This window comes from Roseibacterium elongatum DSM 19469 (genome assembly GCF_000590925.1).
Lineage (GTDB): Bacteria > Pseudomonadota > Alphaproteobacteria > Rhodobacterales > Rhodobacteraceae > Roseibacterium > Roseibacterium elongatum.
Genome location: NZ_CP004372.1, coordinates 567,488 through 678,993, shown reverse-complemented (window position 1 = coordinate 678,993; position 111,506 = coordinate 567,488). Strand labels below are relative to the sequence as shown.

Here is a 111,506-nt window from a genome sequence, read left to right as displayed (position 1 = left end):
GGCGCCATGCTCGACCCGATCGCGGACAAGGCGATGGTGGTGATCGCGCTGGCCGTTCTGCTGGGTCTGCATGGCATCACCGCCTGGACGCTGGTGCCGGTCACGGCCATCCTGTTTCGCGAGGTCTTCGTCTCGGGGCTGCGCGAGTTTCTGGGCGACACGGCCGGAACGCTGAAGGTCACCAAGCTCGCCAAGTGGAAAACGATGGTGCAGATGGTGGCCATCACGCTGTTGTTCGCCTGGGGGCTGTTCGATCACTATTTCATCATGCAGACTTTCGGCATGAACGGTGAAATCGTCAGCGGCATCTTGGCCGGCGAGGTCGAGGATACCGTCGGCCTGATGTGGAAATACTACGGGTTGATGGCGGCATCCTATGGCGGCCTGTGCCTGTTGTGGCTGGCCGCGGCGCTGACGCTCGTCACCGGTTTCGACTATTTCCGCAAGGCCCTGCCGTATTTGAGGGACACGTGATGAAACGCGATCTGCGCTATTTCGCATGGCTGCGCGAACGGATCGGCACCGGTCATGAAAGCATCGAGACCGACGCGGCGACCGTGGCCGACCTGATCGAGGAGTTGCGGCGCCGGGACGAGGCCTATGCCTTTGCATTCTCGGATACCGCGTCGATCCGGGCAGCGTTGGACCAGGATCTGGTGGATCTGGACGCGCCCCTGAGCGACGCCCGCGAGGTGGCCTTTTTCCCGCCGATGACGGGGGGCTGAACGTGAACGCGGGCGTTCGGGTGCAATCCGATAGCTTCGACATGGGGGCCGTGCTGAACGCCTTTGCCGCCGCCATGTCTGCCCGCAATGCCGGTGCGGTCGTCAGTTTTTCCGGGCTAACGCGCGATATCGCCACCGGCGATCTCGACGCGATGGAGATCGAGCATTACCCCGGCATGACCGAAAAGGCGCTGGCCAAGATCCGCGATGAGGCCATCGAACGCTTCAATCTGTCGGATGCGATGATCCTGCACCGGTATGGACGGATGGGGCCGGGTGAGCCGATCATGATGGTGGCCACGGCCGCGCGTCATCGGGCCGACGCGTTTCAGGGGGCGGAATTCCTGATGGATTACCTGAAGTCCCGCGCGCCGTTCTGGAAGAAGGAAATCACCGCGACCGGGGCGGTTTGGGTCGCCGCACGGGACGAGGATGAAGACGCGCTCAGCCGCTGGTGACCGGCCAAGCCATCATTGCGTGCCCTGGTTCATCTGCTCGATATAGGTGCGCAATTCCTCGGATTCGGCGCGCGCCTCGCGCAGGCCCTCCATGGCGGCGCGCAACTCGGCCTCGGTCTGGCTAAGCTGGTTGGTCAGCTCGGTTTCGCGTTGTTGCAGATAGGCGATGGCCTGATCGCGCGTCTCTTCGGCATCATGCAGGGCGCGCGCCAGTTCCTCCATCTCGCCCAGATCGGCGCTGGACACCTGGCTGAACCGGTTGACCAGCCACCGCGCCAGCCATCCGAGGGCAAAGGCAACGAACAGGATGATGGCGATGGCGATGATGAATTGCAGGCGGTTCATGCGCCTTACTCCTCTTGTTCCTGTTCGGCGGCCTCGGCGATGGCGTCCGGGCGGGGCCTTGGCCTGAACTCGAACGGATAGTCGCTGGCGTCATCGTCCGCGGCCGCGTCGTCGGCACCGTTCGCTGCCGTGGTGTCCTCGGTCCCGGCGGCCAGCAGGCGGAACTCGATCCGGCGGTTCCGTTCGCGCCCCTCCTCGGTCTCGTTCGAGGCGATGGGCTGGCTTTCCCCATAGCCCTGGGCAGTCAGGTTCGAAATCAGCACGCCGCGCGCCAGCAGCCCGTTCAAAACGGCATCGGCGCGGGATTGACTGAGGTTCAGGTTCATTTCCTCGCGTCCCTGGCTGTCGGTATGGCCGCCGATTTCCATGCGGATGTGCAGGCAGTTCGGCAGGATCTCGGCGATCTGATCGAGGATCGCGCCCGAGGCTTCGTTGATCTCGACCGAGCCCGGATCGAAAATGATCTTGGCGTCGTCCTGAACCGCCTGGATCTGCGCCACGCATTCCTCGGCGGTGGGCAAGGCGGCGATCGGATCAAGCTCTTCGTCATAGGCGACATCGAGCTGGAAATCGGCGCCGGGGCCGAGGTCTTCCGACAGTTGCCGCGTCAGCGCCGAGATCAACTCGGGATCGCCGGTGCGCCCCGACAGGCGCAGCGTGTCGGGTTCCAGCGTCAATTGGCCCTCGTGCAATTCGGCCAGGGCACGCAGGCCGGCCATGGCCCGGATCGACCACCCTTGCGGCAGGTCGGCGACGTCGCGCGTCGCAAGATCGGTGCGGTCCCGGCCGAATGTGGCAATGGCGAAGGCCTGAACCGAGCGTCCGATCGCGCCTTCGGGAAGGCGTCCGCGCAAGGTCACGCCGTTTTCGGCGTCGAGGTTTGCAAACAGGCGCGACGGTCCGACCCCCGCCTCGGTGCGTGTGTCCGGCAAGACGCCTTGCAGCGAAAAGACCGGGGGCAGGTCAGCATCCAGCTCGCCGACAAGCCGGTCGAACGTGTCCTGCGCCATGCCGGCCGCGCCGACGAGGGTCACATCGGCATCGGAAAAGGTCAGGGTTCCGGCCTCGAGTTCCGACAGGCTTTCCAGACCGCGCACGACGGCCGCTGCCCAACGGGGGGATGGCACGCCAAGGCCGATCGTGCAGTCGATATCGCCGGTGACGCCCGCAGCCCGGCCGGCGTCAACGATACGCTCCAGCGCCTCCTGCGTGTCGGCGGCGCATGTTTCAAAGCGGGTGCCATCGGTATCGCGCACCACGCGCAGCGCAAACGGGGTGATAACGGGGCGCGGGGCCGAGATATCGAGGATGATCTCGATATCTTCGGGTTGGTTCCGTTCGAGCGCGGCAAGAAACGCGGCCCGCTGTTCGGCATTTTCGCTGATCGCTTCGACCTCGACGCGGTCGGCGAAGATCGTGACCTTCGACCGGGGCAATTGCTGCAGCGCCCGCAGCCCATAGTCCAGTGCGGCGCCCCAGCTTTCCGGCGCGGGGTAATCGGCGGCCTCGACCATATCCGTGACATCGGTGCCTTCGGCGACCTCTGAAATGGCGCTGACAACGGCGTCGCGCCCCGTGCTGGCCGGGACCAGACCGATCAATTGGATCCCGTCGCCATTGCGCAGCATGTCCAGCGAGAAACGCGGAGCGGTGGCCGTGTCGGCAACGGCGATTTCCAGGCGGTTGACCACGCGATCCGCATCCACGATGGCACCCGCGCGGCTTACGGCGCGAAATGCGTCGGCTTCGGTCGGGGGCGGTGCCATCGAGAAACAGTTGCAGACCGTCCGCGCTGATCTCGGCCCAGCCGAGGCCCTCGCTGGCAAAGGCGTCGCTGACGGCCTCGACGGACCGGCGCTCGATCGTGAGGGCGCTCAGGATCGCAACGGCGATGGACAGCACGGCGGCCAGGGCGAAGGCGGCGCTGCCGACGAGCAAGGGTGTTCGGTTCATGGGTGGCGGGTCATCCGTATCCATCCGGTTGCGCTGGCCCTACAGGCTTGGGTCGGTTTGTTCAATCAGACGAGGGCCGCAACGGCAAAAAACAGCGCAGGCAACAGCCCGGTGTCGCGGTTCGAGCGGAACAGCATCAGGCACCTGTCGCCGTCGTCGATGTCAAGGCGCTGCAGTTGCCAGGCCATGTGCCAGCCCATGGCCCAGACCCCGGCAATCGCGATCACCAGCGACAGGATATCACCGCCGGGCACGAGCGCCACCAGCGCGGCCGCCATCATCAACACGACCGTGGCCACAAGGAATCCGCGCAACCACCCCCGCGTGCGATCGCCGAAGAGGCGCGCGGTGGACTTCACGCCGATCAGGGCATCGTCTTCCTTGTCCTGATGGGCGTAGATCGTGTCGTAGAACAGTGTCCAGGCGATGCCGCCCAGATAAAGCAGGATGGCCGGCAGACCCAAACTGCCTGTATGCGCCGTCCAGGCCAGCAGCGCGCCCCAGTTGAACGCCAGCCCCAGAAAGACCTGCGGCCACCATGTAAAGCGCTTGGCAAACGGGTAGACGGCGACCGGCAACAGCGACAGGAGACCCAAAAGGATCGCGTTCGCATTGAAGGTCACAAGGATCAGGAAGGCGATCAAGGACTGCGCCACCAGCCAGGCAAAGGCCATTTTCGGCGTGACTTGCCCCGACGGGATCGGCCGCGATTTCGTCCTTGCGACGGCGGCGTCGAAATCGCGGTCTGTGATGTCGTTCCAGGTGCAGCCGGCCCCGCGCATCAAAAAGGCGCCGATGGCACAGCCCAGGACGATCCACAGATCGAACCAGTTCGGCCCCGCCGGATCGGCAGCTGCGGCCAGCATCACACCCCACCAGCAGGGCAGCAAGAGCAGCCATGTCCCGATAGGCCGGTCGGCCCGGCTGAGCCGCAGATAGGGCCGCGCCGGCGCGGGCGCCAGATTGTCGACCCAGTTTCCGCGGACCGCATCGGCCACTTGCCCCTCTGGCGTTTCCTGCGCCTCGCTCATAATCTGCGCCCCATGTCGCGTCCCAAGATACGTCTCTTTGTAGATCACCCACTGGGCCGGGGGCAAACGGTCCCCCTGTCGCGGGAACAGGCCAACTATCTGTTCAATGTCATGCGCCTTTCGGAAGGGGCTGAGGTGGCGCTGTTCAACGGTCAGGATGGGGAATGGCGCGCCGTCGTGGTGCAGGCGGGCAAACGCAGCGGCGCATTGGACTGCGTCACGCAAACCGCGCCCCAGCAGGCGCCGCCGGACCTTTGGCTGCTCTTTGCCCCGATCAAGAAGGCGCGCACCGATTTCATCGTCGAAAAGGCCGCCGAACTGGGTGCGGCCCGCATCTGCCCGGTTCAAACCGACCACACCAATGCCGAGCGTATCCGCCAGGATCGCCTTCAGGCCCATGCGGTCGAAGCGGCCGAGCAATGTCTCGGCACCTATGTGCCGCCCGTCGATGACCTGCGAAAACTGTCCGAGGTTCTGGCCGACTGGCCCGAAGATCGACATCTGATTTTCGCCGACGAATCCCTCGTCGGTGCGAAAGACGCCCTGAGCGCCGCACCCGATGCCGCGAAATGGGCGATCCTGATCGGGCCCGAAGGGGGATTTTCCCCGGCCGAGCGTGACCGTTTGCGCAGTCTGCCCTTCGTGACCTCGATATCACTCGGCCCGCGGATCCTGCGCGCCGACACGGCGGCGGCTGCAGCGCTGACCCTGTGGCAGGCCGAGCGGGGGGATTGGCGATGAACGGGTTTCTCCGCCCCGAGGCCATGGCCGCGCTGAAACGCTGGCGCGAGGTGATCGTGGTGCTGGCCGTGGGTCTGCTCGGCCTTTGGATCGCAACGGATCCCGGGCCGATTCTACGCGGCTTCGGTCTGCTGCTTGCGGTGGCGGCGGTGGCGGCGCTGGTCCCGGCGATCCGACGGGCGCGTTTCGCGGCCTTGGGCGATGGGCCGGGCGTCGTTCAGGTTGACGAGCGCCGGATCCTGTACATGGGGCCGGTGCATGGCGGCGCCGTAGCATTGGACGAGCTCAACCTGATTTCCCTGCGTCGGGCCGCGGACGGGCACGGGACCTGGGTGCTGGTCGAAGGCGCGCAGGTGCTGACCATCCCGGTCAATGCCAAGGGCGGCGACGCCCTGTTCGATGCCTTCACCGCCCTGCCGGGGCTTTCCGCGCAACGGGTTCTTTCCGTTCTGGAAAAAACCGACAGCGGGACTCATCGGTTGTGGGCACGGGCACAGCCTGCGGCCTTGACACGGTAACCCGGTCGGGCCACCTGTCGGGTCCTGACGCGAGCAACAGGCCCGGAGCGCCCCAGATGTCCATTCCCCAATCAGGCGGCGGTCCGATCGAACGCCACGAACAACTGGCTGAATACCTGGCGTCGGGGTGCAAGCCCAAGCAGGACTGGCGCATCGGAACCGAGCACGAAAAGTTCGGCTATACCCAGGATACGCACGCGCCGCTGCCCTATGACGGTCCACGCTCGATCAAGGCGATGCTCGAAGGTCTGCGCGACCGGTTCGGCTGGTCCCCGATCCTCGAAGGCGACAACATCATCGGGCTGGAACTTGATGGTGCGAATATCAGCCTGGAACCGGGCGGGCAGTTGGAACTGTCCGGCGCGCCGCTTGAAACCATCCATCAGACCTGTGACGAGGTGAACGAGCATCTGCGCGAGGTGCGCGCCGTTGCCGACGACCTCGATATCGGCTTCATCGGGCTTGGGGCCGCGCCGATCTGGCGTCACGAGGACATGCCCATGATGCCCAAGGGGCGATATCGCCTGATGACGGATTACATGGACCGCGTCGGCACCCTTGGAAAGACCATGATGTACCGGACCTGCACCGTGCAGGTGAACCTCGACTTCGCGTCCGAGGCCGACATGGTGCAAAAGCTGCGCGTGGCGCTGGCGCTGCAGCCTGTGGCCACCGCGCTGTTTGCCAATTCACCCTTCATCGACGGGCAACCCAACGGTCACAAGTCATGGCGCAGCCGCGTCTGGCGCGACCTCGATGCCGATCGTACCGGCACGCTGCCCTTTGTCTTCGAAGACGGGTTCGGGTTCGAAGCTTGGGTCGATTACGCGCTCGATGTGCCGATGTATTTCGTCTATCGCGACGGCAGGTATATCGACGCGCTCGGGCAATCCTTCCGCGACTTCCTGCGCGGCGAATTGCCGGCTCTGCCGGGTGAAGTACCGACGCTCAGCGACTGGGCCGACCACTTGACCACGATCTTCCCCGAGGCGCGGATCAAGAAGTTCATCGAGATGCGCGGCGCCGATGGCGGCCCGTGGCGGCGGCTTTGTGCGCTGCCCGCCCTTTGGGTCGGTTTGACCTATGACCAATCCGCGCTGGATGCCGCCTGGGATCTGGTCAAGGGCTGGGATGCCGAAACGCGCGAGGCGCTGCGCGTCGCGGCCTCGGTCGAGGCCCTGGATGCGCAGGTGGGCGACATCAAGATGCATGACCTCGCACGCGAGGTTCTGGCCATCGCGGAGGACGGCCTGAAGGCGCGGGCCCGTCCCGGTGCCGGCGGCCTGGTTCCGGACGAGACGCATTTCCTGTCTGCCCTGAAGGACAGTGTCGAAACCGGCCAAGTGCCCGCGGACGAGTTGCTGGCCCTCTATCATGGCGCGTGGAATGGCGATCTCGACCGGATTTACGGCGAATTCAGCTATTGAGGCGCGGCTGACTGGCGGGCGGTCTTGTTCTGCTGGATCGCCGGCGCGACGCGGGTGCGATAGTATTCCTGAAATTCAGAGCGGTTGCGCGCCTGCACCGCCGTTTTCACCTCGTCTGGCAGGGTGCGGGCGAAGGCCGGATGCGCCGGCGGGTTACGCGGCCTTTCGGGTGCCGGGTCGGGGCCAAAGCGGTTGTTGCCTTGGGTGCCGGGCAGGCACAGCACGACCAGGAACCAGATCATCGACAGAAGGGGGGCGGTGGCCGCCATCAGGATCAGGGGCAGCGCGGCCTCGACCCCGCCCAGCATCGGGCCAAGCAGGATCGCGGCAAAAACCGAGAGGATGGTCACCAGCGTCGGCATCAGAATGTACCAGCCGCTGCGATTGGTGTCATGCAGGCGCCGCACCGTGACGGACAGTTGCGGCAACCAGGCGAACAGCAGGTAGCCGGCATAGGCCCAGGCCGCGACATACAGCATGTCATTCCCACGGGTCAGCCACATCTGCGCCATCGCAGGATCGGACAGTGCCAGCGCAAAGGCGGGATCGCGCGCAAAATAGACGCCCAGGCCGAACTGGATCGCCGTTCCCGCGATGAACAGGAACAGGGCAAACCACCAGTACTCGGCGCGCCGTGCCCGACCGCTGAAGTTGAGCGTGTTGGCGTAGCATCTTCCTACGGCAGTCAATGGGCCCATCACGCCTGTCCTCTGTACGGCTGCAACCTCGATCCGGGCGCAGGCTGACGGGACATCGTGGCCGAAGCGTGACGTCAGTGGGGCGACGATCTGAAATGGTTCGCCGCGTTGCAACGAACCTGTGGAAAGATGCGCAGGCCTCTGCGCCGGCAAAGATCAGTGCGCGGCGCCCTCGCCATGGTCCGGCAGGGGATCGGGTCCGAACTGGTTCGTGCCCGCCGTGCCCTTCTGGATGAAGAACCAGATCAGCACCAGCGCGCCCAATACCGGGATCAACCCAAGCAGCAGCCACCAGCCGCTGCGGTCGGTATCGTGCAGCCGCCGGGCGCCAACGGCAAGGCTGGGCAACAGAACCGCAAGCGCGTAGATGGGCGCCAGGACGCCGACATCCTGCCCATTCACCATCCATCCGAACAGGGCCCGGTCAAGGATCTGCAGCACTGCAGAGGCGATGAAATTGAACAGGGCGAACCACCAGAATTCCGATCTCTGCGCCCGTCCGGTGAAGACCGCGTATTTGCCAAGAACGGTGCGGACGGCTGTCTGAAAATCCATGGTGAGCTCCTTTCGCGCGGGTGGCCCATGATGTGCCGCTCACGTCGACTTTCTGCCGATGCGCGATTCGGTTCCAGCCCTGAGACGGGCGATATTTTCGTGATGACGGATCAGGATCAGCCCCGCCAACAAGATGCATAGAAGCGACATCTCGCCATGCCCCAGCAGGTAGGCCAGGACGGGCGAGGCAACCGCCGCCACCAGGGCGGCCAGCGACGAGTAGCGAAAGACCGCGGCCACCAAAAGCCATGTGGCACAGGCCGCAAGCCCCACGGGCCAGGCGAGGGCCAGAAGGGTGCCGATGAAGGTCGCCACCCCCTTGCCGCCCGCAAAGCGCAGTAAGATCGGAAAGCAATGCCCGAAGAACGCCGCGAACCCGGCGATTTGCGCGGCATCCTCGGCCAGGAGGGCGCGGGCGATCAGCACCGCGATGGCGCCTTTGCCCGCGTCCAGCACCAGTGTCAGGAACGCGGCCAGTTTATTGCCGGTGCGCAGCACGTTCGTAGCGCCGATATTGCCCGACCCGATCTTGCGCAGATCGCCAAGCCCGAAGAGACGCGCCATCACGATGCCGAAGGGAACGGACCCGAGCAGATAGGCCGCCACGGCCACCACACCCAGCAGCAGGACGGGGGTTTCCAATGCCGGGATCATGCCAGCGCCTCCAGGTCGAATACGGTGTCGCCGCCCACCCATGTGCGGTGGACGCGCCCCTCCATCCGGGTCAGGTCGAAGGGGGTGTTTTTCGATTTCGACCGCAGGGTCGAACGGTCGAGGATGAAGGGCGCATCCGGGTCGAACAGGACCAGATCGGCCAGCGACCCGGCCGACAGGCGCCCGCCCTCAAGCCCGAAGCGACGGGCGGGGTTCAGCGACATGGCGCGAAACAGGGCCGGCAGGCTCAGATGGCCCGCATGATAGAGCCGCATGGCCGCCGGCAGCAGGGTTTCCAGACCGACCGCGCCCGAGGCTGCGGCCTCGAACGGCAGGCGCTTTGACTCTTCGTCCTGCGGGGTATGCATGGAACAGATGATGTCGATATCGCCGTCTGCCACGGCACCGATCATGGCGAGGCGATCCTCCTCGGAGCGAAGCGGCGGCTTGAGTTTGAAGAAGGTGCGGAAATCGCCCACATCCAGTTCGTTCAATGTCAGGTGATGGATCGAAACGCCCGCCGTCACGTCCAGCCCCGCCGCGTTCGCACGTTGCAGGGCCGGCAGCGACACCGCCGTCGAGATCTGGTCCGCGTGATAGGCGACACCGGTCATTTCGACCAGCGCGAGGTCACGCTCCAGCCCCAGGCGTTCGGCCATGGTCGGCGCGGCGGGCAGCCCGCGCAGCGCGGCGAACTTGCCCCCAGTCACGGCCGCGCCCCCGCTCAGGCCCGGATCCTGCGGATGGCCCACTATCAGCGCCCCCAAGCCGCGCGCATAGGTCATGCAGCGCGACAGCACACGGGTGTCTTCGCAAACCGCATCGCCATCGGAAAAGGCCACCGCGCCGGCATCCAGCAGAAACCCGATCTCGGTCATCTCGCGCCCCGCGCGGGCGCGGGTCAGCGCCGCCATCGGGCGCACCCTGATCGGCGTCCGGTCATGCGCGCGGCGGGTCACGAATTCCAGTACTTCGGGGGTGTCGATGGGTGTCAGGGTGTCGGGCCGGGTCACCATCGTCGTGACACCCCCGGCAGCCGCGGCACGTCCGGCGCTGCGGAACCCTTCCTTGTGGCGTTCGCCGGGTTCGCCGACCTTGACGCCGACATCGACGATGCCGGGCGCAAGGCACATCCCGTGGCAGTCGATGCCGCCCTCCGCCGCCCCTGCGCCGGTGGCCACGATGCGACCGGCCGACAGGCGCAGCCAACCGCGTGTCTCGGTCCCGGCCTCGGGGTCGATCAGCCGTGCGTTTCTGAGCAGTTGCTCGCTCATTCCGTCCCGCTCCCTTGCCTGCGCAGTGCCTGGCGCAACTGCCGCATCTGGCCATACAGTTCGCGCGCGTAGGTGATGCGATGAAACCCGACCTGGCGCGGTGTGGCGTGCGCGCCTGCGCCGGTGCCGTGCCGTCGGTCGGTTTGTCCGAAGACGATGCTGCCGGGGATGCCATCCTCGAGCCGCAGCATGTCCATGTCGCGCAACGGATAGCTGTCCAGCCATTTGCGCCCGGGCATGTCCACGGCAATGAAGGCGGTGCGATCGGTCAGCGTGTACCAGGTATGAGACCGGATGTAGGCATCGACCAGCAGCCGCCCGACCAGCATGTAAAGACCGATCAGCAGGAACGGCACACCGAAAAGCGGAAAGAGCATCCAGATGCCACCCGGCCCGTTATCGAGGATCGACATGGCCGCACCGATCCAGAAGATCGAGAAGCCGGTAAAGATGACGCCCATCAGGGTGAGGGGATGGAACAGGCGCGCCCAGTCCACACCGCTTTCGGGCTGCCCTTGCCAGACCAGTGTCTCGCCCTTGGACAGCAGACCGTCCCATCCGGCGGTGGTGCTCATACGCCCCTCCGCGCCCGTGCCCCGTCGATATCGGCAATCACGCGTTCCGTGTCAGGCTGGTATTTCAGCAGGTACTTGTCGCCCGACCGCGTCACCACCTGAACGGCGGAAAAGATGCTGCGCACTGTTTCGACATCGCGCAGCCAGATCACCCGCGGCCCCGGCCCCAGCAGGCGCCGATCGGTCAGGTCCCAGCGCATCTTGGTCTCGTCCGAGGCCAGGTAGAGGCCCCGCACCGCGATGGCGGCCAGACCCCCGATCGCCCCGGTCCAGACATGCGGATTGCCCATCGCCCAAAGGAGGCCCATGCCCGCGGCCATCGCGATGGCGGCCAGCCATGCATGTTCGCGCCAATAGGTGGCCCGGTCGCCCTGAAACGACGCGACGATCGCCTCGCCATCCTCCAACACGGTGGTCGATGTGAACTGCGTCCGGGTCGCGGTCGGATCCATCAGCCAAGCGCCCCGAGAAGCACCACAAGCCCTGCCAGCGCCAGCGCCGTCAACAGGAACACGATGGTAATGCGGCGCATCTTTTCCGGGGGGCGGTCCTCTTGCTCGGGCAAGGTCGGTGGCGGCGCAAGGTCGGCCTTGGGCAAGGCGCCCGTCTGGTCGGCCTGCGCCAGGGTGAGGATCGCAACCTCGGTCAACTCGCGGCTGTCACGCGGGGTGTCCTGCAGGGCGCGGCCCGGAACCAGCAGGACCGAGCCGGACAAGGCATCCAACCGATTGGCCGTTGTGGCATTGATCGCCGGGTCCGGGTCGAAAGCGCGCGTGACATAGTCGGACAGGGGCATGTCGCCGAGATCGTCCAGCGGAAACAGCTCGATCTCGCGGTGGTCGAGGTCGTCGACGCCCAGCCATTCGGCAAGCGGCGGCATCTCGACGGATTCGCCCCGCGCCCGCGTGAGGTTCGTGTGGCGGGCGTCGGAGTCGACGTTCAACGCATAAATTCGCAGTGTTTCCGCAGTCATGCCATGACCCCCTGTTCCATTCTTGCCGCCCGCAGGTTGCGGGCCAATAGATCCATTGCCGCCATGCGTACGGCCACGCCCATTTCGACCTGTTCCTGAATGACCGAGCGGTTGATGTCATCGGCCAGAAGGCCGTCGATCTCGACACCCCGGTTCATGGGGCCGGGATGCATCACAATGGCATCATCCTTTGCATGGGCCAGCTTTTCGGCATCGAGGCCGAACCGATGGTAATATTCCCGTTCGGACGGGATGAAGGCCCCGTCCATCCGCTCGCGTTGCAAGCGCAGCATCATCACCACGTCGCAGCCCGCCAGCCCTTCGGCCATGTCGTCATAGACCTCGACGCCCCAGTCGCGCGCCGCCGCGGGCATCAGCGTCGCCGGCCCGACAAGACGCAGGCGGTTTTCCATCTTGCCCAGCAGGTGAATGTTCGAGCGCGCCACGCGCGAATGGGCGATGTCGCCGCAAATGGCGATGTTCAACCGGTGCAGGCGGCCCTTCTTGCGGCGGATGGTCAGCGCGTCGAGCAGGGCCTGTGTCGGATGCTCGTGACGGCCATCGCCGGCGTTCAGGACCGCGCCGTTGACCTTTTGCGCCAGCAGATCCACCGCGCCGGAATGCGGGTGGCGCACGACCAGCAAGTCGGGATGCATCGCGTTCAGCGTCATCGCCGTGTCGATCAGCGTTTCGCCCTTTTTGATAGAACTGGCCTGCATCGCCATGTTCATTACGTCCGCGCCCAGCCTTTTGCCGGCGATCTCGAAACTGGCCTGCGTGCGGGTCGAGGCCTCGAAGAACATGTTGATCTGGGTCAGCCCCTCGAGCGCACGGGCATGGCCGCGATCGGCGCGTTCGGCCTCGGCATAGCTGTCGGCGAGATCAAGGATCGTTCTGATCTCGTCGGGATGCAGCGGGGCGATCCCCAATAGGTGCTGTTGACGAAAACTCATGGACCACCCTGTATTGGCTAGGCTGCTTATATTCAGCCGCCCCGCCCGCGGGCAAGGACGGATGCCCTCGGCGGCCCCCTGTCAGATGCGTCTCACCCGCGCGGTGATCCCGGCACCCTGGCGGTTGCGATGCCGTGTGCGGTACAGGTGGCGCGCGACCCAGGTCATGAACCCCGTCGCCCAACCGCAATCGATCACCAATCGGTCCGTCCACAGGCACGCGCCGCCCCCCAGCGCCTCGATGGTCAGCGTGTGGTCCCATTGCCGGATCATCCAGCCTTCCTCGCGGCTCTGAACGCGGCGGGCGTCGCGGTCGACGGTCTCGACATGCACCGTGTAATGCGGGTTGTGCATGACGCGCCACACCAGCACGTCGATGACATAGGTCTCGCCCTGGACCATGTCGCCGTCGGGCAGGTTGCGGTAGATTGCGACGCCCCTGGTCGCCTCGGCCATTTCCTGAAAGCTCAACGCATCGCCGAAGATATCATCGGCGTCTCGGGGATACTGTGCGGTCACGGTCAACTCACGCGGCATGCCACAGTGGTGACAGCCCTTTCCACCGGCGTCCAGCGGCCTTAGCTTCTGCGCATGGACGAAATGGGCTATCACGAGTCGCTGGCCCTGCTGGACTGGCAGGTAGAACTGGGCGCCGACGAGGCGATCCAGGACAGGCCCGTGAACCGTTTCGAGGCCCCGGCAGAAGCGCCGAAGCCGGTTTCCCCCGCCCCCCTCAGGAGCGGTCCGGCGCCGGTCAGCCCAATTGCCGCCCCGCCCCCACCCGACCCGGCCGAGGCGGTCGGGGCCGCGGTCGATCTGGCCACAAGGCTGGCCGCGCAGGCGCGGGACCTGCCCGCCTTGCAGGCCGCCATGGCGGGGTTCGAGCTGTGCGACCTCAAGCGCGGCGCGCGCAACCTTGTCTTTGCCGATGGCAATCCGGCGGCGCGCGTCATGATCGTGGGCGAGGCGCCCGGCCGTGACGAAGACCGGCAGGGCAAGCCGTTCGTCGGCCGGGCGGGCCAGTTGCTGGATCGCATGTTCGACGCCATCGGCCTTTCCCGGCAGGCCGAGAGCGGCGAGGCCGCCCTTTATATCACGAACATGTTGCCGTGGCGCCCGCCGCAGAACCGTGATCCCAAGCCGGACGAACTTGCGATGCTGTTGCCTTTTGTGCGGCGTCACATCGACCTTGCCGATCCCGAGGTGGTGGTGCTGATGGGCAACTGGGCCTGTCAGGGCCTGCTCGGGCGGCGGGGCATCACCCGGTTGCGCGGTCAATGGGACGAGGTGCAGGGGCGGCCGGCCTTGCCGATGTTCCATCCCGCGTTCCTGCTGCGCCAACCGCCCGAAAAGGCCAAGGCCTGGGCCGATCTTCTGGCGCTGAACGCCCGACGGAAGGGGGAATGATGTCGCGCATCGACGAAACCAAAGCCTTCTTGCCGATCCGCATCGCCGTTCTGGCCGTGTCCGATACCCGCAGCCTGGCCGAGGACAAATCCGGCGACGTGCTTGTCCAGCGCCTGACCGATGCGGGGCATGTCCTGGCTGCGCGCAGCATTCTGCCCGACGAACGTGCCCGGATCGCGGATCAACTCCGCGCGTGGTGCGCCGACCCAGAGATCGACGTGATCTTGACAACGGGCGGCACCGGCCTGACCGGACGCGATGTCACGGTCGAGGCGCATCGCGACGTCTATGAAAAGGAAATCGAGGCCTTCGCCACGGTCTTCACCCTCGTGTCGATGAACAAGATCGGCACCTCGGCGGTGCAGTCGCGGGCGACAGGCGGGGTGGCGAACGGCACCTACCTGTTCGCGCTGCCCGGCTCGTCCGGGGCGTGCAAGGATGCCTGGGATGAAATCCTTGCCTATCAGCTGGATTACCGGCACCGGCCCTGCAATTTCGTCGAAATCCTGCCGCGGCTCGACGAGCATATGCGACGGAAATAAGCGGTGGCTGCGTGACAGGGTGGTGACTTAGTCACTTGGACCTTCCCCGGCTTGAGCCTACCTAATGCCCTGACACCTCTTGATAGGCACAAAGACATGCGTTTTTTCCGCCGCGCCCTTGCGGGCCTGTTCCTGTTGGCCACGACGTTTGCGATCCTGGCGGTCGCGGCGAATTCCTTCTGGGGCGCCTTGCAGGACCGCATGTCGGAAGAGGCCCGCACACCGCCCACGCGCGAGCGCGTCTTTTCGGCCGAGGTCCTGACCCTTGATCTCGGGCCGGAGGTTCCGGTTCTGACTGCCTTTGGCGAGGTGCGGTCGCGGCGTACGCTGGAACTGCGGGCCCCCGCCGAGGGCACGGTGATCGAACTGGCCGTGGATGTCGAGGATGGCGGTGCGGTCGAGGCGGGGCAGCTCTTGCTGCGCATCGACCCGGCCGAGGCGCAATCTGCCCGCGATACCGCCGCCGCCGACCTGCGCGATGCCGAGAATGAACTGACCGAGGCGACCCGCGCCCTCGACCTCGCGCGCGAGGATGTCGCCGCGGCGCAACGCCAGGCCGATCTGCGTTTGCGTGCGCTGGAACGCCAGCAGGATCTGTTGACGCGCGGCGTCGGGTCGGCCGTGGCGGTCGAGACGGCCGAACTGGCATCGGCCACCGCCGATCAGGCCGTTCTGTCGCGCCGTCAGGCCCCTGGCCACGGCCGAGGCGCGTGTCGCCATCGCGCAAACCGCGCTGGAACGGCGCCGCATCGCCCTTGCCGATGCCGAGCGCGCCCTGGCCCAGACCGAGTTGCGCGCCGAGTTCTCGGGCGTGTTGTCGGATGTCACCGTGGTTGCGGGCCGGCTGGTGAACCGCAACGAGCAACTGGCCAGCCTGATCGACCCCGACGCGCTTGAGGTGGCCTTTCGGATATCGACCGCGCAATACGCCAATCTGATCGGCGACAGCGGCACGCTCCCCGATGTGCCGGTGCGCGTCATTCTCGATGTTTTCGGCCTCGACCTGTCGGCCCCGGCGCGCCTCACCCGCGAGTCGGGCGCCGTGGAAGAGGGGCAATCGGGGCGCCTGCTGTTCGCGCGCATCACCGAGCCGCGTGGGTTGCGGGTTGGCGATTTCGTCCGCGTCGAGGTCGAGGAGCCCCCCTTGGCCAGGGTCGCGCGGCTGCCTTCGACGGCCTATGGCTCGGACGGGCATATTCTGCTTGTCACCGATGACAACCGCCTCGAAGCGGTCGCCGCGCGTCTGTTGCGCCGGCAGGGGGATGATGTCCTGGTCTCGGTGCCGGCCGAGTACGCGGGGCGGCAGGTCATTTCGGCGCGAACGCCGGTTCTGGGCGAGGGCATTCGCATCAACCCCATCGAACCGGCGGTTGACCGGGCCGAGGCCGCCCCGCCCGAACCCGAAACCATCGCGCTCGACCCCGAACGGCGCGCCCGTCTGATCAGCTTTGTCGAAGGCAACAGCTTCATCCCGACCGATGTGCGCGAGCGGATGCTGAACCAACTCAACGAAGACGAGGTGCCGGCCCGCATGGTCGCCCGTCTCGAAGAACGCATGGGAAGCTGATCGATGCGCCGGTTGCCTGCACGTGCCTCGGGGATCCTGAGCTATTTCACACGCCACCGCACTGCCGCGAACCTGTTGCTGGTGCTGTTGTTGGTGGCGGGGTTTGCCGCCATCCCGCAGATGCGGGCGCAATTCTTTCCCGATGTCGTCTCGGACGAGATCGACATCGCCATCGCATGGGAGGGCGCAGGCGCCGAGGATGTGGATGAGGCCATCGTGGCCGTGATCGAACCCGTGATGCTGACCGTTCCGGGCGTCGTCGGCACGCAGGCCCGATCCAGCGAGGGGCGCGCGTCGATCGCGTTGGAATTCGACCCTGGCTGGGACATGTCGCGCGCCGCCGACGACGTGCAGGCGGCGCTGGACGGGATCACCGACCTGCCCGAGGATGCCGAAGAACCCGAGCTTCGCCGCGGCCAATGGTGGGACCGTGTCACCGATGTGGTGATCACCGGCCCCGTTGCGCCCGGACAACTGGGCCGCTTTGCCGACGAGTTCGTGCTGCGCCTTTACGATGTGGGTGTGACGGCCACGACGATCCGGGGCATCGCGGCCCCCGAAACGGTGGTCGAGGTGCCCTCGGCCTCGTTGATCCAGTATGACATCTCGATGGCCGAGATCGCGGCGGTGATCGCCGCCTCGGCCGCAACGTCGCCGGCCGGCGATGTCGATGGTGCCAACGCGCGCATCCGGACCGGCTCGGCCAGCCGCACCGCCGAACAGATCGCGGCGCTGACGCTGCGGGTGAACGATGACGGATCCGCGTTGACCATTGGCGATGTGGCCCGGATCGAGGTGGCCGGTGTCGATCGCGAACGGGCCTATTTCGTGGGCGATCTGCCTGCCGTATCGGTGCGGGTGGACCGCTCCGAGGATGGGGATGCCATCGCCATCCAGTCCCTCGTCGAGGATGTCGCCGCCGAACTGGAGGCCACCCTGCCCGAAGGCACCCGGATCGACCTGATCCGCACCCGCGCCGAGGCCATCTCAGGGCGATTGAACATCCTGATGGACAACGCTCTGCTGGGCTTGGGGCTGGTGCTGGGGCTGCTGTTCCTGTTTCTGAACACGCGCACGGCGCTTTGGGTCGCTGCAGGAATACCCGTGGCCCTGACCGCGGCCATCGCGCTGATGTATCTGGGCGGTCTGACCATCAACATGATTTCGCTATTCGCGTTGATCATCACGCTCGGGATCGTGGTGGACGATGCCATCGTGGTGGGTGAACATGCCGATTTCCGCGCCCGCAGCCTTGGCGAGGATCCCGTCACAGCCGCCGAGAATGCCGCGCGCCGCATGGCCGCCCCGGTGTTTTCGGCAACTCTGACCACCGTCCTGGCCTTTGCCGGGCTCGTGGCTGTGGGCGGGCGGTTCGGCGACCTGATTGCGGATATCCCCTTTACCGTGATCGCGGTTCTGATCGCCAGCCTGCTGGAATGCTTTCTGATCCTGCCCAATCACATGTCCCACGCCCTGAAGGAACGCGGTGTCACGGGCTTTTCCAGGCTGCGTGTCGGGATCGCGGCCTTTGCCCTGACGCTGACCGCGATGGTCCTTGCCGGCTTTGCCTTCATCGTCGCGGCAATGATCCTAGCGCGGTTCGATGTTCTGACGCGCGCCGAAAGCGGACTGCCCGCAAGTGTCAGCGGCGATACGTTGGGGCTTGCGGCGGCGGCGGGCTTTATCGGCCTGTGGGGCGGGTTTGCACTGCTGCCGGCCGCGCGGCGGCGTCGTGTGCTGGTCGCCATGTCGACGAACGGCATCGACAGCGTCAGCCGCATGGTGAACACGGCGTTCGACTGGGTAAAGGAAACGGTCTTCCGCCCGCTCATGCGTCTGGTCGTCTGGGCACGATATCCGGTCTTGGCGGCGACGATCCTGGTACTGGCCCTGCAGATCAGCCATTTCCTGCGGGGCGATGTCACCTGGCGCTTTTTCAACGCGCCGGAACTGTCCTCGGTCACCGGCAACTTCGCCATGCTCGACGGCGCCAGCCGGGCCGACAGCATGGCCATGATGCGCGAGATGCAGCGCGCCACCGAGGCCGTGGCCGCCCGCTACGAAGAAGAATACGGGCGCAGCCCGCTGCTGTATGTCTTGTCCGAGGTTGGCGGCAATTCCGGCAGTGGGCTGTCGGGGGTCCAGAACAAGGATAACGATCTGCTGGGGTCGATCGCGATCGAGTTGATCGATGCCGACTTGCGCCCCTACTCGGCCTTTCAATTCGTGGCCGACCTGCAGGACGAGGCACGGCAATTGCCCATGACCGAAACCGTCAGCTTTCGCGGCTGGCGCGGCGGGCCGGGGGGCGGATGCCATCGACGTTCAGATATTCGGCGCCGATACCGCAACCCTGAAACAGGCGGCCGAAGCCGTGCAGGCCGCCCTTGTCATATATCCCGAGGTCTCGGCCCTCGAGGACTCGATGGCCTACGACCGCGAGGAACTCAGCCTTGCGTTGACACCGCAGGGCGAGGCGCTGGGGTTCGAGATCGGCGCGTTGGGCCGCGTGATGCGCAACCGTCTGGGCGGGATCGAGGCCGCGACCTATCCCGACGGCGCCCGGACAGCCAGCATTCGCGTCGAACTGCCCGAGGGCGAGTTGACGGCGGATTTCCTCGACCGTGTGCTGTTGCGCTCGGCCTCGGGGCAATATGTGCCGCTGGCCGATATCGTCAGCGTTACCGCCCGGCAGGGGTTTTCGTCGATCCAGCGCGAGAATGGCGTGCGCCTTATCTCGGTCACGGGCGACTTGTCCGAGGATGACCCGGTGCGCGCGGAAGAGATCATGGACGAGTTGGAAAACGTCATCATCCCCCGCGTCGAGGAAACGTTCGGTGTTTCCACGCAGCTCTCCGGGCTGGCTGAACAGGAACGCGCGTTTCTGGGCGACGCCTTGACCGGGTTCGTCCTGTGCCTTGTGGGGATTTACCTTGTGCTGGCCTGGATCTTTGCCAGTTGGACGCGCCCTATCGTCGTGATGGCCATCATCCCCTTCGGCCTTGTCGGCACGATCTATGGCCACATGGATTGGGCCGTGCCGCTGTCGATGTTCAGCGTTGTGGGTCTGATCGGGATGACCGGCATCATCATCAACGACTCGATCGTTCTGGTGACCACGGTGGACGAATATGCCGAAGAACGCGGCCTGATCCCCGCGATCGTCGACGGCGCCTGCGACCGTTTGCGCCCTGTCTTGCTGACGACCCTGACGACCGTCTTGGGGCTTGCGCCCTTGCTGTACGAGACATCGCGCGACGCGCAGTTCCTCAAGCCGACCGTCATCACGCTGGTCTATGGCCTGAGTTTCGGAATGGTCATTGTTCTGCTGGTGGTCCCCGCGATTCTGGCGATGCAACAGGACGTGGGCAAGCAGGTCGCGGCGTTGCGCCGCGCGGTGTCGGGCGGTGCGCGCCGTCCGGGCCTTGCCGCCCTGATGGCGGGGCTGGTCGCGGTTGCGGCAGGCTGGTTCGCGGCCACGATGGGGGCCACGATCGTCTCGGGTCAGATGGCCGGGCCGCTTGCCGCGATGGTGCCCGCGGGCGGCATGTCGATCGCCTTTGCAGCGTTTCTGACGGGGGTTGCCGCGCTGTGTGTGCTTGTCTGGGTCGCGGCTTTTGCGATGGCGCGCCTCAGACCCGCCGACCAGCCCTCGGGCTAGCCGGTGCAGCCGCCGAGATCGACAGCCATCCGGCTGCCGATCACCGTGATCCTGAGGTCAGACCGGTTCAGGGCAAAGGGCCCGTGATCGGGGGGCACGATATCCGCGACGCCGGTCAAGGTACCGCCATCGCGCTGCGTCATCGCCTCGGACACCCAGATCGACGCGTCGGCATGTTCCACGACCATCGTCTCGTCATTGCCGGTCGCTTGCAGCGGGGCGGTGACCGTGACGCGCAAGCCATCGGAAATCGGCTCGACCGCACAACGCACCTCGCCTGCACCCGACTCGGTCGCGTTCAAGGGGCGATCGGACAGGGCCGCCCCGATCATGGGGTCGCGTGCGGGGTCGGCCTCGAACTGGCCCGATATCTCGACCGTGATGGGCATGCAGACATCCTGGCAGACCCCCATGTCGATGCGTCCCGCAAGGCGATGCGGCCCGTCGCCCGAAAGCACGAGTTCCAGCGGCAGGATGACATCGTCGCGATACCCGATCGACCGCATGCCATTGGAAAAGAAGACCTCGGGGCGCGGCCAGTGGATCGCCAGCCCGGTGATCCCCTCGGCCTCGGTCAGGCGCAGCTCTGTCGGAACGCCGCCATCGCCGGGCGCGCGCCAGTAGGTTTTCCAGCCGGGGGCAAGATCGATGCGAATCCCGGCCATGTGCCGGGTGTCCGACATGCGCCACCCTTCGACCAGGGTGACCTGGACGACATCATCGGCCGACCGACCCATGAACTGCGCTGCCGCAGGCAGGGACGAGGTCGCGCCGAGGATCACCGAAAGACAGGCCACAGACAGGGCGGATTTTGCGAACGCCTTTTGCATTGGTCTGAGCTAGGCAGGAGCGCGTGAAATGAAAAGTCACGATTTGGAGACAGCCCCGGTGCTTGATTGAAATCTGCAACACCTCCATCCTGTCAGATATGTCACCACAGCCCCCTACCGCCCCCGAGACCGAAAACCTGACCGGCAAGCTGTTGATCGCCATGCCTGGCATGGGCGATCCACGATTTGCGGGCAGCGTTGTCTATCTGTGCGCGCATTCCGCAGACGGCGCGATGGGCCTGATCGTGAACAAGCGCGTGGACGAGGTGACCTTTGGCGAAATGCTCGAACAACTCGAGATCGCGCCGCCCGGTTCGGCGCCGGATCTGCCTGTGTGTTTCGGCGGCCCGGTCGAGATGCGGCGTGGCTTTGTCCTGCACAGCGCCGATTATCACGCCTCGTCGGACGAGGGGCTGGTCGTGGACGGGCGCTTCGCGATGACGGCAACGCTGGATATTCTCGAAGATATCGCCGCGGGCCGTGGCCCGGATCGGGCGCTGATGGCCCTGGGCTATGCGGGTTGGGGGCCGGGGCAACTGGAAAGCGAGCTTGCGCAGAACGGCTGGCTGACTGCCGAGGCGACGTCCGACCTGATCTTCGCCACCGAGATGGAGCGCAAGTGGGAGGCGGCCTTGCTCAGCCTGGGCATTCACCCCTTGATGCTGTCCTCCGAGGCAGGCCACGCCTGACCCGCGCGCAATGGCTCGATGCCGCGCATCCCGCCGGATCAGCGCGGGGCTGCCGCCCGCCGCAGCCGATCGTTGATCGCACGGCCCAGACCCTCGTCGGGGATGTCGCTGACACGGATCGCCCGGGCCTGGCGGTCTGCGGCCAGCCTGTCGGCCGCATGCAATACATCGAAAAGCCGCGTCGCGGCCTCGACCAGATCGCCGGTCTCGGAAAGGGTCAGATCGGCCGCCCCCGGGCCAAAGCCCACGGTGATGTCGCCGGGCTGTGCCGCACCGCCAAGGCGCACCGCGACCTCCGGGGCGTAATGGCTCGACAATTGACCGGGCGCTTCGACCTTTCCGGGGGTTACATCCTCTTGCACCGGCCCGGCCACGTTGGTGATCGCCTCGCGCGTGAGGCCACCCTCGCGCAGCAGCCGCAGGCCACCCGGCGCAGGGGCAAGAATGGTCGACTCGACCCCCACCGCGCAGGGCCCCGCATCCAGCACGGCGTCGACCTGCGCGCCGAGGCCGGCGATCACATGTTCCGCCCGCGTTGCGCTGATGCGCCCCGAGGGGTTGGCCGAGGGCGCGGCAACGGGGCCGCCAAACGCCGCAAGGACCGCGCGCATGACCGGATGCGCCGGCAGGCGCAACGCGACCGTTGGCAGACCTGCCGTCACCAGCGGCGACAGCCCCGCCGTCGCGCGCAGCGGCAGGACCAGCGTCATCGGGCCGGGCCAGAAGGCCGCCGCAAGCCTGCGCGCCGCGCCGGGCATTTCGGCAATCCGCTCCACGGCGGCCATGTCGGCCACATGCACGATCAAAGGGTTGAAGCTTGGCCTGCCCTTGGCTTCGTAGATCCGCGCCACGGCTCGATCATTCCGCGCATCGGCGGCCAGCCCGTAGACCGTTTCGCTGGGCAGCGCGACCAACCCGCCATCGGCCAGAAGGCGTGCGGCCTTAACGATGCCATCGCGATCGGGGGCAAGCAGGGTGGGGGCCTTGGCGCTCATTCGTGACGTAACGTATGGGTTGAAAGGGCAGACATGCGCCCCCTACCTCGGGCAAGGGGACGCGGGCACATAGCGTGAAACACACCCGGCTGCAAAGCCTGCCTGCGTCCGATCGACCGATGATTTCGTGAGGGAGGATCACGAACCATGCCTTATCGCGCCCCGGTGCCAGAGATCACCTTTTGCCTCGAGCATGTGGTCGGCTATGCCCGCGTCACCGAAACCGACCGCTTTTCCGATGCCACGCCGGAAACCGTCTCGGCCCTGCTGACCGAGGCCGGCCGCATCTGCGAAGAGGTGCTGGCACCCCTGAACCGTGCCGGCGACCTGCACCCGACCACCTTGGAGAACGGCGTCGTGCGCACCCCGCCGGGCTATGCCGAGGGCTACCGCGCCATCGCCGAGGCCGGCTTTGCCGCCATCACCGCTGACCCCCACTATGGCGGCCTCGGCCTGCCGCAGACGGTCGCAACGGCGGTCAACGAGATGATGGGCTCGGCCTGTCTGGCGCTGCAGATGAACCCGCTGATGACGCAGGGCCAGATCGAGGCGCTGGAGCATCACGCCTCGGACGAGATCAAGGCCCTTTACCTGCCCAAGCTGACAAGTGGGGAATGGTGCGGAACGATGAACCTGACCGAACCGCAGGCCGGGTCCGACGTGGGCGCGCTCAAGACCCGGGCCGAGCCGAAGGGCGATGGCACCTATGCGATCACCGGGCAGAAGATCTATATCAGCTGGGGGGACAACGACTTTACCGAGAACGTCTGTCATCTTGTCCTGGCGCGGCTGCCCGATGGTGCGCCGGGGACCAAGGGGATCAGCCTGTTCCTCGTGCCCAAGCGCATCCCCGATGCCGATGGCACCCCCGGCATCGCCAATTCGCTCAAGGTGGTCAGCCTGGAACACAAGCTTGGCCTGCATGGCAGCCCCACCTGCGTGATGCAGTACGAGGGCGCGACCGGCTGGCTGGTGGGTGAGCCACATGGCGGCATCGCGGCCATGTTCACCATGATGAACAACGCGCGTCTGGGTGTCGGCGTCCATGGTCTGTCGATTGCCGAGGCGGCCACCCAGCATGCGCTGGCCTATGCCGCCGACCGTGTGCAGGGGCGCTCGCCCATCGAGAACGGCACCGGGACGATCCTGGACCATGCCGATGTGCGCCGCATGCTGACGGGGATGAAGGCCGAAACTTTCGCCGCCCGTGCGCTGGCGCTGGATCTTGCGGTGTCGATCGACCTTGCCAATGTGACGGGCGATCCGGCGATGACCGCGCGCGCCGCGGTTTTGACGCCCATCTGCAAGGCCTATGGCACAGACACAGGGATCTCAGTGGCCGATACCGGGATCCAGGTTCATGGCGGCATGGGCTTTATCGAGGAAACGGGCGCCGCGCAGTTCTATCGCGACGGGCGTGTCTCGGCGATTTACGAGGGCACGAATGGCATCCAGGCCATGGATCTGACGGGTCGCAAGATGATGGATGGCGGGGTTGCGGCCCATGCCCTGATCGACGAGATCGAGGCCGAGGCCAAGGCCGCCGGCGCACGGGGTGCGCTGCTTGTCGCCACGGCGGGCGAATTGCGCGCGGCCACCGACCGCATGCTGTCGCTCGACCTCAATGATCGGTTTGCCGGGGCGGTGCCCTATCAGCATGCCTTCGCACTGGCCTTGGGCGGCCTCTATCACCTGCGCGCGGCACAGGCCGAGGGTGAGGGGCCGCGCACGCGGCTGGCCCAAAGCTTCATGGCCCGTCAGATGGCCGCTGTTCCGGGCCTGCTGGCCGAGGCCGGTCTGGGCGCGGCCGATCTGTACGCCCTGTCGCCGGAAGATCTGGTCGCGTGATCCGCTACCCTCAAGAGACGCCGCCCGACCCCGGCGATGCGGTCGAACTGGCCGATGGGGTGCTGTGGCTGCGGATCCCGCTGCCCATGGCGCTGGATCACGTCAACGTCTTCGCCTTTCGCGAGGATGACGGCTGGGCCGTCGTCGATACCGGGTTGAACACCCGCCGCACCCGAGAGGGGTGGGATGCCGCGCTGTCTGGCCCGCTCAAGGGGCAACCCGTCACCCGTGTTCTGGTGACCCATCACCATCCCGATCATGTCGGGCTGGCTGGCTGGTTCCAGGAACGGGGGGCCGAGTTGCTGACCACGCGCACCGCGTGGCTGTTCGCCCGGATGCTGACACTGGACGAGCAGGAGCGCGCCACACCCGAGCAGATCGCCTTTTGGCAAGGTGCCGGGATGGACGCCGAGATCTTGCATCAACGTCGCACCGAGCGTCCGTTCAACTTCGCCGATGTCGTGCATCCGATGCCGCTTGGGTTTACCCAGTTGCGCGACGGGGCGACCATTCGGCTTGGCGGGCGCGATTGGATCATCCGTTTCGGGCAGGGGCATGCCCCCGATCATGCGACGCTCTGGTCCACAGATGGCCGTCTGGTGATCGGCGGCGACCAGTTGCTGCCATCGATTTCGCCCAACCTCGGGGTCTACGCCACCGAACCCGAGGCCGACCCGGTGGGCGACTGGATGGCGGCCTGCACGGCGCTGGCCCCCCACGCGACCGAGGATCAACTGGTTCTGCCCGGCCACAAACTGCCCTTTTTCGGCCTTCCCGACCGGATGCGCCAGTTGATCGAGAACCACCACGGCGCGTTGGAGCGTCTGCGCGCCCATCTGGCCGATGGGCCGCGCACTGCGGGCGAATGCTTTGCACCGCTTTTCAAGCGCAAGATCGACAGCGGAACCTATGGCCTGGCCCTGGTCGAGGCCGTGGGGCACCTCAACCACCTGCATGCCCTGGGCGAGGTGCGCCGCACCCGTCGCGATGACGGGGCGTGGCTGTGGTACATCACCTCGTAATGCAAAGGCATCGCGCCGTGGTCCCATCAGGGCTGACAGGACGGGGCGAATGCGGTATTCCATGCACCAAGCGCAACAGGGTCCCCACTGTGGGAGGAGAATGACATGGCTGAGAACGACCACAAGCGCGGCGAAATGGACATTACCGAACAGGAAAAGACCTTCGCCGGGTTCATGAAAATGTCGGTGAACATCGCGATCGTGGCGATCCTGATCGTCGTTTTCCTCGCGATCTTCGCCCGCTGAAACGAGGGATTGCATGCGCCGCGTAACAAGTTCCGTTCTTGCTCTGGCGTTGGTCGGTGCGCTGGCCGGCTGCGAGGCACCGCCGAACGAAGGGGCCTTTGCCTCGGATGAATTCGTGAGCCAGTCGCGCTACGTGCCGCCCGGGTCTCCGACGGTCACGCTGCTGACCATGATCTATAACGACAATGGCCGCAGCGGGCATTCCGCCCTGCTGATCGACGGCCCCGAAGAGCGCGTGCTGTTCGACCCCGCCGGCAGTTGGCACCACCCGGTCGTGCCAGAACGAAACGATGTGCTTTACGGGATGACGCCGCAGCTTTTCGGGTTCTACATGGATTATCACGCGCGCGAGACTGTCGATGTCCACGTGCATGAAATCGACGTTGCCCCCGAAATCGCGGCGCAGTTGATCGACGCCGTCGAAGCATATGGGCAGGTCGGCTCGGCCCGCTGTGCCTATGCCACGTCCGAGGTGTTGTCGCAGACGCCCGGGTTCGAGACGATCACCCGGCGTTGGTATCCGACGCGCGTGATGGCCGATTTTGCCCAGCTTCCGGGGGTGCGTGAATCGATCGTGCTGGATGACGATTCGGACGACAACCTGGAACTGCTGCAAGCCCAGGCCGCGCAGGCCGCCCGCCTTGAACGGGCGCGTGCGCTACTGTCGGAATAGCGCTCATCCACAGGATGCCATCGCGACAATGAAAAACCCCCGGGGCATCGCCGCGGGGGTTATCCTTTGTCCTGGCGAGAGAGGCCCCGCCACAGGCTCGCTTGTCGATCGCCTCAGAGGAGACCTTCGCGCTGCGCCTTTTTACGCGCCAGCTTGCGGGCACGGCGGATGGCCTCGGCCTTCTCGCGTGCTTTCTTCTCCGACGGCTTTTCGTAATGTTGCTTGAGCTTCATTTCACGAAAAACGCCCTCGCGCTGAAGTTTCTTCTTCAGGGCGCGGAGTGCTTGATCGACATTGTTGTCGCGAACACTGACCTGCATCGTGGTGTCACCACCTTTCTAGGTTGAAGTTGAATGTTGAAGCAGGAGGTGGCCGTATAGCAAAGCCCTCCTATCTTGTCTAGCGAAGGTGTTTTCCAGCGCAAAGGTCCCCGTCATGCCCGCCACCAACAGTGAAACCATCGACCGTATCCTCGATGCAGCCTTGATGCATGTCCCCTTTGACGGATGGTCCGAGGCCAGTTTCCGCGCCGCCGTGTCCGATGCGGGCGTCGACAAGGCCGAGGCGCAGGCCCTTCTGCCGCGCGGTGCGGTCGATCTGGCGCTGGCCTTTCATCGCCGCGGCGATGCGGCCATGGTCAAGGCGCTGCGGTCCGCCGACCTGTCGGCGATGCGTTTTCGCGATCGCGTGGCCTATGCCATTCGCCTGCGTCTGGAACTGGTCGAGGCTGACAAGGAAACCGTGCGGCGCGGTGTGACGCTGTTCGCCCTGCCCATTCATGCGGCCGACGGGGCCAAGGCGTTGTGGGACACGGCCGATGCGATCTGGACCGCCCTGGGCGACCCGTCTGATGACCTGAACTGGTACACCAAGCGCGCCACCCTGTCCGGTGTCTATTCGGCCACGGTTCTCTATTGGCTCGGCGACCAGTCAGTCGATCATTCCGCCACCTGGGCGTTTGTCGACCGCCGCATCGACGAGGTCATGCAGATCGAAACGATGAAAAAGAAGGTGCGCGAGAACAAGCTGCTGAAACCGTTCCTTGCCGGTCCCGAATGGCTCGCCTCGCAGATCAAGGCCCCCGCCCGCATGGCCCCCCGCGACATGCCGGGCAGCTGGACGGCCCCCAGCCCGCAAGACGGCTGAGCAAATCGGTCCATTACCTGGACACACGCCCGGTCGGCCCCGATCGGGCGTTTTCTTTTGCCTGCGCGTCGGTTTACCCCGCCCGGCCGGGATTGCCAGCGCGCCCGTCACCGGTCATCAAAAGGGGGAATGGTTCACGGCGAAGGGCAAGACATGACCGAAACGATGCGCGCGATCGAGATCAGCGAACCCGGCGGCCCCGAGGTTCTGACACCTTGCACCCGTCCCATCCCCGTGCCGCAAGCGGGCCAGATCCTGATAGAGGTGGACCACGCCGGGGTGAACCGCCCCGACGCCTTGCAGCGCGCGGGCCAATACGCCCCGCCGCCGGGCGCCTCCGACCTGCCGGGGCTGGAGGCATCGGGCCGCATCGCCGCCGTCGGCCCCGATGTGACGCGTTGGAGGGTGGGCGATGCCGTCTGCGCCCTGCTGCCGGGCGGCGGCTATGCCGAATATGTCGTCACCCATCAGGACCACGCCTTGCCGGTACCGCAAGGTATGGGCATGGCCGAGGCGGCGGCCCTGTGCGAGACCTTCTTCACTGTCTGGTCCAATGTCTTCATGCGCGGCGGCCTCAAGGCCGGGGAACGATTCCTCGTCCACGGTGGGTCGTCAGGGATCGGGACGACCGCGATCCAACTGGCCAATCATTTCGGCGCGCGTGTCTTCGCCACCGCCGGGTCCGATGAAAAATGCGCCGCCTGCACCAAGCTGGGGGCCGAACGCGCGATCAACTACCGCGACGAGGATTTCGTCGAGGTGCTGAAGGCCGAGGGCGGCGCGAACCTGATCCTCGACATGGTGGGTGGCGACTACCTGCCGCGCAACGTCAAGACGCTGGCCGAGGATGGCCGCCTCGTGCAGATCGCTTTCCTGCAAGGGCCCAAGGTGGCGCTGAACTTTGCCCTAGTCATGGTCAAGCGTCTGACGATCACCGGCTCGACCCTGCGCCCGCAATCGGACGCCGCCAAGGCCGAGATCGCCGCGCAACTGGCCGAACAGGTCTGGCCGCTTCTGGATGCGGGCCGGATCGCGCCGGTGATGGATTCGACCTTCGCACTCGAGGATGCGGCCGAGGCGCATGCCCGCATGGAAAGCTCGGGCCATATCGGCAAGATCGTCCTGAAGGTGAAGTAAGCCGCGTTACGCGATGAAGGGCAGGGCGGTCAGGGTGATCGCCCGCGCCGTTCCGTCCAAGCCGATGCTTAGCCCCTCGGCGTTCTCGTCCAGATCGGCCGGCACCAGGCCGATGGCGATATTCCGCTCCAAGCGCGGGGAATGCGCGATCTCGCTGACATGGCCGACGGGCTGCCCGTGCTGCATCAGGGGCAGGGGGTGCTGGTTGCCCGCAACCGGCGCACCCTCGACGAATACACCCGTCAGACGCCGCTTGATGCCCTCGGCCTTGATGCGGTCCAGCGCTGCGCGACCGACAAAGTCGTGACCCGCATCCAGGTGCACCATCGCGCCGAAGCCCATTTCGAACGGGTTGGCCGGCAAGCTCTGCCAGCGCATGTCGGCCCCGTACGAGATCAGGCCGCTTTCCAGCCGCTCGACATCGTTCGGCGCGCCGGGCCCGATATCCCAGGGGGCGCCGGCCTCTTTCACCATCTGCCACAGCCGCGTTCCTTGCGCGTTGTCCTGCAGGTACAGCTCGACCCCGCCCTGTTTCGACCAGCCCGACCGCGCGACGATCAACGGAATGCCATCGAGATCGGCCTCGCGAAACTGGAAATGGCGCAGGTCGCGAACCCAATCCCCCAACAGCGCCTCGGCCACATCCATCGCCTTGGGCCCTTGAATGGCCAGCGGCGCGACGTCAGGCTCGTGCACCTCCACGTCCAGACCGCGTTCGCGCCCGATGGCCTTGGCCCAGAGCGCGATGTCGCTATCGGCGATGGACAGCCAGACGCGATCCTCGGCCAGGGGCAACAGGACCGGGTCGTTGATCAGCCAGCCGTCATGGTCGCAGAGCGGGACATACCGCCCTTGCCCGATCATCGTGTTCGACAGATCGCGCGGCGTGAGCACCTGCGCCAGTTTCCAGGCGTCGGGCCCCAGCAACTCCACCTGCCTCTGCGCGGCCACGTCCCACATGGCGACGCCGTGAATCAGCCGGTGATACTCGCCCGCCGGATCGCCGAAATGGCCGGGAATGAACATGTGGTTATAGACCGAGAAGGACTGCACCCGATCGGCTACGGTCGCCTCGTAATAGGGGGATTTGCGGATGTTCGGGCCGATATGGATGGAATAGCTCATGCGGTGTCCTGCGAGGCGATGGCAAACAGGCGATAGCCCATCAGCCAGCGGGTGCCCATGGTCACGAAACAGGCCGCCGCGAACAGGTAGGCAAGGGCCGGGAAGGCCGTCGGAAACAGGCAGAACGCGATGAACAGGACGACGGTCTCGAACCCTTCGGTCAACCCGCCCAGATAGTAGATGCCCTTGGTCGGGTAGTCGTCCGCCGTCAGGCCGCGCCGCTCGGCGATGACCGAAAAGGCAAGGAAGGACGAGCCGGTGCCGACGAAACTGGCGATTAGCACGGCGGCAGACAACGCGTTCTGCGCCGGGTCGGCCAAGGCGAAGCCAAGCGGGAAGAGCGCGTAGAACACGAAATCCAGCGCGATATCGAGGAACGCGCCGCGATCCGTCGTTTGCGTCGCCCGCGCGATGGCCCCGTCCAGGCCATCGGCCAGCCGATTCAGCACCAGCCCCAGCAGGGCCAGCCAGACAAGGCCCAGGGCGGCGGCCATGACCGCCAGCAGCCCAATGGCAAAGCCCGCCAGCGTGACCTGATCGGCCCGTATGCCGCGGCTGGCCAGATGGCGCGCGGGCGGGTCCATCAGCCGTCGTTGCAGCGGAAGAAGGCGCGCGTCGATCATCGGCTCACCCCTGCGTCTCGATCTCGTGGACAAGCTCCACCACCGCGCCCAGATCGGGACGTTCGGCATAGCGGGGGTGACCCTCGGGGGCGCTGGCATGTTCAAGCTCCCATGTCAGGCCATGAGGCACGAAGACGCCCCAGGCGCCGACCTCCAGCGCGGGCAGCACATCGGATTTCATCGAGTTTCCGATCATCATGGCGCGCTCGGCCCCGTCACCATGGCGATCGAAAATCGTGCTGTAGGTCGGCGCGCGCTTGTCCGACACGATCTCGACGGCATCGAACATCTCGCCAAGGCCCGATTGCGCCAGTTTGCGTTCCTGATCCAGCAGATCGCCCTTGGTGATCATGACGATGCGGTGCGATTGCGCCAGGGCGCGCACGGCCTCTTCGGCGTGGGGCAGCAGGTCGATGGGATGGCTCAACATCTCCTGCCCGGCCGACAGAATCTCGGCGATCACGTGGGCGGGCACCTGCTTTCGGTCACGTCGATGGCCGTTTCGATCATCGACAGCATGAAGCCCTTGATGCCGAAGCCATAATGACCGAGGTTTCGGCGCTCGGCCTCGAGCAGACGTGCGTGCAAATGATCCGGCGCGACATAGTCTGCCAAAAGGTCGGCAAAACGTGCTTGCGTCATGCGAAAGAACTGTTCGTTCTGCCACAGCGTGTCGTCTGCATCGAACCCGATGGTGGTCAGGGGGGATGCCATGTTCGGCCCCTCTTTTCTGAATCGCTGAGCGGCTTATATATTGCGGCCAACGGACAGGCCATGAACCGACCGAGGCATATTGCATATGCAACCCTTGCAGATGATGACGGACGAGCCCAAGGACGACGGTGAGACCAGTGTCATCACCAAGACCAAGCCGAAAACGCAGCGCCCGCCGCTGTACAAGGTGCTGCTGCTGAACGACGATTACACGCCGATGGAATTCGTCGTGCATGTGCTCGAGCGGTTTTTTGGCATCGGGCATTCCCAGGCGGTCGAGATCATGCTGACCGTTCACAAGAAAGGGGTGGCGGTCGTTGGTGTCTTTTCCTACGAGATCGCGGAAACCAAGGTGGCGCAGGTGATGGATTTCGCCCGGCGCAACCAGCACCCGCTGCAATGCACGATGGAGAAAGAGGACTGATCGCGGTCCTTCCCAACCCATGACAGACCCCCGCTGGACCCTTGCGATCGCGGCAGGCGATGTGATCCTGCCCGATGGCGCCGTTTTGGTGATGCGCGCCCGTGGCGATGCCGATTTTTCCGCGTTTGGCGCGGTTTTCTGCATGCAGGGCTTTGCGCCCGACCACGACCGCCTCGCCGCGAGGGGGCTTGAGGTGGCCGTCGAGCGGCCCGAGGGGCGCGATTTCGCCGCCGCGCTTGTGCAGATCGTCAAGGCCCGCGCCGCCACCCTTGGCGCCATTGCCGAGGCGCTGATCGCCTTGCCGCCCGGCGGCATCCTGATGGTCGACGGCCAAAAGGACGAGGGCATCGAATCGGTTCTCAAGCAGCTGCGCAACGTGTTCGATATCGACGGCGTGCTGTCGAAATCGCATGGCAAACTGATCTGGCTGACCCGGCCCGAGACCCTGCCCGAGGCCGTGATGGACTGGATTCCCCAGCCGATCCAGACCGACGACGGCTACCTGACGGTTCCGGGCGGCTTTTCGGCCGATGGCCCGGATCGCGGATCCGAGATCCTGGTCGCGTTGGTGCCGCCGCTCAAGGGGCGCGTCGCCGACCTTGGCGCGGGATGGGGCTATATCTCGGGCGAGGTTCTGGCCGAACAGGCGGGGATCGAAAGCCTCGACCTGATCGAGGCCGACCACGCCATGCTCGAGGCGGCCGAGGCCAATATCGAGGATGATCGCGCCCGGTTTTTTTGGGCCGATGCGACACGGTTTCAACCCGATGAGCCCTATGACGCCATCCTGTGCAATCCGCCGTTTCACATTGGGCGCAAGGCCGACCCGGCGCTTGGGCGTGCCTTCATTGCCGCGGCGGCACGGATGCTGAAACCCTCGGGGCGGTTTTTCATGGTGGCCAACCGCCACCTGCCCTATGAAGACACGCTGAGAGCCAGTTTCGGCACCGGCCGGATGCTGGGTGAGTTGGAAGGCTACAAGATCTACGAGGCCGCCAAGCCACGGCGTGCGGCCCGCTAGCGGAGAGCACCCCCATGTCCCTTTCGATCCAAGGCAAGACCGCAGTCATCACCGGCGCGGCAAACGGCGTCGGCCTGGCCATTGCGCGCCATTTCATCGACCGCGGCGCGAATGTGATGTTCGCCGACCGTGACGAGGCGCGGCTGGCCGATGAATGCGGCGCGGTCGAGGATGAGAAGGGCCAGGTGCGCTATTTCGCCGGCGATCTGCGCGAGAAATTGACGGTGGCCAACCTGCTCTCGGCGACAATCGATGCCTTCGACCGGATCGACATCCTGGTGAACGCCAGCCGGCAGGTCCTGACGACCGACCCGCTGGACCCCGCCGACAGTTCCGTCGGTACGCTGCTCGAGCAGAACATGTTCACCGCCCTGCGCCTCAGCCAGGCGGTGGCCAAGCGCATGATCCAGCAGGCCGAGGAGAATGGCGTCGAAGAGGGGCCGATCGGGTCGATCATCAACATCTCGTCGATCGCGGCCCGCCGCACCCATCCCGACCTGATGGGCTACTCGATCTCATGCGCGGCTCTCGATCAGGCCACGCGCAGCCTTGCGGTGGCCTTGGCCCCGCATCGCATTCGGGTGAACGGCGTCGCCTTCGGCTCACTGATGTCGGCCAGCCTGAAGGAAAGCCTGAACGAAACCGACGGTCTGCGCGACGAGATCAAGCAATGCACCCCGATGGGCCGCATCGGCAGCGCGCGCGAGGTCACGGCGGCCGTGCAATTCCTCGCCTCGGACGGCGCGGGGTTCGTCACCGGCGAGGTGCTGACGGTGGATGGCGGGCGCACGTTGCTGGACAATGTCTCCACGGCGGCCCACTGACGTATCAGCGGGCGGGTGCGCGCCCCTGAAACCTGGCGGATCGGCGCCTTGGCGCCGACCCGGTTATGCGTAGGATTGTGCCGCGACGTCACCGTGCGGTGTCTTCATCCTCGTCTTCTTCGTCGTCGGTGTTGGGCAGATTGAACAGGCTCTCGGCGTCCACCATTGCCTTTTGCGGATCGTCCTCGTCTTCAGTTTCGGGCGCATTGCCCCCACCCAGCGAGAACGACTCGAGCCCGGAAATGGCACTGGGGATCTTGGGCTCGTCGGGATCGGCCACGAGACTCTGCTCGGTCGAGACCAGACGGCGGCGTTCGTCATCCGACATAACCGCGCCGTCTTGGGCGCGCTTGGCGTTGGCCTTTTGCACGGCGGCGTCCAGTTCGGACTGCTTGCACAGGCCAAGGGCCACCGGGTCGATGGGTTGGATATTGGCGATGTTCCAGTGCGTGCGTTCGCGGATGGCCTGAATCGTCGGCTTGGTGGTGCCCACCAGCTTCGAGATCTGGCCATCGGACAGTTCCGGGTGGAACTTGACCAGCCACAGAATCGAGGCAGGGCGATCCTGCCGCTTGGACAGCGGCGTATAGCGCGGGCCGCGACGCTTTTCCTCGCCGACGGCGGCGGCGTTGAACTTCAGCTTCAGCTTGTGGGTCGCGTCGGCCTCGCCCTTGTCGATTTCGTCCTGGGTGAGCTGGTTGTTCACGATCGGGTCGAACCCTTTGACGCCGGTGGCCACGTCGCCATCGGCGATGCCCTGCACCTCGAGTTCATGCAATCCACAGAAATCGCCGATCTGCTTGAAGCTGAGGGTGGTGTTGTCGACGAGCCAGACGGCGGTGGCCTTGGCCATGATGGGTTTGTTCATCGGATCGTCTCCTTGAGACAGCAAACACGAGGATCGGGCCGTTGAAGCGGCTGCGGAGGGACCTCCGCAATTCCTCGATTTCAGGGAAATCGCAGCGTATATAGGCCCTGATCCTGCCAGAGGGAAGAGGGAATGCGCGTGCGCAACATCGTGATGGCGGCCCTGATGGCCGTATGTCCGGCCATGTCCATGGCCGAAGGCGACCGTGCGGGCGAGTTCGATTACTACGTCTTGTCCCTCAGTTGGACGCCCAGTTGGTGCGCAATCGAAGGCGATGATCGCGGCAGCCCGCAATGCGATGCGGGGCAGGGGTATGGCTTCACCCTGCATGGGTTGTGGCCCCAGTACGACAACGGCTGGCCCAGCTATTGCCCCACGGTCGAGCCCATGCCGACCCGCCGTATGACCGGCGAGATGGTCGATATCATGGGCTCTTCGGGGCTGGCCTGGCACCAGTGGCGCAAGCATGGTGTCTGCACGGGGCTGGATGCGGCCGATTATTACGCGCTGTCGCGGTTTGCCTATGACAGCGTCACCCGACCCGACCTGTTGCGTCGGCTGGATCGCGAGGTGCGCCTGCCTGCGACCGTGATCGAAGAGGCGTTCCTAGAAGTGAACCCGGATCTGAGCGCCGACATGCTGACCGTGACCTGCCGCGCCGGACGCGTGCAGGAGGTGCGCCTTTGCCTGACGCGCGACATGCAGCCGCGCGTCTGTGGCGAGGACGTCATCCGCGATTGCACGCTGGACCAAGCGATCTTCAGCCCCATGCGTTGAGCCATATCAAGGCCAGCGGCCCGGTCATTGCATATGATCCAATCTGTAAAGCTCAGGTTGGGAGGGGGTTATGCGGCATCTCATTTCTGGAGGGGGCGTCTTTGCGCGCGCTGTTTTGGTGATGTTGTCTGTCGCCTTCTGGAGCGTGCTGGCACCAGAGCAGGCCGCGGCACAGCTTCGCAATCCGTGCCCCGCCGAGTGGATCAATGACGGCGAATGCGACGAGCCCGGTCCCGGCGGAACGGGGTTGTGCGCCCCCGGCACGGATGTCGCGGACTGCCGTCGACCCTTCAATCCCTGTCCATCGCAGTGGATCGGCGATGGAGAGTGTGACGAGCCACATCTGTGCGCACCCGGAACAGACACGGCAGACTGTCGTGGGATCGGGGCCCCATTGCCGCCCGGGCAACCGGGCACTCAGAGTTGTCCAACGGCCTACAACAACGTGTGCGACGAGCCGGTGGTTGGCAACGGGACTTGTCCCCAAGGAACAGACACGCGTGATTGCTATACTATGGGCGGGGATGCCTGCGACCGAGCGAGAAACGGGGTCTGTGACGAGCCTGTCGCAGGCGGTACAGGGCTTTGCCCGCGAGGTACGGATACGGCTGACTGCTACGGGGTCGGACAGGGTTCGTGCCCGTACACCAACAACGGGGTTTGCGACGAGCCGGGCATCGGAACGGGGCGGTGTGCCGCATACTCCGACTTGGTCGATTGTAGTGGGCTGCGCAGTCAGACCTGCTTGCTGGCCAATAACGGCATTTGCAATGAACCCCCGAATGGCACCGGCTGTGCTCGTGGGACGGATGTCGCAGATTGCGCGGGAGTTGGTCCCTCGACCGGGGGGCGGTGCGTCGGCCCGGACTGCTGCACCCATGCCTATGACGGCACCTGCGACGAGCCAGGGATCGGAACCGGGATTTGCGCGGCCGGCACGGACAGGAGCGATTGTCACGGGCTGGCTGCACCGCCGCCCGCCCCACCTTCGGGGACTGTGCCGCAATCGCCGAGCTGGGGCAGAACCGTATGGTATAACCAGCAGGAATGCCTTGCTGATGCCGATTGCGTCTGGGTCTGCGAGACCAACGCGCTTACCAGTTGCCAGCCGCCGCAGCGCGGTCAGTCATATTGCATGGGCTACAGTTGGGCATGGCGGCAGAATTGCGAGGCCGACCCAGGCTGCACCTTCAGATGCGATTGGCCCCATTGCGATTTTTTCTATTGCGGTGCGCAGTAGGCCCAAGGGGCTTTTCCTACAGGGCGCGGCAGGCGCTCAGGCCCGGAACACGAAATACACGTTCGGCGCGACCATCGCGGTTTCGGGCAAGGCGCCGAACGTGACCTCCAGCGACTCGAAGAGTGGGCCGTAGCGCTCCAGCGCGCCCTTCTCGTGACCCAGCAATCCCTCGAGCGTGTTCTTCAAGCGGCGTAGCGGGGTGACCTCGTCCTGTGGCTGGTCGATGGGGAAACATTCGGAAAACCCGGCCTCATAACCCGCGCCGCAGAGCGTCGAGATGTCAAAGACGCGATCTTCGCCGCGACCAATGCCCTGCGCCCCCTGCAACACCTGCCGGGTGCCCCCCTCGAGTCGGGATTGCACGAGTGCGGTCAGGCCCTTTTTGCTGGCCGGTTTTCGGCCCAGGAACCCGCCATTGCCGGGGGGCTCTTCGCCGGGGCCGCCCGCCGCTTCGAACCTGCGGATCAGGTCCATGGCAAAGGCCGCCCAGATCTTGCCCTGAAGGCAGGGCTCCAGAAAGATCGCGGCGCCGCCGGGCTTCAGCCAGCCGCGGATGCGTGTCAGCATCTCGCCCACCTCGCCCAATTGGCACAGCGTGTTGCGCCCCACGACCATGTCGAGCGACTCGGGCGCAAAGCTGAGCGTTTCGGCCCCCGATTGCAGGATGATCGTACCCGGTGCCGCTGCGATGGACACCAGATGGTTCAGCGCCGCGGCCGTGGTTTCCGTCGCATAGAGGCGGCGCACCCGGTCCGACGCCGACAGGCCGGCCGTCCAGGCGCCCCCGGTCGCGCCGATTTCCAGCACCTCGGACAGGTGGCGGCGGCCCATGACCTGTTCCACGATCATGGACAGGTCGCGGTAATGGCTGCGGCGCGCGGCATCGGTCGGAAAGAACGCGCGCGCCACGTCGCCGGCCTGGGTTTCCTTGGGCGGTTCGCTGCCAAGGGCAAGGGCGTGCACACCGCCCTCGGCGCGCACCTCGTGACCGCACTGGCGGCAGTTCATCAACCCGTCGCGAATCCACAACTGGCCGCCGCCGCAGGCGGGGCACATCAAAGTGACGTAGCCGGAAGGTGCGTCCATGGTCAGAGTGTCTTTCTTGCCTTGAGCGCGGCGGATATCGTGCCGTCATCGAGATAATCGAGCTCGCCCCCGATAGGCACCCCCTGGGCCAGTGACGTCACGGAAACGCCCATGCCCTCGATCTCGCCAGCGATGTAATGGGCGGTGGTCTGCCCATCGACGGTGGCGTTCAGCGCAAGGATGACCTCGGCCGCGCGCTCTGCCCGGATGCGGTCGATCAACTTGGGAATGTGCAGGTCCTCGGGCCCGACATCGTCCAGCGCGGAAAGCGTGCCGCCCAGCACGTGATACCGCCCCTGAAAGGCCCCGCCCCGTTCCATCGCCCACAGGTCGGCCACATCCTCGACCACGCAAATCTGCCCGTTCTCACGACGGTCATCGGCACAGATCGGGCACAGGTCGGCCGTGCCGATATTGCCGCAGTTCAGGCATTCGCGGGCGGTGTCGGCCACCCGCGTCATGGCCTCGGCCAAGGGGCGCATCAGTTGCCCGCGCTTCTTGATCAGGTGCAGCACCGCGCGTCGGGCCGAGCGCGGGCCCAGGCCGGGCAGCCGCGCCATCACCTCGATCAGCGCTTCGATGTCCTTGGGGGCGTCGGTCAAGCGCGCCTCAGAACGGCATCTTCATGTCCGCCGGCAAGCCCAGCCCCTCCGTCAGCTTGGACATTTCTTCCTGGCTGCGCTCCTGCGCCTTGGCCTGGGCGTCCTTGATCGCGGCGAGGATCAGGTCTTCGACCACTTCCTTGTCGTCCTCGTTGAAGATCGACGGGTCGATGTCCAGCGCGGTCAACTCGCCCTTGCAGGTCGAGGTCGCCTTGACCAAGCCCGCTCCGGATTCGCCGGTGACGGTCATCGTGGCGAGTTGCTCCTGCATCTCGGCCATCTTGCCTTGCACTTCCTGTGCTTGTTTCATCAGCTTGGCCATATCGCCCAGCTGGCCCAATCCCTTCAGCATGTCGGACACTCCGTGTTAAGCTTCGGTTTCAGATACGCCCTTGGTCGTGTCGGCTCAAGGCATCACGCGGGTCGGGGCGCTGCGTTCATTCGTCCTCGAACGGGTCCCAATCCTCGGGGGTGTCGTCCTCGTCCGGCATTTCGGGCAGGGCTTCGCTGGCGGCGGCCTGTGCGATTTCCTGATGGGTGCGGATCTGGGTGATCTTCGCAGTGGGAAATTTCGACAGGACGGCCTGCATCAGCGGATGATCGGTGACCTCGGCCTCCATCGCCCGTTTCGCGGCCTCGGCCTCTTCCGCGATGGTGGGCCCTCCGCCCGCGCTCGCGACCGAGATCGCCCAACGCGCGCCCGTCGCGGTCTGCAACACCCGGCCCAGGCGCGGGATCAGGTCGCGCGGGGCCGCATCAGTCGGCTGCAGCTCGATCCGGCCCGGTGCATAAGTGACGAGGCGCAGACAGGTTTTCACCTCGATCAGCAGTTTCAGATCGCGCGCCTGTTCCACCAGCGCCACGACGCTGGCCCATGTGGGATAAAGCGACAGATCCGGGCCGGGCGCCCGGTTCAGTGCCGCCTGCACACCGCCCCCCTGTGGCGCCGAGGATCGATAGGATTGCGGCGCGGCACCGTTGGACGGGCCGGCCCCAGGCATCCCGCCACCGCCACCGGGTGCGGGGGGCGGTGTTTCGGACAGTTTCTTGACCAGATCGCCCGGCGTCGGCAGATCGGCCACATGCGTCATGCGGATGATTGCCATCTCGGCGGCCATCATGGCGTTGGGGGCAAGGCGCACCTCGTCCAGTGCCTTGAGCAGCATCTGCCACATCCGCGTCAGCACGCGCATCGGCAGTTTCTCGGCGAGGCTACGGCCCCGGCTGCGTTCCTCGGGCGACAGGGTCGGGTCCTCGGCCGCCTCGGGCGTGATCTTGATGACGCTCAGCCAATGCGTGATTTCGGCAAGGTCCCGCAGCACAGCTAGCGGGTCGGCCCCGGCGGCGTATTGCGCGCCCAGCTCGTTCAGCGCACCGGGCGCGTCGCCGCGCATGATCGCCTCGAACAGGTCCAGCACGCGGGCGCGGTCGGCCAGCCCGAGCATCGCGCGCACCTGGTCGGCGGTGGTTTCGCCCGCGCCATGGGCGATCGCCTGATCCAGAAGGCTCATCGCGTCGCGTACCGACCCCTCGGCCGCCCGCGTGATCAGCGCGAGCGCATCCTCGGCAATCTCGGCGTTTTCCTTTTCCGCGATGGATTTCAGATGGGCGATCATCACCTCGGGCTCGATCCGCCGCAGGTCGAACCGTTGGCAGCGTGACAGGACCGTGACCGGAACCTTGCGGATCTCGGTCGTCGCGAACAGGAACTTCACATGCGCGGGCGGTTCCTCGAGCGTCTTGAGCAGCGCGTTGAACGCGCTGGTCGACAGCATGTGAACCTCGTCGATGATGAAGATCTTGTAGCGCGCGGTCGCGGCGCGGTAGCTGACCGTTTCGATGATCGCGTCACGGATGTTCTGCACACCCGTGTGGCTGGCCGCGTCCATCTCCATCACGTCGACATGGCGGCCCTCGGCGATGGCCTTGCAATTCTCGCAGACGCCGCAGGGGTCGGTCGTGGGCCCGCCGGTGCCGTCCGGCCCGATGCAGTTAAGTCCCTTGGCGATAATCCGCGCCGTGGTCGTCTTGCCGGTGCCCCGAATGCCCGTCAGCATGAAAGCCTGCGCGATGCGGTCGGCGGCGAAGGCGTTTTTGAGCGTGCGCACCATCGCGTCCTGACCGATCAGATCGGCAAAGGTCGCGGGGCGGTATTTCCGCGCGAGTACCTGGTAACCGGTGTCGGCTGTGTCGCTCATGCTGCCCTTCGGGTCTGGTGTCGGGCGAAGTTAGAATGTCTGCGCCGCAACGTCCATGGCAGAGGACGCCGGACGCAACGCGGAATGCTGTACGGCGGGGGGGATATTTCGCCGGACCGGTTTGTCGCAACCAGTCCGTGCGTCTACTGCGCACCGTCTCAACGGCGTGCTGGGGTGAGAGGCTGGACAGCGACCCAAGCGGGGCTCGTTGTGGCTGCTTCCTTCCGGACCTGACCAGGTTGGCGAGGCGCCTGCCCGCGCCAACCTCTCATCGCTCACATAGGAAAAATGCGCCAGTGTCGCAAGGGGCGCAGATCAGCTTTGCGGCCGTTCGGCCCAGCCCGCAAAGATTTTCTCAAGGAATACCACGATATAATACAGCAGGATGCCCAAGGCCGCGAGCGCGAAGAGCACGGCAAACATCAGCGGGTAATCTGCGCTGATCCGCCCCGAATCGAACAGGTCGCCCAGGCCCCTGCCATGCGGGCTGACGATCTCCATCAGGTTCGTGCCGATGAAGGCGAGGGTGACGGCGACTTTGAGGGCGCCGAAGAACTCGGGCAGGGTCTTGGGTAACGCGATCTTCCAGAAGATCGTGAAATTGGAAGCGCCAAGGCTGCGCAGGATGTCGCGATATTCGGGTTCCAGCGTGCTGAGGCCGATGGAAACGGAGACCGCGATGGGAAAGAACGAGATCATGAAGGCGATCAGGATCGTGTTGAAATCGTGCTGGCCCACGAAGATCAGCGCGACGATGGGCACGACAGTCGCCTTGGGGATCGCGTTGAACCCCACGAGGATGGGGTAGAGCCCTTCGCGCGCGACGCGGGAAAAGCCCATGACCATGCCGATCAGCGTGCCCACCACCACCGCAAGGCCAAGGCCCACCACCGTCCGCCACAGGGTTTCCCAGCTCTTGATCAGGAACAGATCCCAATAGCGCGTGAAGGCCGGGATCAGGTCGGACGGGCTGGCCATGCGGTAATTCGGCAAGTCGTTGTACCAGACGGCCCATTCCCACAAGCCGATCACCAGAAGGATGGTGATGACGGGGGCCAGGATCTTGCGCGCGGTGTCGGTCATCAGGTCGCCTTCTCGGTCTCGGAGGGGTGGCCGTCGAGCGGGGCATCGGCCGAGGTCGCGCGGCCCTGCGCCACCTGGATCTGGTGGCGAAGCATGGCCAGCATCTCGACGGCCTTGGGCGTGTAGAGATCGTCAAGCGTACGCTTGCCCGGAATATCGACATCCAGCACATATTGCGTCTGTGCCGGACGGCTGGACAGGACGATGACCTGATCGGCCAGAAACACGCTTTCGCGCAGGTCATGGGTGATCAACAGGCAGGTGAATGGCTCTTCCGCGCGCAGATCGTGCATGGTGCACCACAGATCCTCGCGCGTGAAGGCGTCGAGCGCGCCGAACGGCTCGTCGAGGATCAGCACATCGGGCTTGTGGATGATCGACCGGCAGAGGCTTGCGCGCTGGCGCATCCCCCCCGACAACTCCGAGGGGCGTTTGTCGGCAAAGCCGGTCAGGCCGACCAAATCCAGCAGGTGATGGGCGCGCTCGGTCGCCTCGGCCCTGGACATGGGGCTTTTGACGATTTCCAGCGGCAGCAGGATGTTTTGCAGGATGGTGCGCCATTCCAGCAGCACGGGATTCTGGAACGCCATGCCGACGGTCGGGCGCGGCGAGGTCACCATCTGGTTGTGCAGCCAGACCTGCCCCTCGTCCGGGCGCATCAGGCCCGAGACCAGCCGCGTCAGCGTGGATTTTCCGCAGCCCGAGGGGCCGACCACGGCGCAGAAGCTGTTTTCGGGGATCTTGAGGGACAGGTTGTCGAGAACGGGCAGGGGGCCTGCCTTGGTGCGATAGGCATGGGTCACCTCGCGCAGCTCGATCATGGCGGAAGAGGCGGAGGGGGACGTCATCGGCAGGGCTTTCGGGTGGTTAACGGCGCATCAACGCTTGTCGGATTTGTGCAAGGGTAGGGTTAACGGGCGGGCTCGGACAGGCCAATCACACCCTGTACACATCCTGTACACACCCCGTGCATACGCGAGTGCGCCGGGCCAGTCGTGACATGCCGGCCCGGCGGTTTTCGATTTGAGGGTCGCGATCAGGGTGCGACCATCAGAACGTCGCCCTCGGGCAGGTAGGCATCGGTGAAATACAGCGACGCGTCGGGCTCGTTCTGGAACTCGTAGGTCAGGGCCAGCTGTTCGAGCGCGGTGGCCATGCGGTCGGGGTCGATATTGCCCATGCCGTTCTCGATCACGTAATCGGTCAGGACATTGCCCTCGATCGCCAGTTCGAGACGCTGTTGCTCGAGCGCGGCATCCCCGGCGGGGTTGCGTTCGATCACGGACGCGACGCCGGCGGCCGGGTCGGCGATGGCATCGGCCCACCCGCGGGCAACGGCGGTGATGAAGCCGGTGACCATTTCGGGGTTTTCCTCGGCGAAGTCGGTGTTCACGATCAGCGCGTTGCCATAGAGCGCGACACCATGATCGGAATACATGATCGTCGTCAGGTCCTCGGCCGGCACGCCAAGGCGCAGCGCCGACAGGTAGGACGAAAAGTTGAAGCCGGTCACGGCGTCCACGTTGCCTTCGGCCAGCATCGGCTCACGCGTGGGGAAGCCCACGGGTTCGACGGTGATCGTGGATACGTCGATATCGTTCACGGCGGCCAGGATCGGGAACTGTGCCCAGGCCCCATCGGGCGGCGGCGCGCCGAGGACGGAGCCTTCGAGGTCCTCGATGCCCGAGATGCCCTGGCTGACGCGGCCCACGATCGAAAACGGCGGGCTGTCATAGGTCATGAAGATGGCCGTGACCGGCGCGCCGGGGTTCTGGTCGAGGAACGAGATCAGCGAGTTGATATCGGCAAATCCGAAGGGGAAGGCGCCGGTCGCGACCTTTGGGATCGCGTCGAGCGAGCCCTGGCCGGCGGTGACTTCGACATTCATGCCTTCCTCGGCGAAATAGCCGTTGTCGATGGCGAGGAAATAGGGGGCGGACGGCCCCTCGAAGCGCCAGTCGAGGGCGAAGGCGATGTCGGTGTCCTGCGCAACCGCGGGGGTTGCGGCGATCAGGGTCGCGGCGAAAGCGGGAATGGCACGGTGCAGCAAGCTGTCCTCCTGTTGGTGGCCGGACGCACCCGGCATATGACCGGCATACCTCACGCGGGCCGCGCGCGCGGCGTCAACGCGGTCAGCCGGAATGGCGGGTTTCGGCGCGGGTGCAGGCAGGCTATGCGCGATTTATGGGCGATGTGATCAAAAATAAGGCAGTTTGAGAACCGCCGTCACAGCACCATGCGATAGCCGAAAAAGCCGCTCTCCTGCAGGCCTAGCGGCGTCAGGCCAAGGGCGCGGGCGCGGGCGGCGTGATGGGCTGCGCCCGGCCCCGTCTCGAACAGGACGGGGGTGCCCCCGAGGGGCACGAAGGAAAAGCCGTGCGCGACCTGCGGCGACAGGGGGGCGGTGGCTGCGGCGATCCGGTCGATCACCGCGTCACGCAGATTGCCCGGCGCGGTCGCGATGGTCTCGGCCTTGGCGCAGATCGGGAAATGCCCGCCGCCTTCGGACCTGTAGGAATTCGTCGCGACCAGAACGGTGTCGTCGGCCTGCAGCGCCGTGCCATCGGCATGGCAGAGATCGCGCACGCGGCCTGGGGTGGCGAAGAACTGCGCCCCCTCGGCATCGGTGCGCGCCGGTTGGGACAGGTCGAAGCGGTAGCGCAAGCCGACGAGGTGGTCGAAATTGTAGCCGGCAAAGGCATGGTCGATCAGCGGCTGCGGCGCGGCGTCCGGGGCATCCGGCCGTATCCGGTGAAAGGCCGAGGCCACCCGTTCGAGCCAGTCCTTCACGTCGGCCCCTGTCAGGCGCAGGACGCACAGTTGGTTGGGATAGATATAGAGGTCGGCCGCGTTGCGCAGCCGCAGGGTCCCGGCGGGAATGTCGGTGTAGTTCGACGGGCCGCCGCGCCCGCCGCATTTGTAGGGTGCCACGGCCGAGATCAGCGGCAGATGCGTCAGGTCGGGGCGCTGGGCGATCAGGGCGCGGGCGGCATCGGCCTGGGCGTCGGCGACCAGTTGGGTGGCGGCGCAGGGCGCGATCAGGCTGAAATAGGTCTCGAGCGGGACGGCGCTCTCGCCCAGCGGTTGCGCGGCATAGCGCCGGACGGCCCTGTGCTCGGCGCGGGCCGTCGGGATCAGCGCGGGGTGGTGCCGAAAGACGCGGCGCAGCCCGGTGCCGGGCGTGGGGCTCAGCGGCAGGGTGCGGGCGCGGGCGCCGCTCACCGACCAATGCGGGCCGGGGCCGTCGGCGACCTCGGGCCGGGTCCGCGACAGGGTCAGGTCGATGCAGCCCAGATGCGAGCCGTGAAAGCCCGGTTGCACGACGGGCGTTCCCGCAAGCAGGCCCTCGGGGTGGTCGGCGTCGGGAAAGACCCTGTGGCTGTGTCCCGCGATCACGGCGTCGACATCGGGCAGGGCGGCAAGGAGGTGGGCGGCGTTTTCCATTCCGGTTTCGGCGACCGCGGCGCCAAGGCCGGAATGGGCCAGCACGATGACGAGGTCCGCCCCCTCGCGGCGCAGGGCGCGGGCCTGCCGCGCGGCGATCCGGGGCATGTCGGCCACCTGGATCCGGTCGCCCAGACGTTTGCGCGACCATCGGGCGATCTGGGGCGGCGCAACGCCCGTCACCCCGATGCGCAGCGTGTGCGACGTGCCGCAGCGGGCCACCACCTTGCGCCGCAGCAGCGCGCGCGGCGGGGCCAGGGGCACGCCATCGGTGCGCCGGATATTGGCCAGCACGACAGGGAAACAGGCCCCTGCCATGGCCGCCGCAAGGGCCTCGAGCCCGAAGTCGAAATCATGGTTGCCCAGCGTGGCCGCGTCATAGCCCAAGGTGTTCATCGCGGCGATCATCGGGTGCGTGCGGCCCCTGGGCATGATCTCGGACACCGCGGCATCCCCCAGCGGCGCCCCCTGCAACGTATCGCCATTGTCCAGCAGCAGGGTGTTTTCACAGGCGGCCCGCGCCGCGATGATCCGTTCGGCCACGCGCAGCAGGCCAACCTTGTCATCGGGGCAGTCGCGGAAATAGTCGTAGGGCATCAGATGCGCGTGCAGGTCCGACGTGGCCAGGATGCGCAGATCGACGCATGCCACCGCGGAGGCCCCGTCCGAACGCCGTGTGACTGCCTGCGCGATGTCGCCGCGAAAGGTCATGTTGTCCCCATACTGTCCCTCTGCCACTATGCCCGAGGCGACGGTGGTGCAAACAAGTCCGGGGCCATGGTCCGGCGACGATTTTTGCCCATATTCCAAGGTTGTGACCCCACCGACACACCAAACGACACGTGCCGTCGCAAACGAGGAGAGCAGGTGATGAAACGTGCGGAAACCGTGCTTTTTGCAAGTTCGGGACTGGATCGCGCAGCCGGGATGCGCCGCGATGACGGGGCGCTGACATCGGCCCTGGATGCGGGGGCCGGCGTGCTGCCGCTGTGGCGGGGCAAGCCGATGGTGACGGGCGTCGCCGAGGGCGCGGCGCCCGGGGATGGCGCGGTTACGCTGGCCTTTCGCCCGATGGGCCACCCGGTTCTGGCCAAGGCGGCCGAAGCCCCCGTTTTCCTGGGGCTGGGTGCCGATGAAGAACCGCTTTTCGCCTGCGATATCTCGGGCTGGGTGCCGCCCGAGGTGGACGAGGACCAGGTCGGCGGGTTCGTCGATGCCAGCCTGCAACATCATCCGTCCGAGGACGCGACCGGCGCGGCCTTTGCCGAATTGCGTCGCATCATGACGCACCTGTCCCCGCGCGAGGCGGAATTGGCGGCCACGGCGCGCGGGCTGTTGGAATGGCACCGCACGCATCTGTTCTGCGCGCGGTGCGGGGCGCGCTCGGACCTTGCCGAGGCCGGGTGGCAGCGCGCCTGTCCGGCCTGTGGCGCGCGCCATTTTCCGCGGACCGATCCGGTCGTCATAATGCTGATCACCGATGGCGAGCGCGTGTTGCTGGGCCGGTCGCCCGGTTGGCCCGACAGGATGTATTCGCTTTTGGCGGGCTTCATCGAGCCGGGCGAAACCGTCGAAGGGGCCGTGCGGCGCGAGGTGTTCGAGGAAGCGGGGATCGAGGTGGGCGCGGTGGGCTACCTGTCCAGCCAGCCCTGGCCGTTTCCCGCGTCACTGATGCTGGGGTGCCGAGGGGTGGCGATCAGCGACCGGATCACCGTCGACCGGGAGGAGTTGGAAGATGCGCGTTGGGTGACGCGCTCGGACCTGTTGGAGGTGTTTGCCGGCCGGCACCCCGACATCGCGCCCGCGCGCCGGGGCGCGATTGCGCATTTTCTGTTGGAACACTGGTTGTCCGATCGTCTGGACTGACCCGTGGCGCGCCAGGTGTCGTTGCGATTGGTGCTGATCCTTGGCCCTTGACCCGGTCGCGTGGGCGGCGGATTAACGAAGGCGGCGGTGGCCGCGCGTGTTCTGCCGGGATGCGCATGGCAGGAACAAGGAGTGACGCGGTGAAGTTCAAGGTTTCCGAAGATATCGACGCGCCGGTGGATGTGACCTGGTCGCGCTTTACCGATTTCTCGCATTTCGAGTCCGAGGTTCGGGGCCGGGGCGCCGATCTGGTGCGGGTCGGCGACTGGAGCGAGGCCGGGGCGGGCGCCAAATGGCGCGGGTCGGTGCCGGTGCGTGGCAAAAGCCGCGCGATCTCGTCGGAGATCACCAGGTTCGAGCCGCACGAGACATGCCTTGTGCAAAGCCAGATCGGCGGCATGGCCTGTGCCTACGAGATGGATTTCGTGGCGCTGTCGCCCGAGGTGACCCGCGTCTCGGCAGTGATGGATCTGTCGGCCAGCAGCCTGTCGGCCCGTCTGCTGCTGCAGACGATGAAGCTGGCGCGGGGCAAGGTGTTGCAGCGGATGCAGGGCGTTCTGGCGCGGCAGGGCAATGCCGCCGAGGCCGCCTGGCGCAAGATCCAGCGCGAACGCCAGGCCTGAGGCCTGCGGCTCAGGGCGTGTTGGCCTTGCGTTGGCGCGCGCGCTCGAGCCCGAGCTGGCGTTCCCGCAGGATGATGGCCACGCCCGCCGTCACGATCAGGGCCGCGCCGGCCAACATGGTCAGGCTGGGCACCTCGTCGAACACGGTATAGCCGACGATCAGCGCCAAGAGCATCGAGCTGTATTCGAACGGCGCGATCAGCGAGGCATCCGCAAAGCGGTAGGAGGAGGTCAGCAGGATCTGACCCAGACCGCCCAGGACGCCCGCGGCGACCAGCATCGCCGCGACCTGCGGGCTGGGCCAGACCCAGCCCCAGGGCAGGGTGAGCAGTGACAGCAGCGCGGCCGTCACCGAGAACCAGAAGACGATGGCGGCCGTCGCCTCGGTCTGGACCAGTTTGCGCACGAAGACCTGCGCCAGCGCGGCGCAGACCGCCCCCATCAGGACGACGACCGCGCCGAGGGTTTGTGTCGGATCCACCGAAGCCGCATCGACCGACAGGCGCGGCGACAGCACGATCAGCACCCCGCCCATGCCGAGTGCCACCATCGACAGGCGGAACAGCCGCACCCGTTCGCCGAGGAACATGGCGGCGAAGACCACCACGAGGATCGGGGCGGCGTAGCCGATGGCCGTCACCTCGGGCAGGGGCAGGAGGCCGAGACCGGCAAAGCCCAGCCCCATCGCGCTGGTTCCCACCAGCCCGCGCCAGACATGGCCCATGGGGTTGCGGGTCATCAGGCCGCGCGGCAGGTCGTGGCGGCTGGCCAGCCAGGCCAGGATCACCGGGATCGCAAAGACCGATCGGAAGAACACGGCCTGACCGGGCGGGACGGTTTCGGACGATGCCTTGATCAGGCTGGCCATGGCCACGAACACGCAGACCGAGGCGATCTTGAGGGCGATCCCGCGCAACGGGGACATGGGGACACCGGGGATGGAGGGCGGACCGCGCCACCATGCGCCTGCGCCGCGGCGAGGGCAAGGGGCCGTTGCGGCGGGGGTCAGTCGCGCTCGGAGGCGGCGGGATAGGTGCCCAGGATCTTGAGGTAGCTGGTGAAATAATCCAGCTCTTCCATCGCCAGTTGCACGTTGTGATCGTCGGGGTGCCCCTCGATATCGGCGTAGAACTGCGTCGCGGTAAAGGACCCGTCGACCATGTAGCTTTCCAGCTTGGTCATGTTGACGCCGTTTGTCGCGAACCCGCCCATCGCCTTGTACAGCGCGGCGGGGATGTTGCGGACCCGAAAGACGAAGGTCGTCATCATGTGGTCGGCGCGGCGCGTCATGTCGGGATCGCGCGACATGATGAGGAACCGCGTGGTGTTGGTGTCGTGATCCTCGATATGGCGGGCCAGCACGTCGAGGCCGTAGATGTCGCCCGCCAGTTCCGAGGCCAGCGCGGCCTTGGACCTGTCGCCCCAGGCCGCCACATCGCGAGCGGCGCGCGCGTTGTCGGGGCTGACGCGCCCCTTGATGCCGTGGTCGCGCAGGAACCTGGCGCATTGCGGCAGCAGGACCAGGTGGCTCCAGGCCTCGGTCACATCGCCCAATTGTGCACCGGGGACACCCAGAAGGTTGATGTGCACGCGCACGAACGCCTCGTCCACGATATGCAGCCCCGATTCCGGCAGCAGACGGTGGATGTCGGCCACCCTACCGTAGGTCGTGTTCTCGACCGGCAGCATGGCCTGTGCGGCGTGGCCCTCGCGCACGGCGTCGATAACGTCTTCGAAGGTCGCGCAGGGCAGCGCCTCGAGCGCGGGGCGCGCATCGTGACAGGCCTGATGCGAGTAGGCTCCGGGCTCTCCCTGAAAGGCGATGCGTTGGGTCATGACGTCAAACCGGGCTTTTTCATGGAAAAGGGCGTTTCGTCGCGCTCAGTACACCTTGCCTCGGACCAAGGAAACACCATACATACGGCCCGACAAGCGATACGAATGGGAAAGCCATGTTCGACACCATGACCCTGACCAAGGCCTTCGGCGCGCTCTGCGGTGCGCTGTTGATCTTTCTTCTGGGCGGCTGGGCCGCTGACGGCCTGTACCGCGTAGGCGGCGACGGAGACGGATCGCGCAGCTACGTGCTGATCCAAGACGACAGCGACGCGGCGGACGAACCGGCCGAAGAGGTGGTCGAGGTGGCCTTTGCCGATGTTTACGCCGCAGCCGACGCCGCCTCGGGCGAGCGTTTGTGGCGTCAATGCGCGGCGTGCCACCGGCTTGATCCCGGCGCGCATGCGGTGGGTCCGTCGCTGCATGACATCGTCGGGCGCCCGATCGCGGCCGCAGACGGCTTCAGCTATTCCAACGCGTTTGCCGAACTCGACGGCGAGTGGACGCCTGAGCGGATGTCGGCCTTCATCGAGAATCCGCGCCAGTGGGCGCCGGGCACGGCCATGGCCTTCAACGGCATCAGCGATGTCGAGGATCGCGCAAACCTGATCGCCTATCTCGAGACGATCGGCGACTGATCCCGCCGCGCAGCACCGAATACGACAGGCCGCCCGACCGGGGCGGCCTTTTTTGTGGCGTGTTCACTGCAGATCACGGATTCTCGTCTTGAACCCCGTCGGGGGTGGTCACTAACCTTTTGCGACCCACATCACTGGGACATCACCGATGGTGACAGCCCGGACGACAACGGAGATGCCGATGCCAAGACGCGCCCCTGCCGCCGCCGCAGCGATGATCGACGCCCCCATGCCTCGCATCAGGGGCGCCGCGGCGGCGATGCCATTGATGGGGGCGGCCCTGATCTGGGCGATGACCGCCTGGCCGGGGGGCGCGCAAGTGGCGGAAGATGACGGGCTGATCGAAACCTATGGCGTCTCGACCTTCGGGGAATTGCGCTATGGGCCGGATGCCGAACACCTGGACTATGTCAATCCGGATGCGCCCCAGGGCGGGCAGGTGTCGTTTGCGTGGTCGTCGGGGTCCTTCGACTCGGTGCATCCGTACACGCGCGTGGGGCGCGCGGCGGTCCTGTCCTCGGTCTTTTTCGAATCGATGCTGGAGGGCACGGCCGACGAGATCGGGTCGTCTTATTGCCTTCTCTGCGAAAGCATGGCCTTCCCCGAGGATCGCGCCTACGTGATCTTCACCATCCGCGAGGAGGCGCGCTTCTCCGACGGCACGCCGGTCACGGCCGATGACGCGCTGTTTTCCTACGAGATCCTGCGGGATGAAGGGCTGCCCAGCTTCCGCGCCTCGCTGCCCTTGACCATCGCCTCGGCCGAGGTGCTGGACGAGCGGCGCATCCGGTTCGATTTCAACCCCGAGGCGCCCTTGCGCGGGCGGATCGAGGCGGCGGGTGGGCTCCCCGTCTTCAGCCGCGCCAGCCATGAGGCCAGCGGGCTGGACTTCGAGGATAGCCGGCTCGAGCCGCTGGTGGGATCGGGCCCCTACGTGCTGGGCGAGGTCGATCCGGGGCAGCGCGTGGTTTACGCCCGCAACCGCGACTATTGGGGCGAGGATCTGTGGATCAACCAGGGCCGCCACAATTACGACTCGATCCGGATCGAGTATTATGGCGACGCCATCGCGGCCTTCGAGGGGTTCACCGCCGGCAACTACACGTTCCGGCAGGAAAGCAGCAGCCAGGCCTGGGCCAACAGCTACGATTTTCCCAAGCTGGATCAGGGCATCGTGATCCGCGAGGAACTGCCCGATGGCACCATCGCGACGGGGCAGTCTTTCATGATCAACCTGCGCCGCCCGCAATTCCAGGATGTGCGGGTGCGCGAGGCGCTGGCGGCGATGTTCAATTTCGAATGGACGAACCAGACGCTGTTTTACGGCCTATATTCGCCCATCGACAGTTTTTGGGAAAACACGCATCTTGAGGCGTCGGGCCTGCCGGGTGAGGACGAGCTTGCCATCCTCGAGCCGCTGCGCGACCTGCTGCCCGAGCGGGTCTTCACCGAAGAGGTGTATTCTAACCCGGCCTCGAATCCCGATCGCACGCTGGACCGCGCCCGTGCGGCGCAAGCCGTTGCTCTTTTGGAAGAAGCCGGCTGGTCGGCCGAGCCTTTGCCAGCCTCCGAACGGCTGGAGATCGGGTCAATGACGTTTGTCTTCGGGCTGGGTGGGTTGATCCTCGTGCTCGGTGGGGGCTGGATGTTGCTGGGTCGCGCGCGCAGCACGGCGCTGGGTGTCGTCGGGATCGTTATCGGTTTGGGCGGCGTGGGCGTCGGTGCGCTACAGGCGATCCAGCCGCCCGATGGCCTGCTGCGCAACGCGGCGGGCCAGACGCTGGATGTGGAATTCCTGAATTCCGGCGCGCTCTTTGATCGCATCATCAATCCCTACGTGGAAAACCTGCGCGCCATCGGTGTGAACGCCCGGCTGAACCGGGTGGACAATGCGCAGCTCAGCCAACGTCAGCGCGATGGCGATTTCGATATCGTGACCGACCATTTCCCGATGGATTACGAGCCCGGTTCCGGCCTGCGGCAGTATTTCGGCACATTGGGGGCCGATGAAAGCCTGTTCAACGTGCCGGGCCTGGCGGATGAGGGCGTCGATGCCCTGATTGAGGTGGTGGTGAATGCCGAGACCGAGGCCGAGATGGGAGTGGCGGTGCGCGCGCTGGACCGCGTGCTGCGCGCCCACGTGATCCGCATCCCACAATGGTACAACAACCAGCACTGGGTCGCCTATTACGACATGTATCGCTACCCCGAGGAGTTGCCGCCCTATTCGCTGGGTTTCCTCGATTTCTGGTGGATCGACCCCGAAGCAGAGGCGGGCTTGCGCGACCAGGGCGCGTTCTAAGACCTTATGGGCGCGTATATCCTCAGACGATTGCTGCTGATGATCCCCACGCTGCTGGGGATCATGGTGGTGAATTTCGCACTGACACAATTCGTGCCGGGCGGCCCGATCGAGCAGGTTCTGGCCCAGCTCGAGGGAGAGGGCGATGTGTTCGCGGGCATCTCGGGCGGTGGCTCCGAAGCGGGCGGCATCGAGGTCGAGGGCGACTACCAGGGCGCGCGGGGTCTGCCACCGCAGTTCCTCGACGATCTGAAGGTGCAGTTCAACTTTGCCCGCATCGTCTGTGAAGAGGGGTTCACCGGCGAGCCGGACGTGGCCGCCCCCGAATGCGTGGCCGAGGATATCGCCTGGCCCGAACGCTTCGTGATGATGATGTGGGATTACATGCGCTTTGACTTCGGCGAGAGCTATTTCCGCTCGATCAGCGTGGTGGATCTGGTGATCGAGAAACTCCCGGTGTCGATCACGCTGGGCCTGTGGTCGACCGTGATCGCCTATCTGGTGTCGATACCGCTGGGAATCCGCAAGGCGGTGCGCGATGGCTCGCGCTTTGACACGGTGACATCGGGCATCATCATCGTGGCCTATGCCATCCCCGGTTTCCTGTTCGCGATCCTGCTTTTGGTGCTGTTCGCGGGGGGCAGTTATTTCCAGATCTTCCCGCTGCGCGGCCTGACCAGCGACAACTGGGAGGAGTTGAGCCTTCTGGCCAAGATCGCGGATTATTTCTGGCACATCACGCTGCCGGTGCTGGCCTCGACCATCTCGGCCTTTGCAACGCTGACGCTTTTGACGAAGAACTCGTTCCTCGAAGAGATCAAGAAACAGTATGTGATGACCGCCAAGGCCAAGGGCCTGCGCGAGGGGCGGGTGCTCTATGGCCACGTGTTCCGCAATGCGATGCTGATCGTGATCGCGGGCTTCCCGGCGGTGTTCGTGGGCGTTTTCTTTGGCGGCAGCCTGATCATCGAAACGATCTTCAGCCTCGACGGGCTGGGGCGGCTGGCCTTCGAGGCGGCGGTCAGCCGCGATTACCCGGTGATCTTCGGCACGCTGTTTGTGTTCGGGCTGATCGGGCTGGTCGTGAACATCCTGTCGGATCTGATGTATGTCTGGATCGATCCGCGCATCGATTTCGAGACGCGGGAGACCTGAGCGATGGCGATGCCCGACGATATCCCGCCGCCCCGATCCGGCGCGCCCGCGCCTCGACCCCGAGCCCGGCCTGCGCCCGACTCCGCCGATCATCATGCCCCGGCCGCGTCGGGGGTGGGCTGTCGCCGCTGAACCGCCGCCGCTGGCAGAACTTCAAGGCGAACCGGCGGGCCTATTGGTCGCTGATGATCTTTATCGTGCTCTATGGCCTGTCGCTGTTTGCCGAGCTGATCGCCAATGACAAGCCCCTGCTGGTGCAATACCGGGGCGGCTATTACACGCCGATCTTCAGTTTCTACCCCGAGACGGAGTTCGGCGGCGATTTCCGCACCGAGGCCGTCTATCGCGATATCGAGGTGCAATGCCTGATCGTGTCGGGCGGTCTTGAGGATTGCTGGGACGATCCCGAAGGCGTGATCGAAGAGGTGCAGGAAACCGGGGCCTTTGCAGGCGTGCCGGTCGAGCAGGGATGGCTGCTGTGGCCGCTCGTCCCCTACAGCTACAACACGGTCAACGATCTGGGCCGCGCGGCCCCGTCGCCGCCCGATGCCGATCACTTGCTGGGCACCGATGACACGGCGCGCGACGTGCTGGCACGGGTGATCTACGGGTTCCGCCTGTCGGTCAGTTTCGCGCTGATCGTGACCTTTCTGACCTCGGTCATCGGGATCGCGGCGGGGGCCGTTCAGGGCTTTTTCGGCGGCGTCGTGGACCTGCTGTTCCAGCGCATCATCGAGATCTGGAACTCGACCCCCAGCCTTTACATCATCATCATCATATCCGCGATTTTCACGATGAATTTCTGGCTGCTGGTGTTCCTGATGGTGCTGTTCGGCTGGACGGGCCTTGTGGGTGTGGTGCGGGCCGAGTTCTTGCGCGCGCGCAATTTCGAATATGTCCGCGCAGCGCGGGCGCTGGGCGTGGGCAGTGGCACGATCATGTGGCGTCATGTCCTGCCGAACGCGATGGTGGCGACGCTGACGTTTCTGCCCTTCATCGTGACGGGCACGATCGGCGGGTTGGCCAGCCTCGATTTCCTGGGCTTCGGGCTACCATCCTCGGCGCCGAGCCTGGGTGAGATGACCCTGCAGGCCAAGAACAACCTGAACGCGCCTTGGCTGGGCTTCACCGCGTTTTTCACCTTTGCGATCATGCTGTCGCTGCTTGTCTTCATCTTCGAAGGCGTGCGCGATGCGTTCGACCCCAGGAAGACCTTCACATGAGTGTGCTGGACGTTCGCAACCTTTCGGTCACCTTCCGGCAGGGCGCGCAGGAAACGCGCGCGGTGCGCGGCGTGTCGTTTTCGATCGACAAGGGCGAGACGGTCGCGCTGGTCGGCGAAAGCGGCTCGGGCAAGTCGGTCACGGCGCTGTCCACAGTCGATCTCTTGCCCGAGTCGGCTGAGATCGCGGGCTCGGTCACCTATAACGGCGAAGAGATGGTCGGCGCCCCCGAGGACCGGCTGCGCGATATCCGGGGCGATGACATCAGCTTCATCTTCCAGGAGCCGATGACCTCGCTGAACCCGCTGCATACGTTGGAAAAGCAGATCGGCGAAAGCCTAGCCCTGCATCAGGGGCTGAGCGGGGATGCCGCGCGCGCGCGTATCCTCGAATTGCTGACCAAGGTGGGCATCCGCGACCCCGAAACACGGCTGGGGGCCTACCCGCACCAGTTGTCGGGCGGGCAGCGGCAGCGCGTGATGATCGCCATGGCGCTGGCCAATGGCCCCGATCTGCTGGTGGCGGACGAGCCGACCACGGCGCTGGACGTCACGATCCAGGCGCAAATCCTTGAATTGCTGGCCGAGTTGAAGCGTGACATGGGCATGAGCCTTTTGTTCATCACCCATGATCTGGGCATCGTGCGGCGGATCGCCGACCGGGTCTGCGTGATGAAGGGCGGCGAGATCGTCGAACAGGGGCCGACGGCCGAGATTTTCGCCAACCCGCGTCACCCCTATACGCAAACGCTTTTGGCGGCCGAGCCCAGCGGGACGCCCGACCCGGTGCCGGCCGAGGCCGAGGAAATCGTGCAGACGCGCGATCTGCGCGTGTGGTTCCCGATCCAGCGGGGGTTCCTGCGGCGCACGGTCGGCCATGTGAAGGCCGTGAATGCCGCGACGATCAGCGTGCGCGAGGGCGAAACGCTGGGGGTTGTGGGCGAAAGCGGATCGGGCAAGACGACCCTGGCCATGGCGATCCTGCGGCTGATTTCGTCGGACGGGCCGGTGGTGTTCATGGGCCGCGACATCCAGGGTCAAAGCTCGCGCCAGTTGCGCCCGATCCGGCACAACATGCAGGTGGTGTTCCAGGACCCGTATGGCAGCCTCAGCCCGCGCATGACAGTGGCGCAGATCGTGGCCGAGGGGCTGGCCGTACAGGGGGTGGGGCGTGACGACCAAGCCCAACGCGTCGCCGAGATCCTGACCGAGGTCGGGCTGGACCCGGAGATGATGCACCGCTACCCGCACGAATTCTCGGGCGGGCAGCGTCAGCGGATCGCCATCGCGCGCGCCATGATCCTGCGCCCGCGTCTGGTGATTCTGGACGAACCCACAAGTGCGCTGGACATGACCGTGCAGACGCAGATCGTGGATCTGCTGCGTCGGTTGCAGGCCGATCATCGCCTCGCCTACCTGTTCATCAGCCATGACCTGAAGGTGGTGCGCGCCCTCAGCCACAAGGTGATCGTCATGAAACAGGGCGACGTGGTCGAGGCCGGCGCGTCCGAGGACCTGTTCCGCAACCCGAAGACGGCCTATACGCGGGCGCTGATGCGCGCGGCATTCGGGGCCTTGCCCGAAAGCGCGGCCTGAGCGGCAGGCGCAGGAAAAAACGACCGGGCGATCGGCCCGGCGTCTTGGTTGCTGGTCGCGGTGTCGCGGCTCAGATCGCCGAGGAATGCCCCTCGGCCCGCATCTCGTATTCGTCGAAGACACGCGCGATCATGCGCGACAGCGGCCGTCCCTCGGGCGGGATCTCGAACCCGTCCTCGGTGATGCGGACCATCTTGCCGAACGCGTCCGCAGCCTCGCGATAGAGTTTCTCGGCCTTGGCGGCGACCGGGCCGAACTCGGCCTCGAGTTGCGCCGTGTCGATGCGGAAATCGCACATCAGCATCTCGATCATGCGCGAGCGCAAAACGTCGTCGCCCTTGAAGATGTGGCCGCGCCCGGTGCCCAGTTCGCCGGCGCGCACCGCCTTTTGGTAGGCGGCCGTCGAGGCGGCGTTCTGGGCATAGCCCTGCGGGAAGCGCGAGATCGCCGAAGCGCCGAGCGACAGCAGCGTGTCGCAATTGTCGTCGGTATAGCCCTGGAAATTGCGGCGCAGATGCCCCGTCTTGGCGGCCTTGCCCATCGAATCGGTGGGCTTGGCGAAATGGTCGATGCCGATCTCGTCATAGCCGTCCCACATGAACAGGCGACGCGCCGTGTCAAAGAGCTGCAGCCGTTCCTCGGGCGTGGGCAGCGCGTCGGTCGGGATCATGGCCTGACGCTTGGCCATCCAGGGCACATGGGCATAGCCGTAAAGCGCAACGCGGTCGGGCGAGAGCGACAACAGCATCTGAACGCTTTCCGAGATCCGCTCGGGCGTCTGGTTGGGCAGACCGTAGAGGATGTCGGCATTCAACGAGTGAATCCCATGTTCGCGCAGCCCTTCGACGGCCTCGCGCGTGACATCGTAGCCCTGGATGCGGCCGATGATCTTCTGGATCTCGGGGTCGAAATCCTGCACGCCGATCGAGGCGCGGTTCATGCCCGCGGCGGCCAGGGCGGCCATGCGCGGCCTGTCGATTTCATTCGGGTCGATCTCGACCGAGAATTCGGCCCCTTCAGCCAACGGGATCTGCGACAGCAACGTATCGGCGAGATCCGTCATCAGATCGGCCGACAGGAGCGTCGGTGTCCCGCCGCCCCAGTGTAGCCGGGCGATGCGGACGCCCTTGGGCAGGATCGCGGCGACCGTGGCGATCTCCTGCTTGAGGGTGTTCACATAGGCGATAACCGGGTCGTCATTGCGCACGCCCTGGGTGCGGCAGGCGCAGAACCAGCACAGCCTGCGGCAAAAGGGCACATGCAGATAGACCGAGATGGCGCTGCCGGTGGGAATGCTCTCCACCCAGCTGCGAAAGACATCACTACTTACGTCGTTCGAGAACTTGGTGGCCGGCGGATAGCTCGTGTAGCGCGGCACCTTTGCGTCGAACAGACCGAGCTGTCGAAGTTGCGAAAGATGTTCCATTAGGATACAGCTAAAGGTGGAACGCGCCCCCAACATTGACGCAGATCAATCGGGCGAAATGGATTGTCCGAAAGGACCTTGGTATGCCCAAAACGCAACTTGCATTTCCGCAGGAGCAGTGCTCCGAATGTCCGATCCGGCACCGCGCGGTCTGCGCGCGTTGTGACACGGACGAGCTGGAGAAGCTCGAGTCGATCAAGTACTACCGCACCTTCGAGGCCGGTCAGACGATCGTGTGGGCGGGCGACAAGATGGATTTCGTGGCCTCGGTCGTGCATGGGGTCGCGTCGCTCACCCAGACGATGGAAGACGGGCGTCGCCAGATGGTTGGTCTGTTGCTGCCGTCCGATTTCCTCGGGCGTCCGAATCGGGAAACGGCCGCTTATGACGTGACGGCGACGACGGATGTGCAGCTGTGCTGTTTCCGGCGCGCCCCGTTCCAGGACATGATGCTGACCACCCCGCATGTGGGGCAGCGTCTGCTTGAGATGACGCTGGATGAACTGGACGCCGCACGGGAATGGATGCTGTTGCTCGGGCGCAAGACAGCGCGCGAAAAGATCGCCAGTTTCCTGTCGATCATCGCGCGCCGCGAAACCAGCGTTCAGAACATCGGCGGTGCCGGCGAGGTGGCGTTCGACCTGCCGCTGACCCGCGAAGCGATGGCGGATTACCTGGGCCTGACGCTGGAAACCGTCAGCCGCCAGATGTCGGGCCTAAAGAAAGACGAGGTGATCCGGCTGGAAGGCAAGCGTCATATCGTGATTCCGGATTTCGAAATCCTCATGGACGAGACCGGCGACGATTCCGATGGTGGCATGCCGGAGTGATCGCAGGCTGACAGATCGGTCTGATCGAACGCCCCACGGATCCCGCGGGGCGTTGTCGTTTGCGGCCGGCCCTCAATGCGCCATCAGCACCGGCACCGTGCAGTGTTCCAGCATGTTGCGGGTCGCGCCGCCCAGAATCGCCTCGCGGAAGCGCGAGTGGCCGTAGGCGCCCATGACCAGCAGGTCGGCATCCTGGTCGGCGATGTGACGCTTGAGCACCTCGGACACGCGGGGCAGGGTCTGCGGCAGCAGCGACACCTCGCAGGTCACGCCATGCCGGCTGAGCATGCGCGACAGTTCGGCGCCGGGATCGGTGGTTTCGCTGCCATGCCGCTCGGGGGCGATGATGCAGATGTTCACGAGGTCGGCGCCGACCAGCATCGGCATGGCGCGGCGGATGGCCGTCATCGCCTCGTTCGATTCGTTCCAGGCGACGACGATCTTCCTCGGGGTCAGGGACACGGGTTTCTCATCCGCCAGAACGATGACGGGTGCGTTGCCCTGGAACATGGCCGATTCAACCATGACGGGAGCATCCGACGGCAGATCGGCACCGTAGGGTTTGGGCAGCATGACGAGATCGGCAAACCGTGCGCGGCGTGCGACGACCGGTGTGACCGAGGCCGACTGCGCCACCAGGGCCTCGACGCCCCACGAAATGTCCGACTGTGCGAGATGGGTGCGGGCGGCCTGTTCGATTCGCGTCGCCTCGGCCTGGGCCTGGGCGAGGGTCTCATCGTGCATGAGCGTTGTCGCGCCAGCAAAATAATAGCCTGTCTGCGTTCGGTCGATGCCCAAGCACAGGACATCGAGATGCGCCTCCGCCGCTGCGGCGAACGGCGCGACGGCGTCAAGAACAGGCGCAACGTCCTTGTCGTCGGTCAAGACGGTCAGAATGCTCTTGTAGGCCATGAGACCCTCCTCGTTTTGCTCCGAGAGATGCATACGATCGCACACTCTGCGCCACATTGACCTGCATCAACCCTCGTGCGCATGGGGTATGATTGACTTGGATCAAGGTCCCTACTCGCCTTATCCGCGATTTGGGGATCAGATGGAACAGCTCCGGACGGCTTTGCCGAGTCGCTACAGGTGAATCCGAACCGGGGCATCACGAAGGGACGATCAATGCTTGATTATGTAAAGCTGCTGATCCTTGGCCTTGTCGCGGTTCTGGCCGCGATTGCGGCCAACTATGCCAGGGACATGCTCTATATGGTGCATGCCATCCTGATCATGGTGACGGCAGGCGGTCTGTTTCTGTGGCAACTGCGCCGCACGGGCGAGCCGCGGTATGTGAACGAAAACGAATATATGGACGGGCCGGTTCGCGCCGCAGCCATCGGGACGGCCTTTTGGGGCGTCATCGGCTTTCTGGTCGGGGTGTTCATCGCCTTCCAACTGGCCTTTCCACAGCTCAATTTCGACTGGGCGCAGCCCTATCTGAACTTTGGTCGTCTGCGCCCGCTGCACACTTCGGCGGTGATTTTCGCCTTTGGCGGCACCGGCCTGCTGGCCGCGTCGTTCTACGTGGTTCAGCGCACCTCGGCCGCACGCATGTGGGGCGGTGGCCTGGCGTGGTTCGTGTTCTGGGGCTACCAGTTCTTCATCGTGCTCGCGGCCACCAGCTATCTGCTGGGCGGCAGCCAGAGCCGTGAATACGCCGAGCCCGAGTGGTACATCGACCTGTGGCTGACCATCGTGTGGGTCGCCTATCTGGCGCTGTTCGTCGGCACGCTGCTCAAGCGCAAGGAGCCGCATATCTACGTCGCCAACTGGTTCTTCCTGTCCTTCATCGTCACCGTCGCGATGCTGCACGTGGTCAACAACCTGGCCGTGCCGGTGTCGATCTTTGGCTCGCGGTCGGTTTCGCTCTTCTCGGGTGTGCAGGATGCCATGACGCAGTGGTGGTATGGCCACAACGCCGTGGGCTTCTTCCTGACCGCCGGCTTCCTGGGCATGATGTATTACTTCATTCCCAAGCAGGCCGAACGCCCGGTCTATTCCTACAAGCTGTCGATCATCCACTTCTGGGCGCTGATCTTCCTGTACATCTGGGCCGGTCCGCACCACCTGCACTACACGGCGCTGCCTGACTGGGCCTCGACCCTGGGCATGGTGTTCTCGATCGTGCTGTGGATGCCCAGTTGGGGCGGCATGATCAACGGCCTGATGACGCTGTCGGGCGCGTGGGACAAGCTGCGCACCGACCCGGTTCTGCGGATGATGGTCACCTCGGTCGCCTTCTACGGCATGTCGACCTTCGAAGGCCCGATGATGTCGATCCGCGCGGTCAACTCGCTGTCGCACTACACGGACTGGACGATCGGTCACGTGCACTCGGGCGCGCTGGGCTGGAACGGCATGATCACCTTCGGGATGCTGTACTACCTGTTCCCGAAACTGTGGAACCGTCAGGCGCTCTACAGCCTGCGCATGGTCAGCTGGCACTACTGGCTCGCCACGATCGGCATCGTGCTCTACGCCGCCTCGATGTGGGTGACGGGGATCATGGAAGGCCTGATGTGGCGCGAAGTCGACGACCAGGGCTTCCTCGTGAACTCCTTCGCCGACACCGTGGAAGCCAAGTTCCCGATGTATGTGGTGCGTGGTCTGGGCGGGGTGCTTTACCTCACCGGCGCGATCATCATGGCCTACAACCTCTGGATGACCGTGAAGAAGGGGGCTGCCCGCAAGGATGCCACCGTCGCGGCGCCGGCTGAATAAGGGGGGACCTGACAATGGCTGCATTTGATGGTCACAAGAAGATTGAAACCAACGCAACCCTCCTGCTGGCGCTCAGCTTTCTGGTCGTCACGATCGGGGGGATCGTGGAAATCGCACCGCTGTTCTACCTGGAGAACACCATCGAGGACGTGGAGGGCATGCGCCCCTACTCGCCCCTCGAACTGGCGGGCCGCGAGATCTACATCCGCGAGGGCTGCTATGTGTGTCACAGCCAGATGATCCGTCCCATGCGGGACGAGGTCGAACGCTATGGCCACTACTCGCTGGCAGCCGAAAGCCAGTACGACCACCCGTTCCAGTGGGGCTCGAAGCGGACGGGGCCCGACCTCGCCCGCGTCGGCGGCCGCTACTCGGACGCCTGGCATGTCGATCACCTGATCGATCCCCAGTCGGTGGTGCCGGAATCGGTGATGCCGCCCTATGCGTTCCTCGCCGAAACGGTGATCGAACCGACCTATATCGCCGATCTGATGGAAACCCATCGCATCGTCGGTGTGCCCTATACCGACGAGATGATCGAAATGGCCGAGCTCGATTTCGTCGAGCAGGCCACCGATTTCGGCGATTCGGGTGTGGTCGAGCGCTATCCCGGCGCACAGCAGCGTGACTTTGACGGGAACCCCGAGGTGACCGAGATGGACGCGATGGTGGCCTATCTCCAGATGCTCGGCACGCTGGTCGATTTCTCGACCTTCGAAGCCGACGCAAGCCGTTAAGGGGGGAAGCCGATGGAAGACACCTATACCTTACTGCAGGTCATTGCCCGCAGCTGGGGCGCGCTGTTCATGCTTCTCGTGTTTCTCGGGGTTGTCGTGTTCACGTTGCGTCCCGGCAGCCGCAAGGTCCATCGCGATACCGCGAACATCCCTTTCCGCCATGACGACCGGCCGGCCGGCGACAGCCAGGCAGCCAACGCCCAATTCGAGGAGGCGCGGCAATGAGTGACGACAAGAACAAGCATCCCGAGGAGCAGATCCTGCAAGAGGGTGACCCCGATACGACCGGTCACGTCTGGGATGGCATCAAGGAGTTCAACAATCCCCTGCCGCGTTGGTGGCTATGGACCTTTTACGGCTGCATCGTCTGGGGCATCGGTTATACCGTCCTGTACCCGGCATGGCCGCTGATCAACGGGGCCACGCCCGGCATCCTGGGCTTTTCGACGCGCGCCGAGGTGGCCGAGGATATCGACCGTTTCGACGACATGAATGCCGGCATTCGTCAGCGCATTACCGAGGTCGATTTGACCGAGATCAACGCAACGGCGAATCCCGACCTCTATAACTACGCTATCCAAGGGGGGGGCGACGTTCGCAACTTGGTGTTCGCAGTGTCACGGTTCTGGTGCGGCGGGCGTTCAGGCTTCGGGGTATCCGAACCTTCTGGACGACGACTGGCTCTGGGGCGGTACCATTGAGGAGGTTCATTTTACGATCAGCCACGGCATCCGGAACGAGGATGACCCGAACGCACGCTATTCCGAGATGACCGCCTTCGAGGGCATCCTTTCGGACGAGGAGATCAGCCAGGTTGTGCAATACGTGCGCAATATCTCTGGCCAGGATCACGACGCCACGTTGGCTGCGGCCGGCGAGGAGGTCTACCTCTACAACTGTGCGGCGTGTCATGCCGAGGATGGGGCAGGCGACCCGTTCCTGGGCGCGCCCAACCTGACGGATGCGATCTGGCTTTACGGTGGTTCTGAAGAGGCCATCGAATACACGGTGCGCAACGCACGATTCGGCGTCATGCCGCCCTGGTCGGCGGATGCCTCCGAGGCGGGGCGCCTGAGCGAGGCCGAGGTCCGCTCGGTAGCCGTGTATGTACACTCACTTGGTGGTGGCCAGTAGGGCCATCATCTCACAAGTTCCGGTGGCCCCTCCCGGTCGCCGGAGTGGCACCGGTCCCGGTCCTGTTCGCGCGTTTCCTACGGGACCGGTGCCTCCCTTCCCCCGACGACAGCCACCCGCACGGTCGTTCTGTGCAGGCGCCGGCGCGAAGCCGACGGAAGAGTACACTTAATCATAGGTCGCGCGCGCGTTTTTCCCAACCATTTTGATGCAGCGGTCCGTCATGCGGTTTCGCACGCGGCCGAACCCACGGTCGCCGACGGTATGGGCGGATGGGTCGCAGCACATTCCTTTGGCGTCGCAAACCTTTTCGTCTGTATGCTTCCGTATGCTTGATTCACGTCAATGAAAGGGCACCCTGCGCGGCCCTAGAACCATTCCAGCGCAGGACAAAACGACCAGACCCCAAGGATTCCGATATGAGTGCCACCGAAGAGCCGCAAAAGCTCTATGCCGCCCGTGAACCTGTTTTCCCCAAGCGTGTGAAGGGCCGCTTTCGGAACCTGAAATGGGTGATCATGATCGTCACCCTCGGCATCTATTACTTGACGCCCTGGATTCGATGGGATCGCGGCCCCAGCCTGCCCGATCAGGCGGTCCTGCTGGACCTCGCCAATCGGCGGTTCTTCTTCTTCTGGATCGAGATCTGGCCGCATGAATTCTATTTCGTGGCCGGTCTGCTGATCATGGCCGGTCTCGGGCTGTTTCTGTTCACCTCGGCCCTGGGCCGTGTCTGGTGCGGGTATACCTGCCCGCAAACCGTGTGGACCGACCTGTTCTTTACGGTCGAACGCTGGATCGAGGGGGACCGCAACGCGCGGCTGCGCCTGTGGAAGCAGGATTGGAACTTCAAGAAATTCCGTCTGCGGGTTGTCAAGTATATCGTATGGCTGCTGATCGCCGTCGCAACGGGGGGCGCGTGGGTGTTCTACTTTGCCGATGCCCCGACGCTGTTGGTCGATCTGGTCACGCTCCAGGCGCCCTATGTGGCCTATACCACGATCGGCGTCCTGACCGCGACGACCTTTGTCTTCGGCGGCTTCATGCGCGAGCAGGTGTGCATCTACATGTGCCCCTGGCCGCGCATCCAGGCGGCGATGATGGACGAGCAGACGATCACCGTGGCCTACCGCGATTGGCGGGGCGAGCCGCGCGGCAAACATCGCAAGGGGCAGGAAAACACGGAGTTGGGTGACTGCATCGACTGCATGGCCTGCGTGAACGTCTGCCCGGTGGGGATCGACATCCGCGATGGCCAGCAGCTGGAATGCATCACCTGCGCGCTGTGCATCGACGCCTGCGACGACATCATGGCCAAAATCGGCAAGCCGCGCGGCCTGGTCGATTACATGGCGCTGACCGACGAGACCAACGAACGCGCCGGCAAGGACAAGATCTCGGTCTGGAAGCACATCTTCCGTCTGCGCACGATCATCTACACGGTCCTGTGGTCGGCCATCGGCATCGGCCTGACGGTGTTGCTGTTCATCCGCTCCGATATCGACATGACCGTGGCCGCCGTGCGGAACCCGCAATATGTCACGCTGTCTGACGGGTCGATCCGGAATACATATGACGTGCGGATCCGCAACATGACGCATCAGACCTCCGATTTCCGGGTCTCGCTGGGGGAGGGCGCGCCTTTCATCCTCGAACTGGAAGGCTCGGATGACGAGACGGTCGAAGTGCCGATCGACTCCACCCTGTTGCAGCGGGTCTATGTGATCGCGCCCGCCGGGACGGAGGCGGCTGCGACCGAACGAACCGATTTCCGTCTTTGGATCGAGGACCTCAGCACGAATACGCGCTCGTTTGAGGACACGACATTCTTCGGGAGGGAGACCGAATGACCGACGACACAGACCGCAGTGCCGGCAAACCCCTGACCGGCCGCAAGGTCCTGGCGATGTTCGTGATCGGTTTTGGCCTGATCATCGGGGTGAACCTGTTCATGGCCTACAATGCCATTTCCACCTTTCCGGGGATGGAGGTCAGTTCGAGCTATGCCGACAGCCAGACCTTCGACGATCGTCGGCTGGCCCAAGAGGAGTTGGGCTGGAATGCCTCGGTCGCGGTCGAGAACGGTGTCCTGAACCTGACGCTGGTCGATTCCGAGGGCCGTCCGGTCTACCCGGCCGAGCTCGATGCGCTGCTGACGCGTCCGACCAGCCAGCGCGACGATCAGCGCCTTGATTTCGCGCGCGGCCCCAATGGCGTGTTGACCGCACCTGTCGCGCTGGCCGAGGGGCAGTGGCGTCTGCGTCTGACCGGCAAGGCACGAAACGGGGCCGATTACCGCCACAACATCACCTTTTCGCTGCGCGACTGACCAAAGGATCGGGCAATGACCGTCACCTTCGATCATGCTCAGGAACGGGCCCGGCCAGGGGCCTGCCCGGCCTGCAACGTCGCCCCGGCGGCCGAACATCTGGCCGAGTTGCCGAAAGACGCGACGCTGATGCTGTCGCTGCCGGGGATTCACTGCGCGGGCTGCATCTCGGGCGTGGAAAAGGCGCTGCGCGGCATTCCGGGCGTCAAGGAGGCGCGGGTGAACCTGACCCTGCGCCGCGCCGCCGTCGAGGCCGAGCCCGGCGTGACCCCCGATGATCTGACACAGGTCCTCGAGGCGGCGGGCTATGAGGCCCACGAGCTTGACCCCGGCGTCCTGGCCACGACCGCCGCGGACCGGGCCGGGCGCGATCTGCTGATGCGTCTGGCGGTGGCCTTTTTCGCGATGATGAACGTAATGCTCTTGTCCGTGGCCGTCTGGGCCGGGGCCGAGGGCGTCACGCGGGACATGATGCACTGGATCTCGGCGGGCATTGCGATCCCGGCCGTGATCTTTTCGGGCCAGCCCTTCTACCTGTCGGCCTGGTCGGCGCTCAGGGGCGGGCGGCTGAACATGGACGTGCCGATCACGCTGGCCATCGTGCTGGCGGTGGGCACCTCGCTTTACGAGACGACTCAATCGGGCGAGCATGCCTATTTCGATGCGGCTATCGCGCTGTGCACCTTTCTTTTGGCGGGGCGGTATCTCGACCATCGCACGCGTGCCTCGGCGCGGTCGGCCGCGCAGGAACTGGCCGCGTTGGAAGTGCCGCGCGCCGTGCGCATCCTGTCCGACGGCACCGAGGAAACGGTGGCCGCCTCGGACCTGGCGGTGGGCGACATCGTCCGGGTCAAGCCCGGTGGCCGCATTCCCGTCGATGGCGTCGTGACCGAGGGGCAGTCCGAGCTGGACCGGTCCCTGATGACCGGAGAGAGCCTGCCCGTTTATGCCGGCCCCGGTCAGGTGGTCAGCGCCGGCGAGGTCAATCTGACCGGCCCATTGCTGGTGCAGGTACAGGCGGCGGGCCGCGACACCTCGTTGCACCGTATCGCCGATCTGGTCGCCGTGGCCGAGTCGGGGCGGTCGAATTACAACTCTCTCGCCGACAGGGCCGCCAAGCTCTATGCGCCGGGCGTGCATATCCTGTCGGTCGTGGCCGCCGTGGGATGGTATATCGGCACGCAGGACCTGCGGGTGTCGCTGAACATCGCGGCGGCGGTTCTGATCATCACCTGTCCCTGCGCCCTCGGGTTGGCCGTGCCTGCGGTCACCACCGCCGCGTCGGGGCGTCTGTTTCGCAAGGGGTTGCTGATCAAGAAGGGCACGGCCCTGGAACGTCTGGCCGAGGCCGATACCGTCGTGTTCGACAAGACCGGCACGCTGACCACCGGCACGCCCGATCCCGTGGGCCTCGAGGATCTGCCCGAGGGGGATCTGCGGGTTGCCCTGGCGCTGGCCGAAGTCTCCTCGCATCCGCTGGCCGATGCCTTGGCGGTCGCGCTCAGGGCCAGGGGCCTGCAGCCCGCCACCGTGACCGACCTGGTCGAACGCCCCGGTTACGGGGTGGAAGGCCTGTGGCATGATAAGCCCGTGCGCCTTGGCCGCGCGGCGTGGCTCGGGGCCGAGGCCCCCGACATGACGGCAAGTTTCCTAAAGATCGGCGATCAGGCGCCGCGCACGGTGCGCTTTACCGACACGTTGCGCGAGGGGGCCGAGGAAACCGTCGCCGCGCTCAAGGCCGATGGCAAGCGGGTGATCCTGATCTCGGGCGATACCAAGGGGGCCGTGACCCGGTTCGCCGGTCGCATGGGCATCGACGAGGTCATCGCCGAGGCCCTGCCCGAGGAAAAGGCCGCGCTGGTGGCCGATCTGGCGGCCGAGGGCGCCAAGGTGCTGATGGTGGGTGACGGGCTGAACGACACCGCGGCGCTGGCGGCGGCGCATGTGTCGATTTCGCCGGCCTCGGCGCTGGATGCGGCGCGCACGGCATCGGACATGGTGCTGATGGGGCGCAGCCTGGCCCCGATCGGTGATGCGGTCACCACCTCGGTCTCGGCCGCCAAGCGCATTCACGAGAATTTCTCGATTGCGACGGTCTATAACGTCTTGGCCGTGCCCTTGGCGGTGGCGGGGCTTGCCACGCCGCTGATCGCGGCCTTGGCCATGTCGCTGTCTTCGATTACGGTGTCGCTGAACGCTCTGCGGCTCAGGTAAAGACACCCATGGACATTCTCGGCCTGCTCATCCCCGTCAGCCTGTTTCTCGGGTTGCTCGGACTGGCCTTTTTCTTCTGGATGCTGCGCCGCGGGCAGTTCGACGACCCCGACGGGGATGCCAACCGCATCTTGTCCGAGGATTACGACGACAAGCCCAAGAAATGAGGCCACGCGCGTTGGGGGGGCGGCGGTCACGAACGTGTCCCCGCCTCGATCTTCAGGGGCCGAACATCTCGCAGGTCACGTTGCGGGCGGCCAGCCTGGCGCAGGCGCGCGCCGCCTGAGTCTCGGTCATGCCGGCAAAGCGGGCCTCGTACCCGCCAGAGCGTTGAACCACGCGGCGCAAGGCATCGTCGAATGTGCCCAGCTCGGCCAGTGCGGTGCGCAACAGCAAGCGTTCGGCGGCATGGTGCGACGGCTGCCGCCCCAGCGACACGCCGTATAGACGGCTGCCGGTCGAGGAGGCGCGGGTGATGACCTCGGGCGCGGTGGGCTGGGGGCGCGGCGGCACGTCGAGGGCGGCTTGAGGCTCCGGCCTCGGTGTCGGGGGAAGGCTGGGGACCTCGGTGGCGGTGGCCGTCTCGACCTCGGTCAGGACTTCGCCGACCGCTTCGCCAATGGCGGCCAGCAATTCAGGCGATGGGGCCGATGGACCGGGGCGGGGCACCGGGCGCAGGCTGCGGGCGACCGCGCCGTTGCTCGCACCGCCATCGGGGTAGGACGGAAGCGGTGGCGTTCGGACCGGCGCGCGGCTTGGCGCCCTGTCGAAACCCATGTCCAGCAATTCCATGATGCGCTGATTGCGCCACGCCGCCGAGCGTCCGCCGAACACCGTGGCGATGATCCGTTCCCGTCCGCGCTGCGCCGAGGCCACGAGGTTGAAGCCCGCGGCCCGCGTATAGCCCGTCTTGATCCCGTCCGCCCCGGCATAGGCGTTGAGAACCGCGCGGTTGGTGTTGCGGATCGTGGCGATGCCGGCGTCATCCTCGCGCCGCGAGAAGATGTTGTAGTATTGCGGGTAGTCATACACCATCCGCCGCCCGAGGATCGTCATGTCGCGCGCGGTCGAAAGGTGACCGTCGCTGGTCAGGCCGTGCGCGTTGCGAAAGGTCGTTCGCGTCATGCCGAGGGCGCGCGCCGTGCGGGTCATGCGGCGGGCAAAGGCGGCTTCGGACCCTTCGATCGCCTCGCCGATGGCGGTGGCCGCATCATTGGCCGAGCGGATGGCGGCGGCCCGGATGAGAAAGCGAAAGCGGATGGTGCTGCCCGAGCGCAGACCGAGGCGCGAGGGCGGCTCGGCCGCCGCGTTGGCCGAAATGCGGACCGGTGTGTCCAGGCCGATTTCCCCAAGGCGGACCGCCTCGAACGCGATGTAGAGCGTCATCATCTTGGTCAGGGAGGCGGGGTGAAGGCGCGTGTCGGCGTTGCGCGAATGCAGCACCTCGCCGGTGCGGGCATCCATCACCATGGCGGCATAGGGGGCGGCTCGTGCCGGTGCGGTCACACCCAGCACGACACATAGGATCAGCCCCATCAGGGCGGTGAGAAATCTTCCGGTTTGCACGAAGCTGCTCGTTCTGCCTCGGGGTGCCGTCTGACGCGGCGTTTTTTCGATACTACGCGAAAGGCGCACGGAAATCCATGGTGAAACGCGCCCTGCCGTCAGGTCCGTGCGACGCCGCCTGCCGCGCCGGATAGCAAGCCCGGCGTTGAGGTGCTAGTCAGGCACAACGGAGTTCCAGACGCCCCGGGAGAGGCCCGCAATGACCGACCAGTTCGACGACCGAAAAGCCCGCGCTTCGCAGTGGTTTCGAAGATTGAGGGACGAGATCGTCGCCGCCTTCGAAGCCCTTGAAGATGCGCAAGGCGGCCCAGCACCCGCCGGGCGGTTTGAAGTGACCGAAACCAGGCGCCAGTCCGAGGACGGCTCGGATGCCGGGGGCGGGCTGATGAGCGTGATGCGCGGCGGGCGCGTCTTCGAGAAGGTGGGTGTGAATGTCTCGACCGTGCACGGGCAGTTGGGCGAGCGCGCCGTGGCGGCCATGGCCGCGCGCAAGGATCTGTCGGGGCTGAAGGACGACCCGACTTTCTGGGCGTCGGGGATCAGCCTGGTCGCGCATATGCAGAACCCGCACGTGCCCGCCGTCCACATGAACACGCGCATGTTCTGGACCCCGGTGGCGTGGTGGTTCGGGGGCGGGTCAGATCTGAACCCGGCGATCGAATACGCCGAGGATACGGAACACTTCCATGCCGTGTTGAAGGAGCATTGCGACCCGCATGGCGCGGATCTGTATCCGCGTTTCAAGGACTGGGCCGACGAATACTTCTACGTGCCGCATCGCCACCGCGCGCGCGGGGTCGGCGGGATCTTCTACGACGATCTGAACACCGGCGACTGGGAGGCGGATTTCGCCTTTACCCAGGATGTCGGGCGGGCGTTTCTGCCGGCATTCCTGGGCTGTGTCGAACGGCGCAAGCACATGCCGTTCACCGAGGAAGATCGCGAAAGGCAGTTGGTGCATCGCGGGCTCTATGCCGAGTACAACCTCGTCTATGACCGGGGTACGAAATTCGGGCTGGAAACAGGGCACGATGCGAACGCCGTGCTGATGAGCCTGCCGCCCATCGCCAAGTGGACCTGAGAGGTCAGGCGAAGACGGCCCTGAAATCGGTATCGTAGCCCTCGGCCGACAGGTCGCCGCCGGTGGCCGCGATGGCACCGAGGCGCCCGATCTCGTCGCAGGATTTGGCGGCGGCGCCATTGCCGCCGGTCAGGATCGTCAGCCTGTCGGTCAGCCGTTCGATATAGGGATAGCCGGTTTCGGTGAAGCTGACGACGCAGGCCGCGCAGTGCAGGTGGCGCGGGTGCAGCCCGGGCATCAGGACGCTCAGCTGCGCGCTCAGCATCTCGCCCGCCGCGGCGCTGCCCGCAGACTGGAACCATGCGGTCATCTCGGCATCTGTTTCCAGGCGGGGCGATACCGGCTCGCCGCCGATCTTGAGATAGGTCCTGCCATCGGGGTAGCGGATTGGCGGCAGCAGGTAGACGTCGTCGTCCATCCGCCCGCCCTCGGGCATCGCGATAAGGGACGGCATTCCACCCAGGCGCGCGGCCTGTTGTGGATCAAGCTCCGCAAGCACGACCGTCCGGGCGTAGACCGCCATGGCCGGTCGAGCGGGCAACAGCCCCGAGGTGCGGGCATAGCCGCCCGTTGCCATGACGACATGGCCTGCGGTGACAATGTCGCCGCTGCCAAGGGTGAGTGTATCACCGGCCAGCCCAGCGGCAGTGTCGCGGATCACGGTTGCGCCCGCGCGCGTGGCGCAGACCTCTTCGGCGCGGCGCAAGGCACGCGGGTCGATCCAGCCGCCCAGTGCCTCCCACGCGGCGACAGTATCGGCTGGAAAGCGGAAATAGGGGAAACGGGCGTCAAGCGCGTCGCCGTCGATCCGCTCGTGCGGCAGGGCGAGGCGCTTGGCCGCCCCAAGGAAGCCGCGTGTGAACTCGGCCCCCGGCCCATTCAGCGGACCAGCCATCATGACACCGCAGGGGCTATAGAACGACTCGCCCAGTGCCTCTTCCAGCATCGCGTATCGGTCGATGGATCGAAGGGCGAGGCGTGACCAATCCGCCTTTTCGGCCAGTCCGCGCGTGATGCGGCCCGCGTCGTGATGGCTGGCGAACGGGCCGTCGAAGCGGGACGGGTTCTCCGGTTCGTCGGGGCCGATCAGGAAGACGGTATGCCCGGCCTCGGCCAGATGCCGGGCGCAGGCGGTGCCCATCAGGCCCCGCCCCACCACCGCGACATCGGGCCGCGCTGTCACGCGGCGCTAGCCGCGAATGGCCTCGAGCAGGACATGCACGTTCTCAGGGTCGGCATCGGGGGTGATGCCGTGGCCAAGGTTGAAGATGTGCGGCCCGCCCTTGAGCGCGTCGACGATGTGGCGCGCCTCGTCGATCAGGCGCTGGCCGCCCTCGACCATCAGCTTGGGGTCGAGATTGCCCTGAACGCAGCTGTCGGGTTGTAGGTGTTCGGCGGCCCATTCGGGCGCGACCTTGGTGTCGATGGCGACGCAATCGGCGTCGACGGCCTTGGCGAAACCGATGTATTTATCGCCCGCTTCGCGCGGGAAGGCGATGACCGGCAGGCCGGGGTTGCGGCGCTTCATCTCGGCGGTGATGCGCTTGGCGGGTTCCAGCGCGAAACGGTCGAACGCCTCGCCCTTCAGCGACCCGGCCCAGCTGTCGAAGATCTTGACCACCTCGGCCCCGGCTTTGACCTGCATGTCGAGATATTCGATGGTCGCCTCGGTCAGCAGCTCGATCAGCGCGCCAAAGGTGTCGGGATCGCTTTCGCGCAGGGCGTGGGCCGGCCCCTGGTCGGGCGTGCCGCGTCCGGCAATCATGTAAGTCGCCACCGTCCAGGGCGCACCGGCAAAGCCGATCAGCGTGGTTTCCCTGGGCAATTCCCGCGACAGGATTCGCACGGTCTCGTAAACCGGGGCAAGGTGGTCGTGGATGTCATCCTTGCCCTTCAGCGCCTTCAGGCCGTCCGGCCCGGTGATGGTGGACAGGCGCGGCCCCTCGCCGGTGACAAACCACAGATCGGCCCCCAGCGCGTCGGGGATCAGCAGGATATCGGCAAAGAGAATCGCGGCATCGAACCCGTAGCGGCGGATCGGCTGCAGCGTCACCTCGGCCGCAAGCTCGGAATTGTAGCACAGCGACAAGAAGTCCCCCGCCTGCGCGCGCGTTTCGCGGTATTCGGGCAGGTAACGCCCCGCCTGGCGCATCAGCCACACGGGCGGCACATCCATCGCCTCGCCTGCGAGGCTGCGCAGGAGTTTCTTCTTTTCTGTCATCGGGTCATCCTCGGGTCGTTTGGGGCACCGTTTCGCCCCGCGCCAAAACTGTCAAGACGAACCCGATTGTCAAGCAAAGTTGACACATATACAACCCGCGTTGACACTAGTAGAGAAGTGACATGACGACCGACCTGCCTACCCCCGCCTCGCCCCTCAAGATCGGAACCCGTGGCTCGCCGCTGGCGCTGGCACAGGCCTATGAAACCCGAACCCGCCTGATGGCCGCCTTCGACTTGCCGGAAGAGGCATTCGAGATCGTGGTGATCAAGACCACCGGCGATGACCGTGGACTCATCGATGCCGACAAACCCCTGAAAGAGTTGGGCGGCAAGGGTCTCTTCACCAAGGAAATCGAAGAGGCGATGCTGACCGGCGGGATCGACATCGCGGTGCATTCTATGAAGGACATGCCGGTCGAACAGCCGCCCGGTTTGATCCTCGATACCTACCTGCCGCGCGAGGACGTGCGCGATGCCTTTGTTTCGCTGAATCACGATTCGCTTGCGGCGCTGCCCGAGGGCGCGCGCGTGGGGTCCTCGTCGCTGCGTCGCCGGGCCCAGCTCAAGGCGCGCCGTCCCGACCTGCAGGTGGTCGAGTTTCGCGGCAATGTGCAGACGCGGATGAAAAAGCTGGGCGACGGGGTGGCGGATGCCACCTTCCTCGCCATGGCGGGCCTGCGCCGTCTGGGCATGACCGAGGTGGTGAAATCGGCCATCGAGGTCGAGGATGTGCTGCCGGCCGTCGCACAGGGCGCCATCGGGATCGAACGGCGCATCGACGACACGCGCGCCGCCGAGATGCTGGCGGCCATCCATGATGGGCCTACGGGGCAACGTCTTGCGGCCGAACGGGCCTTTCTGGCCGGTCTCGACGGGTCCTGCGAAACCCCTATCGCCGGTCTGGCCGAACTGGACGGCACCATGCTGCGCCTGCGGGGCGAGATCCTGCGGCCCGACGGGTCCGAGGTGCTGACCGCCGACCGCACCGCGCCGATCGAGGATGGCGCGAAACTGGGCGCCGAGATGGCCGCCGACTTGCGCGCCGAGGCGGGCGAAGGGTTTTTCGACTGGATCACCGCCTGAGGGCGGTGGAAAAGCCGGCTTTTCCGACCTGCACATGTCGGTTCCGGGCTTTCGTGATCCCGAGGGGGTGGCCTAGGCTTTTGCCGACCAGCCGAGGCCCGACATGTCCGACGATCCCCTTTTGCAGCCCTTTCAGCTCAAGCATCTGACCTTGAAGAATCGGCTCATGTCCACCGCGCATGAGCCGAATTATTCCGAGAATGGTCTGCCGCTTGAGCAATACCGCCTTTACCATGTCGAGAAGGCCAGGGGCGGGCTTGCCCTGACGATGACGGCCGGTTCGGCCATCGTGTCCGCCGATAGCCCCGAGGCGTTCGGCAACCTGCATGCCTATCGCGACGAGATCGTGCAGCCCTTGCGCGACCTGACCGAGGGCTGCCATGCCCATGGCTGCGCGGTGATGATCCAGCTGACGCATCTGGGATGGCGCACGACCTGGAACAAGGGCGACTGGCTACCGGTGGTCGCCCCGTCGGCGGTGCGCGAACCGGCGCACCGCGCCTTTCCCAAGGAAATGGAGGACTGGGACATCGACCGGATCGTCGCCGATTATGCGGCGGGGCGCAGCGGATGCAGGCCGCGGGCCTCGATGGCATCGAACTCGAGGCATACGGCCACCTGATCGATGCCTTCTGGTCGCCCTATCAGAACCGGCGCGATGACGCCTTTGGCGGCAGCCTGGACAACCGCATGCGCTTTGCGTGGCTGGTCATCGACGCGATCCGTGACGCGGTTGGCCCCGATTTTATCATGGGGCTGCGCATGGTGGCGGACGAGCAATTCGACCCCGGTTTGTCGCGGGCCGAAGGGGTCGAGATCGCGCGGCGCTTTGCAGGCTCGGGCAAGGTCGATTTCCTCAATCTGATCCGCGGGCGCGTGGCCAGCGACGCGGAACTGACCGAGGTGATCCCGATCCAGGGAATGCCATCTGCGCCACATCTGGATTTTGCCGGCGAGATCAGGTCCGAGGTCGATATCCCGATCCTGCACGCCGCCAAGATCGCCGATGTCGCCACGGCACGCCATGCCGTGGCCAGCGGCAAGCTCGACCTGGTGGGGATGACCCGCGCCCATGTCGCCGATCCGCATATCGGGGCCAAGATCGCGGCAGGGCAGGAAGACCGAATCCGTCCCTGCGTGGGGGCGACCTATTGCCTCGACCGAATATACGAAGGGGGGCAGGCGCTGTGCATTCATAACGCTGCCACGGGGCGCGAAGCCGTCCTGCCCCATGACATCCCGCGCGCGCCCGTCTCGCGCCATGTGGTCGTCGTCGGGGCCGGGCCCGCAGGGCTGGAGGCGGCGCGCGTTGCGGCCGAGCGCGGCCATGCGGTCACGGTCCTCGAAGCGTCGGATCGCGCCGGGGGGCAGATGAACCTGCTGACGGCCAATCCGCGGCGGCGCGACCTTGCCGGGATCGTCGATTGGCGGTTGCAGGAATTGGACCGCCTGGGTGTCGAGATCCGGTTCAACGCCTTTGCCGAAGCCGAAGATGTGATCGCCCTGAGCCCCGAGGTGGTGATCGTGGCCACCGGCGGCCTGCCGCAAATGCCCGAGATGGCCGGGCAGGACTGCGCGGTTTCCAGCTGGGATGTCCTGGCGGGGGCCGTGAAGCCCGTGGGCGATGTCCTGGTCTATGATGACAATGGCGGCCACCCCGGCATGAGTGCGGCCGAGGTGATCGCCCGCTCGGGCGCGTCGCTGGAACTGGTCAGCCCCGAACGGTTCTTTGCGCCGGATATCGGCGGCACCAATCACGTGCCCTATATGCGTGCCTTGCACGAGACGGGCAGCCGCCTGACGATCAACACGCGGGTGACCGCGGTCCGGCGCGAGGGGAACCGCCTGCGGGTTACGCTGGGGTCCGATTTCGCGCCGGCCTGGACAGAAGAGCGCGTGGTCGACCACCTGGTGGCCGAGCATGGCACGACGGCAAATGACGATCTCTACCATGGCCTTCGTCCGCATGCGGCGAACCGGGGGCGGGTGGATTACGCGGCGCTGATTTCAGGGCGCGGGTCTGTGTTTCCGAGGCAGGCGGAAGATGGGTTCATCCTGTACCGGATCGGCGATGCCGTCGCCTCACGCAACATCCACGCGGGCATCCATGACGCGTTGCGCTACGGGATGCATCATTGAAACCGTTTGTTGCGCCCTGAAACGGCCCGCCCGTCGGATTGCCGCTTTTGCGTGAAACTGGCATGGTCCTGTCAGCGCCCCCGCCCGAGGTCGCGCAGGGATTGGATGGAGTTGCGGAATGCGAGTTGAGGAGACGGGCTTGCCCGGTCTTGTGGTTCTGACACCGGCGCGATTTGGCGATTCTCGCGGCTTTTTCTCGGAGACCTACAACCGTGCCCGTCTGGCCGACCACGGGATCACGACCGATTTCGTGCAGGACAACCACTCGCTCTCGGCCGAGGTCGGCACGGTGCGCGGGCTGCATTTCCAGGCACCGCCCCATGCGCAGGCCAAGCTGGTGCGCTGTGGGCGCGGCGTGCTGTTCGACGTGGCGGTGGATATCCGCAAGGGCTCGCCCACCTATGGCCAGTGGGTCGGCGTCGAATTGAGCTTCGAGAACGGCAAGCAACTGATGATCCCGGCGGGATTTGCCCATGGTTTCGTGACCCGGACCCCCGAGACCGAGATCATCTACAAGTGCTCGGATTACTACGCGCCCGAGACCGAAGGCGCGTTGCGCTTCGACGATCCCGATCTGGGCATCGATTGGCAGTTGGGACAAGTTGCGCCGATCCTGTCGGACAAGGACGCCGCGGCAGGGGCCTTTGCCCGGTTCGACAGCCCGTTCACCTACGAGGATGCGCCGCGATGAAACTGCTCGTGACCGGTGGGGCCGGGTTCATCGGCTCGGCCGTGGTGCGGCTGGCCATCGCGCGCGGCCACGAGGTGGTCAATGTCGATGCGCTGACCTATGCCGCCTGCCTCGACAATGTGGCCTCGGTGGCCGATCACCCCGGCTATTTCTTCGTGCAGGCCGATATCCGCGACCGTGCCGCAATGGACCGCGTCCTGGCCGATCACCGGCCCGACGCCATCATGCACCTGGCTGCCGAAAGCCATGTGGACCGCTCGATCGACGGGCCGGGCGATTTCATCGAGACGAACATCACCGGCACCTATACCTTGCTCGAGGCCGCGCGCGCCTACTGGTCACGGGCCGGAAAGCCCGCGGATTTCCGTTTTCACCATATCTCGACCGACGAGGTCTATGGCACGCTGGCGGCCGAGGGGCTGTTCACCGAGGACACGCCCTATGCCCCCAACAGCCCGTATTCTGCGTCCAAGGCGGCCTCGGACCACCTCGTGCGCGCCTGGTTCGAGACCTATGGCCTGCCGGTGATCGTGACCAATTGCTCGAACAATTACGGCCCCTACCATTTTCCCGAGAAGTTGATCCCGGTGGTGATCCTGAGCGCGCTGGCGGGCAAGCCCATCCCGGTTTACGGGCGGGGTGAGAACGTGCGCGACTGGCTATATGTCGAGGATCACGCCGAGGCGCTGCTGCTGGCGCTGCAAAAGGGGCAGGTCGGGCGCAGCTACAATATCGGCGGCAACAACGAGCGGCGCAATATCGACCTGGTGCGCACGATCTGCGCCCTGCTGGACGAACGCCGCCCCGAGGGCGCCCCGCATGCGCGGCTGATCACCTTTGTCGCGGATCGCCCCGGCCACGACCTGCGCTATGCCATCGACGCCACCCGCATGTCCGAGGAACTGGGCTGGTCCCCCACGGTCACCGTGGAAGAGGGGCTTGAGAGAACCGTGGATTGGTATCTTGAAAACCGCGCCTGGTGGGAAAAGCTGCAAAGCAGACATGGCGTCGGACAAAGACTGGGCGCGCGGGCATGAGCGGGCCGGTGATGATCTTTGGCCGGACGGGGCGAAGTGGCGACGGAACTGCAGCGCCAGGCCGATGTCCTGGCCCTGGGCCGCGACATGGCCGATCTGTGCAACCCCGCCGCCTGTGCCGCCGCGATCCATGCCCATGCTCCGTCTGCCGTCATCAACGCCGCCGCCTACACCGCCGTCGACCGCGCCGAGCAAGAGCAGGACCTGGCCAACACGATCAACGGGGCTGCGCCCGGTGCGATGGCGCGCGCCTGTGCCGAGTTGGGCATCCCTTTCGTTCATCTGTCGACCGACTACGTCTTCGCCGGTCACGGCGAGCGGCCGTGGCAGCCGACCGACCCGGTCGCGCCGCTGGGGGCCTATGGCCGCTCGAAACTGCTGGGCGAAGAGGGCGTTCGCGCCGCCGGCGGGGTTGCAGTGATCTTGCGCACCTCCTGGGTGGTCTCTGCGCATGGGCAGAATTTCGTGAAGACGATGCTGCGCCTTGGGGCCGATCGCGGCCGGCTGAGCATCGTGGCCGATCAGGTCGGGGGACCGACCCAAGCGCGGGCGATTGCAGACGCCTGCCTGCGCATCGTGGCGCAGGTGCAGCGCCACCCGGAAAAATCCGGCACCTACCATTTCTCGGGCGCGCCGGATGTCAGCTGGGCCGATTTCGCGCGCGAGATTTTTGCACGGGCCGGGCTGGCCTGCCGGGTCGAGGATATCCCGAGTTCCGCCTACCCGACGCCCGCCGCCCGCCCGGCGAATTCGCGGATGGATTGCAGCACGACCGAGGCCGTTTTCGGCATTCCCCGCCCGGACTGGCGTATCGGCCTGCGCGAGATCCTGTCGGAGGTTCAGGCGCCGCGGGTTTGATCGAGTCGAGGCCACGGCGCGTCACCTTTTGTCGCGCTGACTGTGATCACACCCTATGGGCGACTTGCCAGGTTTTCTTGTAAAAGATTTGCTGCGACCCCGGCATGTCGGACCGGCCCCGACGAGAATTGAGTCATATCCCTTTGCGCATGGGGCAACTCGTCTATGGTCGCTGCCCGAACAGGTTGCTAAGACCTTTGGCGATAAGCGGCGGAACGGGCTGGTTGGTTTCATGACATCCTCCACGAACGTGTAAGGGCGACCTCGTGCTCTATCGGTTCCGAGCGGTCTATCTTCGGTACGTGTGGCGGCACGCCGACCGGCTGTGCGGCTTTTCCTTGCCGCGTGACGGGCGTCGGCGCCTGGGTCATGTCGAGCGGGTTACGCGGGAACGCGGATGCGTGCGCCTGATCGGGTGGATGGCGGCCCCGCAGGTGCATGTCGTCTGGCCCGAGGGTCGCGTGGCCATCACCCCGGCAATCCCACGCGCCGATGTCGCCCGCAAGCTGGGGCTGCCGCTGAATTGCGGCTTCGAGGTCGAGATCCCCGAGACTGCGCGTCCCCTGCAGATGGAAGTGACGACTGCCGCGGGGGACACGCTGCGCCTGCCGGTTCGTCATCCGTCCGAGCCGCCCACACCCGCAGCCGAGCGCCGGATCAAGCGGGCCTTTCTGCGCGATCTGCTCAAGGCCCTGCCAGCCGGGATGCGATGGATCATCCGACGTGACGAAGCCAGCCGCAGCGCGGTGAAACGGGCCCTCGGGTTGGAGGATCTGCACCCCGGTCTGCCCCTCGACGACAGGTATTTCCGCACAAGCAGCAGCAGGCGGCCGGGGCGGGAAGGGTCCGCACCTGGCGTCGCTGTCACGTCCGTTCCGGCGGATACGCCCGTGACGATCATCATGCCGGTGCATGACGCTTATGACATGGTCACCGAGGCGTTGAACCGGGTCGCGAAGAACACCGATCTGGACTGGCGGATCATCCTTGTCGACGATGCCTCAACAGACGAACGTGTCCGACCCTTCCTGCGCACCTGGGCGGATACACGGGCCGGGGCGCGGGCCCGTCTGATCGAGTTGGACAGCAATCTGGGGTTCGTGGGCGCGGTCAACCATGCCTTCGCCGAGGCCGAGCATTTGCCGGGGCATCTGATCCTGCTCAATTCGGATGCGATGGTTCCGCCGAACTGGGCGTCGCGGCTGGTTGCGCCGTTTTATCAAGACGACCGCATCGCCTCGGTGACGCCCATGTCCAACGATGCCGAGATCTTTTCGATCCCGCTGATCGTTCAGGCGCGACACATTCCCGAGGGTCTGGTGGATCAACTGGATGCGGTCGCGGCCTCGATACCTACGCCGCCGCGTCTGCCCTCGGCCCCGACCGGGGTAGGCTTCTGCATGGCCTTGTCCTCGCATTGGTTCGCGCGGGTGCCGCGCTTCGACACGGCCTTTGGGCGCGGGTACGGCGAAGAGGTCGACTGGTGCCAACGGATTCGCAAACGTGGGGGGGCGCCACGTCGGTTTGCCCACGCTTTTCGTCGAGCACCGAGGCGGCCAGAGTTTCGGACCAAAGGCGAAGCAGGACCTTGTGCTGCGGGCCAACGCCATGATTGCGCGCCGCTTTCCGGCCTATGACCTCGAGGTGCAGACCTATATCGCCCGCGATCCTTTGCGGACGCCGCGCCTGGTGCTGGCCGTCGCGCTTGCCGGGTTCACCGCGGACGGTCCGGTGCCCCTTTATCTCGCGCATTCGCTTGGCGGGGGGGCTGAACATGCCCTGCAGGAAGAGATCGCGCAGCGCACCCGCCTTGGGCAATCGGCCATGGTGTTGCGGGTCGGCGGGGCCGCCCGGTTTCAATTCGAGCTGCACACAAGCGATGGGGTGATCGCCGCGACAACCAATGATCTGTCCTCGGTTCAGGCCATGCTCGCGACCGTGCCGGCGCTTGATATCATCTATTCGTGCGGCGTCGGCCATCCCGACCCGGCCGCACTGCCGGACATCCTGCTGTCTTTGGGGCGCGGTGATGGCCGCGACAGGTTCGCCGCGCGGGTCCATGACTTTTTCATGCTGTCGCCGTCCTACAATCTGCTGGGATCGGACGGGCGCTATCGCGGCGCGGTGGCGGGGACGTCGCAGGACCCTGCGCATTGCGTTCGGGCCGCAGATGGGCAGGTCGTGACCCTAGGCCAATGGCGGCGCCGTTGGGCCGGGTTCCTCGAAAAATGCCACGAGATCACCGTGTTTTCGCAAAGCAGTGCCGATCTGATGCAAGCCGGGTTTCCCGATTGGCTGTCCGAGCGGGTTCACTGCCGTCCTCACAAGATCAGCGCCAGCGTTCTGCAGGTGGATACGTCGCAGGCGCACAGCACGGTCATTGGTGTTCTGGGCAACCTCAATCGCGCCAAGGGCGCAGATCTGATTTGCGAGATCGGTCAACATCTGCTGCGCGAGGCCACCGGCCACAAGGTCGTGCTGATCGGCAATATCGACCCGGCCTTTTCCCTGCCGCCTTCGGTCACCTTGCACGGCAGCTACCAGATCGACGAGATCGCCGCCTTGGCCGAACGCTACCATGTCGGCCGATGGCTGGTTCCGTCGGTCTGGCCCGAGACCTTTTCCTTTGCCACGCACGAAGTCATCGCGACGGGTCTTCCCGTTTTCGGCTTCGACATCGGTGCGCAGGGTGAGGCGTTGCGCGCGGCCCCGAATGGCCACCCGATCCCCTTTGATCCCGATGGAGACCTGGTTGCCGCGGTCTTGCAGGCGATTGCCCATCACGACCGCGCAGACGCGGGCTGAGGGACCGCGGAACGCCGCGTCAGATCGCCTGCAGGCGCGCCAGCATCGGCGCGCGTTCCGCCTCGATCTTGGCCACGAGGTCGGCGCGATCCTTGCGGAAACGGTCGGCATAGGCACGGTTCTGCGAGGTTCCGAGTTTTTCGTGCCTGAGCGTCAGCTCGGGCCAGCCGGGGTCGCGCAACTGGGCCAGCTCGGCCAGCCGGCGCCGCACAGCCTCGGGCCCGGCATGCATCATGTCTTCGTAACACAGGCGGAACGGCGCGATGCCGTAGTCTTGAAACAGCGCCTCGTTGCGGCGTTCGGCATTCAGAATATGGGTGATCCAGCGCTTGATCTCATCGGCGTCGTAATCGAACCCGGAATCCAGTTTCCGGTCGTCCTGCCCGTCGGTTTCCGGTGAGTGGGCGATCTTCGTCCGCACCATCTTGGCCAGCGAGACGCCTTGGGCGACGATATCACGCCGGATCAGCCACAGGGGAACGCAACTTGCATCGTTGAACGTGTCCATGAACGGGGTGGGATCGGGGAAAAGCCGGCCCAGTTGGTGGGCCGTGACCTCGAAACTGAAAACGCCGTTGGGGCTACAGAACCATTTCTGTACCTGAAGGATGTAATCGTCGCGCCCCAGCGCCTGGATTCCGTTTGCGATCTGCGGGGTGAAATTCGGGTTGAACACCTCGTTGCCCGCGCCCAGATGTCGGCTCTGCCCGATCAGGTCGGTCAGCCAGGAACTGCCGGACCTGGGTGTGAAATAGATCACCAGTTTCCTGGTCGGCAGGGGGCGCGCCTGAATCTTTTCCCGCCGCGCAGGGTTTTCCTGTGAACGGGTGAAGTAGTCTTCGATCGTGCCGCCCACCTGTTCCCCCATGTGACAACGGACCCCGCCGCCTGCTATTTCATATCCGCGCCGGGCTGGCCAGTGGGTCGGATCCGTACGGGGCGGTGGGGTGCCCTTGACCTTCCCATCACTGGAAGCCTTATGTGCGAGTCTTGTAACACCCCTGGTCAAGGAACGGTCCCGAATGTCGGCTTCATCCCCGATGCGCTATTCTGTCGACAATCTCCACTGCGGTGGCTGCGTCTCGCGCGCCGAGGCGGCCTTGTCCGCGATACCGGGCGTGGCCGCCGCGCAGGTCAATCTGGTGACGAAACGGGCCGAGGTGACCCGAGGGCGCGGGTTCGATGCCGACGCGGTCCGCGTCGCGATGGCGCGGGCCGGCTACCCGGTGACCCCGCTCGATGCGCCGCGCGTTCTGCGATTTGCCGTCGACAACCTGAGCTGCGGCAGTTGTGTTTCCCGTGCCGAGACTGCCCTGTCCGCGGTGCCGGGGGTCGAGACGGCGCAGGTCAACCTCGCCTCCCGGCGGGCCGAGGTGACGGGCAGTGACGATCTGGATATCGCGCAGCTACGCGCACGGATGCAGGCGGCGGGCTATCCGCTTACCCCGTTGGACAGCGTCACGGCGCCCACGCCGCAGGGCGGGGATGACGCACGCCCCTATAACCGTGCGTTTCTTGTGGCGCTGGCCCTTACGCTGCCGGTGTTCATTTCCGAGATGGGCGGCCACATCATTCCAGCCTTTCATCGCTGGCAGATGGACACGCTTGGCATGACGCCCTTGCGGGTGGTGCAATTCCTGCTGACCACGGCGGTGCTGATCGGGCCCGGGCACGTCTTTTTCCAACGCGGTGTGCCGGCCCTTTTGCGGGGCGCCCCCGAGATGAACAGCCTTGTGGTGCTGGGGGCCGGCACGGCCTGGGCTTGGTCCAGCCTGGTCACCTTTGCGCCCGGCCTTGTTCCCGAAACCGGGCGCCACGTCTATTTCGAGGCGGCGGCCGTCATCGTCACCCTGATCCTGCTGGGGCGTTGGCTGGAGGCTCGGGCGCGTGGCGCTGCGGGCGCGGCCATCGAGGGGTTGATGGCGCTGACGCCAGATACCGCGCTCAGGGTCTCGCCCGATGGCACCGAGGTCGAGGTGCCGATGGAGCATGTCCAACCGGGCGACGTTCTGCGCCTGCGGCCCGGCGCGCGGGTGGCCGTGGACGGGGTGGTCCTGTCCGGCGCATCGCATGTGGACGAGGCGATGCTGACCGGCGAACCGCTGCCCGTCGCCAAGGGGCAGGGCGACCCCGTCACCGCGGGCACCATCAATGGAAATGGCCTGCTGGCGTATCGGGCCACCGCCGTGGGCGGCGACACCGTTCTGGCGCGGATCGTCGCCATGGTCGAGGACGCGCAGGCCACGCGCCTGCCCATTCAGTCGCTGATCAACCGCGTCACGGGTGTGTTCGTGCCCATCGTTCTGGTCATCGCCAGCGTGGCGGCGCTGGCATGGTCCGTGCTAGCCGGAGATGTCGCGCAGGCCGTGGTGGTTGCGGTATCGGTCCTCATCATCGCCTGCCCCTGCGCCATGGGTCTGGCCACGCCGGTTTCGGTTCTGGTCGGCACAGGCCGCGCGGCGGAACTGGGGGTGCTGTTTCGGCGCGGCGACGCCCTGCAGGGTTTGAGCCGTGTTGATCTGGTGGCATTCGACAAAACCGGCACCCTGACCGAGGGCAAACCGGCGGTCACGGGGATCCACCCGAGCCGTGATATCTCGGCCGAGGACCTGCTGCGTCTGGCCGCCGCGCTGGAACGCGGCTCGGAGCATCCGCTGGCCCGCGCGATCGTGGCCGAGGCCGGATCGCGCGGCTTGCACGCTCCGGATGTGGAGGGGTTCGAAAGCCACCCCGGTGCGGGCGTCATCGCCACGCTGGACGGTGAAACGCTGCGCCTTGGTTCGCGCGCCTTCCTGTCCTCGCAGGGTGTCGCGGTTCCCGATGATGTCGCGCCCGGTGCGACCCAGGTTCACCTTGCGCGGGGGGCTCTGTACCTTGGGTGTCTGGCGCTGAGCGACCCGCTCAAGCCTGACGCCGAAACAGCCGTTGCCAACCTGATGGCGCGCGGCGTGGAGGTGGCGGTCCTGTCGGGCGATGGCACGGGCCCGGTCGCGGCCGTCGCCGAGCGCCTCGGCGTGACGACCTACCGCGCCGAATGCACACCTGCCGACAAGCGCGCCGCGCTCGAGCACTGGCGCGCCAGGGGCCTAAAGGTCGCCTTCGTGGGCGATGGCATCAATGATGCGCCTGTCCTCGCCGCCGCCGACGTGGGCATCGCGCTGGGAACGGGTACCGATATCGCGATGGAAGCGGCCCAGGTCGTCCTGGCCTCGGGCGCACCGAGTGGCGTCGTGGCCGCGTTCGAGGTCAGCCGGCGCACAATGCGCAATATCGCCCAGAACCTTTTCTGGGCTTTCGGGTACAATGTGGCCCTGATCCCCGTTGCGGCCGGGGTGCTGGCCCTGTTCGGCGGCCCCTTCCTGAACCCGATGCTGGCGGCGGGGGCTATGGCGGCCAGTTCCGTTCTGGTCGTCGGCAATGCCGTGCGTCTGCGCCGCATGGAGGTGCGCCCATGAATATCGGTCAAGTTGCGCAGCGGACTGGCCTTCCGGCCAAGACGATCCGCTACTACGAGGATATCGGCCTGATCACGCCGGATCGGGCATGCAACGGCTACCGGCGGTTCAGCGAGGCGCATCTGCACAAGCTGGCGTTTCTGGGCCGTGCGCGTGGCCTTGGCTTTTCCATCGAGGATTGCCGCGTCCTGCTGGGGTTGTGGCAGGATCGCAGCCGCGCCAGTGCCGATGTCAAGGCGGTTGCGCGCAAGCATCTGGATGAAATCGACGCCAAGATGGCGGAACTGGCCGAGATGCGCAGCACACTCGCCGAGCTTGTGGAGCGCTGCGCCGGTGACCAGCGGCCCGACTGCCCGATCCTGCGCGACCTGGCCGCGGATGCATAGCCCGGTTGCCAGCGGCACCCAGCCATGCCAGCCATGAGGGGGACCGAACCGCGCCGCGACGGGGATGCAGCCAGGATGAGCGCCGAAAGCACCTATGCCGATTGGATCGCCGTCGCGTACCGCGACAGGCGCCTGTGTGCCTGGGCCATGGCGGGCGAGGGGACCGTTCGGGCGCAGGCCGATACCGCCTTGACCGGGGATAGCGGGGTTGAAGAGGCGCTGATCGCCTTGCTGGACCCGTGGTTGGGTCAGGCACAGATCCCGGTGATCGGCGCGGGGTTGGGCAGCGCGGATGGCGCGTGGCCGGCGCTGCCCGTCGTCGCGGTGCCGGCAAAGCCGCTGGACCTGTTGCCCGTGGCAACGGCCTGTTCCGACCCGCGTCTGCGTCTATGGCGCATCCCCGGACTGAGCCAGGCCGAACCCGCCGACCTGATGACGGGCGACGAGACGCGCATCGCTGGGTTTCTGGCCGCCAACCCGTCCTTCGACGGGGTTATGTGCTTGCTCGGTCTGCGGACCTGCTGGGTTCATGTCTCGGCCGAAGAGGTCGTCAGCTTTCAGACATCCCTAACCGGCGAGTTGTTTCAAGACCTGTCCCTGGGTGACAGTTTGCGGGACGCGGTGGCCGCACCCCGGATGGACATGGCGGCCTACGGCGAAGCCGTGACCGAGACCCTGTCGCGGCCCGAACGCTTGGCGCAGCGATTGTTTTCGCTGCGCGCCGCCCATCTGCTCCACGGCCTTTCGCCCGAGGCGGCGCGTGGGCGGCTGGCCGGCCTGCTGATCGGGGCCGAACTGGCGGCGACGCGGCCCTACTGGTTGGGCCAGGCCGTCGCCATCGCGGGTGCTCAGGACCTGGTTGCGCTTTATGCCAGCGCTTTGCGGGGGCAGGGGGTGTCGCCCTTGTGTCTGGAGGCAGGATTGCTGACCCAGGTCGGGCTGACACGATACCATGCCGCGATACAGGAGCCCGGCCCATGACATCGCGTTCGATCATTGCCGTGTTGCGTGGCATCACGCCGGACGAGGCCGTGGCTGTCGCCGAGGTGCTGCTGGAGGCCGGGATCGACCGGATCGAGGTTCCGTTGAATTCCCCAAGGCCACTGGACAGCATTTCCGCCATGGCGCAGGCGATGGGCGATCATGTGCTGGTCGGGGCGGGAACCGTCACGGCGACGGACGAAGTCCGCGAGGTGGCCGATGCGGGCGGCAGGCTCGTCCTGTCGCCGCATCTCGACCCGGCGATCGTGGCCGAAACCAAACGCCTCGGGCTCCAAAGCTGGCCGGGCGTCTTCACCCCGACCGAGGCTTTTCGCGCCCTTGCCTGCGGTGCCGATGGTCTGAAGCTTTTTCCGGCCGATCACCTAGGGCCTTCTGCGCTTGCCGCGCTTCGGGTCGTGCTGCCCAAACGGACCCGGATCTTCGCGTTCGGCGGCGCGGGAGCGTCCAATTTCGCGGCATGGCTGGCCGCGGGCGCTGACGGCTTCGGCGTGGGTGGCGCGCTCTTCTCGCCCGGTCTGCCGGCCGCCGAGGTCGCCGAACGCGCCCGCCATGTCGTCGCGGCCTATGATGCCGCCATGGCCGAAGTGGCCAGGTATCAAGGGCCATGACCCACCATTTATCGGCGTAAAGCTCCGGCATGCTGCGGTGGGACACCTGGGCCCTGCGCCGCATTTTTCCTGTTGACGAGGCAGACCGCTTGGCATACTCCGCACCGCGGTTTGGCGGAGTAGCTCAGTTGGTTAGAGCAGCGGAATCATAATCCGCGTGTCGGGGGTTCAAGTCCCTCCTCCGCTACCAATTATCCTTAAATATCAAGGCCTTAGGATCGAGATGTCCGGGCCTGCTCGTTCGAGTACCGTATTAGCACAGTCTGGACGTTCGGGGAGCGTTCTGGGCACCGTTCCTATCACACCATGGGCGACCCGACGATCCGCTCGTATAGGGCCTCCAGCGCCTCAGGGCCGACCTCGCACTCCCACACTACCAGCGCTGTCCAGCCACCGGCCTCCAGCTCCGCCAGCGCGGCCGCGTCCCTCTCGACGTTGCCCTCCAGCTTCCGCCGCCAGAAGTCCGCCCGCGTCCGAGGCAGCTTGGCCCGCCTGCAGCCGGGGCGCTGGTGCCAGAAGCAGCCGTGGACGAACACGGCGACGCGGCGGGAGGGGAACACGAGGTCCGGCCTTCCGGGCAGGTCCCTGCGGTGGAGCCGGAAGCGCAGCCCTCTGGCGTGAAGGTATCGGCGGACCGCCATCTCGGGCTTGGTGTCCCGGCCGCGCACGCTGGCCATGACCCGGCTGCGCGTCTCCTCGTCGAACACGTCCACTTCGGCTTGCCTCTCCTCTGCCGTGCTGCTCTCCTTGCAGGGAATCAGTTACAGGAGAGGCACTTGATTACCAACGTCGCAAAGTCGTTCGCCGCCGCGAAGAAGAAGTATGACCGCGGAGACGACGCGCTCGGCGACGCCCTCGCACTCGGGGGAACGTGCCTCGCGACCCTCCACACCCATGCCACGTTCAGGCGCTTCGGCCTGTTCGCTGGTCCTCCGCAGATCGAGTACTGGGTAGCCGAGGACGCCGGCGCGCTAAGCCGCCCCTACCGCCCGGACCTGTTCATCCAGGACCCGGCCGAGTTCGCGAGGGAGGCCGACGCCTTCGTGGGCGACATGCGCCGCAGGACCAACGGCGACCCCGACCGCTTCGACCGCGTCGTCTACACGACGGTCACGGCCTTCTGCCTCTGCTACGACGTCTGGAAGCCCAAGAGCCGCAAGACCCCGGGGACCTTCTTCGAGGTGCTGATCGGCTCGGCGGCCCGCGTCCGCTTCCCGAGGCTCGCCATGACGAAGCACATACCCATCAAGGCCATCCCGGTCGACGACGTGGTCGACGAGATGGTCGAGATGGACCCGGACGCGGACGAGGAGACCGTCGCAGCCCTGCAGGGAGACTCGGTGTCCACGGACCTCGTGCTCGCCGACCCCGAGACCGATCGGGGCGCGGTCATACCCCTCAAGATCACGACCCGCGAGCGCATCGTCCAGCCGTTCGCGCACCAGCGCATCCTCGACTCCGCCTATCCGGGCAGGTTCGCCAGCTTCCTGGCGTGCATGAGCGAGGTCCAGCGGGACGACAGCTCGGGCACGGTCAAGCAGATTTGCGTCCCCGGCACGGTCGCCCTGTTCCAGAAGCACCTGGCCAGCCTGAACGGCCTCTACTACTGCGACATTCCGGTGCGATACGCCCGGCCTGATCTCGGCGCCGTCATAGACGTGAAGCCCCTGCACCGCCTGTTCGACGACGTGGAGGCCCACCTCGACGCTCAGAGCGCGAGCTGAGACTGACGCCCTAGCTCACGGACGGCTCTGGTCCCGGTGACCCTCTCGTTGACGCGGTCCAGCGCGCGGATGATCGCGAGGCCGGCGGCACGGGCGAGAGGCGGCGGCACGGCGTTGCCGACCTGCGTCCGAACGTCCATCCTGTTTCCGAGGAAGCGGAAGTCGTCGGGAAAGCCCTGCATCCGGGCCGCCTCCCGCGGAGTGATGGCGCGGTTCTGCTCGGGGTGCCCGTAGCGACCGCGGGTGAAGCTGTCGAAGCCGACCGTGATGGTCGGGCACTGGCCCTCCCACATGAGACGCCCGTAGACGTCGGGCCAGCCGCCCTTCCTCACGTCGGTCACCTGGTGGCAGGGCAACCGGAGGTCCCAGGGTATGTCCTGCCACCCGCCGCCCTGAGGTACGTGGGAGAACCGCTCCTCGTTCAGCTTCGTGATCTTGCACTTTTGGTGGTTCGGGATGTCAGGGTGCTCGCTGTAATCGTCCGGGGGCGGCGGCAGGTCTCCGATGGTGTCCCGAACCGTCACCCTCCGCTCGGCGTGTTCTAGGACTGGGCTCAGTGGTGTCGCGTCCCGCCTTAACCCGATCATCATGAAACGGCTGCGTGTCTGCGGCAGCCCGAAGTCCGAGGCACAGACCTGGAAGCAGTGGACGTGGTAGTCCACCAGAATGTCCTCCATCTCCTCAATCAGCTTCGCGCCGCGCTTCTGTCCGAAGATCGCGACGTTCTCGAACAGGAAGGCCCGAGGCATCATCTCGTTCGTGAGGCGGGCAAAGTCGAGAACGAGGCGGTTCCGGGGGTCGTCCAGCGCTGCGGCGCCACGACGCTGCTTGGAGAAACCCTGGCAGGGTGGACCACCGGAAAACAGGTCCAGCTCTCCGGGCTCAAGGCCCGCCAGTTCCAGCAGCTCCGCGCCCGTCGTCTGGCTAGCGTCTATCGCTCGGGCGTGGTCTCCGAGGTTGTGATTGTAGGTCTTGACGTGGGCCTCCTCGACGTCGAAGGCCAGCCTAACGTCGAAGCCGGCGTCCCTCAGTCCAAGGGCCATGCCTCCCGCCCCGCAAAATGACTCAATGCTCGTCCTCATGTCTCTCCGTCCGTGGTCGTTCTCCCTGCGTTCTCGTCGCGGGTATCTTCGGACACCATATCGGGTAGAGGGTCAGAACGGAACGCCAAAATAGCGGAAGGGCGCTGCCGGGGGCCCGACGACGCCCTCAGGGGCCTAAATGGCGTTGCGGGTCAGCCCTTGCGGGGCTTCCGCCGCATCGGCACATCCGTCCCCTTCTTGCGCATGACGGCGGCCACGCTCGCCACGCTGCGGACGCTGGTGTTGGCGGCTGGGAACTCGGCGAGGACCTGATCCACAATCTCTTGGTAGCCGAGGTCGGGGTCCATCAGCAGCTCTTGTACCAGCGAGCCGATGGTCCGCCTCGGCTCAGGGCCGTGGACCTTCGCCGCTGCGATCTTCTCGTCCACAGTCTGCTCGCGCTCGGGCGCGTCATCAGCAGCCGGGGCGGCCGGTTCGGCGTTCTCGGTGGCCTCGGCCTTGGGCATATCAGCCGCACGGTCACCGAGGATGCCACACTCGACCACGATCGAGCCGGGGTGCTCGATCTGCTTCTTGTGTGCGAGGTCAGGACGGCCGCAGAAGCCGACCGCCCTCCATTCCTCCTTGCCTTCGAGCAGGACGGCGTGGGGTGTAGGTCCTGTCGGTCTTGCGGGTGTGCTGCGAGCCGTCGGGGGCGGTGGCGACGTAGGTGTTCTTGGCCATGGCCGGTCTCCTTCTCCGTGCAGGCGATCTTCGCCCGCTCCATGACCCCCACTGTGTCGTGGGTTAGGCCCGCAGGGAGCGCCCCCTCCAATCACACATTGCTTCGGCGAGAAGAGAATTGTCGTTGAAGCACAGTGGCTTCTCCGCGTACGACACCCACTGTCCACGACAGCATCGTCTCCACGGCCCCCGCTCAGGCGGCCCATTTTCAGAGGAGACGAAGAACATGCATTTCCGCATTACCATCCATGACGCCATCTTCCACACGGTCGACGAACTGGCCGAGGCGCAGTCTCAGGCCCTCGACCATGCAAGGGAACTCACGCGGGTGGTCGGCCATCCGGTTCGGGTCACCGTCCATCGCATCGGTTGTCCCGTCCGCGACGACCTCGGGCGCGACTGCAGTCCCGCGTTCTTCGTCGGGACGGCGGTCGGCGTCATCGACCGCAGGCAGACGATGGTCCGCTGGCTGCCAGCGCCCCGTGAGGGTGCCGTCGCGGTCAAGAGGAGGGTCGCGGCGTGAACCGGGCGCAGCAGCTTGCGGAGCAGTTTCGCAACGGCAACTGGTCTGCCGTGGCCGCCGAGGTCGTCTGTGACGGCCCCACCGCCCTAGCCTTGGCGGCGATCCTCGACCCAGAGGAGCTGTCCCGCCTCCGGCGGGCGGTGGACGATCACCTTGACAGGAAGATGGTCGTGGGCGGTGAGGCCCGCGGCGGCCCCGTTATGATTGAGCGGGATCATGATCCCGCCAGGGCGGCCCGAGCCGCCACTGTACCACTGCGAGGGGTCGTGCGCTGAGCCGATACCATGCAAGGGGCGGGCGTTCTAGTGCCCGCCCCTTTTTGTCTCCAGAGCATCAGCGGTCAGGGATCAGGCCGCTACGCGTAGGATGTCCAGCTCGGGGACCCTCGACGTTCGGGTTGCCGACGATCTGCTCGAACACCTCGCACGGGTTCATCCGCCGACCGATGCGTTCCAGTATCTTGACCACCGCCGCCGCCTCGACGACCTCGGCCTCGGTCAGGTCGCCGAGACCGTTCATCTCGTAGGCCACGGCCAGGTCGCCCACGTCGAGCGTGACCTCGACGCGGAACTTTCCATCATTGGTGTACTGCATTCCCTTGTCTCCTTCCGTTCCTGGTTCAGGCGGCAACCGGACGTGGACGTCCGGTGGAGAGGCGTGCGCGCAGGGCGCCCTCGAAGCCGTGGCGGAGCTCCTGCACCAGTGCGTGGTCGATGACGTCCTCGCCGGGTTCGAGCATCCCCTCCATCAGCGGTTCGAAGATGGCGCCGCGCAGCCGACGGCCGTGGTTCAGCACGATGTGGTGCAGCATCTCCTCCAGGTAGTCGTCCCGGCTCGGTTCGCTGCCGTCGTCGGTGGGAAACACGGCGAGGTCCCCCCTCGGCATGGTGAACGTGAGGCGGACCTCGTCGACGTGTTCGATCTTCAGCGACATTGCGTCTCTCCTTCTCGGTTGCGGTGACGCCTCCTGATCGGGGGCGTGAAGGAAGGATCGGCGACTGACTGAAACACTTCGAAAAATTTGAGAACTGCCCCGGCGGGTTTCACGCAACACCCCCGGAAAGGAAAAAGCCCGCGCCTCTAGAGAGAGGCACGGGCCTTGCCGGGCGAATACGCCCGGTGGTCAGTACATCGCGACGACGTTCGTGGCGTCGGTGCCGGTCGCCTTCACGCGGGTGACCCAGCCGGGGATGATCTGACCGGCGCCACAGACCAGTGTCACCTCGGTGTCGGTCAGGTCGTTGCAGACCACCGTGCCCGCACCGCCCACGAAAAGCGCACGGCACGGGCCGTCGGGTAGGTCGGCCGCATCATTGGGCGTGACACCGCGCATGGCCTCGGCGGGCACGGTGGTCCCGGTGATCTCGGTCTCCTGCCGCTGGGCCCGGACCTCGTCGGCCTGGCGGCCGCGGTTGAGCAGCGCCTCGGAGCGGACGCGGGCGAGGGACCCGAGGGTCGGGTTGGCCGGAAGTGTCATCGATCAGCCCTCCATCAGGTTCTTGCGTGCGGTGTCGAGGTCGGCCTCGGTCGGCTGTCCGGTCTGGAGCGCGGTCGCGTCGTCCAGGGTGCGGAGCATGGCGCGGCCCATCTCTGAGTCGATGGCGCGCGAGTAGGCCTTCTCGAAGGTCTCGCCGGGTTCCATCATGCTCTTGGCCAGGTCGTCTAGTTGCCGCTCGGCCGACCGGCGGTTGGCGGCCAGCGCCTTCTCCAGGTCGGCGGGCGATTTCGCCGGTCCGTTCTTCGTCATCGTCTTCTCCTTGTTTGCGGCCGCGCGCGCTGTCGCGACCTGTCCTTCGAGCTGCTCGACAATCGAGGTCAACTCCATGATCTCCTCGGCGTCGGCCTCGTCGCGGGCCAGCCGCATCAGTGCGTCCTCGAGCTCCTTCCTGCGCTGCTCCAGCGTCGCGAGCTCCTGCGAGTGTCTCTCACCGTCCTTGGTCATGCCGACTTCTCCATCTTCTCCAGTTCCTGCTGAGCCTCGCGGGCCACGTGGGCCTGGGGGGACGTGGCGCGGACGCGGAGCAGTTCCGCTCGCAACGAGGCGGCGACTCTTTCTTCCGCCGCCGCCAGGGACAGGCTGTGCCGGTCCTTGATCGGGGTCTCGATCCCGAGGGCGCGTGCCAGGGTCCCGCCGCCGGCGTGGATCAGCGCCTTGACCAGCGGTTCGGCCAGGCGCTTGCTGGTCAGTCCGCGCTCGACGGCCGTCAGGTCCCCGCCGGCAGCGGACGTCGCCCCGAGGTCCCTACGGAGCGCCTCCACGTACGCGGGCCACGCCTCTGACAGGGCGACGAGTGCCCGGTCGACCTGCTCGGCCAGCTTCGCGCGCTCCGAGTTCTTGTGCAGGGCGGCCTCGGCACGCTTGCGGCGCTCGTTGCGCTGCGCGCTGGCCTGCGTCGCGGCCAGGCGGTCGTTCAGCTCGGCCAGGGCCTCGTCCACGGTGCCCATGCGGGCGATGATCGCGGCCGAGGTGCTCCCCGGCTTCTTCCCCGCGATCAGTGCGTCGCGCTCCTCGACGCGGGCCTTCTCCAGCTCGCCGGTCAGCCTCTCGCGCTCCTGGCGTAAGTCACCGATGCGCGTCTGTATGTCTTCCTGAGTCTTCATTGGCATTCCTCTGTCTCCGCGTGTCGGGTCGGCGGTCGGCCCCCGTGGACCGGCGAGGTCGGACCGACCGCCGTGTGCCGGACGGAGAAGGAGACCATGAAACGACCGGACACGATCGCAGCTTGCCGCGTCGGATCGGTGCGGGGGACCAGCGTGTGAGCGTCGGGCGACGAACGCAGGTTAGCGGTGCCGATGCCGGACGCCGTCGTGCAGGCTGCCCTTGGACAGGTTGTCCCCGGCCCAGAGCGGCCGGGTGTTGCTGAAATGGAACGCCTGCGCCTGCTGGCCGGGGTCGGACAGGTCGAAGCTGGCCAGCGGGCGGACGTGGTCGACGTGCCACTCGCCGCGGTTCTCCCAGGACATGCCCGGCTCCCAGAGCCCCTCCAGGTAGGTGCGATACTCCTCCGCGGAGCAGCCCAAGAGCTCCAGGGACGGCCGGGCCTTGCCGGGTTCGCCGACGGCGGCGCGGAGGGCGTTGTTGATGTGACGGCGGGTGTTGCGAGCGAGAGCAAAGGCTGGGTCCTCGGCGCGGCGGTTTTTGTCGTATTCGTTGAAGTATTCTTTGTTTTTGACCACCCAGCGGCGGTTCTTTGCCCTGACGGCCTCAGGGTTCTTCTTGTAGTATTGACCCTGTGACTTTCGGCTTGCCTTGCGTCTTGCCTGCTTGGTTTCGTCTGTGTGTAAGCCCGGGGCCAGCCATTGCCCAACGGTGCCATCCGACCACGGCCGACCGAGCGCGTCCCGCGCCTCGAGGGCTAGCCGCCTCTTGAGGCCCCGTGGCTTGGTCGGCACGTGCTCGATCACCGCCGCGCCGAAGTCGCGGGCGGTCTTTGCGTCCCGAACAAGCGGGAGCAGCTCCTCTAATGTCGATACCTGTCTCATGGAAACGATCATGGCGTGGAGGAGCGGCCGCGCGAGCCCCTCATTGCTCAGCCCACGTCGACGTCCTGTTCGATCTGTGCCAGGAGCCCGCGGTCGAGCCCGCGCATCCCGGCGAAGTAGGCCGGGCTGTCACGGAGCTTCGAGCGATACCATCTCAACACCTTGCCCGAAGGGTGCGGGGCGTTGACTGCCCTCATCGCCAGCATGACGGACCGCACCCACCCCCTCGGCAGGGACAGCGTGCCCGAGACGTACCACATGCCCACGATGATCCTGGCGGAGTTGCAGGCAGGCGGCAGGCCGGGCAACGGGGCGAAACGGTCGTCCTGGATCGCCTCGGTCACCAGCGCGTCGGCCTCGCGCTGCGTCGCGTGGAACGTATGGCGCGGCAGGGGCGGATAGTCGGGCTCACTCACCCAGGTCGACCCCCATCTCCTGGAGGCGGGCGCGCTTGCGTCGGATCAGGTCGAACCTCTCCTCCTGCCGGCGTTCGGCCTCGTCGAAGGCCCGCTCCATCTCCGCGAGGTCTTGGCGCTCGCGTGTCACCACGCGCATCGGTGTGTCTTGCATTGGGCTTCTCCTGAGCTTGAGGGTTCACGACGCAGGATGCCGCAACGGGGTCCCGTCGTAAGCCAACGACTGATATTCAATCAGTGGGAGCCGGCCCGACGGACCGAGCCGGATCAGTGGCTTAGGGCCGTTCGACGAGGACGGGCACAGGGCGGGGCACAGGGCGGCCCCCCGTACGGCTCAGTCCTCGTAGTAGGGGGTGGCCAGGACGTGCCGCCGGAGGGCCTCCCTGGTCCCGTCGTCCAGGTCGAGGTCCTCACGCCTGTCGATCTCGACGAGCGCGGCGTCCCTCAGGTCCACCGACCGCCAGGGGGTCGGCTCGCGGCGGGCCCTCATCTCGGCGATGAGGCCGGTCTCGGGCGTGTCCAGGTGCCCCACCGCCGACCGACAGGTGATCGTCCCGCCGTCCTCGACGGGGAGGGTGACGGTCCCGCAGGGTCGGATGATGCACACCTGCACCTCGGGCCAGTCAGTCATCGTCGCGTCCCGGACCGGACGACGTCGTCCGGTCGTCCTCAGGAGCTCCGTGAAGCACCTCGGCGTCTATGGCGTCGTCTCGTGCTCCCGAGGCGTTCACGGTGCCCAGGGGCCGCCGTACGGACCCGGTGGACGACCGGACGACGTCGTCCGGCTCGGGACGGACCAGGCGCGGTCGGGCCGGAGGAGCGTGGACGTTCGTCTGCGAGTTCACGGTCACGTTCGTCTGGGACGGGCCGTCGGCCGAGCTCATGCGCAGGGACAGCAGCTTGGTCAATATGCGACTATCCACATGTCCGGTCTCGAAGCGGTGCACCACCTCGAAGTCCGCGTCCAGCACCGGCTCCCCCGTCTCGGGGTCGATCACGGGCACCCACCTGCCGGTCCCCATCTCCATCGCCGTCTGGACCACGCGCTGGGTCAGCTCCTCCTCGAAGCTGGCCAGGGCATCGTCCCAGGCCTCTCGGAACTCCCTGTTCTTCGCGCGGCGGTCGTAGAAGGTCCGACGGGTCAGGCCGGTCATGTTGGCCGCATAGGTCACCTGCCCGAACTGCCTGAGGTGGCTCAGGAACTCCCGGCCCTTCTCGCCGTACACCTCGGCCAGCGCCGGGGCCATCCGGCTCGGCTTGCGCGGGTCGGGCGCCGGCTTGATCCTGTTCATCCGCATGACGGTCATCAGAGGAACTCCTTGATCTGGAAGTCCAGAGGCTCGGGCTCGACGCCGTCCCACCGGCCGCGGGGCACACGCCAACCGGCCCACTTCACGCCGAGGGCCTCCAGGTCGAAGGGCCGGTGTCCGTAGCACTGCGCGGGCGGCCAGCCCTCGATGGCGTACCGGGACCCCAGCCGGATGGGTATCTTGCCCAGTGGCTTGAACCGCCTCACGGGACATATGTAGCCGGCCCCGACGTCGGCGTCCGGCAGGGTGAAGACCAGGCAGGACCTCGGCGCCGTGCTGTCCCAGACGATCGTCCCGTTCGGCCGCCAGTCCAGGGGCAGCCCGTCGGACTCGTTGGCACGGCACCGCTCGTGCACCCGCTCGACGGCCCTGTTGTAGCTGGCGACCCACATGCGGGCGACGGCGAGGTTCATCGGGCGGAGGGACGGCCGGCCGTTGGGAGGCGTGGGGAGGAACTCGCTCATCGTGCCACCCCCTCGTCGTCGTCTAGCCGCTCGTCCGGGACGTATGTGCCGTCGATCTCCCAGTAGCCCTCTTTGTCCCAGGCGCTGTCGTTCGGCCGGTCGCGCCAGCTCCAGAGGGTCACGTACCCAGCGTCACTCAGCGGCGCGACGGGTCCTGAGAGGGCGCCGTTCATGTCACCGTCCAGCGACCCCGGCGGGTCCAGGCGGTGGAGCACCTTCACTATCCGACGTTCGACCGATCGGACGGTGAACTCGGCCAGCACCCGATCACGGTTGAGCGGCTCCTTCGCCCAGTGGACCTCGAGCCACTCGTCATCGTCGTGGATGCGCAGCACCTTCGAGAAGATGTGCGAGGCGCCCGCTTGCAGCCGTTCCGCCACGTCCCGCAACTCGGGTCGCACGTCGCGGGACCCGTCCGCCCGGCGCCTCATCTTCGCCCGCGAGCAGGACAGGAAGACCGTGTCCGTCGGCAGGCCAACGCCCCACCCCCTCTTGATGCATTCGGCCATCCCTGGACCTCCTCTACTGTTTTCCACGCTGTGCTCGACGAGACCGAGTCTCCCTCAAGCCCCTGACCCGATTGCCCTTCCAGCCGTCTGGCTCCCTGATTGATTGTCAGAGAGGGCTCCTTTCGGCTGGTCAGACGGGGGTCGTCGGAGTTTTCCGGGCGGCTCGCTCGTCGCTGTTCGAGGTCAAGATGTCGGACGGAGGGTTCCTCGTACGCCAGCAATCTCACGCAGGCGCGCGATTGGCTCACGCGGGGGTGAGGTGGTCCTAGCCTCCCAGGGTGGGAAGTGAGTAGCTCTGAGTAGCCTACCAAAAGTCACTTACTCAGGGGGTAAAGCCAATAGAGCATTGTTTCGGTTATCCTTTTTTCTCCCTTGAGTAAGTGAGTAAGTTGAGTAAGTAAAAAAATCAGATAAAATATATGCAGTTCTTTTTCTGGCCCGAAACGGATGCTCGACGATAAGACGAAAAAAGAGCACGCCGTGTACCACGAAATCGTTCCGAAGCTACTCAGGCTACTCACTTACTCAGGGGGCGTTTTTAGCGTTACGGAACAAGGCTTTACGTCGATTTCCCCCTGAGTAAGTGAGAAATGCCGACTTACTCAGGCTACTCAGCCTGCTGCACGCCTGTGTGAAGTTACTGACTGAAGGCTTCAATCCTCATCGAAACCGAGGACCTCCCCCTGGGTCTCGAAGGGCTGCCACGTCATCTCCTCGGGCAGGATGCCCACCATGTTCGCGAAGTCTGAACGCGCCTTGTCGAGCGGAGGGAGCCTCCAGCCGCGGCGTCTCTCCCTCCCGGAGCCGACGTTCCCGTCCACCGAATAGCCGAAGGTGTCGTTGAGCCACTTCGCGATCTGCGCCTTGCTGAGGGGCGACGGCCTGTGCTGCATCCGGCGGAACGCGTCCTCCAGGTGGTCCTCAAGGTCTTTCTTCATCGCAGGCCCAACCTCTCCATCACCGTCGGGCCAGCCGCTGATCCGCTCGCTTCCGGGGCCACCGTCCTGGAGGATGCCCTCCCACCACTTGACCAGCGGGTCGCGCCGCGCCGTGTGCAGGAACTGCGCCCTCAACGCGCTGGTCTGCGGGATGCCCTGGTCGGCCCTCCAGCCATCTACGTCGACGGTCAGCAGGTGCGCCATCCAGCCGGAGAGGACGTCCTGCCTCAGGAGCCCCTGTCCTCGCAGGATGCGGCCGAAGCCGACCTCGGCCTTGAAGCGGTCCCTCGCGTCCTTGGTCGGGGAGAACACCGCCCAGCGCGTGTCGTCCGAGTTGGTCGGCGCGGACCAGTCGTTGTTCGTCGCCGAGACCACGTGCAGACGGTTGCCGACCGGGAAGGCGTCCACGCCCTTCGGTTCGCACATGAAGGTAGGCTCGGTGATGAGCCCCTTCAGCTTGTTCTGCGCCTTGACGTCCCCGCTCCAGAAGGCCTCGTCGACGAACAGGGCCACGCACTGGGCGAGGTGCTGGTTGAACTTTCCGGTGAGCTGCTCCCCGTCCAAGATGTGGACGCCGTGCGGCGCGACGAGGCCGGTGATCGCCCGCCCGAGGGTGCCCTTGCCGGAGTTGTGCGGCCCCTGCAGGTTCAGGACGACGCCCGCAGGCTCGTGTGGCCGCTGCACCATCGCGGCCACCCACCTCGTCACGTAGTCGTAGTGCCCCTCGACGCCCCCGCAGATGACGTCCCGGATCATGACGCGGAGCGCGTCCCAGTCCATCGTCGCGTCCGGCTGCACGCCGAAGCCCCGGAAGATGTTGAGGGTCTCGCGCTCCTTGAACGAGGGGTCGGGGTTCCAGGTGACGTGCCGGTAGTGTCGGCGCCTCGGGTGGTCGAGCCAGAAGTCGCCCTCCCCGATCCGCTTGAGGCCGCCGTGCTTCTCGTCGGGCACCTCGATCTTCCTGCGGTCCATCTCCTTACGCATGGCGATCTCGGTGAAGAACTTGATCTCCGCGTGCCCCGTCTCGACGTTCCGCTGCCGCCGGCCGACGGAGTAGCCGCCGTCCTTGGTGATCGTCAGGTACTCGGCGTTGAGCCTGGCGAGCACGCGGTTGCGGCCGCCACCGTCCCGTGCGTCGTCGTCCCCCGGCTCCGGGAAGTCCACAGGCTCGTCGAACAGGTCGTCGTCGTAGTCCTCCGGGATGACCTCGCCGTGACCCCGTCTGCGGAGGGCCCGGTAGAGCGTCCGGTAGGTCACCTTGGCGCCGTCGCCGTCCGCATGGAGGCTGTCCCAGCGGAGACCGATCAGGGTCCCATGGTCGGCGTACTCGGGGTCCTGGGTGGACCAGTCGATGAACTCCTGGCGCCCGTCACCGGCCGTGGCGTGGTGGCAGGCCATCATGAGGTGCAGCCACTCGCCCTGGACGCGGAAGTCCTCGGGGTCCAGGGCGTCCAGCATCTCCGCCAGCTGTTCGGCGGTGAGCTTCCCGGCCTTGGTCTCACGATAGTCGTCGGGTAGCCGGCGCGCGATCAGGTCGACGAGGGCCGCGGGGGCGGCACGGACCCCGTCGGCGAGGGACGGGAACAGAAAATCCCACTCGTACGTGCGGAACGTGTCCGGGTGGATGGAGCCGGCGGAGACGACCTGGCGGCCGAACGACTTGAACTCGACGCCGGGATACTGGTCGTTCAGGCTATCCCTGACCGGTACGTCCGCGGGCTTGGCCATGTAGAGGTGCAGGCCGCCGCTGCCCGTCTCGACCCTGGGGTACTGGTCGACGTCCAGGCCGACGTCCTCGCAGAGCCGGCGGAACGGGTTGTCGGTCGTCAGGTCCTCGCCCTCGGGGAAGCCGCGCGGGTCCACGTCCACGACGAGCTGGTCCGGCTTGAGCCTGACGCCGACGTTGTACCCGCCCTCCATGTGCTTCCGACCATCGAAGGAGGCGTAGGGCTTCTTGGTCCAGTCGGAGTGCATCGGGCTCTTGCCGCGATTACGCGGCTTGCCCTTGACCTGCTCGACCTTGGTGTAGTGATGCAGCGGTATGAGCTCCCAACGTGCGTCGGCGGCGTATCCGGCGAGCTCGGCAGGACTCGTCCTCACTTCCTCAGCCATCAGTCAGCCCCGCTTCGTGAGGTAGGCCTCGACCGACGAGCGCGGGTAGTAGGCCTCCCGGCCGACCTTCACGAAGTCGGGCCCGAGGGCGTCCCAGCCCTTCAGCCTGCGCGATCGATACTGCGCCAGGGTGTTCAGGGTGTGGCCCGTCATCGTGGCGACCTCGGCGGGGGTCAGCAGGTCGGGCCCTGGGGCGAACGAGGGTACTGCCGGGACGGCGGGTTTGGTATTGTCTTCACAGGACATGCGCTGCTTCCTTTGTGTTGTGGGTGTGTTCGGACGTACTCGTCTTCCTTGTAGGCCGGTCACCCCCAGGCGGACGCCGAAAGGCGGTGGGAGGTGGCCGGCTCACTCTCTCTGAAACGATGTCGTGACGACCTGGCGTCGCAAACCAGCGTGGGCGCAGGCGCGCTCCAACGCTGGCTGAGCGACGGTTCAGGGGCGTGAACGGGAGAGCGCGCGTTCGACGCGGCGGGCCTCACGGTCCAGTTCGGCCTTGACCTTCGCCCAGACGCACGGCGCCTGACGGGCCGCCTCCTGCACGAGCGCGTCGTCCTCCCAGAAGTCCGGGTTCTCTTCCTGCGACGACCGCAGCGCGTCCTGAGCCCAACCCGTCTCCATCTCGTAGCGGGGTGGACCCTCGCGCCTCTCGATCGACAGCGGAAAGTTGCCGGTGCGCCGTGCCAGCAGCCGCAGCGTCTCGCAGTCGAAGGGCCTGAAGCCGACCCGCCTACAGGCCTCTACCACACCCTCTATCGGGTCCATGGCGGTCAGCTCCGGCACGGTGTCGAGAAGTCGCTCGGCCCGTTCTGCCCGCTCCTCCTCGTTCGAGAAGTCAGGGTTGGGGTCGTCTCGCACCCAGAACACGTCCGTCCAATTCATGCCGCGCCCTCCATCAGGAAGGCGTCCAGGTCGTCCCTGTGGTAGCGGACCAGTCGGCCGACCGCCTTGTAGCGGGGCCCGTTGCCCGCGGAACGCCAGTTCGCGAGCGTGCCCGTGGAAACGCTGAGGTAATTGGCGGCCTGCTCCGTGGTCAGCCACGGGCTGGTGAAGGTCTGGGGTTCCGTCGGTGCGGTCATGGGGCTGGCTCCTGTGTCAGTTTGCGAGCGGACGTGGAATATGCCCGCCACGGATGAACTCAGGTTGCCACCTTGCAACTCCCTAAGATGCCAACGTCTTTCGGTTGAGAACTGTCCCGCGCCCGTCCGCGCAACGCCCTAGTCGGCGCCCGCCTCCCGGAGCACCAGCGCCTCGTAGGCCTCGGCGTGTGGGCGCAGCGCCTCGACCAGGTGGGACTGATGCACATAGGAGCCGGACGCGCCGGGGAGCCTCTGTCCCAGCAGCAACGCGCCCTCGGCGTAGGGGACGCCCGCCGCGATCATCAGGGTCCTCGCATGGTGCCTCAGCTCGTGGGGGCTCGGCACGCCCTCCCTCCTGCGCGGCTCCTGGACGTGGCCCGTCTTGCTGGCGGGTGACGGCCACAGCCACTCGCTGGCGAGCGGCTCGTCGGCGCCATCCTGGCGGCGAGCATCCCCGTCAGGTGCGGGCCCATCGGGAACGCCCACTCCTCCATCGTCTTCATGTGGTCGAACCGTAGGACGCCCCTCTCCAGGTCCACATCGGCCCTGCGGATCGACAGCACCGTGGATCGCCTCGCCCCGGTGAGCAGGAAGGTCCTGGCGAGGTCGCGCATGGAGGGTGAGAGGTCCGCGGTCCTCCGCCAGAAGTCCGCCACGTCCAGTTCTCCCACGCGCCGCCGCTTCGGCAGGGGGACGCGGATCGCGTCGCCTGGGTTGCGCTCGATCGTCTCGTCGAGGCGCATGGCGGTGTTCACCAGGACGCGGAACGTCCGCATCACGCCGGCCGCCACGGTCGGTCCGTTACGCGTCCGCATGAGCTCGTAGTGGTCTCGGACGTCCTGGCGTGATAGGTCTGCGATCGCGCGTTTCCGAAAGCGCCTCAGGTACTTCTCCACGTGGTAGCGGTAGTCGTGGGCGGTGCGCTCCCGGAGGTTCCTCTCGGACAGGTGGGCTTCGAGCGCCTGTTCGAGGGTGATGCCGGTCTCGTCGGGCTTGGCGGTCGGGTCCACGCCGGAGTGGATGAGGTTCATGAGCTCCCGCGCCTTCTTCCTGGCGTCCGAGAGGCGCACGTGGTCCACCCTCCCGATCTTCACCCTGACCGACCGGACGAGCCTCTTGTTCCTGCGGACGTCGCCCTGGACCGAGTACGTGCGGGTGGTCTTGTGGCACAGGCAGAGGAGCCCGCGGACCGTGGTATCCCGGTGTATTCCCGATCCCAGCGGGAGGTCTGCGAGGCGCTTCTCGGTGAAACGGAAGATGGACATGGGTACTGCTCCTGACACAGTTTTGGCGGTGGCCGGGGGTGATCCCGAGTTGGCCTACAGGAGCAAAGTTGTCGCAATATAAGGGCACCGTACGCCCCGGATGATGAAGAATTGCAACCAGTTATGGGCGCTCTGCTAAATCATAATCCGCGTGTCGGGGGTTCAAGTCCCTCCTCCGCTACCAAATCCATCGTTCAACGCGCTGAAAAAAACCGGAAATATGCGGGAAGGTTTTCCGATCTCGCCACTTTTCCCACCACGGTGATTTCGTTCTCCGCATCTGTCTCTTGCTCTCTCGCCTGTATGCGCAGGTCAGCACTTGGCAGATGGAGAAGTACATCCCGCTTGATCCGAAACATGTCACCGCCAGCCTCGTACGCTTCGAGAACGACTAGAGTGTTGCAACCCCGCGCCCTGACCTTGATGCAAACGGCGCGCCGACGCCCGCCTCCATTTGCTATTCTGAAAGGTCGTGTTTTGGCTTCGATTGGCATACGGGTTCCAAGGCGAGAGAAGCCGTCGCGCCCGGTGCCAAGTTGCGACGGTCATACTGAACAGAGGGCGTTGAAACGCGGTCTGTACGTGGGCATCCCGCGTCGCCAAACGCCCAGGACGTAAACGCCCAAATGGTTGCCATGGCGCGCCGCATGGCCGTGGTGATGCACCGGATGTGGATCGATGGATTGACCGTTGGGAGCGAGGCAGCGACCACGACCTGAACCAGACGGATTTGCTTGCCTAGCATCCTGCACTGATGTGCACCCGCGTCCGAGGTCGAGAGCACAGGGTGCGTTAGCGCCCAAAGTTGATAATTCAAGTGTTCTTTTTCATTGATTCAGGCATCGCGCGCTTTGCATGGTGCTGCGGAAGGAATTTTGGAAGCGCGGGCACATGACCACCTACACCTATACCGGATTTATTTTGCAGAATGGCGACACCTTCGGCGGTCAGATCAACGCCGACTTCGTTGTCTCCGCAGGTGTGGATGTCAGCTACCAGTTGTCCAGCGACCCTAACGCCGGCATCAACGATTTCGGTGTTCCAGAAGTGGATTTCGATGGCGCAGGCGAGGTTGCCGCCATTATCAACAACGAACGCTTCGGGTCGGACCCGAATGACGAGATCTTCGTTTTCGACGTATACACGGCCAATGGCACTCTGACCCTGCTGACCTTCTACGATGCCAGCGAAGGTGTGGATTACGGCTTCTTGCTTGCTTCGACGGATCCAAACATCCAGTCGGTGCCGACCAATCAGACAGAACTCGATGCCTTCAGGGCAGCCATTACGGGCGGGGGCGCAACCCCGGCGGGCGCGCCCTATGGCATCGGCGAAGTGTTCGATATGGACGGGGCAATTTCCTACGTTTCCCAAAGCGAAAATGACATCTGGAGCGGTACCGAGGTCGGCGACTACTTCGACGGCGCCATCGGCGATGATGAACTGTATGGGCAAGAGGGCGACGACACCCTGATCGGCGGGGCCGGCGAAGATTACATTAACGGCGGTCTCGGGGATGACTCGATCGACGGCGGCACCGATTTCGATCAGGTTACCTATGACGATGCCACCGGATCGGTCACGGTCAATCTCGGCACCGGCCTCGCGACTGGGGCGGCGGGCAACGACACGCTGTCCGGCATCGAGGCGATCCGCGGTTCGGCCTTCGACGACAGCCTCGTGGGCAACGGCGACCGCAACCACATGCGCGGTCTGGAAGGCAACGACACCCTGATTGGTGGCGGCGGCGATGACCTTGTCCGCTACGACCGCGACGCGAATTACGGCGGAACCGCTGGCGTGAACGTCAACCTGAGCACGGGCGTGGCCATCGACGGTTTCGGCGACACCGACAGCCTGTCGGGCTTTGTCGACGTGCGTGCGACCGAAAGTGATGACACGATCATCGGCGATGGAAACGACAATGAACTCGAAGGCAACGGCGGCGACGATGTTATCGTTGGTGGCGCGGGCAATGACACGCTTGATGGCGGGGCAGGCGACGGAGATGTTGTCCTCTACCTACTCGAGACCGGCGCGAACGGTGTGAATGTCAACCTCGGCACCGGCATCGCCACGGACAGCCACGGCGACACCGATACACTGATTGGCATTGAGCGCGTGGGTGGCACGAACCAGGCCGACACGCTGCTCGGGGATGGCAACGACAACGTGTTCGTTGGCGCGGCGGGCGCCGACTTCATCGATGGCGCGGGCGGCGAAGATCAGGTCACTTACGATCAGGACTCGTCCGGGGTCAGTGTCGATCTCGGCACCGGGCTGGCCGTCGACGGCTCGGGCAGCACCGATACGCTCCAAGGGATCGAGAATGTCGAGGGGTCCGAGTTCGACGATACCTTGATCGGGGACGGGGGCGACAACCGGATTATCGGCCGCCAAGGCAATGACAGCCTCGTCGGTGGGGGCGGCAACGACTACTTTGATCCGCTCTTCAGCGCGGCGGAAAGCGACACGATCGACGGTGGCGCCGGGTCTGACACGGTCGAGATCTTCGACGATAGCACCAATTTCACCATCACCACCGTGGGGGGGGTAACGACCGTCACCGATGGCAGCGCATCGGTCGTTCTGACGAATGTGGAGTTTCTGCGATTCGACAGTGACGATGTCACCATCAACCTGGGCGGACAGGCCCCGGCAACCCCCACCCCAGGCGATGATGTTTTGATCGGGACAACCGGTGACGATTCCATTGATGGGCTTGCCGGCAACGATGAAATCGACGGTCTGGATGGCAACGACACCCTGATCGGCGGCGACGGTGAAGACGAGATCGACGGGGGTCTCGGAAACGACGTGATCGATGGCGGCGCCGATTTCGACCAAGTGTATTATGATGACGCAACAGGTGCGGTGACGGTCAACCTCGGCACCGGCCTTGCGACCGGGGCGGCGGGTAACGACACGATCACCGGCATCGAGATGATCCGCGGTTCGGCCTTTGACGACAGCCTCGTAGGCGACGGTGATCGCAATCATATTCGCGGTCTGGAAGGCAACGATACCTTGATTGGTGGCGGCGGCGATGACCTTGTCCGCTATGACCGTGACGCGAATTACGGCGGCACCGCCGGCGTGAACGTCAACCTGGCCACGGGCGTGGCCATCGATGGGTTCGGCGACACCGACAGCTTGTCGGGCTTTGTCGACGTGCGCGCGACCGAAAGCAACGACACGATCATCGGCGATGGCAACGACAACAAGCTTGAAGGATTCGGCGGCAGCGATTCCATCGAAGGCGGCGACGGAAACGACGAACTGATCGGTGGCAATGGCAACGACACGCTCAGAGGCGGTGACGGTGACGACACCATTGCCGACGCGCGCGGCAACGACGTGCTCGACGGTGGCGATGGCATAGACACCTATTTCCGGGATCTCGACCTCGATTTCGCACCGTTTTCCTTCGTCTGGGTCATGGATCTGGTTCAAGGGAAATTTTACGAGGACGGTGTCCCTAACGATTTCGATGAACTCATAAGCATCGAGAACGTCGATCTGCGTGGGCAGTTCAACATCCGCATGCTCGGGGATGAGGAGAATAACCGACTTTCTTCCGGTGAAGGAGACGATACCATTGACGGCGGCGCCGGTGACGACGAGTTGATCGACGGCGCAGGCGACGACAGCGTGTTCGGCGGCGTCGGCGACGACGTGATCCACAACACGACGGGCAATGACACCTACGATGGCGGCGATGGTTTTGACACGATGCTCGTCGACGTGAGCGGCGTGGCGCAGGGAACCTTTGTCTACGAACTTAACTTCGTGACCGGCTACTCCGGTCAATTGGGCAATCCCACGCTGTCGGATACGGTCACGGCAATCGAAGCGTTGGACTTCACCGGTGAAATCGATGTTCAGGCCACGGGCGACGACAACGCCAACCTGTTCCAGACCGGCGATGGTAACGACACGATCCATGGCGGTGGCGGCAACGACACCATCCGCGACGGCCTTGGCGACGACAGCCTTTCGGGCGGTGACGGTGACGACAGGTTCGAGTTGAGTTCGGGCGCCGAGACCATCGATGGTGGGGCGGGGTTCGACGTGATCGCGGTGGACGTAACGAACTTTCCATTGCCAGTCGGTTTCATCGCCGAACTGGATCTGACCACGGGGTACTGGGGTCAGCAGGGCAACGCCAACAACTCCGAGTCGCTTAGCAATATCGAGGGGCTGGAGTTCATCGGCAACTATGCCGTGGATGCCACGGGTGACGGGAATGCGAACCTGATCGACACAGACAGCGGCAACGACACGCTGGTCGGTGGGGGCGGTGATGACACCTTGCGCAGCGGTGATGGCGCGGACTCGCTCGTGGGTGGTGACGGCCGCGACAATATCAACGCAGGAAACGGCAACGACACGATAGACTCTTCGACAGGCGCCAGCGGTACGCAGGGCTTTGGCGATATCATTACCGCCGGGCTTGGCACCAACACGGTGATCGGCCACGCACAGGCCTTTGCTGATCGCTTCGGTGGCGGTCTCGACATGATCTTCGAAGATCTCGGCGGGGCCAGCGCAGGCATTCACCTACAGGTTTCGGGGGCGCAGGGCACCGGGACGGCCACCGGCACCGGCACCTTGGCCGGACAGGTCACGACCAGCTTCACCTATGCTGACCATTTCGAAGGATCGAAGGGCGCAGACCTGATGGAAGGGTCTGATTTCGGCTCTGGCGTCGATGGCGATTACGAAAGCTGGGTCGGAGAGGCCGGGAATGACACGATCGATGGGAATGGCGGTTTCGACGTCGTGTCCTATTACCTCGAATTCGACGGCACACTGGGCGTGAACGTCAATCTCGCGAACGGGACGGCGACCGATCGGTTCGGCAACACCGACACGCTGCTCGATATCGAGGGCGCACAGGGCACCGAGATGGCCGACACGTTGATCGGCGACAGTCTCGACAACTTCCTTGGCGGTCGCGGAGGCGACGATTCGATCGAAGGAGGCGCCGGCAACGACTATATTGATGCTGGCTTGGGAGGCACCGATACGATTGATGGCGGCATCGGGAATGATACCGTCGTGGTTGACGGACTCTCGGCCGATTTCACGATAACCTCGGTTTCCGGCACGACGACGGTCACCGATGGGTCCACAACCTTGATCCTGACGGATGTGGAAGAAATCCGGTTCAATGATACGACTGCGTCCATCGGCAACGCCACGATCACGGGCGACGCAGGCCCCGACAGCCTGCCCGGTACAGAGAACGACGACGTGATACTGGGTCTTGGCGGCAATGATACGCTCGAAGGCTTGGACGGCAACGACACGCTTGACGGCGGCGATGGTGACGACTCGCTTGACGGCGGGGACGGAGCGGACAGCATCATCGGGGGCGTGGGTAGCGGCACCGACACGCTGCTCGGCGGGTCTGGGTCGGACACGTTGGAGGCGACGGGGGGCAATGGCAACCTGCTGCGTGGCGGGGCCGGCGACGATGTGCTGATCGGCGGCTGGGGCTCCGATATCCTGCAGGGCAACGATGGCGCGGACAGTTTCTCGGGCGGGACCGGGGCGGACGATCTCTATATCGACGGTCAGGACACGTTCTTCGACGGCGGCGGTGGCTATGACCGGCTGATCGCGGTGGATCCGGGCGGCGTGAACGTGGCGCTGTCGGGCACCAATATCGAGCGGGTCATCGGCGGCACCGGCGATGATGTCTTCGACGGCACCGGCGTGGCCCTGGGCCTCGTGATCTCGGGCGAAGGCGGCAATGACACGCTGACGGGCGGCTCGGCGACGGACCAGGTGTCGGGCGGCGCGGGCGACGACGTGCTGATCGGCGGCGGCGGGGACGATTTCCTGTTCGGCGACGGCGGCTCGGATTCCTTCGAGGGCGGCGCGGGCGACGACCGGTTCTTCGCCGAAAGCATCGACCAGTCCTTCGATGGCGGGGCCGGGTATGACCGCCTGTTCCTGCTGGACAACGGCGATTTCACCTTCGCGCTGGCCGGCACGGGGATCGAGCGGGTGAATTCCGGCGATGGCAACGACGTACTGGACGCCACCGGCGTGACGGACGCGGTGGTTCTGTCGGGGGCCGGCGGCAACGACGCGCTGACCGGCGGGTCGAACAACGACGTGCTGGCGGGGGGCGACGGGCAGGACACGCTGGAGGGCGGCTCCGGGTTCGACTCGTTCTTCGGCGGGGCCGGGGCGGACAGCTTCGTGTTCGAGGACGGCAGCGGCGTCGACTTCCTCGTGGGCTGGGAAGACGGGCTCGACCTGCTCGATTTCAGCGGCCACGCGCAGGTGAACGGGCTGTCGGACCTCACGATCACCGACAACGGCGTCAACAGCCGGATCGAGTTCGCCGACGGCGACGCCCTCATCGTCATCGGATACACCGGCGGCTTCGACGCGTCGGATTTCGACTTCGTGTAGGCTTGGGCAAAACGCACTGCCGGACCGCTCGACCTTCAACAGCGAAGCGTCAATTGGGACTACCCCAGGAGCGCCCAGGTTTTTCGTTGGTGCGCTTCAACGGGCGGAAGGTTGAGTGGGCACATTAGTGCTCAGACATGCTGGACCGGCGACATGCGGAAGGCTGTCGCAAATCGCTTGCGCGCGGTTTTGTCGATGACCGCTCCGGCGGTCACGAACAGGTCGAGAGGGCACCCCTGACTGTCGCAGATGGTAACATGAAGCACTGCGGGTTGGCCGGAGGCCAATTCCATCATTGATCATCAGCCGCGGTGTGACGAGTTCAGCGTAGGTCTTCGGCGAGGTTCAGTCTCGGATGGCTGGAGTTTTCAACGATGTGCCGAGACTCGTTTCTCACCCGACCAGGCGTGAGCGTGTGCTGACAGCAGACTTGATCCTCGAAAACCGAGTACGCATCATATCCAGATGTTTCGCACCATTATCGCGACCTGGATTTCATTGCTCGCAACGGGTCCTGCTGCCTCAGAGCCGATGGTGTTCGCCTTTGTCGGGGACGCCTCGGCGCGGCCCGGCTGTTGCTGGATATCGGCCGAGGGGGACATCACGGCGGAGACGCCGTCAGCGTTCCGCGCCTTCATGGCCGATCATGATATCTCAGTTCGGACCATCAGGTTGCACGGCGGCGGTGTCGACCATGACGCTGCAATGGAGCTTGGGCGATTGTTCCGCGAATATGACTTGACCACGATCGTCGGCACCTCGCTGCGCGTTATCGACGATATTTGGGCCTTCACCGAAGAGGGCGTCTGCGCCGGGGCCTGTACCCTGGCCTTCATGGGAGGGTCGGCCCGCCGCGTTCCACAAGATGCCGCCCTCCTTGCCTCTCGCTTTATTGGTGGTTCCCTAGAGGACTCGCTGCAAGCCGGATCAGTGGGCACCGAGGCCGCGGCCATTGCGCGGGTCAATCAACAAGCGGCCACCGGTCGGATCGTCGAATACCTCGTCGAGATGGGGGTGGACCCGCGGTTCTACGCCCTGGCGGTGAGTATTGATCCTGCCTTGCCGGGTGCGGCGCTGACGCGGGATCAAGTGCTGGAATTCGGAATCGACAATATAAGTGACGGTGCCGGCCGGTGGCGTGCGGTTCCCTTCGGAAACGGGTTCTACGCCGAGACCACGACCCCTCATTCCGACCGCAGTGTCTTCCTCTACTGCATAGGCGGAACGGACTATTTCGTCGCCTTCCATTTTCCATATGTCGCCGCGACGGAAGAGGTGCGGGCCGCCTTCGCCCTCGGCGGCGACGAAGCCACGTTCACCACGGACAGGGGAACGATCACCGGACGCGTCCGGGATTTCTACCGTTCCGAAGATGGCCGATTGCTCATCAGCTTTTCGATCGATGGACGCGAAGCCGACATGTTCGCGGGATCCCATCGCATTAGGTTAAATGCAATCGGCAGCTCCGAGCCGGGCGCCTTGGCCGACCCCTTCGCGATCTCGATCCCGCTCGCCAACACCAACCTTCCCCGAAACGTGCTGAGGGTTTGTCGGACATGATCCGCCGTTTCGCCATATCAGCTGCGTTCGTCCTGGTCGTAGCCCCGGCGCAATCTGACCCGATGACGTTTCAGGAAGTGACGACCGGCGGCATTTGTCACGGCTGCACATGGATACAGGCCGAAGGTGAGATCACACCGGAAACGCCGGACCTGTTTCGTGCTTTCGAGGGAGACAGAATGCTCCCGATCGTGTTCAACTCTCCCGGTGGGGATCTCGCCGCCGGTCTGGAACTGGGCCGCCTGATCCGCGAGGCGGGATACCGCACCGGTATCGCGCGCTCTGTTCTCGAACCATCAATGCCGCCCGAGGGTCGCTTCCGGCACTACCGAACCGCTGGAGCAATTTGCGACTCAGCCTGCGCCTATGCCTTCCTCGGTGGCGTGGACCGTGCGATCGGCGAAGGCGCGGCGATCGGGTTCCATCAGTTCATCGACCCGTCGATGTTCGAATTGGGCGAGGGCGAGGTCAGCGCGCTGGAGATGCTGATAGACTCGGCAAGGGACCAATACGTCACCGGACTCATTGTCGAGTACCTTGTGGAGATGGGGATTGATCTTGGGCTCTACCCGATTGCTGCCGCCGTCGGACCGGCCGACCCGATACGCCGGTTGACCCGCGATGAAATTCGCGAGCTCGGTGTCGCCCGACAGGCTGGCGATCTGGAGGGTTGGACGGTGCACGCCTTCGGCAATGGCTTGTTCGCCGAAGCCACAGACGAGAGCACGGGGCAGGTCGCCCGCTTGTTCTGCGATGCACGTGGCGTCCATCGACTTACCTTGACGACGGGTGATGCTGTTGATTGGCTGACTGCGGACATGGCCACCGACCTCTATCAGCGCCTGCTGAACGGCCTGATTCCGTTGTCTATCGGCGACCACAGCTTCACCGGTCGTGTCGCCGAGGCCCTTTCCCTCGACGATGGGCGCGGCATGGTGGTTTCGTTGGAAATTGATCCTTCTGATGTGCGCGCGATTGCTCATGGCGGCTACCTATCGGCGGATATCGGCTCGGTGCCCTACATAGAGATTCCGGTGCTCGAACCCTTTCAAATGACACTTGCAATCGAACAGCCGGACGCCGCCATCAACGTCATGAGGTTATGTGTATGATCGCGTATCTCGACACCAGATGGAGGCTCCAGCTATACTGAAACGTCCTTTTTACATATCCAGTCTGGTGGGCGTGCTCATAGTCCCTGGCCTTTCCGTGTCGGCAGGGGAAGAACACTGGGTGCTCCCGGCAGACCGTGCTCTTTGTCTCGTCGAAAACCGAGAGGCATACCTCGAACAGCGCCGGGACGTCATCGTCATCATCGTCGATCAGTGCCCGTTGTCCGATCTTCTTGCAGGAAGCGGGACCGGCCTCTTAAATTTCGGCGGCGTGAGCAACGTCCAGACCGGTGCGGCGGCGCCGGAAGATGGCTTTGACAGGGTCATCAGCTATACCGCCGACGAGTTGCGATGCCTCGACATGGAGCACGTGCGGATCGAAGACGGCGTCGCCTACCTGCCAAGGCGTGTGCAATGTTAGGCGTCAGACGCCGAAGGCTGCGCCGCCTGCGCAAGCGCATGGTGACGCAGACCGCCGAACGTCGTCCGACACCCATTCCCCGCGATCGATTGGACAAGATTGAGGCGTTCATGGCAATCGGCGCCAACGTGACCGTCATCGTCACGCTGATCAT

The 111,506-nt window shown here is 65.5% G+C and carries 110 protein-coding genes, 1 tRNA gene, 1 other RNA gene and 6 pseudogenes (2 of these 118 running past the window's edge); 58 read left to right on the top strand and 60 right to left on the bottom strand.

Going from position 1 to position 111,506, the window contains the following annotated elements; all coding sequences use genetic code 11:
• The 3 genes in view from pgsA to ROSELON_RS03305 are tightly spaced (each overlapping or abutting the next) and all read left to right on the top strand, a layout consistent with a single transcriptional unit that may run on beyond the window.
• A protein-coding gene (gene pgsA / locus ROSELON_RS03315; RefSeq protein ID WP_025311024.1) for a CDP-diacylglycerol--glycerol-3-phosphate 3-phosphatidyltransferase crosses the window boundary here: on the top strand, positions 1 to 474 show its 3' portion. Its footprint begins 189 nt before the window's first position; 474 of the gene's 663 nt are visible here — the last part of the coding sequence; its start codon lies off the left edge, out of view; it ends in the stop codon at positions 472 to 474.
• Positions 474 to 725: a molybdopterin converting factor subunit 1 gene (moaD, locus tag ROSELON_RS03310; protein ID WP_025311023.1), complete on the top strand. Its 252-nt coding sequence runs from the start codon at positions 474 to 476 to the stop codon at positions 723 to 725. Before pgsA ends, moaD begins: the two co-directional genes overlap by 1 nt.
• Entirely contained in the window at positions 722 to 1,183 is a 462-nt protein-coding gene (locus ROSELON_RS03305; protein WP_342665330.1) for a molybdenum cofactor biosynthesis protein MoaE, read from the top strand. The genes moaD and ROSELON_RS03305 overlap by 4 nt, the downstream gene beginning before the upstream one ends.
• Before the next feature lie 12 nt (positions 1,184 to 1,195).
• Here the strand turns inward: ROSELON_RS03305 and ROSELON_RS03300 are convergent, their stop codons facing one another.
• From ROSELON_RS03300 to ubiA, 3 genes are all read right to left on the bottom strand, one after another.
• Complete coding sequence (locus ROSELON_RS03300; RefSeq protein ID WP_025311021.1) at positions 1,196 to 1,528, bottom strand: hypothetical protein; 333 nt, start codon at positions 1,526 to 1,528, stop codon at positions 1,196 to 1,198.
• Between the two features lie 5 nt (positions 1,529 to 1,533).
• Positions 1,534 to 3,294: an OmpA family protein gene (locus tag ROSELON_RS03295; RefSeq protein WP_051508349.1), complete on the bottom strand. Its 1,761-nt coding sequence runs from the start codon at positions 3,292 to 3,294 to the stop codon at positions 1,534 to 1,536.
• A 252-nt stretch (positions 3,295 to 3,546) separates the two neighbouring features.
• Entirely contained in the window at positions 3,547 to 4,512 is a 966-nt protein-coding gene (ubiA, locus tag ROSELON_RS03290; RefSeq protein WP_025311020.1) for a 4-hydroxybenzoate octaprenyltransferase, read from the bottom strand.
• Positions 4,513 to 4,524: 12 nt separating this feature from the next.
• Between ubiA and ROSELON_RS03285 the strand changes: the two genes are divergently transcribed.
• The 3 genes from ROSELON_RS03285 to ROSELON_RS03275 are packed head-to-tail and all read left to right on the top strand — an operon-like array spanning position 4,525 to position 7,198.
• Positions 4,525 to 5,253 (top strand): 16S rRNA (uracil(1498)-N(3))-methyltransferase, encoded by a 729-nt coding sequence (locus tag ROSELON_RS03285; RefSeq protein WP_025311019.1) that lies wholly within the window; start codon positions 4,525 to 4,527, stop codon positions 5,251 to 5,253.
• Positions 5,250 to 5,771 (top strand): hypothetical protein, encoded by a 522-nt coding sequence (locus ROSELON_RS03280; RefSeq protein ID WP_025311018.1) that lies wholly within the window; start codon positions 5,250 to 5,252, stop codon positions 5,769 to 5,771. The genes ROSELON_RS03285 and ROSELON_RS03280 overlap by 4 nt, the downstream gene beginning before the upstream one ends.
• Before the next feature lie 56 nt (positions 5,772 to 5,827).
• Positions 5,828 to 7,198, top strand: a complete 1,371-nt coding sequence (locus ROSELON_RS03275; RefSeq protein WP_025311017.1) for a glutamate--cysteine ligase — start codon at positions 5,828 to 5,830, stop codon at positions 7,196 to 7,198.
• Here the strand turns inward: ROSELON_RS03275 and ROSELON_RS17335 are convergent.
• From ROSELON_RS17335 to ROSELON_RS17325, 9 genes are all read right to left on the bottom strand, one after another.
• The gene (locus ROSELON_RS17335) at positions 7,192 to 7,896 is read right to left on the bottom strand and encodes a DUF805 domain-containing protein (RefSeq protein ID WP_025311016.1); all 705 of its coding nucleotides are present in this window, start codon (positions 7,894 to 7,896) and stop codon (positions 7,192 to 7,194) included. The genes ROSELON_RS03275 and ROSELON_RS17335 overlap by 7 nt on opposite strands.
• 156 nt (positions 7,897 to 8,052) lie before the next feature.
• Positions 8,053 to 8,451 (bottom strand): DUF805 domain-containing protein, encoded by a 399-nt coding sequence (locus ROSELON_RS03265; protein ID WP_025311015.1) that lies wholly within the window; start codon positions 8,449 to 8,451, stop codon positions 8,053 to 8,055.
• 39 nt (positions 8,452 to 8,490) lie between these two features.
• On the bottom strand, positions 8,491 to 9,102 hold the full coding sequence (gene plsY, locus ROSELON_RS03260) for a glycerol-3-phosphate 1-O-acyltransferase PlsY (RefSeq protein ID WP_025311014.1): 612 nt from the start codon (positions 9,100 to 9,102) through the stop codon (positions 8,491 to 8,493).
• On the bottom strand, positions 9,102 to 10,379 hold the full coding sequence (pyrC, locus tag ROSELON_RS03255) for a dihydroorotase (protein WP_025311013.1): 1,278 nt from the start codon (positions 10,377 to 10,379) through the stop codon (positions 9,102 to 9,104). The genes plsY and pyrC overlap by 1 nt, the downstream gene beginning before the upstream one ends.
• Entirely contained in the window at positions 10,376 to 10,954 is a 579-nt protein-coding gene (locus ROSELON_RS17330; protein ID WP_025311012.1) for a hypothetical protein, read from the bottom strand. The genes pyrC and ROSELON_RS17330 overlap by 4 nt, the downstream gene beginning before the upstream one ends.
• The gene (locus ROSELON_RS03245; RefSeq protein ID WP_025311011.1) at positions 10,951 to 11,406 is read right to left on the bottom strand and encodes a hypothetical protein; all 456 of its coding nucleotides are present in this window, start codon (positions 11,404 to 11,406) and stop codon (positions 10,951 to 10,953) included. Before ROSELON_RS03245 ends, ROSELON_RS17330 begins: the two co-directional genes overlap by 4 nt.
• The gene (locus ROSELON_RS03240) at positions 11,406 to 11,927 is read right to left on the bottom strand and encodes a hypothetical protein (protein WP_025311010.1); all 522 of its coding nucleotides are present in this window, start codon (positions 11,925 to 11,927) and stop codon (positions 11,406 to 11,408) included. The genes ROSELON_RS03245 and ROSELON_RS03240 overlap by 1 nt, the downstream gene beginning before the upstream one ends.
• On the bottom strand, positions 11,924 to 12,880 hold the full coding sequence (locus tag ROSELON_RS03235) for an aspartate carbamoyltransferase catalytic subunit (protein ID WP_025311009.1): 957 nt from the start codon (positions 12,878 to 12,880) through the stop codon (positions 11,924 to 11,926). The genes ROSELON_RS03240 and ROSELON_RS03235 overlap by 4 nt, the downstream gene beginning before the upstream one ends.
• 81 nt (positions 12,881 to 12,961) lie before the next feature.
• Positions 12,962 to 13,417 carry a hypothetical protein gene (locus ROSELON_RS17325; protein WP_025311008.1) on the bottom strand — a complete coding sequence of 152 codons (456 nt, stop codon included), beginning with the start codon at positions 13,415 to 13,417 and terminating at the stop codon, positions 12,962 to 12,964.
• Positions 13,418 to 13,471: 54 nt separating this feature from the next.
• On the opposite strand from ROSELON_RS17325, the gene ROSELON_RS03225 reads away from it, so the two are divergent.
• A complete protein-coding gene (locus ROSELON_RS03225; RefSeq protein ID WP_025311007.1) occupies positions 13,472 to 14,287 on the top strand; it encodes a uracil-DNA glycosylase in 816 nt (271 codons plus the stop codon).
• Positions 14,287 to 14,829 (top strand): molybdenum cofactor biosynthesis protein B, encoded by a 543-nt coding sequence (gene moaB, locus ROSELON_RS03220; protein ID WP_025311006.1) that lies wholly within the window; start codon positions 14,287 to 14,289, stop codon positions 14,827 to 14,829. The genes ROSELON_RS03225 and moaB overlap by 1 nt, the downstream gene beginning before the upstream one ends.
• Positions 14,830 to 14,886: 57 nt before the next feature.
• Here the strand turns inward: moaB and ROSELON_RS19015 are convergent, their stop codons facing one another.
• Positions 14,887 to 15,549: a hypothetical protein gene (locus ROSELON_RS19015; RefSeq protein ID WP_342665317.1), complete on the bottom strand. Its 663-nt coding sequence runs from the start codon at positions 15,547 to 15,549 to the stop codon at positions 14,887 to 14,889.
• Between the two features lie 70 nt (positions 15,550 to 15,619).
• On the opposite strand from ROSELON_RS19015, the gene ROSELON_RS19010 reads away from it, so the two are divergent.
• Together ROSELON_RS19010 and ROSELON_RS17730 are read left to right on the top strand one after the other, a co-directional pair.
• A complete protein-coding gene (locus tag ROSELON_RS19010) occupies positions 15,620 to 16,396 on the top strand; it encodes an HlyD family secretion protein (RefSeq protein ID WP_342665316.1) in 777 nt (258 codons plus the stop codon).
• Between the two features lie 3 nt (positions 16,397 to 16,399).
• Positions 16,400 to 20,057, top strand: a pseudogene (locus ROSELON_RS17730) (efflux RND transporter permease subunit).
• Here ROSELON_RS17730 and ROSELON_RS03200 read toward each other — a convergent pair.
• Positions 20,054 to 20,854, bottom strand: coding sequence for a protein-disulfide reductase DsbD domain-containing protein (locus ROSELON_RS03200; protein WP_025311005.1), 801 nt, complete (start codon positions 20,852 to 20,854; stop codon positions 20,054 to 20,056). The pseudogene ROSELON_RS17730 and the gene ROSELON_RS03200 overlap by 4 nt on opposite strands.
• Positions 20,855 to 20,985: 131 nt before the next feature.
• Between ROSELON_RS03200 and ROSELON_RS03195 the strand changes: the two genes are divergently transcribed.
• Entirely contained in the window at positions 20,986 to 21,576 is a 591-nt protein-coding gene (locus ROSELON_RS03195; protein ID WP_051508449.1) for a YqgE/AlgH family protein, read from the top strand.
• A gap of 38 nt (positions 21,577 to 21,614) precedes the next feature.
• Here ROSELON_RS03195 and ROSELON_RS03190 read toward each other — a convergent pair whose 3' ends face one another.
• Positions 21,615 to 22,571 (bottom strand): L-threonylcarbamoyladenylate synthase, encoded by a 957-nt coding sequence (locus ROSELON_RS03190; protein ID WP_025311003.1) that lies wholly within the window; start codon positions 22,569 to 22,571, stop codon positions 21,615 to 21,617.
• A 147-nt stretch (positions 22,572 to 22,718) separates the two neighbouring features.
• On the opposite strand from ROSELON_RS03190, the gene ROSELON_RS03185 reads away from it, so the two are divergent.
• From ROSELON_RS03185 to ROSELON_RS03170, 4 genes are all read left to right on the top strand, one after another.
• Complete coding sequence (locus ROSELON_RS03185) at positions 22,719 to 24,419, top strand: acyl-CoA dehydrogenase (protein ID WP_025311002.1); 1,701 nt, start codon at positions 22,719 to 22,721, stop codon at positions 24,417 to 24,419.
• Entirely contained in the window at positions 24,416 to 25,441 is a 1,026-nt protein-coding gene (locus tag ROSELON_RS03180) for an MBL fold metallo-hydrolase (protein ID WP_025311001.1), read from the top strand. The genes ROSELON_RS03185 and ROSELON_RS03180 overlap by 4 nt, the downstream gene beginning before the upstream one ends.
• Positions 25,442 to 25,546: 105 nt before the next feature.
• Positions 25,547 to 25,687, top strand: coding sequence for an aa3-type cytochrome c oxidase subunit IV (locus tag ROSELON_RS03175; protein ID WP_025311000.1), 141 nt, complete (start codon positions 25,547 to 25,549; stop codon positions 25,685 to 25,687).
• Between the two features lie 13 nt (positions 25,688 to 25,700).
• Positions 25,701 to 26,360, top strand: a complete 660-nt coding sequence (locus tag ROSELON_RS03170; protein WP_025310999.1) for a hypothetical protein — start codon at positions 25,701 to 25,703, stop codon at positions 26,358 to 26,360.
• A gap of 113 nt (positions 26,361 to 26,473) precedes the next feature.
• Here the strand turns inward: ROSELON_RS03170 and rpsU are convergent, their stop codons facing one another.
• The gene (gene rpsU / locus ROSELON_RS03165) at positions 26,474 to 26,680 is read right to left on the bottom strand and encodes a 30S ribosomal protein S21 (RefSeq protein ID WP_025310998.1); all 207 of its coding nucleotides are present in this window, start codon (positions 26,678 to 26,680) and stop codon (positions 26,474 to 26,476) included.
• 115 nt (positions 26,681 to 26,795) lie between these two features.
• Between rpsU and ROSELON_RS03160 the strand changes: the two genes are divergently transcribed.
• Positions 26,796 to 27,506: a COQ9 family protein gene (locus tag ROSELON_RS03160; RefSeq protein ID WP_025310997.1), complete on the top strand. Its 711-nt coding sequence runs from the start codon at positions 26,796 to 26,798 to the stop codon at positions 27,504 to 27,506.
• A 153-nt stretch (positions 27,507 to 27,659) separates the two neighbouring features.
• Complete coding sequence (locus ROSELON_RS03155; protein ID WP_025310996.1) at positions 27,660 to 28,643, top strand: NAD(P)H-quinone oxidoreductase; 984 nt, start codon at positions 27,660 to 27,662, stop codon at positions 28,641 to 28,643.
• Positions 28,644 to 28,649: 6 nt separating this feature from the next.
• Here the strand turns inward: ROSELON_RS03155 and ROSELON_RS03150 are convergent, their stop codons facing one another.
• The 3 genes and pseudogenes from ROSELON_RS03150 to ROSELON_RS03140 form a co-directional block, all read right to left on the bottom strand.
• Positions 28,650 to 29,768, bottom strand: a complete 1,119-nt coding sequence (locus ROSELON_RS03150) for a glycine cleavage T C-terminal barrel domain-containing protein (protein WP_025310995.1) — start codon at positions 29,766 to 29,768, stop codon at positions 28,650 to 28,652.
• Positions 29,765 to 30,391 carry a CDP-alcohol phosphatidyltransferase family protein gene (locus ROSELON_RS03145; RefSeq protein ID WP_025310994.1) on the bottom strand — a complete coding sequence of 209 codons (627 nt, stop codon included), beginning with the start codon at positions 30,389 to 30,391 and terminating at the stop codon, positions 29,765 to 29,767. Before ROSELON_RS03145 ends, ROSELON_RS03150 begins: the two co-directional genes overlap by 4 nt.
• A 4-nt stretch (positions 30,392 to 30,395) precedes the next feature.
• A pseudogene (locus ROSELON_RS03140) lies at positions 30,396 to 31,105 on the bottom strand (HAD family hydrolase).
• Positions 31,106 to 31,205: 100 nt separating this feature from the next.
• Between ROSELON_RS03140 and clpS the strand changes: the two are divergent.
• From clpS to ROSELON_RS03125, 3 genes are read left to right on the top strand one after another with little or no spacing between them, the layout of a single operon-like run.
• Positions 31,206 to 31,529 (top strand): ATP-dependent Clp protease adapter ClpS, encoded by a 324-nt coding sequence (gene clpS, locus ROSELON_RS03135; protein WP_407059670.1) that lies wholly within the window; start codon positions 31,206 to 31,208, stop codon positions 31,527 to 31,529.
• A 19-nt stretch (positions 31,530 to 31,548) separates the two neighbouring features.
• Positions 31,549 to 32,550: a class I SAM-dependent methyltransferase gene (locus tag ROSELON_RS03130; RefSeq protein ID WP_025310992.1), complete on the top strand. Its 1,002-nt coding sequence runs from the start codon at positions 31,549 to 31,551 to the stop codon at positions 32,548 to 32,550.
• Positions 32,551 to 32,564: 14 nt separating this feature from the next.
• Positions 32,565 to 33,374 (top strand): SDR family NAD(P)-dependent oxidoreductase, encoded by an 810-nt coding sequence (locus ROSELON_RS03125; protein WP_025310991.1) that lies wholly within the window; start codon positions 32,565 to 32,567, stop codon positions 33,372 to 33,374.
• A gap of 88 nt (positions 33,375 to 33,462) precedes the next feature.
• Here ROSELON_RS03125 and ROSELON_RS03120 read toward each other — a convergent pair whose 3' ends face one another.
• The gene (locus ROSELON_RS03120) at positions 33,463 to 34,242 is read right to left on the bottom strand and encodes a DUF1013 domain-containing protein (RefSeq protein ID WP_025310990.1); all 780 of its coding nucleotides are present in this window, start codon (positions 34,240 to 34,242) and stop codon (positions 33,463 to 33,465) included.
• 132 nt (positions 34,243 to 34,374) lie between these two features.
• Between ROSELON_RS03120 and ROSELON_RS03115 the strand changes: the two genes are divergently transcribed.
• Entirely contained in the window at positions 34,375 to 35,019 is a 645-nt protein-coding gene (locus tag ROSELON_RS03115; protein WP_051508345.1) for a ribonuclease T2 family protein, read from the top strand.
• Positions 35,020 to 36,295: 1,276 nt separating this feature from the next.
• Here ROSELON_RS03115 and ROSELON_RS03110 read toward each other — a convergent pair.
• The 9 genes from ROSELON_RS03110 to ROSELON_RS03075 form a co-directional block, all read right to left on the bottom strand.
• Positions 36,296 to 37,345 (bottom strand): class I SAM-dependent methyltransferase, encoded by a 1,050-nt coding sequence (locus ROSELON_RS03110; RefSeq protein WP_038650110.1) that lies wholly within the window; start codon positions 37,343 to 37,345, stop codon positions 36,296 to 36,298.
• 2 nt (positions 37,346 to 37,347) lie between these two features.
• Complete coding sequence (gene recR, locus ROSELON_RS03105) at positions 37,348 to 37,947, bottom strand: recombination mediator RecR (protein WP_025310987.1); 600 nt, start codon at positions 37,945 to 37,947, stop codon at positions 37,348 to 37,350.
• Between the two features lie 7 nt (positions 37,948 to 37,954).
• Positions 37,955 to 38,299: a YbaB/EbfC family nucleoid-associated protein gene (locus ROSELON_RS03100; RefSeq protein ID WP_025310986.1), complete on the bottom strand. Its 345-nt coding sequence runs from the start codon at positions 38,297 to 38,299 to the stop codon at positions 37,955 to 37,957.
• 85 nt (positions 38,300 to 38,384) lie between these two features.
• Positions 38,385 to 40,145, bottom strand: a complete 1,761-nt coding sequence (locus ROSELON_RS03095) for a DNA polymerase III subunit gamma/tau (RefSeq protein ID WP_025310985.1) — start codon at positions 40,143 to 40,145, stop codon at positions 38,385 to 38,387.
• A 173-nt stretch (positions 40,146 to 40,318) separates the two neighbouring features.
• Positions 40,319 to 40,415, bottom strand: an RNA gene (ffs, locus tag ROSELON_RS17725) — signal recognition particle sRNA small type.
• Between the two features lie 45 nt (positions 40,416 to 40,460).
• On the bottom strand, positions 40,461 to 41,228 hold the full coding sequence (locus tag ROSELON_RS03090) for an ABC transporter permease (protein ID WP_025310984.1): 768 nt from the start codon (positions 41,226 to 41,228) through the stop codon (positions 40,461 to 40,463).
• Positions 41,228 to 42,049: an ABC transporter ATP-binding protein gene (locus ROSELON_RS03085; RefSeq protein WP_025310983.1), complete on the bottom strand. Its 822-nt coding sequence runs from the start codon at positions 42,047 to 42,049 to the stop codon at positions 41,228 to 41,230. Before ROSELON_RS03085 ends, ROSELON_RS03090 begins: the two co-directional genes overlap by 1 nt.
• 215 nt (positions 42,050 to 42,264) lie before the next feature.
• Positions 42,265 to 43,275, bottom strand: a complete 1,011-nt coding sequence (locus tag ROSELON_RS03080; protein WP_407059678.1) for an ABC transporter substrate-binding protein — start codon at positions 43,273 to 43,275, stop codon at positions 42,265 to 42,267.
• A gap of 179 nt (positions 43,276 to 43,454) precedes the next feature.
• Positions 43,455 to 45,383, bottom strand: coding sequence for a bifunctional 2',3'-cyclic-nucleotide 2'-phosphodiesterase/3'-nucleotidase (locus tag ROSELON_RS03075; RefSeq protein WP_156945757.1), 1,929 nt, complete (start codon positions 45,381 to 45,383; stop codon positions 43,455 to 43,457).
• Between the two features lie 159 nt (positions 45,384 to 45,542).
• Here ROSELON_RS03075 and nudC point away from each other — a divergent pair, with 159 nt between their 5' ends.
• On the top strand, positions 45,543 to 46,538 hold the full coding sequence (gene nudC / locus ROSELON_RS03070; RefSeq protein ID WP_025310980.1) for an NAD(+) diphosphatase: 996 nt from the start codon (positions 45,543 to 45,545) through the stop codon (positions 46,536 to 46,538).
• A gap of 140 nt (positions 46,539 to 46,678) precedes the next feature.
• The gene (locus ROSELON_RS03065; protein WP_025310979.1) at positions 46,679 to 47,161 is read left to right on the top strand and encodes an SRPBCC family protein; all 483 of its coding nucleotides are present in this window, start codon (positions 46,679 to 46,681) and stop codon (positions 47,159 to 47,161) included.
• Between the two features lie 10 nt (positions 47,162 to 47,171).
• Here ROSELON_RS03065 and ROSELON_RS03060 read toward each other — a convergent pair whose 3' ends face one another.
• Together ROSELON_RS03060 and ROSELON_RS03055 are read right to left on the bottom strand one after the other, a co-directional pair.
• Positions 47,172 to 48,086: a DMT family transporter gene (locus tag ROSELON_RS03060; protein WP_025310978.1), complete on the bottom strand. Its 915-nt coding sequence runs from the start codon at positions 48,084 to 48,086 to the stop codon at positions 47,172 to 47,174.
• Between the two features lie 80 nt (positions 48,087 to 48,166).
• Positions 48,167 to 48,997 (bottom strand): prephenate dehydratase, encoded by an 831-nt coding sequence (locus tag ROSELON_RS03055; protein WP_025310977.1) that lies wholly within the window; start codon positions 48,995 to 48,997, stop codon positions 48,167 to 48,169.
• Between the two features lie 116 nt (positions 48,998 to 49,113).
• Here ROSELON_RS03055 and ROSELON_RS03050 point away from each other — a divergent pair, with 116 nt between their 5' ends.
• From ROSELON_RS03050 to ROSELON_RS03030, 5 genes are all read left to right on the top strand, one after another.
• A complete protein-coding gene (locus tag ROSELON_RS03050; RefSeq protein ID WP_025310976.1) occupies positions 49,114 to 49,635 on the top strand; it encodes a c-type cytochrome in 522 nt (173 codons plus the stop codon).
• Between the two features lie 229 nt (positions 49,636 to 49,864).
• A complete protein-coding gene (locus tag ROSELON_RS18610; RefSeq protein WP_038650816.1) occupies positions 49,865 to 51,937 on the top strand; it encodes an extracellular solute-binding protein in 2,073 nt (690 codons plus the stop codon).
• Positions 51,938 to 51,943: 6 nt separating this feature from the next.
• Positions 51,944 to 53,092, top strand: coding sequence for a microcin C ABC transporter permease YejB (locus ROSELON_RS03040; protein WP_025310974.1), 1,149 nt, complete (start codon positions 51,944 to 51,946; stop codon positions 53,090 to 53,092).
• A gap of 119 nt (positions 53,093 to 53,211) precedes the next feature.
• On the top strand, positions 53,212 to 54,315 hold the full coding sequence (locus ROSELON_RS03035) for an ABC transporter permease (RefSeq protein ID WP_025310973.1): 1,104 nt from the start codon (positions 53,212 to 53,214) through the stop codon (positions 54,313 to 54,315).
• Positions 54,312 to 55,910: an ABC transporter ATP-binding protein gene (locus ROSELON_RS03030; protein ID WP_025310972.1), complete on the top strand. Its 1,599-nt coding sequence runs from the start codon at positions 54,312 to 54,314 to the stop codon at positions 55,908 to 55,910. The genes ROSELON_RS03035 and ROSELON_RS03030 overlap by 4 nt, the downstream gene beginning before the upstream one ends.
• 70 nt (positions 55,911 to 55,980) lie before the next feature.
• Here ROSELON_RS03030 and hemN read toward each other — a convergent pair whose 3' ends face one another.
• Positions 55,981 to 57,336, bottom strand: coding sequence for an oxygen-independent coproporphyrinogen III oxidase (hemN, locus tag ROSELON_RS03025; RefSeq protein WP_025310971.1), 1,356 nt, complete (start codon positions 57,334 to 57,336; stop codon positions 55,981 to 55,983).
• An 83-nt stretch (positions 57,337 to 57,419) separates the two neighbouring features.
• Between hemN and fnrL the strand changes: the two genes are divergently transcribed.
• Complete coding sequence (gene fnrL / locus ROSELON_RS03020) at positions 57,420 to 58,166, top strand: transcriptional regulator FnrL (RefSeq protein WP_025310970.1); 747 nt, start codon at positions 57,420 to 57,422, stop codon at positions 58,164 to 58,166.
• A 72-nt stretch (positions 58,167 to 58,238) separates the two neighbouring features.
• Here fnrL and ROSELON_RS03015 read toward each other — a convergent pair whose 3' ends face one another.
• Positions 58,239 to 59,078 carry a universal stress protein gene (locus ROSELON_RS03015; protein WP_025310969.1) on the bottom strand — a complete coding sequence of 280 codons (840 nt, stop codon included), beginning with the start codon at positions 59,076 to 59,078 and terminating at the stop codon, positions 58,239 to 58,241.
• Positions 59,079 to 59,294: 216 nt separating this feature from the next.
• Here ROSELON_RS03015 and ccoN point away from each other — a divergent pair, with 216 nt between their 5' ends.
• From ccoN to ccoS, 8 genes and pseudogenes are all read left to right on the top strand, one after another.
• Positions 59,295 to 60,893, top strand: a complete 1,599-nt coding sequence (gene ccoN, locus ROSELON_RS03010; RefSeq protein ID WP_025310968.1) for a cytochrome-c oxidase, cbb3-type subunit I — start codon at positions 59,295 to 59,297, stop codon at positions 60,891 to 60,893.
• Between the two features lie 14 nt (positions 60,894 to 60,907).
• Positions 60,908 to 61,630 (top strand): cytochrome-c oxidase, cbb3-type subunit II, encoded by a 723-nt coding sequence (ccoO, locus tag ROSELON_RS03005; protein ID WP_025310967.1) that lies wholly within the window; start codon positions 60,908 to 60,910, stop codon positions 61,628 to 61,630.
• 12 nt (positions 61,631 to 61,642) lie between these two features.
• Positions 61,643 to 61,855: a cbb3-type cytochrome c oxidase subunit 3 gene (locus ROSELON_RS03000; protein WP_025310966.1), complete on the top strand. Its 213-nt coding sequence runs from the start codon at positions 61,643 to 61,645 to the stop codon at positions 61,853 to 61,855.
• Positions 61,852 to 62,764: pseudogene (ccoP, locus tag ROSELON_RS02995) on the top strand (cytochrome-c oxidase, cbb3-type subunit III). The gene ROSELON_RS03000 and the pseudogene ccoP overlap by 4 nt, the downstream one beginning before the upstream one ends.
• Positions 62,765 to 63,183: 419 nt before the next feature.
• The gene (gene ccoG, locus ROSELON_RS02990) at positions 63,184 to 64,614 is read left to right on the top strand and encodes a cytochrome c oxidase accessory protein CcoG (protein WP_025310965.1); all 1,431 of its coding nucleotides are present in this window, start codon (positions 63,184 to 63,186) and stop codon (positions 64,612 to 64,614) included.
• On the top strand, positions 64,611 to 65,093 hold the full coding sequence (locus ROSELON_RS02985; protein ID WP_025310964.1) for a FixH family protein: 483 nt from the start codon (positions 64,611 to 64,613) through the stop codon (positions 65,091 to 65,093). The genes ccoG and ROSELON_RS02985 overlap by 4 nt, the downstream gene beginning before the upstream one ends.
• A 15-nt stretch (positions 65,094 to 65,108) precedes the next feature.
• A complete protein-coding gene (locus ROSELON_RS02980; RefSeq protein ID WP_025310963.1) occupies positions 65,109 to 67,307 on the top strand; it encodes a heavy metal translocating P-type ATPase in 2,199 nt (732 codons plus the stop codon).
• 8 nt (positions 67,308 to 67,315) lie between these two features.
• Positions 67,316 to 67,474: a cbb3-type cytochrome oxidase assembly protein CcoS gene (gene ccoS, locus ROSELON_RS02975; protein ID WP_025310962.1), complete on the top strand. Its 159-nt coding sequence runs from the start codon at positions 67,316 to 67,318 to the stop codon at positions 67,472 to 67,474.
• A gap of 52 nt (positions 67,475 to 67,526) precedes the next feature.
• On the opposite strand, the gene ROSELON_RS02970 is transcribed toward ccoS, so the two are convergent.
• Positions 67,527 to 68,843: a serine hydrolase gene (locus tag ROSELON_RS02970; protein WP_038650106.1), complete on the bottom strand. Its 1,317-nt coding sequence runs from the start codon at positions 68,841 to 68,843 to the stop codon at positions 67,527 to 67,529.
• Between the two features lie 229 nt (positions 68,844 to 69,072).
• Between ROSELON_RS02970 and hemF the strand changes: the two genes are divergently transcribed.
• Positions 69,073 to 69,954 (top strand): oxygen-dependent coproporphyrinogen oxidase, encoded by an 882-nt coding sequence (hemF, locus tag ROSELON_RS02965; protein ID WP_025310960.1) that lies wholly within the window; start codon positions 69,073 to 69,075, stop codon positions 69,952 to 69,954.
• A 4-nt stretch (positions 69,955 to 69,958) separates the two neighbouring features.
• Here hemF and ROSELON_RS02960 read toward each other — a convergent pair whose 3' ends face one another.
• Together ROSELON_RS02960 and hemE are read right to left on the bottom strand one after the other, a co-directional pair.
• Positions 69,959 to 71,137 carry an NAD(P)/FAD-dependent oxidoreductase gene (locus ROSELON_RS02960; RefSeq protein WP_025310959.1) on the bottom strand — a complete coding sequence of 393 codons (1,179 nt, stop codon included), beginning with the start codon at positions 71,135 to 71,137 and terminating at the stop codon, positions 69,959 to 69,961.
• A gap of 6 nt (positions 71,138 to 71,143) precedes the next feature.
• Positions 71,144 to 72,175 (bottom strand): uroporphyrinogen decarboxylase, encoded by a 1,032-nt coding sequence (gene hemE / locus ROSELON_RS02955; protein ID WP_025310958.1) that lies wholly within the window; start codon positions 72,173 to 72,175, stop codon positions 71,144 to 71,146.
• Positions 72,176 to 72,297: 122 nt separating this feature from the next.
• Here hemE and hemC point away from each other — a divergent pair, with 122 nt between their 5' ends.
• From hemC to ROSELON_RS02920, 7 genes and pseudogenes are all read left to right on the top strand, one after another.
• Positions 72,298 to 73,260, top strand: coding sequence for a hydroxymethylbilane synthase (hemC, locus tag ROSELON_RS02950; RefSeq protein ID WP_025310957.1), 963 nt, complete (start codon positions 72,298 to 72,300; stop codon positions 73,258 to 73,260).
• 103 nt (positions 73,261 to 73,363) lie between these two features.
• A pseudogene (locus tag ROSELON_RS02945) lies at positions 73,364 to 75,399 on the top strand (oxidoreductase).
• Between the two features lie 118 nt (positions 75,400 to 75,517).
• The gene (gene rfbC / locus ROSELON_RS02940) at positions 75,518 to 76,090 is read left to right on the top strand and encodes a dTDP-4-dehydrorhamnose 3,5-epimerase (protein WP_025310956.1); all 573 of its coding nucleotides are present in this window, start codon (positions 75,518 to 75,520) and stop codon (positions 76,088 to 76,090) included.
• The gene (gene rfbB, locus ROSELON_RS02935; RefSeq protein WP_025310955.1) at positions 76,087 to 77,127 is read left to right on the top strand and encodes a dTDP-glucose 4,6-dehydratase; all 1,041 of its coding nucleotides are present in this window, start codon (positions 76,087 to 76,089) and stop codon (positions 77,125 to 77,127) included. Before rfbC ends, rfbB begins: the two co-directional genes overlap by 4 nt.
• 36 nt (positions 77,128 to 77,163) lie before the next feature.
• Positions 77,164 to 77,985 (top strand): dTDP-4-dehydrorhamnose reductase, encoded by an 822-nt coding sequence (rfbD, locus tag ROSELON_RS02930; RefSeq protein ID WP_084613620.1) that lies wholly within the window; start codon positions 77,164 to 77,166, stop codon positions 77,983 to 77,985.
• 266 nt (positions 77,986 to 78,251) lie between these two features.
• Complete coding sequence (locus tag ROSELON_RS02925; protein ID WP_156945754.1) at positions 78,252 to 79,622, top strand: glycosyltransferase family 2 protein; 1,371 nt, start codon at positions 78,252 to 78,254, stop codon at positions 79,620 to 79,622.
• On the top strand, positions 79,594 to 80,790 hold the full coding sequence (locus ROSELON_RS02920; protein ID WP_156945751.1) for a glycosyltransferase: 1,197 nt from the start codon (positions 79,594 to 79,596) through the stop codon (positions 80,788 to 80,790). The genes ROSELON_RS02925 and ROSELON_RS02920 overlap by 29 nt, the downstream gene beginning before the upstream one ends.
• 19 nt (positions 80,791 to 80,809) lie before the next feature.
• Here the strand turns inward: ROSELON_RS02920 and ROSELON_RS02915 are convergent, their stop codons facing one another.
• The gene (locus ROSELON_RS02915) at positions 80,810 to 81,658 is read right to left on the bottom strand and encodes a Stf0 family sulfotransferase (protein ID WP_025310952.1); all 849 of its coding nucleotides are present in this window, start codon (positions 81,656 to 81,658) and stop codon (positions 80,810 to 80,812) included.
• Between the two features lie 172 nt (positions 81,659 to 81,830).
• On the opposite strand from ROSELON_RS02915, the gene ROSELON_RS02910 reads away from it, so the two are divergent.
• The 5 genes from ROSELON_RS02910 (at position 81,831) to ROSELON_RS02890 (ending at position 86,431) form a co-directional block, all read left to right on the top strand.
• Positions 81,831 to 84,245, top strand: a complete 2,415-nt coding sequence (locus tag ROSELON_RS02910; RefSeq protein WP_025310951.1) for a heavy metal translocating P-type ATPase — start codon at positions 81,831 to 81,833, stop codon at positions 84,243 to 84,245.
• Entirely contained in the window at positions 84,242 to 84,631 is a 390-nt protein-coding gene (gene cueR / locus ROSELON_RS02905) for a Cu(I)-responsive transcriptional regulator (RefSeq protein ID WP_025310950.1), read from the top strand. Before ROSELON_RS02910 ends, cueR begins: the two co-directional genes overlap by 4 nt.
• Positions 84,632 to 84,706: 75 nt before the next feature.
• Positions 84,707 to 85,612 (top strand): 2-dehydro-3-deoxygalactonokinase, encoded by a 906-nt coding sequence (locus tag ROSELON_RS02900; protein ID WP_025310949.1) that lies wholly within the window; start codon positions 84,707 to 84,709, stop codon positions 85,610 to 85,612.
• Positions 85,609 to 86,241 (top strand): 2-dehydro-3-deoxy-6-phosphogalactonate aldolase, encoded by a 633-nt coding sequence (locus ROSELON_RS02895; protein ID WP_025310948.1) that lies wholly within the window; start codon positions 85,609 to 85,611, stop codon positions 86,239 to 86,241. Before ROSELON_RS02900 ends, ROSELON_RS02895 begins: the two co-directional genes overlap by 4 nt.
• Positions 86,242 to 86,354: 113 nt before the next feature.
• A tRNA-Met gene (locus ROSELON_RS02890) sits at positions 86,355 to 86,431 on the top strand.
• A 109-nt stretch (positions 86,432 to 86,540) separates the two neighbouring features.
• Here ROSELON_RS02890 and ROSELON_RS02885 read toward each other — a convergent pair.
• Complete coding sequence (locus tag ROSELON_RS02885) at positions 86,541 to 86,954, bottom strand: very short patch repair endonuclease (RefSeq protein WP_025310947.1); 414 nt, start codon at positions 86,952 to 86,954, stop codon at positions 86,541 to 86,543.
• A gap of 63 nt (positions 86,955 to 87,017) precedes the next feature.
• Here ROSELON_RS02885 and ROSELON_RS02880 point away from each other — a divergent pair, with 63 nt between their 5' ends.
• A complete protein-coding gene (locus ROSELON_RS02880) occupies positions 87,018 to 87,965 on the top strand; it encodes a hypothetical protein (protein WP_025310946.1) in 948 nt (315 codons plus the stop codon).
• Here ROSELON_RS02880 and ROSELON_RS02875 read toward each other — a convergent pair.
• The 3 genes from ROSELON_RS02875 to ROSELON_RS18065 form a co-directional block, all read right to left on the bottom strand.
• Positions 87,950 to 89,047, bottom strand: a complete 1,098-nt coding sequence (locus ROSELON_RS02875) for a DNA cytosine methyltransferase (protein ID WP_038650100.1) — start codon at positions 89,045 to 89,047, stop codon at positions 87,950 to 87,952. The genes ROSELON_RS02880 and ROSELON_RS02875 overlap by 16 nt on opposite strands.
• A 152-nt stretch (positions 89,048 to 89,199) precedes the next feature.
• On the bottom strand, positions 89,200 to 89,514 hold the full coding sequence (locus ROSELON_RS02870; RefSeq protein WP_025310944.1) for a hypothetical protein: 315 nt from the start codon (positions 89,512 to 89,514) through the stop codon (positions 89,200 to 89,202).
• 79 nt (positions 89,515 to 89,593) lie between these two features.
• Positions 89,594 to 89,731 (bottom strand): hypothetical protein, encoded by a 138-nt coding sequence (locus ROSELON_RS18065; RefSeq protein ID WP_156945745.1) that lies wholly within the window; start codon positions 89,729 to 89,731, stop codon positions 89,594 to 89,596.
• Positions 89,732 to 89,957: 226 nt separating this feature from the next.
• Between ROSELON_RS18065 and ROSELON_RS02865 the strand changes: the two genes are divergently transcribed.
• The gene (locus tag ROSELON_RS02865; protein WP_025310943.1) at positions 89,958 to 90,254 is read left to right on the top strand and encodes a hypothetical protein; all 297 of its coding nucleotides are present in this window, start codon (positions 89,958 to 89,960) and stop codon (positions 90,252 to 90,254) included.
• Between the two features lie 333 nt (positions 90,255 to 90,587).
• Here the strand turns inward: ROSELON_RS02865 and ROSELON_RS02855 are convergent, their stop codons facing one another.
• From ROSELON_RS02855 to ROSELON_RS02780, 18 genes are all read right to left on the bottom strand, one after another.
• On the bottom strand, positions 90,588 to 90,848 hold the full coding sequence (locus tag ROSELON_RS02855; RefSeq protein ID WP_025310941.1) for a hypothetical protein: 261 nt from the start codon (positions 90,846 to 90,848) through the stop codon (positions 90,588 to 90,590).
• 25 nt (positions 90,849 to 90,873) lie between these two features.
• Positions 90,874 to 91,188 (bottom strand): hypothetical protein, encoded by a 315-nt coding sequence (locus ROSELON_RS02850; protein WP_025310940.1) that lies wholly within the window; start codon positions 91,186 to 91,188, stop codon positions 90,874 to 90,876.
• Positions 91,189 to 91,377: 189 nt separating this feature from the next.
• The gene (locus ROSELON_RS18605; RefSeq protein WP_025310939.1) at positions 91,378 to 91,731 is read right to left on the bottom strand and encodes a spike base protein, RCAP_Rcc01079 family; all 354 of its coding nucleotides are present in this window, start codon (positions 91,729 to 91,731) and stop codon (positions 91,378 to 91,380) included.
• A gap of 3 nt (positions 91,732 to 91,734) precedes the next feature.
• Entirely contained in the window at positions 91,735 to 92,196 is a 462-nt protein-coding gene (locus ROSELON_RS02840; protein ID WP_025310938.1) for a hypothetical protein, read from the bottom strand.
• Positions 92,193 to 92,855: a hypothetical protein gene (locus ROSELON_RS02835; protein ID WP_025310937.1), complete on the bottom strand. Its 663-nt coding sequence runs from the start codon at positions 92,853 to 92,855 to the stop codon at positions 92,193 to 92,195. Before ROSELON_RS02835 ends, ROSELON_RS02840 begins: the two co-directional genes overlap by 4 nt.
• 180 nt (positions 92,856 to 93,035) lie before the next feature.
• On the bottom strand, positions 93,036 to 93,749 hold the full coding sequence (locus ROSELON_RS02830; RefSeq protein WP_025310936.1) for a hypothetical protein: 714 nt from the start codon (positions 93,747 to 93,749) through the stop codon (positions 93,036 to 93,038).
• Between the two features lie 35 nt (positions 93,750 to 93,784).
• Positions 93,785 to 94,153: a hypothetical protein gene (locus ROSELON_RS02825; RefSeq protein WP_025310935.1), complete on the bottom strand. Its 369-nt coding sequence runs from the start codon at positions 94,151 to 94,153 to the stop codon at positions 93,785 to 93,787.
• Entirely contained in the window at positions 94,146 to 94,307 is a 162-nt protein-coding gene (locus tag ROSELON_RS18055; protein WP_156945742.1) for a hypothetical protein, read from the bottom strand. The genes ROSELON_RS02825 and ROSELON_RS18055 overlap by 8 nt, the downstream gene beginning before the upstream one ends.
• 180 nt (positions 94,308 to 94,487) lie before the next feature.
• Entirely contained in the window at positions 94,488 to 94,784 is a 297-nt protein-coding gene (locus ROSELON_RS02820; RefSeq protein WP_156945739.1) for a hypothetical protein, read from the bottom strand.
• Positions 94,777 to 95,460 carry a hypothetical protein gene (locus tag ROSELON_RS02815; RefSeq protein WP_025310933.1) on the bottom strand — a complete coding sequence of 228 codons (684 nt, stop codon included), beginning with the start codon at positions 95,458 to 95,460 and terminating at the stop codon, positions 94,777 to 94,779. Before ROSELON_RS02815 ends, ROSELON_RS02820 begins: the two co-directional genes overlap by 8 nt.
• A complete protein-coding gene (locus ROSELON_RS02810; RefSeq protein ID WP_025310932.1) occupies positions 95,460 to 95,927 on the bottom strand; it encodes a hypothetical protein in 468 nt (155 codons plus the stop codon). Before ROSELON_RS02810 ends, ROSELON_RS02815 begins: the two co-directional genes overlap by 1 nt.
• Positions 95,924 to 96,436 carry a hypothetical protein gene (locus tag ROSELON_RS02805; RefSeq protein ID WP_025310931.1) on the bottom strand — a complete coding sequence of 171 codons (513 nt, stop codon included), beginning with the start codon at positions 96,434 to 96,436 and terminating at the stop codon, positions 95,924 to 95,926. Before ROSELON_RS02805 ends, ROSELON_RS02810 begins: the two co-directional genes overlap by 4 nt.
• Before the next feature lie 653 nt (positions 96,437 to 97,089).
• Positions 97,090 to 99,486 (bottom strand): DUF5906 domain-containing protein, encoded by a 2,397-nt coding sequence (locus ROSELON_RS17310; RefSeq protein ID WP_025310930.1) that lies wholly within the window; start codon positions 99,484 to 99,486, stop codon positions 97,090 to 97,092.
• Positions 99,487 to 99,489: 3 nt separating this feature from the next.
• Positions 99,490 to 99,732 (bottom strand): helix-turn-helix domain-containing protein, encoded by a 243-nt coding sequence (locus ROSELON_RS02795; RefSeq protein ID WP_025310929.1) that lies wholly within the window; start codon positions 99,730 to 99,732, stop codon positions 99,490 to 99,492.
• 189 nt (positions 99,733 to 99,921) lie between these two features.
• Positions 99,922 to 100,368, bottom strand: a complete 447-nt coding sequence (locus tag ROSELON_RS02790; protein WP_025310928.1) for a hypothetical protein — start codon at positions 100,366 to 100,368, stop codon at positions 99,922 to 99,924.
• The gene (locus ROSELON_RS02785) at positions 100,365 to 100,565 is read right to left on the bottom strand and encodes a helix-turn-helix domain-containing protein (protein WP_038650808.1); all 201 of its coding nucleotides are present in this window, start codon (positions 100,563 to 100,565) and stop codon (positions 100,365 to 100,367) included. Before ROSELON_RS02785 ends, ROSELON_RS02790 begins: the two co-directional genes overlap by 4 nt.
• A gap of 138 nt (positions 100,566 to 100,703) precedes the next feature.
• A complete protein-coding gene (locus ROSELON_RS18390; protein WP_198020784.1) occupies positions 100,704 to 100,868 on the bottom strand; it encodes a hypothetical protein in 165 nt (54 codons plus the stop codon).
• A gap of 20 nt (positions 100,869 to 100,888) precedes the next feature.
• A complete protein-coding gene (locus tag ROSELON_RS02780) occupies positions 100,889 to 101,830 on the bottom strand; it encodes a tyrosine-type recombinase/integrase (protein WP_025310926.1) in 942 nt (313 codons plus the stop codon).
• 583 nt (positions 101,831 to 102,413) lie between these two features.
• Here ROSELON_RS02780 and ROSELON_RS19165 point away from each other — a divergent pair.
• Positions 102,414 to 102,549, top strand: a pseudogene (locus ROSELON_RS19165) (IS110 family transposase); the annotation flags it as partial.
• A gap of 172 nt (positions 102,550 to 102,721) precedes the next feature.
• Complete coding sequence (locus ROSELON_RS18600; RefSeq protein ID WP_281172851.1) at positions 102,722 to 108,259, top strand: calcium-binding protein; 5,538 nt, start codon at positions 102,722 to 102,724, stop codon at positions 108,257 to 108,259.
• 150 nt (positions 108,260 to 108,409) lie between these two features.
• Here the strand turns inward: ROSELON_RS18600 and ROSELON_RS19160 are convergent.
• Positions 108,410 to 108,537 (bottom strand): annotated as a pseudogene (locus ROSELON_RS19160) (IS5/IS1182 family transposase); the annotation flags it as partial.
• 187 nt (positions 108,538 to 108,724) lie between these two features.
• On the opposite strand from ROSELON_RS19160, the gene ROSELON_RS02770 reads away from it, so the two are divergent.
• The 4 genes from ROSELON_RS02770 to ROSELON_RS02755 form a co-directional block, all read left to right on the top strand.
• On the top strand, positions 108,725 to 109,819 hold the full coding sequence (locus ROSELON_RS02770) for a COG3904 family protein (protein WP_156945736.1): 1,095 nt from the start codon (positions 108,725 to 108,727) through the stop codon (positions 109,817 to 109,819).
• A complete protein-coding gene (locus tag ROSELON_RS17305; RefSeq protein WP_025310923.1) occupies positions 109,816 to 110,931 on the top strand; it encodes a COG3904 family protein in 1,116 nt (371 codons plus the stop codon). Before ROSELON_RS02770 ends, ROSELON_RS17305 begins: the two co-directional genes overlap by 4 nt.
• Before the next feature lie 67 nt (positions 110,932 to 110,998).
• Entirely contained in the window at positions 110,999 to 111,352 is a 354-nt protein-coding gene (locus ROSELON_RS02760) for a hypothetical protein (protein WP_156945733.1), read from the top strand.
• A gap of 38 nt (positions 111,353 to 111,390) precedes the next feature.
• Positions 111,391 to 111,506, top strand: partial view of a hypothetical protein gene (locus ROSELON_RS02755; protein WP_156945730.1) — the beginning only. The gene runs 448 nt beyond the window's last position; the window shows 116 of its 564 coding nt (coding positions 1-116); its start codon is at positions 111,391 to 111,393; the stop codon falls past the right edge of the window.

Coding starts and splice junctions, on each gene's coding strand:
- moaD (WP_025311023.1), top strand. CDS start 474: ATGAAACGCGATCTGCGCTATTTCGCATGGCTGCGCGAACGGATCGGC.
- ROSELON_RS03300 (WP_025311021.1), bottom strand. CDS start 1,528: ATGAACCGCCTGCAATTCATCATCGCCATCGCCATCATCCTGTTCGTT.
- ROSELON_RS03295 (WP_051508349.1), bottom strand. CDS start 3,294: ATGGCACCGCCCCCGACCGAAGCCGACGCATTTCGCGCCGTAAGCCGC.
- ubiA (WP_025311020.1), bottom strand. CDS start 4,512: ATGAGCGAGGCGCAGGAAACGCCAGAGGGGCAAGTGGCCGATGCGGTC.
- ROSELON_RS03285 (WP_025311019.1), top strand. CDS start 4,525: ATGTCGCGTCCCAAGATACGTCTCTTTGTAGATCACCCACTGGGCCGG.
- ROSELON_RS03280 (WP_025311018.1), top strand. CDS start 5,250: ATGAACGGGTTTCTCCGCCCCGAGGCCATGGCCGCGCTGAAACGCTGG.
- ROSELON_RS03275 (WP_025311017.1), top strand. CDS start 5,828: ATGTCCATTCCCCAATCAGGCGGCGGTCCGATCGAACGCCACGAACAA.
- ROSELON_RS17335 (WP_025311016.1), bottom strand. CDS start 7,896: ATGGGCCCATTGACTGCCGTAGGAAGATGCTACGCCAACACGCTCAAC.
- ROSELON_RS03265 (WP_025311015.1), bottom strand. CDS start 8,451: ATGGATTTTCAGACAGCCGTCCGCACCGTTCTTGGCAAATACGCGGTC.
- pyrC (WP_025311013.1), bottom strand. CDS start 10,379: ATGAGCGAGCAACTGCTCAGAAACGCACGGCTGATCGACCCCGAGGCC.
- ROSELON_RS17330 (WP_025311012.1), bottom strand. CDS start 10,954: ATGAGCACCACCGCCGGATGGGACGGTCTGCTGTCCAAGGGCGAGACA.
- ROSELON_RS03245 (WP_025311011.1), bottom strand. CDS start 11,406: ATGGATCCGACCGCGACCCGGACGCAGTTCACATCGACCACCGTGTTG.
- ROSELON_RS03240 (WP_025311010.1), bottom strand. CDS start 11,927: ATGACTGCGGAAACACTGCGAATTTATGCGTTGAACGTCGACTCCGAC.
- ROSELON_RS03235 (WP_025311009.1), bottom strand. CDS start 12,880: ATGAGTTTTCGTCAACAGCACCTATTGGGGATCGCCCCGCTGCATCCC.
- ROSELON_RS17325 (WP_025311008.1), bottom strand. CDS start 13,417: ATGCCGCGTGAGTTGACCGTGACCGCACAGTATCCCCGAGACGCCGAT.
- ROSELON_RS03225 (WP_025311007.1), top strand. CDS start 13,472: ATGGACGAAATGGGCTATCACGAGTCGCTGGCCCTGCTGGACTGGCAG.
- moaB (WP_025311006.1), top strand. CDS start 14,287: ATGTCGCGCATCGACGAAACCAAAGCCTTCTTGCCGATCCGCATCGCC.
- ROSELON_RS19015 (WP_342665317.1), bottom strand. CDS start 15,549: ATGGCGACACGCGCCTCGGCCGTGGCCAGGGGCCTGACGGCGCGACAG.
- ROSELON_RS03195 (WP_051508449.1), top strand. CDS start 20,986: ATGTCACCACAGCCCCCTACCGCCCCCGAGACCGAAAACCTGACCGGC.
- ROSELON_RS03190 (WP_025311003.1), bottom strand. CDS start 22,571: ATGAGCGCCAAGGCCCCCACCCTGCTTGCCCCCGATCGCGATGGCATC.
- ROSELON_RS03185 (WP_025311002.1), top strand. CDS start 22,719: ATGCCTTATCGCGCCCCGGTGCCAGAGATCACCTTTTGCCTCGAGCAT.
- ROSELON_RS03175 (WP_025311000.1), top strand. CDS start 25,547: ATGGCTGAGAACGACCACAAGCGCGGCGAAATGGACATTACCGAACAG.
- ROSELON_RS03170 (WP_025310999.1), top strand. CDS start 25,701: ATGCGCCGCGTAACAAGTTCCGTTCTTGCTCTGGCGTTGGTCGGTGCG.
- rpsU (WP_025310998.1), bottom strand. CDS start 26,680: ATGCAGGTCAGTGTTCGCGACAACAATGTCGATCAAGCACTCCGCGCC.
- ROSELON_RS03160 (WP_025310997.1), top strand. CDS start 26,796: ATGCCCGCCACCAACAGTGAAACCATCGACCGTATCCTCGATGCAGCC.
- ROSELON_RS03155 (WP_025310996.1), top strand. CDS start 27,660: ATGACCGAAACGATGCGCGCGATCGAGATCAGCGAACCCGGCGGCCCC.
- ROSELON_RS03150 (WP_025310995.1), bottom strand. CDS start 29,768: ATGAGCTATTCCATCCATATCGGCCCGAACATCCGCAAATCCCCCTAT.
- ROSELON_RS03145 (WP_025310994.1), bottom strand. CDS start 30,391: ATGATCGACGCGCGCCTTCTTCCGCTGCAACGACGGCTGATGGACCCG.
- clpS (WP_407059670.1), top strand. CDS start 31,206: ATGATGACGGACGAGCCCAAGGACGACGGTGAGACCAGTGTCATCACC.
- ROSELON_RS03130 (WP_025310992.1), top strand. CDS start 31,549: ATGACAGACCCCCGCTGGACCCTTGCGATCGCGGCAGGCGATGTGATC.
- ROSELON_RS03125 (WP_025310991.1), top strand. CDS start 32,565: ATGTCCCTTTCGATCCAAGGCAAGACCGCAGTCATCACCGGCGCGGCA.
- ROSELON_RS03120 (WP_025310990.1), bottom strand. CDS start 34,242: ATGAACAAACCCATCATGGCCAAGGCCACCGCCGTCTGGCTCGTCGAC.
- ROSELON_RS03115 (WP_051508345.1), top strand. CDS start 34,375: ATGCGCGTGCGCAACATCGTGATGGCGGCCCTGATGGCCGTATGTCCG.
- ROSELON_RS03110 (WP_038650110.1), bottom strand. CDS start 37,345: ATGGACGCACCTTCCGGCTACGTCACTTTGATGTGCCCCGCCTGCGGC.
- ROSELON_RS03100 (WP_025310986.1), bottom strand. CDS start 38,299: ATGCTGAAGGGATTGGGCCAGCTGGGCGATATGGCCAAGCTGATGAAA.
- ROSELON_RS03095 (WP_025310985.1), bottom strand. CDS start 40,145: ATGAGCGACACAGCCGACACCGGTTACCAGGTACTCGCGCGGAAATAC.
- ROSELON_RS03090 (WP_025310984.1), bottom strand. CDS start 41,228: ATGACCGACACCGCGCGCAAGATCCTGGCCCCCGTCATCACCATCCTT.
- ROSELON_RS03085 (WP_025310983.1), bottom strand. CDS start 42,049: ATGATCGAGCTGCGCGAGGTGACCCATGCCTATCGCACCAAGGCAGGC.
- ROSELON_RS03075 (WP_156945757.1), bottom strand. CDS start 45,383: ATGACCTTTCGCGGCGACATCGCGCAGGCAGTCACACGGCGTTCGGAC.
- nudC (WP_025310980.1), top strand. CDS start 45,543: ATGAAACGTGCGGAAACCGTGCTTTTTGCAAGTTCGGGACTGGATCGC.
- ROSELON_RS03060 (WP_025310978.1), bottom strand. CDS start 48,086: ATGTCCCCGTTGCGCGGGATCGCCCTCAAGATCGCCTCGGTCTGCGTG.
- ROSELON_RS03055 (WP_025310977.1), bottom strand. CDS start 48,997: ATGACCCAACGCATCGCCTTTCAGGGAGAGCCCGGAGCCTACTCGCAT.
- ROSELON_RS03050 (WP_025310976.1), top strand. CDS start 49,114: ATGTTCGACACCATGACCCTGACCAAGGCCTTCGGCGCGCTCTGCGGT.
- ROSELON_RS18610 (WP_038650816.1), top strand. CDS start 49,865: ATGCCTCGCATCAGGGGCGCCGCGGCGGCGATGCCATTGATGGGGGCG.
- ROSELON_RS03040 (WP_025310974.1), top strand. CDS start 51,944: ATGGGCGCGTATATCCTCAGACGATTGCTGCTGATGATCCCCACGCTG.
- ROSELON_RS03030 (WP_025310972.1), top strand. CDS start 54,312: ATGAGTGTGCTGGACGTTCGCAACCTTTCGGTCACCTTCCGGCAGGGC.
- hemN (WP_025310971.1), bottom strand. CDS start 57,336: ATGGAACATCTTTCGCAACTTCGACAGCTCGGTCTGTTCGACGCAAAG.
- fnrL (WP_025310970.1), top strand. CDS start 57,420: ATGCCCAAAACGCAACTTGCATTTCCGCAGGAGCAGTGCTCCGAATGT.
- ROSELON_RS03015 (WP_025310969.1), bottom strand. CDS start 59,078: ATGGCCTACAAGAGCATTCTGACCGTCTTGACCGACGACAAGGACGTT.
- ccoN (WP_025310968.1), top strand. CDS start 59,295: ATGCTTGATTATGTAAAGCTGCTGATCCTTGGCCTTGTCGCGGTTCTG.
- ccoO (WP_025310967.1), top strand. CDS start 60,908: ATGGCTGCATTTGATGGTCACAAGAAGATTGAAACCAACGCAACCCTC.
- ROSELON_RS03000 (WP_025310966.1), top strand. CDS start 61,643: ATGGAAGACACCTATACCTTACTGCAGGTCATTGCCCGCAGCTGGGGC.
- ccoG (WP_025310965.1), top strand. CDS start 63,184: ATGAGTGCCACCGAAGAGCCGCAAAAGCTCTATGCCGCCCGTGAACCT.
- ROSELON_RS02985 (WP_025310964.1), top strand. CDS start 64,611: ATGACCGACGACACAGACCGCAGTGCCGGCAAACCCCTGACCGGCCGC.
- ROSELON_RS02980 (WP_025310963.1), top strand. CDS start 65,109: ATGACCGTCACCTTCGATCATGCTCAGGAACGGGCCCGGCCAGGGGCC.
- ccoS (WP_025310962.1), top strand. CDS start 67,316: ATGGACATTCTCGGCCTGCTCATCCCCGTCAGCCTGTTTCTCGGGTTG.
- ROSELON_RS02970 (WP_038650106.1), bottom strand. CDS start 68,843: ATGGGGCTGATCCTATGTGTCGTGCTGGGTGTGACCGCACCGGCACGA.
- hemF (WP_025310960.1), top strand. CDS start 69,073: ATGACCGACCAGTTCGACGACCGAAAAGCCCGCGCTTCGCAGTGGTTT.
- hemE (WP_025310958.1), bottom strand. CDS start 72,175: ATGACAGAAAAGAAGAAACTCCTGCGCAGCCTCGCAGGCGAGGCGATG.
- hemC (WP_025310957.1), top strand. CDS start 72,298: ATGACGACCGACCTGCCTACCCCCGCCTCGCCCCTCAAGATCGGAACC.
- rfbC (WP_025310956.1), top strand. CDS start 75,518: ATGCGAGTTGAGGAGACGGGCTTGCCCGGTCTTGTGGTTCTGACACCG.
- rfbB (WP_025310955.1), top strand. CDS start 76,087: ATGAAACTGCTCGTGACCGGTGGGGCCGGGTTCATCGGCTCGGCCGTG.
- ROSELON_RS02920 (WP_156945751.1), top strand. CDS start 79,594: ATGATTGCGCGCCGCTTTCCGGCCTATGACCTCGAGGTGCAGACCTAT.
- ROSELON_RS02915 (WP_025310952.1), bottom strand. CDS start 81,658: ATGGGGGAACAGGTGGGCGGCACGATCGAAGACTACTTCACCCGTTCA.
- ROSELON_RS02910 (WP_025310951.1), top strand. CDS start 81,831: ATGCGCTATTCTGTCGACAATCTCCACTGCGGTGGCTGCGTCTCGCGC.
- cueR (WP_025310950.1), top strand. CDS start 84,242: ATGAATATCGGTCAAGTTGCGCAGCGGACTGGCCTTCCGGCCAAGACG.
- ROSELON_RS02900 (WP_025310949.1), top strand. CDS start 84,707: ATGAGCGCCGAAAGCACCTATGCCGATTGGATCGCCGTCGCGTACCGC.
- ROSELON_RS02895 (WP_025310948.1), top strand. CDS start 85,609: ATGACATCGCGTTCGATCATTGCCGTGTTGCGTGGCATCACGCCGGAC.
- ROSELON_RS02875 (WP_038650100.1), bottom strand. CDS start 89,047: ATGAGGACGAGCATTGAGTCATTTTGCGGGGCGGGAGGCATGGCCCTT.
- ROSELON_RS02870 (WP_025310944.1), bottom strand. CDS start 89,514: ATGCCCAAGGCCGAGGCCACCGAGAACGCCGAACCGGCCGCCCCGGCT.
- ROSELON_RS18065 (WP_156945745.1), bottom strand. CDS start 89,731: ATGGCCAAGAACACCTACGTCGCCACCGCCCCCGACGGCTCGCAGCAC.
- ROSELON_RS02865 (WP_025310943.1), top strand. CDS start 89,958: ATGCATTTCCGCATTACCATCCATGACGCCATCTTCCACACGGTCGAC.
- ROSELON_RS02855 (WP_025310941.1), bottom strand. CDS start 90,848: ATGCAGTACACCAATGATGGAAAGTTCCGCGTCGAGGTCACGCTCGAC.
- ROSELON_RS02850 (WP_025310940.1), bottom strand. CDS start 91,188: ATGTCGCTGAAGATCGAACACGTCGACGAGGTCCGCCTCACGTTCACC.
- ROSELON_RS18605 (WP_025310939.1), bottom strand. CDS start 91,731: ATGACACTTCCGGCCAACCCGACCCTCGGGTCCCTCGCCCGCGTCCGC.
- ROSELON_RS02840 (WP_025310938.1), bottom strand. CDS start 92,196: ATGACCAAGGACGGTGAGAGACACTCGCAGGAGCTCGCGACGCTGGAG.
- ROSELON_RS02835 (WP_025310937.1), bottom strand. CDS start 92,855: ATGAAGACTCAGGAAGACATACAGACGCGCATCGGTGACTTACGCCAG.
- ROSELON_RS02830 (WP_025310936.1), bottom strand. CDS start 93,749: ATGATCGTTTCCATGAGACAGGTATCGACATTAGAGGAGCTGCTCCCG.
- ROSELON_RS18055 (WP_156945742.1), bottom strand. CDS start 94,307: ATGCAAGACACACCGATGCGCGTGGTGACACGCGAGCGCCAAGACCTC.
- ROSELON_RS02820 (WP_156945739.1), bottom strand. CDS start 94,784: ATGACTGACTGGCCCGAGGTGCAGGTGTGCATCATCCGACCCTGCGGG.
- ROSELON_RS02815 (WP_025310933.1), bottom strand. CDS start 95,460: ATGACCGTCATGCGGATGAACAGGATCAAGCCGGCGCCCGACCCGCGC.
- ROSELON_RS02810 (WP_025310932.1), bottom strand. CDS start 95,927: ATGAGCGAGTTCCTCCCCACGCCTCCCAACGGCCGGCCGTCCCTCCGC.
- ROSELON_RS02805 (WP_025310931.1), bottom strand. CDS start 96,436: ATGGCCGAATGCATCAAGAGGGGGTGGGGCGTTGGCCTGCCGACGGAC.
- ROSELON_RS17310 (WP_025310930.1), bottom strand. CDS start 99,486: ATGGCTGAGGAAGTGAGGACGAGTCCTGCCGAGCTCGCCGGATACGCC.
- ROSELON_RS02795 (WP_025310929.1), bottom strand. CDS start 99,732: ATGTCCTGTGAAGACAATACCAAACCCGCCGTCCCGGCAGTACCCTCG.
- ROSELON_RS02790 (WP_025310928.1), bottom strand. CDS start 100,368: ATGAATTGGACGGACGTGTTCTGGGTGCGAGACGACCCCAACCCTGAC.
- ROSELON_RS02785 (WP_038650808.1), bottom strand. CDS start 100,565: ATGACCGCACCGACGGAACCCCAGACCTTCACCAGCCCGTGGCTGACC.
- ROSELON_RS18390 (WP_198020784.1), bottom strand. CDS start 100,868: ATGATCGCGGCGGGCGTCCCCTACGCCGAGGGCGCGTTGCTGCTGGGA.
- ROSELON_RS02780 (WP_025310926.1), bottom strand. CDS start 101,830: ATGTCCATCTTCCGTTTCACCGAGAAGCGCCTCGCAGACCTCCCGCTG.
- ROSELON_RS18600 (WP_281172851.1), top strand. CDS start 102,722: ATGACCACCTACACCTATACCGGATTTATTTTGCAGAATGGCGACACC.
- ROSELON_RS02770 (WP_156945736.1), top strand. CDS start 108,725: ATGTTTCGCACCATTATCGCGACCTGGATTTCATTGCTCGCAACGGGT.
- ROSELON_RS17305 (WP_025310923.1), top strand. CDS start 109,816: ATGATCCGCCGTTTCGCCATATCAGCTGCGTTCGTCCTGGTCGTAGCC.